This window comes from Salegentibacter sp. BDJ18, assembly GCF_017579965.1.
Lineage (GTDB): Bacteria > Bacteroidota > Bacteroidia > Flavobacteriales > Flavobacteriaceae > Salegentibacter.
The window spans coordinates 1-115,343 of sequence record NZ_JAFLQX010000019.1; the positions used below are offsets into that span (position 1 = coordinate 1).

At 36.2% G+C, this 115,343-nt stretch carries 92 protein-coding genes and 1 tRNA gene (1 of these 93 running past the window's edge); 49 read left to right on the plus strand and 44 right to left on the minus strand.

The features are described 5' to 3' along the window. Window positions 1-142: 142 nt before the first annotated feature. From J0871_RS10695 to J0871_RS10735, 9 genes are all read left to right on the plus strand, one after another. Window positions 143-1,408: a site-specific integrase gene (locus J0871_RS10695; protein WP_208225213.1), complete on the plus strand. Its 1,266-nt coding sequence runs from the start codon at window positions 143-145 to the stop codon at window positions 1,406-1,408. Window positions 1,409-1,725: 317 nt separating this feature from the next. Then, window positions 1,726-1,905 carry a hypothetical protein gene (locus tag J0871_RS10700; protein ID WP_208225214.1) on the plus strand — a complete coding sequence of 60 codons (180 nt, stop codon included), beginning with the start codon at window positions 1,726-1,728 and terminating at the stop codon, window positions 1,903-1,905. Window positions 1,906-2,155: 250 nt separating this feature from the next. Further along, window positions 2,156-2,719 carry a hypothetical protein gene (locus J0871_RS10705; protein ID WP_208225215.1) on the plus strand — a complete coding sequence of 188 codons (564 nt, stop codon included), beginning with the start codon at window positions 2,156-2,158 and terminating at the stop codon, window positions 2,717-2,719. Window positions 2,720-2,725: 6 nt separating this feature from the next. Then, complete coding sequence (locus tag J0871_RS10710; protein WP_208225216.1) at window positions 2,726-3,541, plus strand: hypothetical protein; 816 nt, start codon at window positions 2,726-2,728, stop codon at window positions 3,539-3,541. Beyond that, window positions 3,528-4,397 (plus strand): hypothetical protein, encoded by an 870-nt coding sequence (locus J0871_RS10715; RefSeq protein ID WP_208225217.1) that lies wholly within the window; start codon window positions 3,528-3,530, stop codon window positions 4,395-4,397. Before J0871_RS10710 ends, J0871_RS10715 begins: the two co-directional genes overlap by 14 nt. A gap of 50 nt (window positions 4,398-4,447) precedes the next feature. Further along, entirely contained in the window at window positions 4,448-4,930 is a 483-nt protein-coding gene (locus J0871_RS10720; protein ID WP_208225218.1) for a hypothetical protein, read from the plus strand. 1,288 nt (window positions 4,931-6,218) lie between these two features. Further along, window positions 6,219-7,157, plus strand: coding sequence for a hypothetical protein (locus J0871_RS10725; RefSeq protein WP_208225219.1), 939 nt, complete (start codon window positions 6,219-6,221; stop codon window positions 7,155-7,157). 24 nt (window positions 7,158-7,181) lie between these two features. Further along, window positions 7,182-7,736, plus strand: a complete 555-nt coding sequence (locus tag J0871_RS10730) for a hypothetical protein (protein WP_208225220.1) — start codon at window positions 7,182-7,184, stop codon at window positions 7,734-7,736. 7 nt (window positions 7,737-7,743) lie between these two features. After that, on the plus strand, window positions 7,744-8,094 hold the full coding sequence (locus J0871_RS10735) for a hypothetical protein (protein WP_208225221.1): 351 nt from the start codon (window positions 7,744-7,746) through the stop codon (window positions 8,092-8,094). Between the two features lie 508 nt (window positions 8,095-8,602). Here J0871_RS10735 and J0871_RS10740 read toward each other — a convergent pair. Together J0871_RS10740 and aroB are read right to left on the minus strand one after the other, a co-directional pair. Continuing rightward, a complete protein-coding gene (locus J0871_RS10740; protein ID WP_208225222.1) occupies window positions 8,603-8,896 on the minus strand; it encodes a hypothetical protein in 294 nt (97 codons plus the stop codon). Between the two features lie 61 nt (window positions 8,897-8,957). Beyond that, window positions 8,958-10,025 carry a 3-dehydroquinate synthase gene (aroB, locus tag J0871_RS10745; protein ID WP_208225223.1) on the minus strand — a complete coding sequence of 356 codons (1,068 nt, stop codon included), beginning with the start codon at window positions 10,023-10,025 and terminating at the stop codon, window positions 8,958-8,960. Window positions 10,026-10,135: 110 nt separating this feature from the next. Here aroB and J0871_RS10750 point away from each other — a divergent pair, with 110 nt between their 5' ends. Further along, a complete protein-coding gene (locus tag J0871_RS10750; RefSeq protein WP_208225224.1) occupies window positions 10,136-11,338 on the plus strand; it encodes a proline dehydrogenase family protein in 1,203 nt (400 codons plus the stop codon). Between the two features lie 76 nt (window positions 11,339-11,414). Here J0871_RS10750 and J0871_RS10755 read toward each other — a convergent pair whose 3' ends face one another. From J0871_RS10755 to gcvT, 4 genes are all read right to left on the minus strand, one after another. After that, a complete protein-coding gene (locus J0871_RS10755; protein WP_208225225.1) occupies window positions 11,415-12,134 on the minus strand; it encodes a YebC/PmpR family DNA-binding transcriptional regulator in 720 nt (239 codons plus the stop codon). 96 nt (window positions 12,135-12,230) lie between these two features. Beyond that, window positions 12,231-12,521, minus strand: coding sequence for a 4a-hydroxytetrahydrobiopterin dehydratase (locus tag J0871_RS10760; protein WP_075326640.1), 291 nt, complete (start codon window positions 12,519-12,521; stop codon window positions 12,231-12,233). A gap of 89 nt (window positions 12,522-12,610) precedes the next feature. Beyond that, window positions 12,611-13,426 (minus strand): sugar nucleotide-binding protein, encoded by an 816-nt coding sequence (locus J0871_RS10765; RefSeq protein WP_208225226.1) that lies wholly within the window; start codon window positions 13,424-13,426, stop codon window positions 12,611-12,613. A gap of 3 nt (window positions 13,427-13,429) precedes the next feature. Then, window positions 13,430-14,512 (minus strand): glycine cleavage system aminomethyltransferase GcvT, encoded by a 1,083-nt coding sequence (gene gcvT / locus J0871_RS10770; protein ID WP_208225227.1) that lies wholly within the window; start codon window positions 14,510-14,512, stop codon window positions 13,430-13,432. A gap of 238 nt (window positions 14,513-14,750) precedes the next feature. On the opposite strand from gcvT, the gene J0871_RS10775 reads away from it, so the two are divergent. Both J0871_RS10775 and hutH read left to right on the plus strand, forming a co-directional pair. Beyond that, on the plus strand, window positions 14,751-16,271 hold the full coding sequence (locus J0871_RS10775; protein ID WP_208225228.1) for an NAD(P)H-hydrate dehydratase: 1,521 nt from the start codon (window positions 14,751-14,753) through the stop codon (window positions 16,269-16,271). Window positions 16,272-16,526: 255 nt separating this feature from the next. Next, entirely contained in the window at window positions 16,527-18,035 is a 1,509-nt protein-coding gene (gene hutH, locus J0871_RS10780) for a histidine ammonia-lyase (protein WP_208225229.1), read from the plus strand. Here the strand turns inward: hutH and J0871_RS10785 are convergent. Then, window positions 18,032-18,406 carry a hypothetical protein gene (locus J0871_RS10785; protein ID WP_075326645.1) on the minus strand — a complete coding sequence of 125 codons (375 nt, stop codon included), beginning with the start codon at window positions 18,404-18,406 and terminating at the stop codon, window positions 18,032-18,034. The genes hutH and J0871_RS10785 overlap by 4 nt on opposite strands. Before the next feature lie 117 nt (window positions 18,407-18,523). Beyond that, window positions 18,524-21,085, minus strand: coding sequence for an ATP-dependent Clp protease ATP-binding subunit (locus tag J0871_RS10790; RefSeq protein ID WP_208225230.1), 2,562 nt, complete (start codon window positions 21,083-21,085; stop codon window positions 18,524-18,526). 251 nt (window positions 21,086-21,336) lie between these two features. Between J0871_RS10790 and gyrA the strand changes: the two genes are divergently transcribed. The 3 genes from gyrA to J0871_RS10805 all read left to right on the plus strand — a co-directional run bounded on the left by gyrA (window position 21,337) and on the right by J0871_RS10805 (window position 26,602). Further along, the gene (gene gyrA / locus J0871_RS10795; protein WP_093306582.1) at window positions 21,337-23,868 is read left to right on the plus strand and encodes a DNA gyrase subunit A; all 2,532 of its coding nucleotides are present in this window, start codon (window positions 21,337-21,339) and stop codon (window positions 23,866-23,868) included. A 22-nt stretch (window positions 23,869-23,890) separates the two neighbouring features. Further along, on the plus strand, window positions 23,891-25,129 hold the full coding sequence (locus J0871_RS10800) for a tetratricopeptide repeat protein (RefSeq protein ID WP_208225231.1): 1,239 nt from the start codon (window positions 23,891-23,893) through the stop codon (window positions 25,127-25,129). Between the two features lie 252 nt (window positions 25,130-25,381). After that, entirely contained in the window at window positions 25,382-26,602 is a 1,221-nt protein-coding gene (locus J0871_RS10805) for a cation:proton antiporter (RefSeq protein WP_208225232.1), read from the plus strand. A 36-nt stretch (window positions 26,603-26,638) separates the two neighbouring features. Here J0871_RS10805 and J0871_RS10810 read toward each other — a convergent pair whose 3' ends face one another. Further along, window positions 26,639-27,640 carry a PAS domain S-box protein gene (locus tag J0871_RS10810; protein ID WP_208225233.1) on the minus strand — a complete coding sequence of 334 codons (1,002 nt, stop codon included), beginning with the start codon at window positions 27,638-27,640 and terminating at the stop codon, window positions 26,639-26,641. Between the two features lie 561 nt (window positions 27,641-28,201). Here J0871_RS10810 and cobA point away from each other — a divergent pair. Continuing rightward, window positions 28,202-29,014 (plus strand): uroporphyrinogen-III C-methyltransferase, encoded by an 813-nt coding sequence (cobA, locus tag J0871_RS10815; protein WP_208225234.1) that lies wholly within the window; start codon window positions 28,202-28,204, stop codon window positions 29,012-29,014. 13 nt (window positions 29,015-29,027) lie between these two features. On the opposite strand, the gene J0871_RS10820 is transcribed toward cobA, so the two are convergent. The 10 genes from J0871_RS10820 to J0871_RS10865 form a co-directional block, all read right to left on the minus strand. Beyond that, a complete protein-coding gene (locus J0871_RS10820) occupies window positions 29,028-30,476 on the minus strand; it encodes a rubredoxin (RefSeq protein WP_208225235.1) in 1,449 nt (482 codons plus the stop codon). A 44-nt stretch (window positions 30,477-30,520) separates the two neighbouring features. Then, a complete protein-coding gene (locus tag J0871_RS10825) occupies window positions 30,521-34,045 on the minus strand; it encodes a nitrate reductase (protein ID WP_243870468.1) in 3,525 nt (1,174 codons plus the stop codon). A 114-nt stretch (window positions 34,046-34,159) separates the two neighbouring features. After that, window positions 34,160-35,560 carry an MFS transporter gene (locus J0871_RS10830; protein WP_208225236.1) on the minus strand — a complete coding sequence of 467 codons (1,401 nt, stop codon included), beginning with the start codon at window positions 35,558-35,560 and terminating at the stop codon, window positions 34,160-34,162. A gap of 217 nt (window positions 35,561-35,777) precedes the next feature. Continuing rightward, window positions 35,778-36,446 carry a response regulator transcription factor gene (locus tag J0871_RS10835; protein WP_208225237.1) on the minus strand — a complete coding sequence of 223 codons (669 nt, stop codon included), beginning with the start codon at window positions 36,444-36,446 and terminating at the stop codon, window positions 35,778-35,780. A 48-nt stretch (window positions 36,447-36,494) separates the two neighbouring features. After that, window positions 36,495-38,312, minus strand: a complete 1,818-nt coding sequence (locus J0871_RS10840) for an ATP-binding protein (RefSeq protein ID WP_208225238.1) — start codon at window positions 38,310-38,312, stop codon at window positions 36,495-36,497. 3 nt (window positions 38,313-38,315) lie between these two features. Next, window positions 38,316-38,894: a DUF4202 domain-containing protein gene (locus tag J0871_RS10845; RefSeq protein WP_208225239.1), complete on the minus strand. Its 579-nt coding sequence runs from the start codon at window positions 38,892-38,894 to the stop codon at window positions 38,316-38,318. A gap of 11 nt (window positions 38,895-38,905) precedes the next feature. Continuing rightward, complete coding sequence (gene nirD, locus J0871_RS10850) at window positions 38,906-39,283, minus strand: nitrite reductase small subunit NirD (protein ID WP_208225240.1); 378 nt, start codon at window positions 39,281-39,283, stop codon at window positions 38,906-38,908. Between the two features lie 45 nt (window positions 39,284-39,328). After that, entirely contained in the window at window positions 39,329-41,839 is a 2,511-nt protein-coding gene (gene nirB, locus J0871_RS10855; RefSeq protein ID WP_208225241.1) for a nitrite reductase large subunit NirB, read from the minus strand. 432 nt (window positions 41,840-42,271) lie between these two features. Next, window positions 42,272-43,048 (minus strand): NIPSNAP family protein, encoded by a 777-nt coding sequence (locus tag J0871_RS10860; protein ID WP_093305622.1) that lies wholly within the window; start codon window positions 43,046-43,048, stop codon window positions 42,272-42,274. 137 nt (window positions 43,049-43,185) lie between these two features. Next, a complete protein-coding gene (locus J0871_RS10865; protein ID WP_093305609.1) occupies window positions 43,186-44,151 on the minus strand; it encodes a PAS domain-containing protein in 966 nt (321 codons plus the stop codon). A gap of 365 nt (window positions 44,152-44,516) precedes the next feature. On the opposite strand from J0871_RS10865, the gene nadA reads away from it, so the two are divergent. Both nadA and nadB read left to right on the plus strand, forming a co-directional pair. Next, complete coding sequence (gene nadA / locus J0871_RS10870; protein ID WP_093305608.1) at window positions 44,517-45,461, plus strand: quinolinate synthase NadA; 945 nt, start codon at window positions 44,517-44,519, stop codon at window positions 45,459-45,461. Between the two features lie 3 nt (window positions 45,462-45,464). Continuing rightward, a complete protein-coding gene (nadB, locus tag J0871_RS10875) occupies window positions 45,465-46,997 on the plus strand; it encodes an L-aspartate oxidase (protein ID WP_208225242.1) in 1,533 nt (510 codons plus the stop codon). Window positions 46,998-47,033: 36 nt separating this feature from the next. Here the strand turns inward: nadB and J0871_RS10880 are convergent, their stop codons facing one another. The 3 genes from J0871_RS10880 to J0871_RS10890 all read right to left on the minus strand — a co-directional run bounded on the left by J0871_RS10880 (window position 47,034) and on the right by J0871_RS10890 (window position 52,203). Then, a complete protein-coding gene (locus tag J0871_RS10880) occupies window positions 47,034-48,272 on the minus strand; it encodes an APC family permease (RefSeq protein WP_208225243.1) in 1,239 nt (412 codons plus the stop codon). Between the two features lie 228 nt (window positions 48,273-48,500). After that, complete coding sequence (locus tag J0871_RS10885; protein WP_208225244.1) at window positions 48,501-49,169, minus strand: response regulator transcription factor; 669 nt, start codon at window positions 49,167-49,169, stop codon at window positions 48,501-48,503. Beyond that, the gene (locus J0871_RS10890; RefSeq protein ID WP_208225245.1) at window positions 49,162-52,203 is read right to left on the minus strand and encodes a sensor histidine kinase; all 3,042 of its coding nucleotides are present in this window, start codon (window positions 52,201-52,203) and stop codon (window positions 49,162-49,164) included. The genes J0871_RS10885 and J0871_RS10890 overlap by 8 nt, the downstream gene beginning before the upstream one ends. Before the next feature lie 1,395 nt (window positions 52,204-53,598). Between J0871_RS10890 and J0871_RS10895 the strand changes: the two genes are divergently transcribed. The 7 genes from J0871_RS10895 (at window position 53,599) to J0871_RS10925 (ending at window position 66,449) form a co-directional block, all read left to right on the plus strand. Continuing rightward, complete coding sequence (locus J0871_RS10895; RefSeq protein ID WP_208225246.1) at window positions 53,599-54,417, plus strand: DUF1080 domain-containing protein; 819 nt, start codon at window positions 53,599-53,601, stop codon at window positions 54,415-54,417. A 30-nt stretch (window positions 54,418-54,447) separates the two neighbouring features. Beyond that, entirely contained in the window at window positions 54,448-57,834 is a 3,387-nt protein-coding gene (locus J0871_RS10900; protein ID WP_243870471.1) for a VCBS repeat-containing protein, read from the plus strand. A gap of 295 nt (window positions 57,835-58,129) precedes the next feature. After that, complete coding sequence (locus tag J0871_RS10905; RefSeq protein ID WP_243870472.1) at window positions 58,130-61,390, plus strand: TonB-dependent receptor; 3,261 nt, start codon at window positions 58,130-58,132, stop codon at window positions 61,388-61,390. Window positions 61,391-61,418: 28 nt separating this feature from the next. Then, the gene (locus J0871_RS10910; protein ID WP_232228829.1) at window positions 61,419-63,275 is read left to right on the plus strand and encodes a RagB/SusD family nutrient uptake outer membrane protein; all 1,857 of its coding nucleotides are present in this window, start codon (window positions 61,419-61,421) and stop codon (window positions 63,273-63,275) included. 87 nt (window positions 63,276-63,362) lie between these two features. Continuing rightward, window positions 63,363-64,049, plus strand: coding sequence for a DUF1080 domain-containing protein (locus J0871_RS10915; RefSeq protein WP_208225247.1), 687 nt, complete (start codon window positions 63,363-63,365; stop codon window positions 64,047-64,049). A gap of 54 nt (window positions 64,050-64,103) precedes the next feature. Next, complete coding sequence (locus tag J0871_RS10920) at window positions 64,104-65,087, plus strand: formylglycine-generating enzyme family protein (RefSeq protein WP_208225248.1); 984 nt, start codon at window positions 64,104-64,106, stop codon at window positions 65,085-65,087. Between the two features lie 18 nt (window positions 65,088-65,105). Beyond that, window positions 65,106-66,449, plus strand: a complete 1,344-nt coding sequence (locus J0871_RS10925) for a Gfo/Idh/MocA family oxidoreductase (protein WP_208225249.1) — start codon at window positions 65,106-65,108, stop codon at window positions 66,447-66,449. Window positions 66,450-66,688: 239 nt separating this feature from the next. Here J0871_RS10925 and J0871_RS10930 read toward each other — a convergent pair. After that, window positions 66,689-66,762, minus strand: a tRNA-Pro gene (locus tag J0871_RS10930). 335 nt (window positions 66,763-67,097) lie between these two features. Further along, the gene (locus J0871_RS10935; RefSeq protein WP_208225250.1) at window positions 67,098-68,360 is read right to left on the minus strand and encodes a carboxypeptidase-like regulatory domain-containing protein; all 1,263 of its coding nucleotides are present in this window, start codon (window positions 68,358-68,360) and stop codon (window positions 67,098-67,100) included. Window positions 68,361-68,528: 168 nt separating this feature from the next. Between J0871_RS10935 and J0871_RS10940 the strand changes: the two genes are divergently transcribed. Continuing rightward, window positions 68,529-69,404: a cation diffusion facilitator family transporter gene (locus J0871_RS10940; RefSeq protein WP_208225251.1), complete on the plus strand. Its 876-nt coding sequence runs from the start codon at window positions 68,529-68,531 to the stop codon at window positions 69,402-69,404. 36 nt (window positions 69,405-69,440) lie between these two features. Here J0871_RS10940 and J0871_RS10945 read toward each other — a convergent pair whose 3' ends face one another. Next, the gene (locus J0871_RS10945) at window positions 69,441-72,464 is read right to left on the minus strand and encodes an AAA family ATPase (RefSeq protein ID WP_208225252.1); all 3,024 of its coding nucleotides are present in this window, start codon (window positions 72,462-72,464) and stop codon (window positions 69,441-69,443) included. 3 nt (window positions 72,465-72,467) lie between these two features. After that, window positions 72,468-73,685 (minus strand): exonuclease SbcCD subunit D C-terminal domain-containing protein, encoded by a 1,218-nt coding sequence (locus J0871_RS10950; protein ID WP_208225253.1) that lies wholly within the window; start codon window positions 73,683-73,685, stop codon window positions 72,468-72,470. A gap of 186 nt (window positions 73,686-73,871) precedes the next feature. Here J0871_RS10950 and J0871_RS10955 point away from each other — a divergent pair, with 186 nt between their 5' ends. The 8 genes from J0871_RS10955 (at window position 73,872) to J0871_RS10995 (ending at window position 81,387) form a co-directional block, all read left to right on the plus strand. Next, window positions 73,872-74,513, plus strand: coding sequence for a hemolysin III family protein (locus J0871_RS10955; protein ID WP_208225254.1), 642 nt, complete (start codon window positions 73,872-73,874; stop codon window positions 74,511-74,513). Window positions 74,514-74,612: 99 nt separating this feature from the next. Then, on the plus strand, window positions 74,613-75,245 hold the full coding sequence (locus J0871_RS10960) for a Crp/Fnr family transcriptional regulator (protein ID WP_208225255.1): 633 nt from the start codon (window positions 74,613-74,615) through the stop codon (window positions 75,243-75,245). Between the two features lie 70 nt (window positions 75,246-75,315). Beyond that, a complete protein-coding gene (locus J0871_RS10965; protein WP_208225256.1) occupies window positions 75,316-76,113 on the plus strand; it encodes a sulfite exporter TauE/SafE family protein in 798 nt (265 codons plus the stop codon). A gap of 530 nt (window positions 76,114-76,643) precedes the next feature. Next, window positions 76,644-78,011 carry a cytochrome ubiquinol oxidase subunit I gene (locus J0871_RS10975; RefSeq protein ID WP_208225258.1) on the plus strand — a complete coding sequence of 456 codons (1,368 nt, stop codon included), beginning with the start codon at window positions 76,644-76,646 and terminating at the stop codon, window positions 78,009-78,011. Window positions 78,012-78,013: 2 nt separating this feature from the next. Then, entirely contained in the window at window positions 78,014-79,051 is a 1,038-nt protein-coding gene (locus tag J0871_RS10980) for a cytochrome d ubiquinol oxidase subunit II (protein ID WP_208225259.1), read from the plus strand. A 50-nt stretch (window positions 79,052-79,101) separates the two neighbouring features. Beyond that, window positions 79,102-80,136: an MBL fold metallo-hydrolase gene (locus J0871_RS10985; RefSeq protein ID WP_243870473.1), complete on the plus strand. Its 1,035-nt coding sequence runs from the start codon at window positions 79,102-79,104 to the stop codon at window positions 80,134-80,136. 12 nt (window positions 80,137-80,148) lie between these two features. Then, window positions 80,149-80,763 (plus strand): class I SAM-dependent methyltransferase, encoded by a 615-nt coding sequence (locus tag J0871_RS10990; protein ID WP_208225260.1) that lies wholly within the window; start codon window positions 80,149-80,151, stop codon window positions 80,761-80,763. Window positions 80,764-80,769: 6 nt separating this feature from the next. Beyond that, window positions 80,770-81,387, plus strand: coding sequence for a class I SAM-dependent methyltransferase (locus tag J0871_RS10995; RefSeq protein ID WP_208225261.1), 618 nt, complete (start codon window positions 80,770-80,772; stop codon window positions 81,385-81,387). Window positions 81,388-81,441: 54 nt separating this feature from the next. Here J0871_RS10995 and J0871_RS11000 read toward each other — a convergent pair whose 3' ends face one another. The 5 genes from J0871_RS11000 to J0871_RS11020 all read right to left on the minus strand — a co-directional run bounded on the left by J0871_RS11000 (window position 81,442) and on the right by J0871_RS11020 (window position 85,234). Continuing rightward, a complete protein-coding gene (locus J0871_RS11000) occupies window positions 81,442-83,097 on the minus strand; it encodes a bifunctional metallophosphatase/5'-nucleotidase (protein ID WP_208225262.1) in 1,656 nt (551 codons plus the stop codon). 166 nt (window positions 83,098-83,263) lie between these two features. After that, window positions 83,264-83,680: a sulfur reduction protein DsrE gene (locus J0871_RS11005; protein ID WP_208225263.1), complete on the minus strand. Its 417-nt coding sequence runs from the start codon at window positions 83,678-83,680 to the stop codon at window positions 83,264-83,266. Between the two features lie 30 nt (window positions 83,681-83,710). After that, window positions 83,711-84,118 carry a DoxX family protein gene (locus J0871_RS11010; protein ID WP_208225264.1) on the minus strand — a complete coding sequence of 136 codons (408 nt, stop codon included), beginning with the start codon at window positions 84,116-84,118 and terminating at the stop codon, window positions 83,711-83,713. Between the two features lie 58 nt (window positions 84,119-84,176). Next, window positions 84,177-84,533, minus strand: coding sequence for a hypothetical protein (locus tag J0871_RS11015; RefSeq protein WP_208225265.1), 357 nt, complete (start codon window positions 84,531-84,533; stop codon window positions 84,177-84,179). Further along, on the minus strand, window positions 84,533-85,234 hold the full coding sequence (locus J0871_RS11020; RefSeq protein ID WP_243870474.1) for an acetolactate decarboxylase: 702 nt from the start codon (window positions 85,232-85,234) through the stop codon (window positions 84,533-84,535). Before J0871_RS11020 ends, J0871_RS11015 begins: the two co-directional genes overlap by 1 nt. 135 nt (window positions 85,235-85,369) lie before the next feature. On the opposite strand from J0871_RS11020, the gene J0871_RS11025 reads away from it, so the two are divergent. From J0871_RS11025 to J0871_RS11035, 3 genes are read left to right on the plus strand one after another with little or no spacing between them, the layout of a single operon-like run. Next, window positions 85,370-86,743 (plus strand): hypothetical protein, encoded by a 1,374-nt coding sequence (locus J0871_RS11025; RefSeq protein WP_208225266.1) that lies wholly within the window; start codon window positions 85,370-85,372, stop codon window positions 86,741-86,743. A 15-nt stretch (window positions 86,744-86,758) separates the two neighbouring features. Then, window positions 86,759-88,003 carry an MFS transporter gene (locus J0871_RS11030; protein ID WP_208225267.1) on the plus strand — a complete coding sequence of 415 codons (1,245 nt, stop codon included), beginning with the start codon at window positions 86,759-86,761 and terminating at the stop codon, window positions 88,001-88,003. A 50-nt stretch (window positions 88,004-88,053) separates the two neighbouring features. Beyond that, the gene (locus tag J0871_RS11035; RefSeq protein ID WP_208225268.1) at window positions 88,054-89,007 is read left to right on the plus strand and encodes a Fic family protein; all 954 of its coding nucleotides are present in this window, start codon (window positions 88,054-88,056) and stop codon (window positions 89,005-89,007) included. A gap of 109 nt (window positions 89,008-89,116) precedes the next feature. On the opposite strand, the gene J0871_RS11040 is transcribed toward J0871_RS11035, so the two are convergent. Further along, window positions 89,117-90,109, minus strand: coding sequence for an aldo/keto reductase (locus J0871_RS11040; protein ID WP_208225269.1), 993 nt, complete (start codon window positions 90,107-90,109; stop codon window positions 89,117-89,119). Between the two features lie 223 nt (window positions 90,110-90,332). Between J0871_RS11040 and J0871_RS11045 the strand changes: the two genes are divergently transcribed. The 9 genes from J0871_RS11045 (at window position 90,333) to J0871_RS11085 (ending at window position 98,518) form a co-directional block, all read left to right on the plus strand. Then, on the plus strand, window positions 90,333-91,214 hold the full coding sequence (locus tag J0871_RS11045; RefSeq protein ID WP_208225270.1) for a sterol desaturase family protein: 882 nt from the start codon (window positions 90,333-90,335) through the stop codon (window positions 91,212-91,214). A gap of 29 nt (window positions 91,215-91,243) precedes the next feature. Continuing rightward, a complete protein-coding gene (locus J0871_RS11050) occupies window positions 91,244-92,584 on the plus strand; it encodes an MBL fold metallo-hydrolase (protein ID WP_208225271.1) in 1,341 nt (446 codons plus the stop codon). A 180-nt stretch (window positions 92,585-92,764) separates the two neighbouring features. Next, a complete protein-coding gene (locus tag J0871_RS11055) occupies window positions 92,765-93,250 on the plus strand; it encodes an acetyl-CoA carboxylase biotin carboxyl carrier protein subunit (RefSeq protein WP_208225272.1) in 486 nt (161 codons plus the stop codon). Window positions 93,251-93,308: 58 nt separating this feature from the next. Beyond that, a complete protein-coding gene (accC, locus tag J0871_RS11060) occupies window positions 93,309-94,751 on the plus strand; it encodes an acetyl-CoA carboxylase biotin carboxylase subunit (RefSeq protein WP_208225273.1) in 1,443 nt (480 codons plus the stop codon). A gap of 48 nt (window positions 94,752-94,799) precedes the next feature. Beyond that, window positions 94,800-96,341 (plus strand): acyl-CoA carboxylase subunit beta, encoded by a 1,542-nt coding sequence (locus tag J0871_RS11065; protein ID WP_208225274.1) that lies wholly within the window; start codon window positions 94,800-94,802, stop codon window positions 96,339-96,341. Between the two features lie 38 nt (window positions 96,342-96,379). Continuing rightward, window positions 96,380-96,520, plus strand: coding sequence for a hypothetical protein (locus J0871_RS11070; protein WP_208225275.1), 141 nt, complete (start codon window positions 96,380-96,382; stop codon window positions 96,518-96,520). Next, the gene (locus tag J0871_RS11075) at window positions 96,511-97,413 is read left to right on the plus strand and encodes an NAD(P)-dependent oxidoreductase (protein ID WP_243870475.1); all 903 of its coding nucleotides are present in this window, start codon (window positions 96,511-96,513) and stop codon (window positions 97,411-97,413) included. The genes J0871_RS11070 and J0871_RS11075 overlap by 10 nt, the downstream gene beginning before the upstream one ends. 124 nt (window positions 97,414-97,537) lie before the next feature. Further along, the gene (locus J0871_RS11080) at window positions 97,538-98,095 is read left to right on the plus strand and encodes a YeeE/YedE thiosulfate transporter family protein (protein ID WP_208225276.1); all 558 of its coding nucleotides are present in this window, start codon (window positions 97,538-97,540) and stop codon (window positions 98,093-98,095) included. A gap of 9 nt (window positions 98,096-98,104) precedes the next feature. Then, window positions 98,105-98,518 carry a DUF6691 family protein gene (locus tag J0871_RS11085; protein ID WP_075326727.1) on the plus strand — a complete coding sequence of 138 codons (414 nt, stop codon included), beginning with the start codon at window positions 98,105-98,107 and terminating at the stop codon, window positions 98,516-98,518. A 30-nt stretch (window positions 98,519-98,548) separates the two neighbouring features. Here J0871_RS11085 and J0871_RS11090 read toward each other — a convergent pair whose 3' ends face one another. Beyond that, window positions 98,549-99,178, minus strand: coding sequence for a trimeric intracellular cation channel family protein (locus J0871_RS11090; RefSeq protein WP_208225277.1), 630 nt, complete (start codon window positions 99,176-99,178; stop codon window positions 98,549-98,551). 248 nt (window positions 99,179-99,426) lie between these two features. Between J0871_RS11090 and trxB the strand changes: the two genes are divergently transcribed. Then, on the plus strand, window positions 99,427-100,419 hold the full coding sequence (gene trxB, locus J0871_RS11095; protein WP_208225278.1) for a thioredoxin-disulfide reductase: 993 nt from the start codon (window positions 99,427-99,429) through the stop codon (window positions 100,417-100,419). 165 nt (window positions 100,420-100,584) lie between these two features. On the opposite strand, the gene J0871_RS11100 is transcribed toward trxB, so the two are convergent. The 9 genes from J0871_RS11100 to J0871_RS11140 form a co-directional block, all read right to left on the minus strand. Further along, window positions 100,585-101,553, minus strand: coding sequence for a Gfo/Idh/MocA family oxidoreductase (locus J0871_RS11100; RefSeq protein ID WP_208225279.1), 969 nt, complete (start codon window positions 101,551-101,553; stop codon window positions 100,585-100,587). A 63-nt stretch (window positions 101,554-101,616) separates the two neighbouring features. Then, window positions 101,617-103,323, minus strand: a complete 1,707-nt coding sequence (locus tag J0871_RS11105; RefSeq protein ID WP_208225280.1) for a sodium:solute symporter — start codon at window positions 103,321-103,323, stop codon at window positions 101,617-101,619. 108 nt (window positions 103,324-103,431) lie between these two features. Next, window positions 103,432-105,918, minus strand: coding sequence for a PIG-L family deacetylase (locus J0871_RS11110; RefSeq protein ID WP_208225281.1), 2,487 nt, complete (start codon window positions 105,916-105,918; stop codon window positions 103,432-103,434). Between the two features lie 166 nt (window positions 105,919-106,084). Continuing rightward, on the minus strand, window positions 106,085-106,624 hold the full coding sequence (locus J0871_RS11115) for a mechanosensitive ion channel domain-containing protein (RefSeq protein WP_075326733.1): 540 nt from the start codon (window positions 106,622-106,624) through the stop codon (window positions 106,085-106,087). 150 nt (window positions 106,625-106,774) lie between these two features. After that, entirely contained in the window at window positions 106,775-107,365 is a 591-nt protein-coding gene (locus J0871_RS11120) for a Maf-like protein (protein WP_208225282.1), read from the minus strand. Window positions 107,366-107,442: 77 nt separating this feature from the next. Continuing rightward, complete coding sequence (locus J0871_RS11125; protein WP_208225283.1) at window positions 107,443-108,360, minus strand: geranylgeranylglycerol-phosphate geranylgeranyltransferase; 918 nt, start codon at window positions 108,358-108,360, stop codon at window positions 107,443-107,445. A 6-nt stretch (window positions 108,361-108,366) separates the two neighbouring features. After that, window positions 108,367-108,693 carry a multidrug efflux SMR transporter gene (locus J0871_RS11130; RefSeq protein WP_208225284.1) on the minus strand — a complete coding sequence of 109 codons (327 nt, stop codon included), beginning with the start codon at window positions 108,691-108,693 and terminating at the stop codon, window positions 108,367-108,369. Window positions 108,694-108,696: 3 nt separating this feature from the next. Further along, window positions 108,697-109,206, minus strand: a complete 510-nt coding sequence (locus tag J0871_RS11135; protein WP_208225285.1) for an HAD-IIIA family hydrolase — start codon at window positions 109,204-109,206, stop codon at window positions 108,697-108,699. After that, window positions 109,190-109,951 (minus strand): DUF2520 domain-containing protein, encoded by a 762-nt coding sequence (locus J0871_RS11140; RefSeq protein WP_208225286.1) that lies wholly within the window; start codon window positions 109,949-109,951, stop codon window positions 109,190-109,192. The genes J0871_RS11135 and J0871_RS11140 overlap by 17 nt, the downstream gene beginning before the upstream one ends. A gap of 122 nt (window positions 109,952-110,073) precedes the next feature. Between J0871_RS11140 and ccsA the strand changes: the two genes are divergently transcribed. Beyond that, window positions 110,074-113,262 (plus strand): cytochrome c biogenesis protein CcsA, encoded by a 3,189-nt coding sequence (gene ccsA / locus J0871_RS11145; protein WP_243870477.1) that lies wholly within the window; start codon window positions 110,074-110,076, stop codon window positions 113,260-113,262. A gap of 191 nt (window positions 113,263-113,453) precedes the next feature. Here the strand turns inward: ccsA and fumC are convergent, their stop codons facing one another. Beyond that, window positions 113,454-114,851 (minus strand): class II fumarate hydratase, encoded by a 1,398-nt coding sequence (gene fumC, locus J0871_RS11150; RefSeq protein WP_208225287.1) that lies wholly within the window; start codon window positions 114,849-114,851, stop codon window positions 113,454-113,456. 182 nt (window positions 114,852-115,033) lie between these two features. On the opposite strand from fumC, the gene J0871_RS11155 reads away from it, so the two are divergent. Beyond that, the gene (locus J0871_RS11155) at window positions 115,034-115,210 is read left to right on the plus strand and encodes a hypothetical protein (RefSeq protein ID WP_093302571.1); all 177 of its coding nucleotides are present in this window, start codon (window positions 115,034-115,036) and stop codon (window positions 115,208-115,210) included. A 92-nt stretch (window positions 115,211-115,302) separates the two neighbouring features. Here the strand turns inward: J0871_RS11155 and J0871_RS11160 are convergent, their stop codons facing one another. Further along, a protein-coding gene (locus J0871_RS11160; RefSeq protein ID WP_208225288.1) for a TonB-dependent receptor crosses the window boundary here: on the minus strand, window positions 115,303-115,343 show its end. It continues 2,488 nt past the right edge of the window; only the last 41 of its 2,529 coding nucleotides appear in the window; the start codon falls outside the window, past its right edge; its stop codon occupies window positions 115,303-115,305.

The window sequence follows — 115,343 nt, forward strand, 5'->3', positions numbered from 1 at the left end:
AAATGGGTGATTAATAGTTCTGGTAATAATATCTTGAGTAGGTCTATGTATGGATCCAATGCTTCCTGTTTAGAAAACAAAAATCAAACTAATATTTCAATTCACACACAACTTTTGAGAATGATCCTTAAAGACATTCGAAATGCCTGATTTTACTACATTCTCCGTGCTTTTCTTCACAAGAAAACTCAACCGGAACAAAAAAGAATTATCTATTTACGCCCGTATTACGGTAAATGGAAAATGCGCTGAAATGAGCCTAAAAAGGAAAACTTCAGTGAATGAATGGGATAGTTCTAAAGGACGACTTAAAGGAACTTCCCCCAGGATTAAAACATTAAACAGTTATTTAGACCAGGTTTATTCCAAATTACTCGACACCCAAAAGAGAATTCTGGATAAAGATACCTTAATCACTGCCGATAAAGTCAAAGCTTCCTATCTTGGGCTAGATGAAGAGCATAAAACCCTCAAGGATATTATTAAGTATCATAGCCAGACAATGAAAGGAGTCCTTAAATGGGGTACGCTTAAAAACTATAATACCACTGCCAAATACCTGGACGAGTTTCTAAAAAAGAAAAAGAAAACCAAGGATGTGTATCTAAAGCAAATCGATTACCAGTTTATCACCGAATTTGAAATGTTCCTTAGGAATTACCGGGCTAAAAAAGCAAGGAAGACCTGTGGCACCAACGGGACTATGAAACACTTGGAACGCTTTAAAAAAATGATCAACCTGGCCATTAAATTAGAATGGCTGGAGAAAAGTCCTTTCCAGAATTATAAAATGAAATTTGAGAAAAACGATCGTCAATTCTTATCGGAGCATGAACTAAAAATGGTCGAAGAAACGTTTTTTAAAAGTGAATCCCTGGAACGGGTTAAAGATATGTTCCTATTCTCCTGTTATACCGGGCTTACTTATGGTGAGCTTAAGGAATTGACCAATGATAATATTGTTAAAGGAATGGACGGTAAAAACTGGATATATACCAAACGTGAAAAAACTAATAAACCCGTAAAAGCTCCACTACTCCTTAAAGCCGATATTATTTTAATAAAATACCAGGATAAACGTTTTGACCTTGTTAGTGAGTATTTGTTTCCCGTGAAATCCAATCAAAAGATGAATGAATATGTAAAAGAAGTCATGAAAGCTGCAAAGGTGAGGAAACATATTACTTTTCATTCAGCACGGCATACTTTTGCAACTACGGTTACGCTCTCTAACGGAGTGCCTATTGAGACCGTATCCAAGCTTTTGGGGCATACAAAATTATCCACTACTCAAATTTATGCCCGGGTAATGGAAAATAAAATAAGCAGTGATATGATTAACTTGGAAAAAAGAATGGCTAAGAAGGAAAGAAAAGATAGATCTGGCCGGTCAAATGGAACTAACTAAATTGTTGAAATATATGGGGCTTTTTAAAAATTAATGCGCCTGGCGGAAGATTTAGGTTGGTTTGAAAAGAAACCCGCCAAGTGGTTTAAACTGCTTTTTCATTAGGTGGATATGATATACTTATCCAAAGCAGAATTACAAGAGACTAAATAAAAAGAGTTTAAAAGGATTAATTACATCAATAACCTTGATATTTTTTGTTCTGTTGTTATACGGGGTTAATTTATGGGGATATAAGAGAACTAAAGAAAAAGCATATTCAAATTTTTAGGGATGGGAAGAAGTGTATTTTTAATCGAAGTATAAAAACTACTACTGTGATTAGAATTCCACTAATGGTTGAAATTGAACGTATTATTGAAAAGGACCATGACCATCAGAAAGTCTTTACCAATTATATACTTCCGGTTTATTACAACAAGAAAACCAACCAATACTTGCGAAAAATTACCAAAGACAGGAAAATTGATATGTATAATTTTCATGTCCTTCGTTAAACTTTTCGCTTAACAGTAATTTAGCCAATGGTGCTCCCATAGAAATAATTGAAAATGTTAAATACGGTAAAACCGTACTTTTATTACGGGATTCCCGCCGTATCTATTTGTATGAATATCCTACATTGCGATTGTTCAATTTCGTTACTACTAAAAAATGTTTTGAGCATTTAGATTTCTAACCTTTTTAAATTTAGATTTTATTATGAAAAAAAAACTACTTTTTTTATTAACTGCTGTGATATTATGCATGTCTAGCTGCAAAGATTGGGAAGACGGGGAACCGCCGGCTGTAATTACTTGCGAGTATGATTCTCAAGAAACTATCTCTTTCATTAATTTTGGTTTAAAGGTTCCTGAATATACCGGACAATTTTTTGATATGGCTTTCGGAATCAATTACGCTAGTTCTGATCGGACAATATATTTTCTTACTGAGGTACTTGAAACCAAAGGCAATCAGGCGCCTGAAAATGTAGCTGATGCCGAAATTCGCTTTATTACTGATGGTGACAATTGCGTTAATACGGGTAAGTTTAATTTTCAAGCAGGAGATCCCGAGGTTGGCGCCACTAGTATAGTTGCACCTGCTCCAAGTACTCGTTGGACGGGAGATGTTAAAATTACCATTAGAACTGATGCTTTTTACAGCGAGCACGATAACACGGCAATTACTGTAACTTGGATTAAACAAGAGAATAATCCTGATAATATCATAGAAGGTAATTTAAATGGTCAAAAAATGCCTTATAGAATGGATCCACAGGCAGTAATTATTCCAACTCCTATTTATGGTGGCGGAACTTTAAACTAAAATAAAATGATGAATTTAAGATATATAATGCTTATCGTGACGATAATTGCAATAACTAGCTGCGAAGGTGATGCTAATTTAGATGAAGATACAGAGGCTAAAAATGAGAAATTAGGGAATGCCGAAGAAAAAATTAAAGTATTAAGCTTGAGGGCTGGTGCGTATAAAAATTTTCTAAAACAGACAGATAATAAAGTAGGCTTTCACGCTTTAAAGTCCACAAAGGATGGAGAACATTCAATTGTTAAAAGTGTCTTTATAGATAAAAAAGAGCCAGTAATTACCGTTGAAGGAAAAAGAATGAGACTGGATGCAAATTCTAATGCCAAAACGGTTGAGGATATTTATGGTAAAACTCTAAATATTGGGTTTAATGATGAGAAAGGTCTATTGGATGAGAAATCCAATAAGAAAATGTATATTCCTAAAAAACTAAATATATCAAAACCAATTCCATCGGGAGAAAATATGTTTATTTATGCTTTCTACAAGGATTTTAAGTTAGAGTGGAATGCAGATCCTCAAAATGAAGAAGGCTTAATGGTTTCGGTAATGTATGATGGCAGGAATGTTATACCTGAAAACAATGAAAATCGTACAGTTAAAAATATTGATTACATAAAAGAAGATAATGGAAAGTTTATTTTAAATAATTCCATCTTCGATGATATACCCAATCATGCTTTAGTAGATTTAATGTTGTTAAGAGGAAATGTTCAAATTGAAGAGTATGATGAAGAAACTTACAAAATTTTCGCGGAATCCCATCAAACCATTTCCTTAGTTTTAATACGAGATATGAGTACGGTTGTCACTGAATAGATCAAGAAAATATTACAATAAGGCCTGTATTCATAATAAATACAGGCTCTTTACATGTTTGCTAATTTTTTTCATATCAGGGGATTTTACGATAAGTGCTCAAAATACAGATTTAGAATATGGACTACTAAATATTAGTACAGGAGCCATAATAGGTGGAATTGGTGCCATTATTAATAAAGATTCTGATGAAAAAATTGGAAAGGTAATTTTAAAAGGATTTGCTCAGGGAGCTATGGGCGGTTATCTTGTTTTCGAAAGTAAGCGAATGTTAAGAACTTTATCTAAAAATGACACTTATGCTTTTGTTTACCCTTCTAAAATCTTAAATGCTGCCGGAAATTCTATCATTGAAAATGCAGCAAGAAACGATAACTTTTGGGTGCGTTGGCATATTAATTTTGGTTTTAATCGTATTGATATTTACACTCAAGATCGGCTTAGGTTTCAGTATAGAATTAACCTTTTTCCACTTTATGGGACTATACTTAATGCTTCTAAAGGAAGAAAATTTCATTTAGGTAAAAGCGTTCAATTGGGTACTATTGTCTTTCTTAAGCCCAATTTATCTGCTTTAGGAAAATCTGGTGCAAACATAATTAGTTTGAGAACTTCCGTTACAAAAAGAACAGAGGCACATGAACTCATTCATACTTATCAATATGAGCAATTATCGGGCGTAAATTTTTATCTTGACCCTGTTACTAATGGTTTAAGGGAAAAATCTAAACTTTTTAGGCTATATGATCAAATTTTTTACACCGACTTTAATTATTTACTAGGTAATGCCTTATATTATATTAACACTAACAACAAAACAAATATATTTGAGAAAGAAGCCAGGCATTTCAATTGATTTTTTAATTATTCTACAATCTTTTTAATAAATCTAATATCGAAGTATTTATGAAGTTTCAAGAAATTATCAAAAGATTTTTATCTTTTATTCTTTTAATAGGGTTATTTCTCTCATTAAGCTGTGAGGGTGATAATTCGACAGAGCCAAGCATAGATGGTTTGTGGGAAATGAAAAAAATCACTAATACCGAAGATGAACTTATTACAGAAGAATTGTGGAGCAGTGTATTTTGGAACTTTGATTTAGAATCAGAAGAAGTCGAAATCTTAATAGATGATTTTATCTTGCTAGAAAATATACAGAACAATGGTGGGTCCGATCGTTATCCAAATGGAGTCTTTCATGGACTTACCGAAGGTATTTATAATCTGAATGTTTCTTTAGACTCATCTAAAAATTCAATTCAAATAGGGAGTGCTACCAAAGGGAGTTTTAAACTGAATGGGGATCAGTTAATTCTTAATCTTGATTACCACATCGACCAAATTTCTGCTACTGAAATATATTACTTTGAAAAAGTAAATAATTAGATTTTTATCTATATTAATCTCAATAACTAAAAGCTGATGCTTTTGAACTTTAATGCCTTTTTGATAATAATATTTCATTTAATTGTAAAAAACTAAAGATTTTATTCAATTCCGGATAACTTGCCGAAACGTTCTTATAAAATCAAAAACTTAGAAAATGACAGCAAGAGGGTAACACGCTACGCTGTGTTGGGTAGTCATTTTCGTAAATTATTGGGCTTTTTGATGTTAAATGGGATTGAATTATTTTAGTTCTGAAAATTTGAAAATTAATTTTCACGGAAAAATCTTCCAAAGCCAGTAATAGCGGTAATTTTTTCACGGAAATATGGATTAACCCAGTCATTCACCACTTCTCCTTCCACTTCGCAAAAGCTCCATTTCAGCAAAAGAGGTTCATTACCAATTGTCTTGGACACGAGCCAAAAAGCTCAGCATAATAAATACTGAAAGAATAATACCGAAAAAGCTTTTTGACTCAAGTCCGCCAGGTAGTTACTAAAATTCACCGATCAGGATTTCAAAGTTTCTTTTAGAATCCTTCTTACCTCACCTTACCCTTTGCTGCTAAAGAATAAGCTTTAAAATTAACCGGAGCACATAAACCGCTTCGCTATTTATAGCTCCTCTATAATTTTAAAGCTTGAAGATAAGGAGCATCAAAAGGTAATGCGATGGCGCTGAAAGAAGTAAATAAAATAGCGGAACAATCAATTCACCCTGATCTACAATTGTTTTCTAATCAGCTAAAAAAGGAAAATGCTTAAGATGAAAAAAGTAAATGGTTTTGATTAGGACTTCCCCCTTAAACATCTTTCTTTTAATTGCGACCATCGGGAGCAATCAAGATTGTGCCCACAGGCACACATCTTGCACTTCGCTTTATTAAATGTATAAAGCCTTAAAACTAGAATAATTTTATATTCAGTGTTTTCAAGAGCCTGAAACCGAAAGTATTATAAACCATATACTCGCTTTCGCTGCAAAATATATGTTTTTTTATCGGATGGATGCCTGAGAAATTATTTTAGGTGCTTCATTGATTATGGAAAGACAGATAAAAGTCTAAACCTTTTTGTAAGTAGAACTTGATTATTTTTTAAAATAATTTCCTATGAATTGGAAAATCCGTTAAAGAAAATTCCGGATTTAGATAATTAACCCTTCATTAATTATTTAAGCGTTAAACGTGGTAAAACCGTATTTATTTTACGGTTTTTACAGTCAAAAAAAATAATAGTAAACTGTATTATTGGATTTAATAATATTTCTTTCAATAATCATTACTATGAGAAAAAATTACTTACTATTTGGATTATTTTGTTTTTCATTTATTTTGGGTTGTGAGACAGACGAAAGTATAACAGAAAAAAAGGAGGAAGTTATACTCAATCAATCTCCTCAAATTGAAACTGTTTCCTATCAAGAATTCACGAAAAGTTTCGATGATATCAATAATAAAATGGATTTATATAAATCTATAGAGGGGAAATCTTTAAAATCTTCTGAGGGAGATTTTATAATTAAAACAGATAATATAAAGCGAATAAAGCAAGGAGAGTATATTTCATATACCATGGTGCTCGAAAAAAGAAATCCAAAGAACTCTACAATTTATAATCTAACCATTGAAAATAAAGCGGGTACTCCAGGAATGTTCATAACAGCTTACAAACCTACTCCAGAATGGCTTGGGGATAAAACCAAAACTTTTGATGGTGAAATAAATACTTATCGTACAGATGTGATAACTCATATCCCTGAAAATGAAGAGCCCCCCGAAAGTGGTAATGGCGGTAGCACCGGTGGTGGTGGTGGCCAGGGAGACGGTACTACCTATCCCTATGGTTGTGAGGGGGAGGTAGTGTCGTCTAGGGTGGCTGTACCTTATTCTTGTGGATGTGGTCACTTGCCTGGACAGGGTTGTGAAGGTTGTAACAGGGAAAGCCCATACCTGCCAGGTTATGATTATATAGATGTTTACGAATGTTACAATAGTTCGACTGGTGACAATGGGGGTTCAACTGATCAGCCATCAGGTGGATCAGGCAGTGACTCAACTGATAACACCAGTAACGATTTACATTCTTTAACAATTTTAATGGACGATGGTAGTAGGGTTACGACTGCAGAGTATCTCACCAATATGTGGTCACTTAATTATTCAGAATCTCAAAAATTAAAGGAAGAACCTACCTTCTCAGATAGGTTATACTTTTATATGTAGAATAATCAATTTTCACGTCAAGCAATGGCTTTTGGAAACGAAGCTTTCGATGCTTTTATGAACGGTGGTGAAGTGGATTTTGAAGCTCGTTTAATTAACAATCCTGGTTTACATGATTTTTTAAAGGGTAAAATGTCACCTAGCGAATTAGAATTATTCCAAAATTTATCTATAATGCAAAAAGCCTTATATTTAAGGGCGGCCTCTGAAGCCTATACCTATGCAGAGATTTTTTACCCAAAACCAGTACGCAATCGCAAAGGAGATGCTATAAAACATTCACTTTGGAATGCCCTTTCAACAAATTATATTGGGTCGAGTATAACAAAACAATTGACCGATGCGCATGAAGATATAAATTATGACCCTAATTATCCAAATCATTTTAAAGAGACACAAATGGATCTGTTTAATAATGCTAAAGGGAGAGGGTTAGCAACCCAATATGGCGGTTTTATATTCCAATTAGTTGAAGATGCATTAGATAATGGTGAATTAATGTATTTAAACCATTTGGTTTTTCTAAATGGTTTCTATAATGCAACTAATGATTCACAGTTAACACCAACAAATCAGTAAGTGAATTATGTCTAGATTTTTTAAATATTTAATAATTTTAGTCTATACAGGAATTTTATTTTCATGTAATAAGGATGAGGCGAAACTTGTTATTACTGATTTTTCAGAACCACAAGAAATCACATTGGAGCCTTATGATTTATACCCCTATACAATGATGAATGTATGGATAACTGGGCACGTTAACGATACTATTATTCTTAAAATGCATTCAGATGATAATAAGCCAATTTTAAAACTATCAGGAAATATTAAAGAAAGATGGTACACTGATTATTATGGAGAAGGTTCAAGAACTCTAATCTTTGACCCTTATAAGGCCACCAAAGGGGAACTGAAAATAGAATTTCAGCTTTAATAACTAGTTCCCTATTTATAATATTCCGAAGAGGAAACTGAGAAAAAATATTTACTTTGATAGGTAATATAAAAATCAATATCATACCCAAAGTGTAATAATTATACAAATGTTTAAATAATAATAAACTGGAAAATGCTCTTATCATTTAATAGAGTAAATTTTATTTGTACTTTTATAATGCTAAAGACGATCAAATTATATGGGTCTTATAGTTCTTTCTATTTTAGTGAATGATTCGGTGAATATATCCAAAATTTAAAGTACAGGGTCGCGGTATTACTTGGCTGATGAAGCCTCAAAAACTTCCTGCCACCCCGACTTAATATAAACCACTTAGAAACCTAAGTGGTTTTTTTATGCCTTAATCTCAAGTTTTAGCGCAGGCTCATCCTACGCTTCGCAATTGCAACCGACTTTTGAATGTCAAAATGTAAAAAATCCCCTAATAAAAAAGGGATTCTTCATTCAGAAAAATCCCTTTTTTGGTTTAATATTTTGTAATTTCTTAGTCTTTGTCTTCCTCTTCGTCTTTTTCAGGAATTTCTACGATAGGCTCATTATAGTCTGAATCGTCGTAATCGTCTTCATCAAAATTGGCCATAGTATTTTCAAGTCGTGTACTTACTTTAACCAGGTAAATAGTGTCTTCGGTTTTTACTTCAACCGCTTCAACCGTCTCGTTTTTTGCGTTTTTAAAGGCAATTATCTGGTCGTCATCATACCCATCTGGATATTTCTCAACCAAAAGCCCCAGGATTTCGGGAGTTAATTTTTTGTAGTCAACAATAATTCTTTTCATAAATAAAAGTTTATGAGGATGTAGTTAGTAGGTTTTAAAAATACTGTTTTTATATTATAAATCAAGTTTTCCTGTAATATTCAAAAGCATTCCAAATTAGCGTGTTAGGTACTTTGCAATCTATCTCGGTGTTGCCAATATCTTTTAGCAGAACAAAATTTACATTTCCGTGCGAATTTTTCTTGTCGTATTTCATCAAATCTATGATTTGCTGAATGTCTTCTTCCAAGAATTCTACTTTTTCGTAAATATCCAAAATTTTAATGGTGATTTCTTTCAATTTATCTTCCGGGAAACTTTTAAGTTCTTTAGAAAGATAAGTTGCCAAAATCATTCCCACCGCAATAGCTTCGCCGTGAAGTAAAGTAGTTTTTTCTGGGTGGGTTAAAAAATAGGATTCTATAGCGTGCCCTAATGTATGACCGTAATTTAAGGTTTTTCGCAATCCGTTTTCTTCCGGATCTTCGGTGACAACTTTAGCTTTTATTTCTACCGATTCTCTAATAATATCGTCAAGATCGTCTAAAGTTAGTTCGCTTAAATTAGTCACTCTTTCCCAATAGGTCTCACTGCTAATTAATGCGTGTTTTAGGATCTCTGCCAAACCGCTTCGCATTTCGTTTTGGGGTAGGGTGGCCAGAAAAGATGGATCAATTATTACCATTTCAGCGTGATTAATTACGCCAATCTGGTTTTTTAAATTTCCAAGATCAACACCGGTTTTTCCTCCAACAGATGCGTCTACCATCGCCAAAAGACTGGTAGGTACATTTATGTAGCTTATGCCGCGTTTAAAAGTAGAAGCAACAAATCCGCCAAGATCGGTTACAACGCCACCACCTACATTTATCATTAGGCTTTTGCGATCTGCGTCTAATTCTGAAAGTGCATTCCAAACACCACTGCAGGTTTCCAGGTTTTTATTGATCTCACCGGCTTCAATCTCTAAAATCTCAAAATTTTCTGAAGCATCAATTTTCTGTAAAAAAGTAGCCAGGCAATCACGATGCGTGTTATTATCTACTAAAATGAAGACTTTGGAAGGTTTTGCCTCTTTTAGATATGTATTTATTTTAAGAAAACCATCTTCCTGATAGTAAACCGGCCCTTTGGCTGCCATGTTGGACATAGTTCTTGACGTTTTAAACATTTATCTGATTGGGCTTCGAAAATAAGCAGAAATATTCATAATAAAATCAAACTTCAATAATTATATTTGCGCTAATTAAGACACACCCCATGATTAATAGAAAAATTTTTAATGATACTAAAACAGCTTTTAAATTAAAATCTGATTTAGAACTGGATCGTGCTATCTTTTTGTTTAGTATGATGAAGAACAAGCAACTGGTAGATGCCGGTTCCTGGTTGACTAAAATTTCTTTAAAGCTACACCTGCCTGTAGAAGGACTGATTAAAAAAACCATTTTTGAACAGTTTTGTGGTGGTGTTACCGAAGATGATTGTAAGCCGCTTACCAAAGAAATGTATGCTGAAAAATTGCACGGCATTCTTGATTATTCGGTAGAGGGTAAAGAAACCGAAGAGCAGTTTGATGCTGCTTTAGATAAAAAAATGAAGTTGATAAAATTCGCTGCTGAAAGTGACGAATTGCCGTTTTCACTATTTAAGCCTACAGGAATTGGAAGGTTTGCCATTTGGGAAAAAATCACAGAACGAATTAATTTAAGCGACGAAGAAAAGGAAGAATGGGAACGTGTTAAAGAAAGGGTTGATACTCTTTGTAAATGTGCTTATGATAATAATGTAAGATTATACGCCGATGCCGAGGAAAGTTGGATGCAACTCGCAGCCGATGAATTGATGGAAGAAATGATGAAAAAGTATAACAAGGAGAAAATTCTTATTTATAATACTTTTCAATGTTACCGTTGGGACAGGTTGGAGTATGTGAAAAATCTTCACGAAAGAGCTAAAGAAGAAGGCTTTAAAATAGGAGCTAAAATTGTGCGTGGAGCTTATATGGAAAAAGAAAATGCACGTGCAAAAAAATATAATTATACTACCCCAATTTGCGAAAACAAGGAAGCTACAGATGTTAATTTTAATAGCGTGATGTCTTACTGTTTAGCAAACCTTAATGATATACATTTATTTATAGGGACTCATAACGAGGTGAGTAATTATCTTGCGCTGCAAAGTATGGAAGATAAAGGCCTGCCTTTAAACGACGATCGTATTTGGTTTAGCCAACTTTATGGAATGAGTGATCATATTAGTTATAACCTGGCAAAGAAAGGATACAATTCAGCGAAACTGGTGCCTTTTGGTCCTGTACGCGAAGTTGTACCTTATTTATTAAGAAGGGCACAGGAAAATACATCGGTTAAGGGGCAAACAGGGCGTGAACTTTCGCTTTTAGAAGAAGAAAAGAAGCGTAGAAAGGGCCAACCAACAAAACACGATAGGGGAGAGCATTAAAAATTAAAAAGCTGTTTAGGGTTCATTTCAAAGAATTATTCTAAACAGCTTTTTTTATGTCTTATAATGAAGAAAATTAAGCCTCAGTTTCTTCCATAGTGTGATATACATTCTGTACATCATCGTCTTCTTCCAGTCTTTCCAACAGTTTTTCAACATCTGCAGCTTCTTCAGCAGAAAGTGGTTTTGTAACCTGGGGGATTCTTTCAAATCCTGAAGAAAGTATTTCAATTCCCCGGTTTTCTAATTCTTTTTGAATAGCTCCAAAATATTCGAAAGGGGCATAAATATGTATGCCATCTTCATCTTCAAAAACTTCTTCAGCCCCAAAATCTATAAATTCAAGTTCCAATTCTTCCACATCAAGTCCTTCAGCATTCAGTCTGAAATTACAAGTGTGGTCAAACATAAATTCAACCGAGCCTGAAGTTCCAAGGTTTCCATCACATTTATTAAAATGGGAGCGAACATTGGCAACAGTACGGTTATTATTATCGGTAGCGGTTTCTACCAAAACGGCAATTCCGTGGGGTGCATAACCTTCAAAAAGTACAATTTTATAATCGCCCTGATTTTTATCACTCGCCCTTTTAATGGCACGCTCAATATTATCTTTGGGCATATTCACGCTTTTCGCGTTTTGAATAACTGCTCTTAATTTGGCATTGGTATCAGGATCTGGGCCGCCCTCTTTAACAGCCATCACAATATCTTTCCCAATGCGGGTAAAGGCTTTGGCCATTGCAGACCAGCGTTTCATCTTGCGCGCCTTTCTAAATTCAAATGCTCTTCCCATTTATTCTGAATAAAAAATTGAAGCAAAAATATAAAAAAGCTTCCAATTCAATTTAAAAATTGGAAGCTTTAAATTTTAATGCTCTTTTTTCTGAATTTAAGCCGAAGCTTCTACTATTTCTTCAATAGCTTTTGCCAGTTTAAAATCTTTTTCGGTTACTCCATCGGCATCATGGGTAGAAAGGGAAATTTCAAGTTCATTATAAACATTTCCCCAATTTGGATGATGCTGCTGGGCTTCGGCTTCAAAAGCAATGCGCGTCATTACGGTAAAAGCGTCTTTAAAATTGGCAAACTGAAATGAAGTATGAATTGCATTGTCTTTATAAACCCAGCCCTCAAGATTTTCCAGCTTTTTATTGATTTCGTCTTCGCTAAGCTTTTTCATTGTAATAATTTTTAAGGATTAGTCTTTTAAATTTAAGCAACTAAAGCCTGAATTTTCAATCTAATTGGGTTTTAGTACAAGATTAACACCTAATTCTTTATTGATGCCTTTGCGACCTGCTGTACTGAAACCTGTAAGTTTTTAGGCAGAATGTTTTCTTTAGGTAAAACCGCTAAAAACCTATCGAAATTAGAATCGTAGATATTTTTAAAAACAAGGTTTTTATAACCTAAAACTTCACAAACCTCTTCAATAAAATCTTTTTGATGTACCAGATCGGAGCTTCCCAGGTGAAAAACCCCTTGTTTTTTTCTATTAATGATGTAATGAATTTGCTGTGTTACCTTTTCAATTTCGGTTACATTAATCACCACATTTGGGAAAACTTCTATGGCTTCACCTAAATCTATTAGCGTTTTAATTTGTTTCAATCTTGGTGAATTATGGCCAAAAACCATTGGCAAGCGGAGGATGTTGTACTTATCGTTTGGTAATCTTAGAAGAGCGTTTTCAATCTTAATTTTAAATCTGCCGTAAATGCTTTGGGATAATGTTTTATCATATTCATAAGAAGGGAAATTGGTAAAAGCATCAAACACATTGGCAGATGAAATAAACAGCAATTTACATTTATGAGTGAGGATGTAATTAATTATTTCAAAATGGGCGATTATTTGCGCATCAAAATTTCCCCGAACGGCAGAGATAATAATCGTAGGTTTCACATTTTGAAGCAGGATCTCAATATTTTCAGTTTCAATATCAAAATGATGAAACTGGTGATTTTCTTCAAAAACGCGGTTTGGAGTGTGGTAGGTACCGTGGGTATCAAAAAAGGAGCATAGCTCTTTATATAAGGCGTTGCCTATAAAGCCGCTTGCTCCTAAAATTAAAATTCTTTCCAAAAACTATCCTTTATAAAAGGGCAATTTCACCTGTACGGCCGGAATGGATTTTTTTCTAACTTTTATAAAAATCTTGTTGCCAAATTTAGCAACTTCAGAAGGCACATAGCCTAAACCTATTCCTTTTTCCAGCGATGGTGACATTGTCCCAGAAGTTACTTCGCCAATAACCTTGCCATCTTCATCTTCAATTTCGTACCCCTGGCGCGGGATTCCACGTTCTTCCAATTCAAAGGCGATTAACTTTCGTTTTGGTCCTTCTTCTTTTTCTTTCTTTAAAGCTTCAGAATTAATGAAATCTTTGGTGAATTTGGTGATCCACCCCAATTTAGCTTCAATTGGAGAAGTGGTTTCGTTTATATCATTGCCATAGAGACAGAAGCCCATTTCCAATCTTAAAGTGTCACGTGCAGCCAAACCAATAGGTTTGATACCGTAGTCTTTCCCGGCTTCCATCACGCGATCCCAAATTTGATCGGCATCTTCGTTTTTAAAATAGATCTCAAATCCGCCGCTGCCTGTATAACCTGTAGCCGAAATAATTACTTTATCTATTCCAGCAAATTCAGCAACTTCAAAAGTGTAGAATTTCATATTAGAAAGATCTACATCGGTTAAAGATTGCATAGCTTCTGCCGCTTTTGGTCCCTGTATAGCCAAAAGTGAAAATTCGTCAGACATATCGCGCATCGTTGCATCCATAGTATTATGTTGCGCGATCCAGTTCCAGTCTTTATCTATGTTAGAGGCATTTACTACCAGCAAATATTTTTCAGAATTAATCCTGTATACAATTAAATCGTCAACAATTCCGCCGGTTTCGTTGGGCATTACGGTATATTGCGCTTTCCCGTCTTCCAGTTTAGAAGCATCGTTAGTGGTAATTTTCTGAATAAGTTCCAGAGCCTTATCCCCGGTAATTAGAAATTCTCCCATATGGGAAACATCAAAAACACCTAATTTTTCACGAACGTTTTGGTGTTCAATATTCACACCTCCATAAGAAACAGGCATATTATAACCTGCAAAAGGTACCATTTTGGCATTTAATTCTTTATGTCTGGCAGCTAAGGCAACTTCTTTCATTTTTCTAAAATTTGGGCAAATTTATCGATTTCACTTTGAATACAATATTAAAAAAGGCTTTTTATGAAGAATAGTTAACATAATAGGCTTAGCACGCAGTTTTATATTTAATAAGTTTCTGTATTAAACTTTTATTGGCAAAACTCCCCGAAATTTAAGTTTAGATTAAATTTTTAGAACAAAGCTTTCAGGCTTTAATTTGTAATTTTATGAATGTAATTATTCAACCAAACCAATTATGAAGATACTCTCTGCAGAACAATTAAAAGAAGCTGATGAAGTTACACTTAAGACTGAAGGAATTTCGAGTACACGTTTAATGGAACGTGCCGCAAGCCTTGTTTTTAACGAAATTCATACCCGGCTGGAAGGTGCAGATATCAATATTAAAATTTTCTGCGGAATAGGAAATAACGGTGGCGACGGACTGGTGGTGGCGCGTTTACTTCATAAATACGGTTATAAGGTTGAAGTTTACGTGGTGAATTACAGCGATAAACGATCTGATGATTTTCTTGTGAATTACGATCGCTATAAAAAAGAAAGCCATACCTGGCCTGAATTGATAAAACGAGAAGAAGATTTTCCTGAAATTTCTCCCGGTGATTTTGTGGTAGATGCCATTTTTGGAATTGGGTTAAACCGCCCCGCTGAAGGCTGGCTTGCAAAATTGTTGTTGCATATTAATGAATCTGGTGCATTTTGCCTGGCGGTAGATATGCCTTCAGGATTGTTTCCTGATAAAGTGCCGGCAGAAGATACTGCGGTGATTAAAGCAAATTATACCCTTACTTTCCAAACCCCGAAACTGGTATTTTTTCTGCCTCAAACTATGAAATATGCAGGTGAAGTACAGGTTTTAGATATTGGTTTAGATCGCGGTTATTTAAAAGAAGTTAAAGCAATGGCGCAGCTTATTGGTAAACGTGAAGCCAGGCATCTTTATAAACCGCGTGATAAAAATTCTCATAAAGGAGACTACGGCCATACACTTGTAATTGGTGGGAGTTATGGAAAAATTGGAAGTATAGTACTTTCGGCAAAATCTACATTAAGAGCGGGGGCCGGTTTATGTAGTGTTTTTGTCCCAAAATGTGGATACGAAATTTTACAATCCAGCTTTCCGGAAGCAATGGTAATTACAGATGAAAACGATAAAGAGCTCACCAATATTAAAACCGATCTGGAACCCGATGTTATTTGTTTTGGAATGGGGGCGGGGAAATCTTCTAATACGGTAAAAGCATTTAAAAGCTTACTGGGAAAAATTAAAAACCCTATGCTAATTGACGCCGATGGGTTAAATATGCTTTCTGAAAATAATGAATTACTGGATTTGCTTCCTAAAAATTCGGTATTAACGCCGCATCCAAAAGAATTAGAAAGGCTAATAGGGAAGTGGAATGATGACTTTGAGAAGATTCATAAGATTGAGAAATTCACTAAAAAATATAAGATAATTCTGGTTTTAAAAGGAGCTCATAGTTTTGTATTTAGCGGAAAACATATTTATATCAATAACTCCGGAAATCCCGGGATGGCCACAGCGGGAAGTGGTGATGTGCTTTCAGGCATAATTGCCGGATTAATGTCTCAAAAATATGAACCCCTTGTGGCAGCTATTTTAGGCGTATATCTACACGGGCTCGCAGGTGATATTTGCGCTGAAGAAAGTGGATATGAAGCTTTAATTTCGGGAGATATAAGCGACAACCTGGGGAAAGCATTTTTAGCTTTAATGAAGGACGAAAAGAAGTGATAGATTCTTCTTTTAGAATTGTTTAAAACTTTTGGTTGAATAATTCTTAAAATTTTGGTTTTAAATTTGGATTGTATCAGTAGAAATAGGAATTTTGGCCCGGAAATTAAAAGGATTCTATTTTATAGCTGAAATATTATTTTTAATCATTTTTCGGAATAAAATTTAATCATTACTTATTTAATAAAATTTGCCTGAATTTACCGTAATTTCAATAAGTTCAGGATATTTCTCCATTATCTAAAATTGTAAGTTATGCAGTCTCATCATTATATCAGTTCAGCCATTTTAGACTTAGAAACCATTGAAGATATAATGGTAAATAAGAAGCAATTGGCACTTAGTGAAGAGGCTGAATCCAATATCCAGAAATCCAGAAAATACTTAAACAAAAAGATTACAGAAAGTGATACCCCGGTGTATGGAATAAATACCGGTTTTGGAGCTTTATGTAATGTAAAAATAAGTCCGGGCAAATTAACCGAGCTTCAGGAAAACCTGGTAAAATCTCACGCCTGCGGAACCGGCGATAAAGTAAATAAAGAGATTGTAAGGTTAATGCTCTTACTAAAAATTCAGTCTTTAAGTTATGGAAATTCCGGGATTGCCCTGGAAACTGTTTTAAGACTTATAGATTTTTACAATCAGGATATTTTGCCGGTGGTTTATGAGCAAGGTTCATTGGGAGCTTCGGGCGATCTCGCTCCATTGGCGCATTTAGCCTTACCTTTAATTGGTGAGGGAGAGGTTTATTTTGAAGATAAAATAATTAGCGGGGAAGAATTACTGAAAAACCAAAATTGGGAAGCTTTAAAATTGCAATCTAAAGAGGGTTTAGCTTTGCTAAACGGAACGCAATTTATGAGCGCTCATGCCGTTTACGCCTTACTGAAATCTTATAAATTATCTTACCTGGCCGATCTTATTGGTTCGGTTTCCATAGATGCTTTTGATTGTAACTTATCTCCTTTTGATGAGTTGGTTCATTTGGCAAGACCTCATCGCGGACAAATAAAAACTGCCGAACGTATTCGTAGATTTTTGGAAGACAGCCAGATTGCTAAGAGCGAAAAGGAAAATGTACAGGACCCTTATAGTTTTAGATGTATCCCGCAGGTGCACGGCGCAAGTAAGGACACCTTGAGTTTTGTTAGAAAAACCATTAAAACCGAAATCAATTCGGTTACCGATAATCCTAATATTTTTATTGAAGAAGATAAGATTATTTCTGGAGGTAATTTTCACGGTCAACCTCTGGCCCTGGCAGTAGATTATTTAGCAATTGCGTTGGCAGAACTTGCTAATATTTCAGAAAGAAGAACTTATCAATTGGTTTCGGGCCTTCGCGGATTACCGGCATTTCTGGTTGAAAATCCCGGTTTAAATAGTGGGTTTATGATTCCGCAGTACACCGCAGCAAGTATAGTGAGCCAGAATAAACAACTTGCAGTACCGGCTTCGGTAGATTCCATTGTTTCTTCTAATGGGCAGGAAGATCACGTAAGTATGGGTGCAAACGGCGCAACAAAGCTTTTAAAAGTTGTAGAAAATTTAAATAGTGTTCTGGCTATTGAATTATTTAACGCATCACAAGCTATGCACTTTAGAGAGCCGGCAAAAACTTCGGCAATGCTAAGTGATGTTTTAAATGAATTTAGAGCCGAAGTTCCAATATTACATACCGATGTAACGATGGCGCCTTATATAAAATCGGCTAAATCTTTTCTTGAAAATTTTAATTTTACTGAAAATTTCTTCGATTAAATTTCGAATTGAATCCAATTTATTGCCTGGTCCAAATTATCAAAAACCTCAAAAGAATTCTGGGTTTTGTAAAACTGGCGTTCAACTTTATGCGCATTTAACCGAATAAGTTCATTTTCACTTACTACGGCAATAGCCTTTAAATTTTGGGCCTGGGCAGATTCCCGGTAAACCATAGGATCTACTGCATAAGAATTTTTACGGAAAGAAATATATCCATAGTCTTTCCCTTTAAATACCTCTTTTCCAATAGCTAATAATTCTTTGTTATTTTCGGAGGTAAAGAGAAGACCTTCGTTTAATTCGGCAATTAGGATATTTTGAAAAATGCGCACCTGCCCAAATTTCACTTCCAATTTATCAGTAGTCATTAATGTAGGGATTAATTCTTTGCAAATTTAATATATTTCAACGACTTTAATAAAAAAAGGCTATTTGAAATGAATCTTTCAAATAGCCTCTTATAAAACTAATAATTCCCTAAATCACTAAGATTCAGTTTCTTTAACTGCCTTATCAATTTTTATAGTTAATTCATTTTTCTCTTCATCGAGATCCATAAAAATCTTATCACCTTCAGCTAATTTTGAAGTGATGATTTCTTCAGCAAGTGCATCTTCTATATATTTCTGAATCGCTCTGTTTAACGGTCTTGCGCCATATTGTTTATCGAATCCTTTTTCAGCAATAAAATCTTTTGCCTTATCACTTAAAGTTAATTTATAACCAAGGCTTCCAATTCTATTGAATAATTTCACTAATTCAATATCAATAATCTTATGAATATCTTCCCGTTCAAGACTGTTGAAGATCACTACATCATCAATCCTGTTTAAGAATTCTGGAGCAAATGCTTTTTTAAGCGCGTTTTCAATTACACTTCTTGCATTTTCATCGGCTTGAGAGCGCTGGGAAGCGGTACCAAATCCAACTCCCTGGCCAAAATCTTTAAGTTTTCTTGCTCCAATATTAGAAGTCATGATGATTATAGTATTTCTAAAATCTATCTTTCTTCCTAAGCTATCGGTTAAATATCCGTCATCTAAAACCTGAAGCAGCATATTGAAAACATCTGGATGGGCTTTTTCTACCTCGTCCAGTAGAATAACCGCGTAAGGTTTTCTGCGTACTTTTTCGGTAAGCTGGCCACCTTCTTCGTAACCCACGTATCCGGGAGGCGCTCCTACTAATCTAGAAATGGCAAATTTCTCCATATATTCACTCATATCTATTCGAATAAGTGAATCGTCGTTATCAAATAACTCGCGAGCAAGTACTTTAGCCAACTGTGTTTTTCCAACCCCGGTTTGGCCTAAAAATATAAACGATCCAATGGGTTTGTTTGGATCTTTTAGACCCGCACGGTTTCTTTGAATGGCTTTTACCACTTTTCCAACCGCATCGTCCTGGCCAATAACTTTTCCTTTAATTTTCTTAGGAAGTTCAACCAGTTTATTGCTTTCAGTTTGTGCAATACGGTTAACAGGAACCCCAGTCATCATAGAAACAACATCAGCCACGCTATCTTCATCAACCGTTTCCTTGTGTTTCTTAGATTCTTCTTCCCATTTTTCCTGGGCTATTTGTAGTTCTTTTTCAAGATTTTTCTCATCGTCCCTAAGTTTAGCAGCTTCTTCGTATTTCTGCTTTTTAACTACAGAATTTTTCTTTTCGCGTACTTCTTCCAGTTTACGCTCAAGGTCTAAAATCTGTTTTGGAACATCAATATTAGTGATATGCACTCGAGAACCTGCTTCATCTAAAGCATCTATAGCTTTATCTGGTAAAAAACGATCGGTTAAATATCTGTTGGTTAATTTTACACAGGCTTCAATCGCTTCATCTGTATAAGAAACGTTGTGGTGCTCTTCGTATTTATCTTTAATATTATTTAGAATTTCAATAGTTTCTTCAACCGAAGTAGGCTCAACAATAACCTTTTGGAACCTTCTTTCTAAAGCTCCATCCTTCTCAATATACTGCCTGTACTCATCTAAAGTAGTAGCACCTATACATTGAATTTCTCCTCTTGCAAGGGCGGGTTTAAACATATTACTGGCATCCAAACTTCCAGTGGCACCGCCGGCACCCACTATAGTATGAATCTCATCTATAAAAAGAATAATATCGTCATTCTTTTCAAGCTCATTCATCACAGCTTTCATACGCTCCTCAAACTGGCCACGGTATTTGGTTCCTGCTACTAAACTTGCAAGATCCAGGGTTACCACGCGTTTATCAAACAGGATTCTAGAAACTTTACGCTGAATAATTCTAAGTGCTAAACCTTCTGCAATAGCCGATTTACCCACGCCGGGTTCACCAATTAGCAGTGGGTTGTTTTTCTTTCTTCTACTTAAAATTTGAGAAACCCTTTCAATTTCTTTCTCACGCCCAACAACGGGATCAAGTTTGTCATTTTCGGCCATCGCGGTTAAATCCCTTCCGAAATTATCTAAAACCGGGGTTTTAGATTTTTTAGAAGTTTTCCCGGGGCCGCTGCCGCCTCCGCTAAACGGATTATCTTTTGTGGCATCATCGGTATTGCTATCGTCGTCAGAAAATGATTCAGCCGTAGGACTGTCCTGAAAATCAGTTTCATCACTGGCAATCATATACTTAAACTGATCTTTAACCCCATCATAATCTATCTTAAGCTTGTTAAGTAATTTGGTGGTGGGATCGTTCTCATTTCTTAAAATACATAGCAATAGATGCGCAGTATTTATATTAGAACTTTGAAAAAGCTTAGCTTCTAAAAAAGTTGTTTTCAGGGCTCGCTCTGCCTGGCGGGTAAGGTGCAGGTTTCTTTTTTCGTTAGAAACCGCAGTAGACTCGGGATTGGCCGGGCTAAGTATTTCTACTTTGCGCCTTAAATGACTTAAATCTATATCTAAAGCATTTAAAATATCTATGGCTTTACCATCTCCATCTCGCAGCAAACCAAGCATAAGGTGTTCAGTTCCAATAAAATCGTGGCCTAAACGCAGTGCTTCTTCCTTGCTATATGCAATTACATCTTTTACTCTTGGTGAAAAATTATCATCCATCTTTATCTTCCTTTCTCTCTAATGATTTATTCAGTACAAAACTTTCAAAAATTGTACCTAATCCTATGATATTAGCTAATTGACAAAATTACTTTCAATATTCAAAGGGTAAAATAAGGAACTTATTAACGATAGCACACTAAATATTTGTTAATAAAATTTGGGTAAACAATACGCCAAACAGGGCTTGAACATCTATAAAATATGTAAATTGGCTCGTTAGATTAGAGAACTAAAATAAACTTTACAATATGGCTGAAGGAGAAAAGCTTATTCCTATAAATATTGAAGATGAAATGAAATCGGCCTACATTGATTATTCAATGTCGGTCATTGTGTCACGTGCTTTACCAGATGTTCGTGACGGGTTAAAACCGGTGCATCGCCGGGTATTGTACGGTATGTATGAACTTGGTGTACTCTCTAACCGGTCTTATAAAAAATCGGCCAGGATTGTAGGGGAAGTGCTTGGTAAGTATCACCCTCACGGTGATTCTTCTGTTTATGATACTATGGTAAGGATGGCCCAGCACTGGAGCATGCGCTATATGCTTGTAGACGGACAGGGTAACTTTGGGTCTGTAGATGGCGATAGCCCTGCAGCAATGCGTTATACCGAGGCCAGAATGCGAAAAATTAGTGAGGATATGCTCGCTGATATAGATAAGGAAACGGTAGATACCCAGCTAAACTTTGACGACTCTTTAAACGAGCCGGTGGTGATGCCAACGCGTATTCCCAACCTTCTTGTAAATGGTGCCAGCGGTATTGCTGTAGGTATGGCTACCAATATGGCACCTCATAATATTTCTGAAGTAATAGACGGAACCGTTGCATATATTGAAAACCACGATATTGAAGTAGAAGAGTTGATGGAGCATATAAAAGCTCCAGATTTTCCTACCGGCGGAATTATATATGGCTATGATGGTGTTCGTGAAGCTTTTAAAACCGGAAGAGGCCGTATTGTTATGCGCGCTAAATCTTCATTAGAAGAAATCAACGGAAAAGAGTTTTTAGTAGTTACTGAAATTCCTTACCAGGTGAACAAGGCAGATATGATCAAGAAAACTGCCGATCTTGTTAACGAAAAGAAAATTGAAGGGATTAGTCTTATTAGAGATGAATCTGATAGAAACGGGATGAGAATCGTTTATCAATTAAAACGAGATGCAATCCCCAATATAGTTTTAAATACCCTTTATAAACATACCGCTTTACAAACTTCTTTTAGTGTAAATAATATTGCACTTGTAAAAGGAAGGCCAGAGATGCTTAACCTAAAAGATATTATTTATCATTTTGTAGAGCATAGGCACGAGGTTGTTGTAAGAAGAACAGAATTTGAACTTAAAAAGGCCGAAGATAGGGCTCATATCCTTGAAGGTTTAATTATCGCTTCAGATAATATAGATGAGGTAATTGCATTAATTCGTTCTTCTAGCAATGCTGAAGAAGCCAGAAATAAATTAATTGAACGCTTTGAATTAAGCGAATTGCAGGCAAAGGCCATTGTAGAAATGCGTTTACGCCAGCTTACCGGTCTGGAACAGGACAAACTTCGTGCAGAGTATGAAGAGATAATGAAAACCATAGAAGACCTTAAAGACATTTTGGCGCGAAAAGAACGCAGAATGCAGGTTATTAAGGACGAGCTTCTTGAGATTAAAGAAAAATATGGCGATGAAAGACGTTCTACCATAGAATATTCTGGTGGCGATCTAAGTATAGAAGATATGATCCCAGATGAACGTGTGGTGATTACAATTTCTCACGCCGGTTATATTAAAAGGACTTCTTTAAACGAATATAAAACCCAAAACAGGGGAGGAGTTGGACAAAAAGGTTCTAATACACGAAATGAAGATTTCTTAGAATATTTATTCTCCGGAACCAATCACCAGTACATGTTATTCTTTACTCAAAAAGGAAAATGTTTCTGGATGCGGGTTTATGAAATTCCTGAGGGAAGTAAAGCTTCAAAAGGTAGAGCGATTCAGAATCTTATAAATATAGATCCAGACGATCGCGTAAAAGCATTTATCTGTACTCAAGATCTTAAAGATGAAGAGTACATTAATAAGCATTATGTAATTATGGCCACTAAGAAAGGCCAGGTAAAGAAAACTTCTTTAGAGCAATATTCAAGACCTCGAACTAATGGTATTAATGCAATTACCATTAAAGAAGATGACGAATTGCTTGAAGCAAAGTTAACCAACGGTGATAGCCAGGTAATGCTTGCCGTAAGAAGTGGTAAAGCCATTAGGTTTGAAGAAGGAAAAACCAGGCCAATGGGAAGAAACGCTTCAGGGGTAAGAGGAATTACACTTGCCGACGATAAAGACGAAGTGGTAGGAATGATCTCGGTAGAAGATTTTAATTCTGATATTCTTGTAGTTTCTGAAAATGGATACGGAAAAAGATCAAGCCTTGAAGATTACAGGATTACCAACAGGGGAGGGAAAGGTGTCAAAACAATTTCCATTACCGAAAAAACCGGAAGTCTTGTTGCCATTAAAAATGTTTCAGATGATGAAGATATAATGATCATCAATAAATCTGGAATAGTAATACGAATGGAAGTTGCAAATCTTAGAGTTATGGGACGTGCAACTCAGGGTGTTAGATTAATCAATCTAAAAGGAAACGACGCCATTGCAGCTGTTGCAAAAGTACTGCACGATGAAGATGATGTTGAGTTGATGGAAGACGCCGAGAAGGCCGAAGATGCTGAAGAAAACCCAAATGGCACAACTATTGTAGACGATAGTGAAGAATAACTATAATAAAAACCAAAACAAGATGAAAACTAATATTTTTACTGTTGCGTTGTCATTATTATCGGTGGCTGCCGTTGCACAAAAAAGTGAGATTAGAGATGCAGGCGATGCCGTAGAAGATGGCAACTATGCAGAAGCCAAAACTCAATTACAAACTGCCGAGTCTATGCTCTCTGAAGCAAATGATAAATGGACAGAGAGATTCTACCTTTATAAAGGGCAGGCTTATTTAGGAAACGGAGAAAATGCTTCTCTGGAAGACCTGGAAGTTGCTGCAGAAGCTTTTCAGAAAGCCCAGGAAATGGGAAATGATGATGAAGCTATACAGGGTTTTGACCAGGTAAGAAATGCTTTAGTACAAAGCGCGATTAACGATCAAAATACAGAGAATTACGAAAGTGCTTCAGATAAATTGTATTACAGTTACCAGTTAAATAAGCAGGATACACTTTATTTATACTATGCTGCGGCTAACTCGTTGAACGCTCAGGATTACACCACAGCTTTAGATTACTATGAAGATCTAAAAGAATTAGGTTTTGATGGTTCTGGTGTAGAATATCTTGCCACCAATGTAGAAACTGGTGAACAGGAAGTAATGCAAAAAGAGCAACGTGATTTAATGATTAAAACGGGCGAGTACGAAAATCCTCAAGACCGTAAAATTCCTACTAAAAAAGGGGAAATTGCTAAAAATATTGCTTTAATCTATATCCAGGAAGGACAGGACGAAAAAGCAATTGAAGCTATCCAGGATGCTAAAGCAGAAAATCCTGACAATATTGCACTAATCCAGGCAGAAGCCGATGTTTATTACAGAATGGGTAATAAGGAAAAGTACAATGAACTAATGCAGGAAATTGTAAAGAAAAATCCTAACGATCCTAACGTATATTACAACTTAGGTGTAACAGCTGCAGATTTAGGCAATAACGAACAGGCTATTGAATATTACGAAAAAGCTCTTGAAATTGATCCCGAAATGACCAATGCAAGAATGAATATTGTGGTGGCAATTTTAGCAAAAGAACGTGAGCTAATTGACGAGATGAATCAGCTTGGAATGAGTAAGGAAGATAACAAACGTTATGAGGAGCTGGAAGAAGAGCGTAAAGAGATTTACGAGGAAGCTGTTCCATACCTTGAAAAGGTAATTGAAAATGATCCTGAGAATGTTAACGCAATTAGAACTACTATTAATATCTATACCCAATTAGGTGAAGATGAAAAAGCTGCAGAGCTTAAAGCTCGTTTAGAGTAAATAAATCTTCTTAATTTATATTTTAAACCACCGGAATTCCGGTGGTTTTTTTATGCCGTATTTTTATTAAAAGAATGAATTTACATTAATTAAATTTCAGTATTCATTCCGGAAAAATTAAATCTACAGGAGATGAAACCAGATTTTCGATGGGATAAAAGCAACGATTTTCATTTAGCATAAATAATTTGATAACTTAGTTATAAGATAGAAATTATAATAGTATAAACTGCAGCAACTAAGCCGTGCAATATGTTATTAATCTTTACCATTAGTGCTTTAATTATTTTATCTGGCACTTTTTATAAAAAGCTGGAGAATCATTATATAACCGATCCCTTAATTGCATTAATTTTTGGAGTGATCCTTGGCCCCAATTTATTCAACTTAATTTCCCTGGAGAATAGTAAATCTTTGGATATTCTTAAAACCGCTACAGAATTTACCATGGCAGTTGCTCTTATGGCTACAGCATTACGAATCCCTTCTAACTACTTTAGGAAGCATTTCAAAACACAATCTATGGTTATTGTCTTTGGAATTTTAGGAATGTTTTTATGTAGTTCTTTACTTTTATTTTGGTTGTTGCCTTTATCGTTACCAGAAAGCTGCCTTATAGGAGCAATAATAACTCCTACAGATCCCGTGGTGGCATCTACAATGGTATCTGGTGAAAATGCAAAGAGGTTTTTACCGGCAAGGATAAGAAATACAATTTCATTTGAATCTGGGGTGAATGATGGTTTGGTCTATCCGTTAATTCTATTAGTTTTCGCTTTAATATTTCCCGCGCAAAATTTACAAAACTGGGTTTTAAAAGAATTCCTTTTTGCTACGGTTCTATGTGGTTTTGTAGCATATGTTTTGGGGAAATTATTTGGGAAACTAATGCATAAGTCCCACGGGAAAGGCTGGATGTCTAATAAAGCAGTATTGCCTTTTTCTCTGGCGCTTGCATTCTTGCTATTATCTGGTTTTAACGCTTTAGGTATGAATGGAATTTTTAGCGTTTTTATAGGAGGTTTTGCGTTTTCTTCTGAAATTTCTCAAAACGAAACCATCCAGGAGGAACGCGTTCAGGAGTCTATGGATCGCGTTTTTACTATCCCGGTTTTCTTTATTTTTGGTTTACTTCTGCCCTGGAAAGATTGGATTGAATTAGGAATATGGACCTCAGTAAGCATCATTTTTGTTATAATTTTATTCCGAAGAATTCCCAGTTTTCTTTTATTTCTTAGGCTAACTCCTCAATTTAAATCTAAGTTTAAAGATCAGCTATTAATTGGCTGGTTTGGCCCTATTGGTGTAGCTGCGCTTTATTATGCTATTGTAACTTTAGAAAAAACTAAAGATGACACTGCCTGGATTATTACTAGCTTAGTGGTAATGGCCTCTACGTTAATTCACGGTCTAAGCAGTTTGGCCTTTTCTAAGTGGTATGCTAAATTGGTTAATAAATCAAACAAAGAATAGCCAGGTTTTCTTCATCCATACCTTATTTAATTTCTCTTATAACTGAAGAATAGCTTCAGATTTCCCAATTATTTGCCGGGTAATTCCGTCTAATTCAGTAGCTGATTCATTTAAACCTTTAAATAAAAAATTACGCTCATCCTTATTTAGCTCTTCCCAGGAAGTTTCTTTTACAATACTTAGAATTTTGGCCACCGGCGCCCTAACTAAATGAGACTGGATCCAGGTAATATTCTTTAATTCTTCGTTTTGTTTTTCAATTATTTTCTGGTGTTCAATTTCTTCCGTTATATCTGTAGCCACAATTATTGCGGCTCTTCGATTCATATAAGTAATTATTTTACTATCAATCTTCACCTGGATCTCTGAACCATTTCGTTTTAAATGGATAAAAATTCTATTCCCCGCCAACTTTTTTTCAGCTTTAAAATCGCGTAAAGAAGCCTCCATATTTGGAATTTGTTCTTTTGGCCTAATATCTTTTATAGTCATATTTAAGAATTCCTCCTTAGAATATCCATAATGATTTATAGCCTTCTCGTTTACATCTAAAAACTGTAAGGTCTCCAAATCGTAGACCCAGGTAGGTTGGGGATTAAACTCAAATAAATCAAAATATAGTTGTTGCGATTTTTTTAGCAATTGCAAATTTGCTTTTCGCTCTACACTGTAAAGTATACTTTTGTATAAAATATCAGGGTTTAGATTGTCCTTAATTAAATAGTCTGAAGCACCTAAAGAAATAGCATCTAGCGCAAATTCTTCAAAAACTTCTCCCGTTAATACAATAATAGGAATTTCAGTAAAAAGATGGCAAACGGTGTTTACCAGGTTATTTCCTTTATTATCGGGAAGGTTAAGATCTAGTAGAATAGCATCATATTCTGCACTTAACTCGTTCTCCTTTAAAGCTGAAAATTTACTATACCGGGTTAGAGAATGCTCTGGTAATTTTTCTTTTAAATACTCAGAGATTAAATAATAATCTCCATCATTGTCTTCTATTAAGAGGAAATGGTAGGGTTTATTTTTAAACATAGTTGGAGTAGGGATAGATTTTCGGTTTAATTTTCTGATAATTCTAAGTACTAAATATCAAATATTTCTGAATAAATAAAAAGCTAAATACCTTAAATCACCAAAACTTATAAGTAGTACAAGCTATTAAAAATAATAAATTTTTAAACAGGATATTAATTGAATTTTTAAAGTAAGTAAATAACTTCAAAGCAAGCTCACGAAGCATTGTTATTGATTTCCATGCAATCCTCGGAGCATTTAGTCTCAATTATCGAGTAAATCTTATTTAAATCAAGTTTTATAAGTTCTTATGGATAAAAAAGAGTTCGTTTTTATATTAAAATTAAATTATTAAGCGCTTTGATTCATTTATTTTGAATATACAGAAAGCTATTTATTGAAGCTTTCTTATTATTTTTTTGATCAAAATACTATAATTTAAATTTTAGTCCGCAAAATTACTAAGCTCATAAAAACACTCTCCTTTCATCTATTTTTTACGTAAAAATACTTAGTTTTAAGAAGGGTTTTATAAATTGTGTTTTCTAAGAATTAGAATTAAGATTAATCGTAATTGAAATGAAAACACTAATCAATATCCCAAAATGTACTATCGTTGGGGCTGGTCCTGGAGATCCAGACTTGCTGACTTTAAAAGCGATAAAAGTGCTGAATAATGCAGGTGTAATACTTTATGACGCATTGGTAAATCCTGAAATTCTGGAACACGCACCCGGGGCTATAAAAATTTTTGTAGGAAAGAGGAAAGGGTGTCACGCTTATACCCAGGATCAGATAAACGAACTTATCGTAAAATTCGCCAAAGAAAATGGGAGTGTAGTACGCTTAAAAGGAGGAGACCCATTTGTATTTGGACGCGGGAGCGAAGAAAAAAAATATGCCTGTGCACACGGGGTCGAAGTAGAAGTAATTCCTGGAATTTCTTCAGCTATTTCGGTTCCGGCTTCTGTAGGAATTCCTGTTACAAAGAGACATATAGCCGAAAGTTTTTGGGTAATTACCGGAACTACTTCAGGGCATAAACTTTCTAAAGATGTGGCCCTGGCAGCTAAAACTTCTGCAACGGTGGTGATTTTGATGGGAGTGAGTAAACTCGCCCAAATTGTAGCTTTATATAAAAAAGAAGCTAAAGCAGACCTACCAATTGCAATAGTACAAAACGGTACGCGAGAAGATCAAAAGCTCGTTGCCGGAAATATGGCCAATATTGAAACCCTGGTAAAAAAATATAAAATAGGAACCCCGGCCATTATAATTATGGGGGAAGTGGTTAAGGAATGTGAGGCTTATAAAACAGGAGTGAATAATACAGAAATTGATGAATTTATCTTTCAGAATCTTAATTACCTCAATTTACCCCAAACTGCATAATTATAGTTGATATTTAACTAAGCTTTTCCTGAATACGTTTTTCAAATGCTGACTTTGGGGCTTCGCAAAGTGAACAAACGTATGTTTCGGGAAGTTGGTCAAAGCTGGTGCCGGCTGGTATTTTTTGCGTAATATCACCAAACTTTGCTTCGTAAATACTGAGACAGGCCGCACATTGCCAGATTTCTTTTTTCAATTTCTCTTTCTCTGGTTTTGATTCTGGTATCTTTCTGGCCTTTTCTTCTTTCTCACCCAATTGGCTAAAGTACATTTTACTTAATTCTATGAGCAAACCGGGCAATTCAACTTTGTCCACATCCTGAACATGAATCACATAATTACGGGTATTAGGATCAAAATTTTGAGCATAAAGTAAATTATAGGTGTCACGTACTCCAATCTCATTTAGAATTTCTGGTGCTTGATTTTTTTCAATTACCACAGCAGTAAAATAGTTGCTTTTTTTGGTTGAATCAAAAATCCCGAAAGTCAATCCATAGGTGCTAATATCCTTTTGATCAAAATTTGAAACCAGGTATTTTTTTAGGTTTGCGGCTTCTTCGTTATCTACCGGAATATGCCAATTTAGCTCTAACATAGAATGCCTCACATTAATTCCGTTTTTTCCCAGAAATTTCTCCCATTCAAGTTTGGTGTTTATTGGGATTCCTTTTACAATCAAAGATTTCCAGGGGGTAATTGAAATTTTTCCAATTTTAGACTCAGCGCATAAATCACACATTTCTTTGAGAAAACTGGTGTAATATTTATTATTTCGCCAATATAGTCCCAGCCAATAATTATCCATTCCAATCTTATTCATTCCCTCGTAATACGGAAAAGGTTGATATGGGATTTCCAGAGATTTATCAATTGTTCTATTATTGGTTTCAAGAGAATCACTTAGCAAATTGAAAATCATCTCTACCTCCTCTGGTTCTTCCTGGAGCAATTCTTCAATTCCATAAACAATTTCTCCCACGTCCCAGGTATAAATAAGCGCAGGATATACCTGCATTTTTTGCCATTCTGGTAGCCTGATGTACAGGTACCAATAATCTTCGTGTTCTGATGCTATAAAATTTAGATGACCGGTAAATAATGGGACCAGGCGTTGTTTAGGATCTGTAATATTTACTTTTAAATTTGGAGGAATTCTAAATTGTTCCAGCACATATAAATAACGGTCTCCGGTAAGCCAAGGTGTTCCCGAAAAAATATCTGAAGCTACATAAGAAGAAACTATATTTTCAGCTCCCTCAGTTTTTGGCGGAATTATTTGATATTTATTTTCAGCAGAAAAATTTTCAACTTCAACATCTTTGGTAATCAAAATATCCTGGCGGGACCCCAGCGAAATAGAATCTGAACCCGATGCCTCAGCTAATTCTACAATTTCCTTTAATTCTGCAGGTGATAAAACTCCTCCTTTTATAATTATTCTTGTGAATGATTTTTTCATAAATATTCTAATTAATTTAAACTGAAGCCAGAGCTATGCGAAAACTACCCGGCCACCAAAAGTTCCCTAACTTCGGTTTTACAACTTCCGCAGCCTAACCCGGCACCGGTTTCTTTGCAAAGTGTTGTAAAATCTTTATTTCCATTTTTAATGGCTTCCTGTAAGTTTCCGGCACCAACCTGGCTGCATGAGCATACAAGTTTTCCCTTTACCGGTTTACTGTTTCCTGAACCACGTAATAGAGTATCGCGCTTATCTGCCAGTTCCATTTTACTTTCTATAAGCGTTTTAAATTGAGCAAATTCATTTTTATCACCCATTAAAATGGCACCAACAAGCAGGTCATTTTTTACAATGCATTTTTTATAATATCGCTTACTAACATCGGTAAATACAATTTCCTCGTAAGCAGGGTCGTTCTCGGGTACATTTATATCTCCCACACTACAGAGGTCCAGGTTTTTAAATTTCAGGATATTCATTAGTACCGAGCCCCTGTAAATACTGCCAACATCACCAGCTAAAAAGTTAGAAAGAACCGCGGCTTGCTCTTCGGCGGCAGAAGTGATACCAAATAACTGACCTTTATACTCAGCAATTTCACCAATTGCAAATATATCTGGATTAGAGGTTTGTAAATGCTCGTTAACCTTTACGCCTCTCCCACAAGTGAGACCGCTTTCCTTAGCAATTTCAATATTTGGCCGTGTGCCAATGGCATAGGCAATGGCGTGTGCATTAAGGACTTTCCCACTTTTGAGACTAATAGTTAATTCTCCGGGATTTTCTTCATCATCAAAAACAGTACTTACTTCGTTATCAAAATAAATATTAATTCCACGTTCCTGAACATCCCTGGCCAGGAGCCTGCTAGAGAGTATATCAAGCTGGCGCTCCATAAGGCGGGATGATCGTTGTACTATGGTAATATTTACATGTTCTTTTTGCAATGCAGCCGCGAGCTCTAAGCCAAGCAAGCCACCGCCCACAATCACCACATGTTGTTCTTCTGGGGGTAAACCGGTATTTTCCAAGTAGGTTTTAAATTCATCGGCATCTGCTTTACTTCTCATGGTAAATCTTCCTGGAGAATCCAGTTGAGCATCTTTTGGAACAAATGCCCGACTACCTGTAGCAATAATCAATTTATCAAAATGATGTTTATTCCCCCGGTGGTCTGTTACCGATTTTTCGTTTTTATCTATTTTGGAAATAGTACAGGCTTTATGAAGTTGAAGATTTAATTTTCCCAATTCAACTTCCTTAATTTTTAAAAGTTTTTCCCAGCTGAGTTCCTCTGTAACATATTCTGGTAGTAAAACACGATTGTAAAACGGATCTGCTTCTTCTGAAAATACGTGCAACTCATCATCACTATTATGGTCCCGATAATTTTGAACAAACCTGAATGCAGCAGCTCCTGCACCGATAATAATTATTTTTTCTACCGGTTTTTTATATTTTGAAACCGAAACCCTGGTAAATTTGAAATCGGGTTCTTTCGATTGCGGATCAACGTGATTAAAAGTAAGGTTATTCGCGCGGTTGAGGTCACTTTTTAATTGTTTACCCCAATGCATTGGTAAAAACAAAACGCCAGGTCTTACGTCTTTGGTGATTTTTGCGCGTAGCCTAACATTTCCATTTTCACTTTCTACTTCCACGACTTCGCCATTTTTGATGAAATTCTTAATCCCATCTACCGGATTTATCTCTAATACGGGGGAAGAATAATGGGTTCGAAGTCGGGAAACTTTTCCGGTTTTGGTCATACTATGCCATTGATCCCGAACTCTTCCCGTTGTAAGGATTAATGGGAATTCTTCATCGGGTTGTGTAGAGGTGTTATTGATTGAAACTGGAATATTAAAAATCGCTTTTTTAGATACGGTGTAAAATTGGTGGTCTTCAAATAGCCTCTTAGTGCCGGGATGGCGATATTCAGGTACTGGCCATTGAATACTCCCTTCGTTTTTGAGACGATCATAATTAAGATGGGAAATATCAATATTGGTACCTTTAGTCATTTCGCAATATTCCGCGTAAATTTCTTCTGTAGAATTATAGTTAAATTCAGAAAAGCCCATTCTTTGCGCGAAATCACAAAAAATTTCCACATCGGCGCGGGCTTCTCCGGGTGGGGTGAGGGCCTTTGGTAGATAAGAAATTCGTCTTTCAGAATTGGTCATTGTGCCTTCTTTTTCCATCCAGCCCGCGGCAGGTAATACCAAATCGGCATATTCCAGGGTGTCAGACTTATGCGAGATTTCCTGAACCACCACAAATTTGGCTTTTTTCAGTGCTGCTTCAGCTTTGCGAACATCAGGCAGGCTCACCATTGGATTTGTACAGGCAATCCAAACCGCTTTTAATTTTCCGCTTTCGAGGGCATCAAACATTTCAGTTGCTGTATATCCCGGTTTTTCTGAAATTTTATCCACTCCCCAAAAATCAGCTACTTCCTGCCTGTGATCAGGGTTATTTAAATTTTTATGAACTGCTAACAAACTCGCCATTCCGCCAACTTCCCGGCCACCCATGGCATTTGGTTGCCCAGTAAGAGAAAAAGGACCATTACCGGGTTTTCCAACTTTTCCGGTTATGAGAGAAAGGTTAAGCAGTGCAAAATTTTTATCGGTTCCCACAGAACTTTGATTAAGCCCCATAGCCCACATACTAATAAAGCCTTTAGAGCGACCTATCAATTCAGCTGCTTCTTTAATTTCTTCTACAGGAACGCCACATTCTTTAGCTGCTTTTTTAAGAGAAAGGGAATAGGCCTGTTTTTTATAATCCGGGAAATTTTCAGTATGCGCTTTTATAAATTTTTTATCGATATAACCTCGTTCAATTAAGCGGCGGCCAATAGCATTAAAGAGAATAATATCGGTGCCGGGTATAAGTTGTAGGTGAAGGTCGGCGAAACGTGCTGAATCGGTTCTACGTGGGTCTACCACAATCACTTTTACTTCATCGGGGTTTTCTTCTTTATGCTTTTCAAGTCTTCTAAAGAGAATAGGATGGCACCAGGCAGGGTTTGCACCGGCGATTAAAAAACAATCGGCCAGTTCAATATCATCGTAAGAAACCGGCACTGAATCTTCCCCGAAAGTTTTTTTATAAGCCACTACTGCCGAGCTCATACATAAACGGGAATTGGTATCAATATTATTTGTACCCAGAAAACCTTTAGTGAGTTTATTCGCAATGTAATATTCCTCTGTAAGGCATTGTCCCGAAACGTAGAATCCCACACTATCAGGTCCATATTTTTGGATAAGGGTTTTGAAGACGCGGGCAGCGCGATCAAGTCCCGTGTCCCAGCTTACCCGTTCGCGTGGATGGGATTTGCTCCAACGCATTTCGGGATGCATAATCCTGTCAGAAACATTGTTCGCAACATAATCAAGGTTCATCCCTTTAGAACAAAGCATTCCGCGGTTTACGGGATGGTCTTTATCACCTTTAATCGTAATTTTGTTATCGAAGCTTTTTTGGGCTATAATACCACAGCCTACGCCGCAATAAGAGCAGGTGGTTTTAAATTCTTCTTGTTGTATTTTTTTCATAAACTCAGCGACAAAATATACTTAAACGCTGGTTACTAAGCGCTTATAATTTATTAAAAGAATGGATTATTTCTGCTAAATCCTTATTAAACAGAGGTGATTATTATAGGATTTTTAAGCGTTTTGGTGCCTTAATTCTAATGCAGCTTCTTTTTCATCTTCCTTAGAAAACCGAATGGCTAAACTAATAAGACCTGCGGCCAGAATACTAAAACCAATCCAAAGAAATGCGTCTGAAATGGCTGCTGAAGATGCCGAAGCCCTTGCTGCTTCTACAATTTCATTATTTCGGCCTTGGTTAGCCGCAATTGCTGCTTCTTCGGCAGCAACCGATTTAATTTTTAGGAACAAAGCTGCGAAAAATGCTCCTACATTTCCGCCGGCACCTACGATTCCCGAGATAGAGCCTATAGCTTTTTTATTGATAAAAGGCACCACGGCGAAAGTAGCGCCCTCAGCCATTTGCACCGCCAAACTGAATGCAGTAAGGAGAAGAATGGCTATAATAAGGCTGCCGGCCATGGAGAATAGCGAAAGTATAATACCTTCAGCAATTAGAATTAGGGTGAGAAAGAATACCCGGCCTTTTAATCCGCCTTTTTCTCCCGATTTATCGCCAAAATATCCACCCAGGGTCCTGGCAAAAAGATTCATAAGGGCAAAGCCTAAAATAATGTTTCCTGCTGTTACGCGCTCCAGGTTAAAAGTATCTTGTAAATAGCTGTCCATGGTACCGTAAACCGTAAGCTCTATACCAAAACACACACCGTAAACTACAAAGAGTATCCAGACGCGATAATCCTTGATAGCGGTTAAAAATCCATTTTGATCTTTCTTAACCGGAATTCTTTTTCCCGATTTTTTTAGGTCTGAAAAATTTCCTTCCGGGGTATCTTGTGTGAAGAAATAATAGACAAAGCCCATACTGAAGCATACAAGTCCTGCCACAATCATTGCATAACGCCAAACTTCGGTTTCTGCAACTCCAAAAGCAACAAGACCAGTAGCAATTAAAGGCATTCCTAACCTGTTTGCGCCTCCACCCAGGTTGCCCCAACCGGCTGAGGTTGCATTGGCCGTGCCTACTACGTTAGAAGCAAACATTAAAGAAGTATGTACTTGCGTAATTACAAACGAAGCTCCTATGAACCCCATACATAAGCGACAAAGTTGAAATTGAAATGGCGTTTGTACCTGGCCGCAGAGTATGGTGGGAATGGCTCCTAAAATTAATAACCAGGTATAGCAGAGCCTGGGACCGTATTTATCACATAACTTACCAATTAACAGGCGGGCAAAGACTGTACCTGATACCGCGAGGATAATAGCGTTCCATTTTTGGGAGGGGCTAAGGCCTAAATCTTTTTCTACCTGGGGCATAAAAGGCACTATTCCAAACCAGGAAAAAAAACAGATAAAAAAGGCAAATGCCGAAATCCAAAAAGTCCTTATTGGAATACTTTTTAAATTTCTTAAATCTAATTTTGTTGCTTTACCAGTGATCACATCATTCATAATACTTAGTTTTATGATTTAAAAATAAGTATAAATACTTAAAAAAATAAGTTAAGATGAATTAATACGAAAATTAAAAAATAGAGCCTTTAGAATTATAAATTTTTAAAAATAGGATGTTTAAAATATTAATCTTCAGGTAATAGAAGTGTTCCTGGAGGTGAGAACAGTAAAGAAGTTTAAATTTCGGGATAATTATTTGGAGAGGGGAATTTCCTTAAATTAATTTTAGCTCCCTGGATTTATGAGTAAGTTCCATAAGGTTTTTTACTTCTAATTTTTTCATCAAATTAAAGCGGTGAGCTTCTGCAGTTCGTTTACTTATTTTAAGCTCATCGCCAATTTCTTGGTTATTTTTTCCTTCTAAAATAAGTTCCAGGATTTGTTTCTCTCTTTTAGTGAGAATATTAAGTGCAGGATCCTGTTTTTGGGAACTTGTGTCTAAAGGCTTTTCCGAATTTCCATTCACAAAATTGTTCACAATTATTGCAGAAATATCGCCACTAAAATATTTTCCACCGTCGGCAATCTTATTAATGGCTTTAAGAAATTCTTCTTTGCTGGAGCCTTTAAGTAAATAACCATCTGCGCCGGCTTCTACGCATTGTACTACGTATTCGGTAGAATCGTGCATGGAAAGAACCAATGTTTTTACTTCAGGAAAATCTTTTTTTACTCTTTTCACTACTTCAATCCCGTTTAGCTCGGGCATTCTAATATCAACGATTAGTAAATCGGGAGCCTCTTTCTCAATAATTTCAAGGGCTTTTTTACCATTCGCTGCTTCATTCACCACACTTAGGTTTTCTTCATTTTCCAGTAAGGCAATAATACCATCGCGTACCAGTTCGTGATCATCGGCTAAAAGAATTTTGGTATTACCCATCATATTTGTGTTTTATACGTACGAAAATACGCATTTTTAAATAGAAGTCTAATCTTGTTTTAGGGGAAGATTCAGCGTTACCCGTGTGCCTTCCCCGGGAGAGGAATTAATAAACAATCGGCTGTCTATAAATTTTACACGTTCTTTCATAAAAGTAAGTCCCATCCCACGATTGCCGCTTTTTTCTGAAGCAATACTTTCCTGGTCAAAACCTTTACCATTATCCTCAATACTAATACTTAAAATTTCTTTGCTATGGCTTACACTTACAATAATATGGGTAGATTCGGCATATTTTATGGCATTATTTACGGCTTCCTGCGTAATGCGATAAAGGTTAATTTCAGTAATATTTCCCAGGCGCTGTGAAAACCCTGTTTTATTGAATAAAATAATATTTTTCCCCGTGAGTTTTGAAAGTTCTTCTGTGAGTTTTTGAAGCGCCGGTACAATTCCATGGTCTGTGAGTTCCGGTGGGGTGAGATTGAAAGTAGCAGCGCGAACTCCCTGAATAATTCTTGTACTTAATTCTTTTAAACTTTCAATTTTGCTTTCGGCTTTTTCGGGATATTTAAAATCTATGCTTTCAAGGTTATATTTAAGTCCGGTTAGCATTTGGCCAATTCCGTCGTGAATATCTTTTGCAATTCGGTTCTGCTCGTTTTCCTGGTTTTCAATGATTTTTTTAGCAATTAAACCCTGTTGCCGCATTTTTTCTTCGTAACTCTTTCTTGTAAGTTCTTCTATTTTTAGCTGGGCTTCTTTATTTTTGGTAATATCTACGCCAATAATGGTAAGTTCGGTTTTATCTTTTTCGGGTTGAAAAGGAACGATAGATAATTCAAGCCAAATATCTTTTTTGTCTTTGGTAGTAGCTTTTACTTCCCCCTGCCAGCCCGATCTTTTATGAGCTGAAATGAGTTTTTCAATATTGAGTTGTTCATTTTCTTTGGGTGATAAAATTTCAGAAAATTTAGTCTCCATATTAAATTTTTTATACTGAAATAGCTTCGAAAACCGATCGCCTATATGCAAAACATCGCCATTTGGAGTAATTCGGGCAAAAAGTAAAATTTGATCCATTGCCTGGCCAAGTGCACGTAATTCTTTCACCGATTTTTCACGAGCTTCGCTTATGGCATCTGCATCACGCGCCATTTTTACGGCCCGGGATTCTGCGTGCATCAGGTTTTTAATATTGTTTTTAACCCCTTTAGCTGTTGGTAAGAAGATGAAGAAAAATTCAAGTAATAAAATTGACAGCGTAAAAATTGTTAAAAATAATTCCAGGTTTTGTAATTGTTCCACCCGGGTATGTGCTTCTTCATCATATTGGTTTACGATAGCCTCCATAAGACCAAGAAAATCGGCTTCGTTTTCTTTGATTTCAGTGATTTCAGCTGAAAAATCTTCTACAGGACGTCCCGGATTTTCATCTATTTTCAGCAGTAAACTTTGCGATGCTGCCCTAATTCTCTCATAATAAGGCTGAATTTTACTGAATTTTTCTTCAATTTCATCACTCTGTGCTGAAGCGATATTTAAACTGTCGCTCCCATGTTTTAAAACTTCATGAGAATGAGTCCAGCGAGTAAGGCTTTCTTCGAGGTTTTGGGCAATTTTTTTGCGCTCGTTTATGCTTACGGTTTCAAGAAGTAAAAGGCTCTCTTTGGTGAGCTTTTGGCTCAACATTCTTTGGCGACCCGAGATATTGATAAGTTTAGAATCTCCTTCCTGTTCTTCAAGGAATTTACCGATAAATAACTGACTTATAATTACCGAAAGTGCAATGGCTGTTAGGGCCAGAATATATAGCTTTCTAAGTTTTATAAAGGTATGTTGGTCTAGAGAGCTATGTGACGCCATTATTTATTTTAAAGCTTCTTGTATTAAAGTTTCACTATGTGCAGAGAGGGGAAGTTTTAGGGCGGCTTTATGCCCTTCAGGAGACATTTTAGCCCAGGTTTTCTTTACAATGTCTATTATTTTATCATCATTATGTTTTGCCGCAAAATTTTCAAAATAATGTTCAAGAAAAACCAGGCACACCACATCTTCCATAATTTGAGAACCTTCGTCTTTTTTAATCTGCTTTTTCTTGATTAAAAATGAAACCCGATCCCGAAAATCTTTATCATAACCCACTTCTTCCAAAATTTCATCTGTAATTTTAGCGTGGGTTTTTTTGAGTCCTTCGCGCCATTTTAAATATCCAATTCTATTTTTGGGATAGGTGTCTCGTGGAACTGTCCACCGACAGATATGCTGCGCACGTACTGCAATTTGTAATTCTTCGGAAGCTTGCGGATGAAAGTCCAGTAACTTATCTGTCATTCGTTGTGAATACAATAATTCTTTCGGAAATTCTTTTCCGTTTGCTAATTCCAAATTAGGATCTTCAGCATTTTTATTGTCTATACGTTGTATGGCTTCCTGGAATTTACTCATTGGGAGGTATCTTAATCTATAAAACCAATATAGACATTTTCTGCTTCAATTTTTACCGGATAGACTGCAATTTTGTAATCTTCACCATTAAGATTATTCCCGTCTTTTAAGGAAAATGTTTTTTTGTGCATAGGGCAGGCCACTTTGGGAATTCCCTCTTTATCGCCTATCATTCCGCGGGAAAGAACCATTTCCAATTTATGCGGACAAAGATTTTGGCAGGCATACCATGTGGATTCCCGGGTAAAATTAAATACCGCAATTTGCTTGTTTTTATATTTTATACAGGCGCCGCCATTTTCGGGGAAATCTTTGGCTTCTCCAACATTCACCCATTTGAGCACTTCTGGTGCAGATACACTTTGATACTGAGCTAATAATTCTTGCATGGCTTTTAAAGTTTGAAATTAGAAGTTGATTTGAAAAAGGAAAATTTAAGTCCAGGCCTTAGGCATTTTTTGGTCTCGAAGCGGGACATAACTAATATTATCATCACCTTCATCTGAATTGACAAAGTGTTTAAAACGCTTCATCATTTCAGGATCTTCAATTGCCTGCTTCCATTCGCATTCGTAATTGGTTATTAGACTCTGCATTTCTTTTTCAAGATCTTCGGCAATTCCTAAAGAATCTTCAACTACTACTTTTTTTAGATGTGCAATTCCACCGTCTAATTTCTCCAACCAGGGCGCAGTTCGCATAAGTGGCGCGGCGGTACGTATGTAATACATCAAAAATCTATCAAGGTATTTTATAGTGGTTTCATCGTCTAAGCCTTCAGCGAGTAAAATTGCGTGTTTTGGGGTGGCGCCTCCATTTCCGCATACGTATAAATTCCAGCCAGATTCTACAGCAATAATTCCAAAATCTTTTCCGCGAGCTTCAGCACATTCCCTAATACAGCCCGAAACACCACCTTTTAATTTATGAGGAGAACGTAAACCGCGATAGCGTTCTTCAATTTGAATGGCGAAACTTACGCTTTCATGCATCCCAAAGCGGCACCAGGTAGAACCCACGCAACTTTTAACGGTTCTTAGCGATTTTCCATAGGCGTGGCCGCTCTCAAAACCGGCATCAATTAATTCTTTCCATATTTCAGGCAGCTGATGCAATTCGGCGCCAAAAAGATCTATTCGTTGCCCACCGGTAATTTTTGTATAAAGGTCAAATTTCTTGGCTACGGCGCCTATAGTCATTAATTTATCGGGGGTAATTTCTCCGCCCGGAATGCGTGGAACGATAGAATAAGTTCCATTTCGCTGAATATTGGCTAAAAATTTATCATTACTATCCTGGATAGTCACCTGTTTATTGGCAGTTTCCATAGTAATACTCGCAAAAATTGAAGCCAGAACTGGCTTACATTTTTCGCAGCCATGTCCTTTTCCGAAAAGATTTAATGCTTCATCAAAATCTTTGACTTTATTGATTTTTACCAAATCAAAAAGTTCCTGTCGGTTAAAATCAAAATGTTCGCAAATCACCTCTTTTACTTCTTTTCCAAGGGATTTCATGGTAGCATTAAAGAGATCTGTTACCATAGGTTTGCAACCGCCACAGCCTGTAGATGCTTTTGTTTTGGCCACCACATCTTCCATAGAACAGCATTCTCCAGCTTCCAGTGGTTTACAAATATCTCCTTTTGAAATAGCTTCGCAGGAGCAAATTTGTGCAGAATCTGGTAACTCGGTTACCGAACCAAGGCTTGAGTTTTCGCCCCCGCGGTTTCCCAAAATAAGATCCTCGGGGTTATTGGGGAGTTTCATTGCGTTGATGTATATCTGAAATAGATTTTGATAATCTGAAGTATCGCCAACTAAAATTCCACCAAGCAGTTTTGTGCCATCACGGGTTACGTTGATACGTTTGTAAATTCCACTTTGTTTGTTTTCATACGTAATAGCAGAAGCTTCTTCATTTTCAATAAATGGATCGCCAAAACTTGCCACATCGGTGCCAATTAATTTTAGCTGGGTAGACATATCTATATGAGCGGCCATAGTTTTATCGCCCCCACAAATTTGAGAAACGGCAACCTCAGCCATATTATATCCCGGCGCAACAAGACCGTAGATAGCGTTATTATAAAGCGCAGCCTCCCCAATGGCATAAACGTTTGTTGCTGAAGTTTCCATCTTATTATTAACAAATATGCCACCGCGCTCGCCAGTTTTAAGTCCTCCAGATTTTGCAAGTTCATCCCGGGGCCTAATTCCGGCAGAAATAATAAGCATATTGGTCTCGTGCCTGGAGCCATCGGAAAACGTAAGTGCATCAATTTCATCTTTACCGCTAATTTCTGAAGTAGCTTTATTGGTTAAAATTTTTATACCTAAACTTTCTATTTTACGAATAAGGGTATTACTACCAGCTTCGTCTAATTGTCTTGGCATTAAACGGGGTGCAAATTCTACCACGCTGGTTTCAAGACCAAGTTCTTTGGCTGCATTTGCCGCTTCCAGGCCTAAAAGTCCGCCGCCTAATACGGTGGCTTTAGATTTATTGCTTTTCTGAAGTTTTTTTGCATAGGTTTTTATTGCATCTAGATCTTCTGTAGTACGATACACAAAAACCCCGGCTTTTTCTGAACCTTTTATAGGCGGAATAAATGGAGAAGAACCCGTGGCAAGTACAAGATAATCGTAGCTTATTTTTTCGCCTTTATAGGTGATAACTTCCTTTTCTTTGGTATTAATTTCTGAAATAAGCGAAGAAGTACGTAGTTTAATTCCATGATCTTTATACCAGCTTGTGGACGCCAGAAGTAATTCATCTTTTCCTTTCTCAGAAAAATATTCGCTAAGGTGAACACGATCGTAAGCCGGACTCGGTTCTTCCCCAAACACCTCTATTTGATAGTTTTCTCTATCAGATCTGGCTACCAGTTTTTCACAAAATTTATAACCAACCATCCCGTTTCCTACTACAACTATTTTCTTCATAACTACGTAAGTTTAATTCAAATTTAAATAAAAATACGTATTAATACGTATTGAATTGAATTTTCTGCGTAGAAAAACGGAATTAAGAAAAATAGCCGCTTATAAATAAAAAATCGGTATTATTTGAAGTTTATAATGATTTTTAGTGAAATCTAATAATTTGAAGGGTGGCTTAGTATTTTTATTATTACCGATTATTTTTAGAATTTGTTAAAAGTTTAATTAAGAGTCGAGATTTAAATGTTCTAGGCTTTATCTCGAAATTTAATCAATGTTTCCCTATAAGAGCTTCGGGAGCTTGGTTCGAGGTAGTTTATTTTTGATAGAGAAAAAGCTACAAAAAAAATGAGCCTGATAAGTTACCGGGCTCATTTAAAAAATATTTCAAATTATCCAGAGTTTATGTGTTACTTTCTGGACTATAATTTTTTACTAATAATCAGAATAATCGGTAGGATATAAATAGTGAATATCTATTTTAGAAACATTGCCTTGGTATTCGGGAATAGCTTCCATTTTCTTCCATACGGGTGAGTTGCCAAAGCTTTCCCAGTGCTCATCTCTTGATTCCTGGTCGCTAAATGTTGTGAGGTACATAAGATTTGGCATATGGGGCCCTGCTATCACTTCACCATAAAATACAGCATTAAAATCCAATTCATCAAAAAGCTTTATTTCCCCTCCTTCATTAAACATTTTTATCTTATTCTTCAGCAAAGCTTCGGTTGAGGATTGATAACTTCTTAGTTCATAAACCCGGTCTTTTTTTGGCCCCTCAATTGCTGAAGGTTTCATTACCGGCATATCTTTAAATGCTTTTAGCAAAATGGTACTCATCCTTTTATAAGGTGGATTATCATTTGAACCCGATATATAATCACCATCTTTTTGCTGAAAAACTTCTGAATTCTGAAAGGCTTTATTTTTTGACGCAAATTCCTCTAAAGAAGTATAAGGAATCAACACATACAGTTTATTTAGGCTGTCGGCCTTGGGTTTGAAAACACCAATATTTTTCACTCCTAAATCCTTTAAGCCGGGGAGTAGTGCGTTTTGAAGGTAATTTTCGGTCTTTTCTACCTGATCGTGGTTTTCGAATTCATAAACCTTGAGTTCATAATATTCCTGTTCTTGAGCCTGGTTCACCAAAGGAGCGATAATTAAAAGGAACAGGGGAAGTAAAGTCTTAAAATTGGGAGCATATTTCATCATGATATATTTAAAAGGTCAGGAAATCGATTTTAGCAAAGTAAAGGTTTTTAAAATTATCAAAAAAAAGCGGCTGCTATCTTGTTTCCTAGTTTCTTTCTGGGTATTCTTTTAATTACTTAGTGATTACCTAATTTTTAATCCCAATCCAATAGGCGTTTTTCCCCTTCTATATTTTTAATATCAGTAATATCCTGAGACATTTCAATTACACCTTTATAGTTTTTCTGTGCATCACGAACAGCAAAGTACCTAATGTAGATAAGCCGACCTTTAAAATTGATCCAAAAAGATGATTCACTTTTTGTTCCTTTTCTAAATTCTTCCAGAATTTTTAAAACAGTACCTACACTTTTTGGAGGATGACAAAATTTTACTTCCCGGCCAATAATACCCGCACTTCTAGGAAATACGCGTTCTTCTCCACGATTGTAAAATATCACTTTGTCATTTTCATCTACATAAGTAAGGTCTAACGGCATAGTTTTAAGAAGCAGGTTTACCTGGTCAACCGTCATATAACCCTCATCGTAATGGGCGGTATTCTCTAACGAAAATGAAAGCTCTCTTTTGGTGAAATCCCGGCTGGGATGTATATATTCCTTATTAGGAAAGGCTGGTGGAACCTGCGGTAGCATCCAACCTATTTCTTCTTCTCCCACACGTACTTTGGTCCAATCTTCTTCTGTTAGTATTTTTAGAGCGTTTGGAAATAATGTTGTTTCTTCAATTAATAACAATCTAAAAATTCCGCTGATAAGATATTGTACGTCCTGGTCTATTTCTTCTATTTCCCTTGCTTCAATTTTTTTCCTCAATAATCTAAATTGCTCTCTTAAAGTGTCGTGAAAAGACCACATTCCCTGTGACGGGCCGTTCCATCCTTTTTGTTCCAGGAAAGGAAATAGTTGGTTCTCTTTTCTCTCAAAACGTCTTTCTATAGATTGCAACTGATTGAAAATATTATAGAACTTTTGATATTCAGCCGTGGGATCTGTATTTTTTAGTTCTTCAGTAAGTAATTTTATCAATTCTTGTTCCTGAAAATATACACTTACCGGGTGTCCTGCAGCTAGTTTAGAAGTATCAATCGTATCATTCATTTTTGTAAAATTTAATTTTTACAAAGAAAGATTTTAAGGCATACACAAATTTATGATCGCAATCACATTGCAAAATTTGTATAAATAGCTGTAATAACTGAATTTTTCACAATAGAAAAATTCAGAAACGATAAGAAATTCCTTTTTTCTGATTAGGGTCATAAATCGCAGAATAAAATCCTATTAATTTTACTCTATAATCGAGATTAAATGCATCGGGGTTTACTTTGCAAATTTATTAACCGTTTACGGTGAGTGCCTAAGTTTGCTGTGAGGTAGCTTAATTCAATTATATTCATCTGAAAGTTTCAGAAGAATAGATTTTCAAAAGATTCTGAATTCTTTTTTCTCTAAAAACCATCATAATGAGTGTGTTAACGGAAAATAAATTATCACCACAAGAAGAAATTTCAATATTAAAAAACACGAAAAATGCCGTTATCCTGGCTCATTATTATCAGGAACCGGAAATCCAGGAGATCGCTGATTTTGTCGGAGATAGTCTGGAGCTGGCCAAAAAAGCTGCTACCACAAATGCTGATATTATTGTTTTTGCCGGCGTACATTTTATGGCTGAAACTGCCAAAATCCTGAATCCGTCTAAAAAAGTTCTTTTACCCGATCTTAACGCGGGTTGTTCTTTAGCTGAAAGTTGTCCTCCTGAAGCTTTTCAGCAATTAAAAGATAAGTATCCCGATCACGTGGTGGTCACTTATATTAATTGTTCTGCTGAAATTAAGGCAATGAGTGATGTGGTTTGTACCTCCTCTAATGCCGAAAGAGTGATAAATTCCATTCCTTTAGATAAACCAATCATTTTTGCACCCGATAAGAATCTTGGCCGGTATTTAATAGAAAAAACCGGCAGGAAAATGTTACTCTGGGATGGCGCGTGTATTGTTCATGAAGCTTTTTCTATAGATAAATTGCTGGAATTGTACGCAAAGTATCCTTCGGCTAAAATTATAGCTCATCCGGAATCAGAAGAACATATTCTTAAAATTGCAAATTACATAGGGTCAACTTCGGGAATGCTCAATTTCGTAAAATCCAGTGATCAGGATACTTTTATTGTAGCTACCGAAGCAGGAATTCTACATCAAATGCAAATGGATGTACCTGATAAAACCTTGATTCCGGCACCGGCAAAAGAAGATAATAGCTGTGCCTGCAGTGAATGTGCTTTTATGAAAATGAACACGCTACAAAAATTATACAACTGTTTAAAGGATGAATCGCCCGAAATAGTACTGGCAGAAAGCCTGATGAAAGCTGCTCACAGGCCAATAAAACGTATGATGGAACTGTAAATTATGAAAACAGATGTTTTAGTTATAGGTTCAGGAATTGCCGGGTTATCATTTGCAATTAAGGTAGCTGCAGCAAAACCAGATGCCATTATTCACGTGCTAACAAAAAGTAATAATGACGTTGGGAATACTACTAAGGCGCAAGGTGGGATTGCGGTAGTTCTCGATAAAATAAGGGATAGTTTTGAACAACATATAGAGGACACCATGAAAGCCGGCAAAGGCATAAATGATCCCGAAGTCGTAAAATTGGTAATTTCTCAGGCCCCGGAGAGATTGTACGAACTTATTAACTGGGGGACCAGCTTTGACGCAAATGAACTGGGAGAACTTGAACTGGGACTGGAAGGCGGACATTCACAAAAACGAATTGTTCATCACCAGGATCTTACCGGGAAGGAAATGGAGACTAAATTGCTTCAAAAAGCAGCATCTTATTCAAATATTATTTTTTGCGATCATTATTTTGTGACCGATTTAATTTTGAAAAAAGAAGAATCTACTACAACCTGCATAGGAGTAAGGGCGATAGACAGGCAAAAGGCTGAAGTGGTAAGCATCAGCTCTCGCGTTACATTTTTGGCCACCGGCGGAAGTGGAAGAATATTTCAAAATACTACAAATCCTTCAGTTGCAACAGGAGATGGAATTGCAATGGCGTACAGAGCTAGCGCAGAAATATTAAACATGAATTTTATTCAATTTCATCCCACAGCCCTTTATACTAAAAACCAGCATTCTTTGTTCCTTATTTCTGAAGCGGTTAGAGGTTTTGGAGCATATGTAATTGACAGTGCCGGAAATAGATTCCTTTTTAAATATGATGCTAACGGAGAACTGGCAACCCGCGATATAGTTTCTGAAGCGATTATGAAAGAGCTGCAACAATCGGGTAAAGAATCGGTATTTCTTGATTGCCGCCACCTTGAAGCAGAAGCTTTCAAAAGTCATTTTCCAACCATTGTACAATATTGCCTGGACGAAGGAATAGATTTTAAAAAAGATCTTCTCCCTATTGTACCAGCCGCTCATTACCAGTGCGGTGGAATTCAGGTAGATAAATTTTCCAGAACCAGCATTAATAAACTTTATGCCTCGGGAGAATGTGCACACACCGGTTTGCATGGCGCCAACCGGTTGGCTTCAAATTCTTTGCTGGAAGCTCTTGTATTCTCTCACCAGGCCGCAGGTAATGTGGTAGAAAAGTTGGATTCAATTCCGTTAGAGGAATGTGAGCAGGAAGTGATTCTTCAGATTGATGCAAGCAAAGAAGAAAATGATATTCTAAATAATTTCGAAAAAGAGCTAAATCGACTCATGAGCTATAATTTGCTTTATACTTCCGAAGAAAATGAAAAGCAGATAGTATTATCGAAATTGAAATTTGTAGATGAAAAACTTGAAAAACTATGTAAGAATAATAACCCGGAATTTTTTGAGCTGAAAAATATGATTCAAACAGCCATTATTGTACTTGAACATGCAATTAAAAGCAAGTTTTTGAATAAAAAGAAAACCCATAAATTTTCTATTTGATATCGGGAGCTATCTTTAATTTTTATAAAATTTCAACTACATATTTCCCTGGGTAAGATTATATAGATTGTAACCGAATAAAATAAGGATGGTAAGCAAGGCAATAACCGTAGGAATGGGAATATTATTTACGTTTAGAGGAATATGAAAAGGCGCTTTTTTCTTATTTTTTCTGTTTTTATAACGAAACATTAATAATGAAAAATTCACCATTCCAAAAACAATAAAAATAAAAATATTACTGATGCTGGCCACCATTTTTAAATCTCCTAACAGTCCGAAGGCAATAGCTAAAATTGCGATGGCAATAATGGCGTAATTTGGAGCATTTCCTATACCTGATATAGTTGTAAATTTTTTTAACCAGGTTACCCCGCTATCCCGGGCAACATCATAAAGTAATCTGGAAGTTCCCAATATATTGCTTAAAATGGTTTTGCTCGTGGCAAAAAGAGCCACTACAACCAGCCCTGTAGCGCCAAGCCTGCCCCATTTAGTTTCTATTACAGCAGCCAGCGGTCCTTCAGATTCTGCAAGTTTCTGCCAATCTAATACACTTACGGAACTTATGGCAATTAGAACATACAAAATAAGTACAGCCAAACCACTTAGAAGTACCCCTTTGGGCATATTCTTTTCGGGATTTTTAGTTTCTTCGGCCATTTTTACCAGATCTTCGAAACCTATATAACTAAAGAAAATTAAAGCACTACCGGCTATAATTCCATTCCAGCCAGAATCATTAAGCTTGGTGAGATCTGTAGAGCCAAACTCGGGAATACAAACTGCAATAACGGCGGCAAGTCCCGCCAGGGTTATTACAGTAGCAACCGAATTATAATAAGAACTGTATTTAGCGCCAAAAATATTGAAGAGAGCCATTAACGCAACTATGCCTATTACAATTATCCATGCCGGGAAATCCCATAATCTATTTAAATAACTGGCAAAGCTAATAGCTATAGCAGCGGCGGCTACCACACCGGTAAATACCATAAAAATAGACATAAAAAAAGCCGGCTTTTTACCCAGGCTTTGTTTAATATATTCAAAACTCCCACCGGAATCTGGGAACCGACTAACAAATTCGGCGTAAGACAATCCCGTTAAAAGAGCTACTGTTGCAGCTATAATAAAACTTAGCCAAAGCATATTGCCGCCAAGCGCTGCTGCTTCTCCTATAATTGCATAAATACCGGCACCTACAATACCACCAATCCCAAACATTAATATGTCCCATAATCCCAGGGACCTTTTTAGTTTCTTTTTTCCCATACTTACAATTTATATTTATTGTAAGAAATGACTAAATGTTTTAACGTCATCTAAGGAAAAAATAACATTCTATTTAAATTTTACGAAATTTTGGAAACGTAAAGATTTAAAATGTAATGATCTATGTGCCCTTATAAACACCTTTATTGCAGTAAAACTAAGGTTACTGCATAATAGTCAATAACGTCTATAGATAAATGAAAAGTGAAAACCAGGGCTGGATAATAATTAAGAAATTTCTTCTAAAATCTCTTTAGCATAGCTTTTTGATATGGGAATGCGGCTGTTATTAATAATTATTTCTTTGCTATTAAATGCAGTAACACAATCTTTATTGATTACATAGGAACGATGCACTTGCAAAAATGATGGAGAATTCATTTGTTCCAAAAAATCTTTAATACTGGACCTTATTAATTTTTCAGAATCTTTTAAATGTAATATTAAATATTGATCTTCTTTTTTTGCATATAAAATCTGATCTTCAGAAAGGATGATTTTTTTGTCTTTATCCTTTACTATTATTTGCGCCTTATTTTTTATTTTACTTACAGCTAATTCAACAGCAATATATAAATCCTTATTATTAAGGGGTTTTACCAGGTAACTTGTTGGTGTTGTAGCAATTGCTTTTTTTATGGTGTCTACATCATTAAAAGCTGTTAAATAGATGAGAGGAATATCTAACTGGTTCCCTAACCATATCCCTGTCTGCGGGCCTTCTACTCTAATATCTAAAATAGCAATATCTGGTTTTAAAAGGGCAATCTCGGCGAGTGCGGTTTCTGCATTTGTTGCCATCCCACAAATTTTAAAACCTAAATCCTCCAACGTCTGTTTTAGAAGCTCCTGGGTTATTATTTCGTCTTCTAAAATATAGATCTTTATGCTATTCATTTTTCGAAAAATGTAAGGTTAATTTAAAATTAGTAGTGTTTTCAATCTTTAATTCTCCTTTCAGTTGCCTATTCATCATTCCTATAATTTTCATACCCATAGTTTGTTTCTGGGTTGCCTGCTGGGTAAAATTACCATTGTCAAAATATATAAATACATACTTTTTATCCCACTGCTGAAAATTTATAAATATTTCGGGATTCTTCGTTTGATGAAAAGCGTGTTTATTTGAGTTATTTATTAGTTCATTTAGTAAAAGTGAAAAAGGGGTGGCTTGAGTGACGCTTAAAATAGAACTGTCTATATCTAGATGATACGTAACATTAGTAGGAAAAAGCTTTTTGTAATAGGCAACACAGCTTTTTATATTTTCTTTAACAGAAATAAGATCCTGGTTGCTTGAATTATATAACAGGTTATGAATACCGGCGATAGACTCAATCCTGCTTTGGCTATCCTGTAATTTTACTTTTAATTCTTCATTTTTACTGTTTGCCATTTGCAAACCTAATAGCCCGGAAACAATTTGAAGATTATTCTTAATTCTATGATGAATTTCTAACATCATAGTATTTTTAATTTGGGCTTCGTTCAATGCGATTTTATTTTTTGCAAATAATTTCTGTTTTGCTTTATATTGATAAAATAGGAACAGAACAGAAATGACAACAAAAAGGAGAATCAATAAAATAAACCACCAGGTTTTATAAAAAACTTCTTTAGAAATTACCTTTAGAACTATCGTTTCTCCTATCTTTTCTTTAGAGGCACTGTAGGCTTCAACTTCTAAATTATAAACTCCTGCTGCCAGATTTGCGAATAAAATTTCTTTACCAGCGTAGGTGGTAAACCAGTCTGAGTTACTTCCGATATTTAATAAGCGATACCGGTACTTAATATCCTGAGTGTTTATCTGTCCAAAAACAGAGAGTGTTGCAGAAAATCTTCTGTATTCTGAAGGCAAATCAATTTTACGAGTATTATTTAAAAAGTCTGGAGAAGTGTTAACTTCCCAGCGATCGTTTTCTGAATTAAAAAATGAGATTGACGTAAATTGAGGTTGTGCTTTTAAATTATTTTCAACTAACTCATCTGGCTTAAAATAGCTAAGACCTTTATTACTTCCCATTAAAATACTACCATTTTGTTCATCTTTATAGGTGCTAAACCTATTGCCTTCTAGCTCATAAACGCCATCTTTTGTAGTATATCTAATTATTTTTTTTGAAGATGGATTTAAGGATACAATCCCGGCATAGGTATTTAACCATAAGGTTCCGTTGTCATCTGCAACCATCCCAACAATGGATGCATTTAATGCATCTTTATAAAGCAGATTTAATTTTTTAGTTGTGGTATTGAATGTATAAATCTCCCCGAACTTTGTGGAAACCAGAATGCCATAATCTTGCAAATAGTTTATAGATAGCAAGTGATCTGTTTCTACATTTTCAAATGTATAGGTATTAAAGTTGCCGTTCTCGTATTCAAAAATTCCCTGGGCAGTGTTTGCAAAGAGGGCGGTACCATCTGTAGCAAATTCCTTTACTTGTACATCCTCGGTTTTTGCAATTTTAGTATAACTATTTTCTTTAAAACTGTATTTATAAATTCCACCTCCTGGATCTGCCGTAAATAGAGTGTCTTTTAGTTTTATAATAATTCCACTATATATTTTTATCGTTTTGTCCTGAATTACCTCATAATTTGAATCCAGGGTATATAGATAATCGGAGTTCGCAATTATAAGATTGTTGTCTTTTCCATTGAAAATACCCCGAGAGTAATTAATGTTTAGCTCGGTAGCATCGGATAGAATTTTTATTCGTTCTTCTGTATTTTCTTTTACGTCGATCTTGTAAAGCCCCTCCGTATCTGTGGCTATGATATACTTGTTTTCCTTTAGCTTTTTAATTGAACGAATACTTTTATCTTTTAAAAAGGTTTTGATTTTACTTTTAATAAAAGAATAGGATTCTAAGGTGTTTCCGTCGAGTATTACCAGGTCTTTTCCAAAATCCCTGTAAGCAATTTCTGATATATTTTTTACTTTAATTGTAGTAAATAACTCCTTTTTAAAATCTTTAAGGCGATATAACTCCATTGCTGTGAAGTCTCCATCAATTTCAGTGGAAAAGGCATAGTTGAAACCTGAAGTAAACTGGAGTTTTTTATTGCCGCTTAGAACACTATCAGATTGAGGTATTTCTAAGAATTTTTTAAATTCTTTATTGAATTTGAAAGCATTCTTATAGTTATCAATATAGGTGTAAAAGGCATCACTGACTTTAAAAGGGGGCTGTATTATCGTTGGATAAAAATTAATTCCATTTGTGGCTTCAAAATCGCTTTCTGCTATTTTTTTTATGAACTTTCCCTTTTTATTCAAAAAAACGCCCTCTTTTTCGGTTTGTAGTTTTATCAGGGTAAAATCATCCATTGTGATTGGATCAGCCAAAACCGGTTGAGCAACCGGTTTTTCAAAAGGAATAGAATCAATAAACCTTAAACTTAATTTATCAAGGGTGGCACTATAAAATTTATTATTTGACGTAAGAACAATAGGGCTTGAATCTTCAGTAGTGTAGGCTTTTGAAAATAAAAAGTTTTCGTTAAGCTTATTATATTCTTTGACAGCTTTAAGCGTTAAGGTTTCTGTGTTGATATAAAATAATTCAGCTCGAGCAACCTCGTAAGATAATTTTAAATAAAGTCCATGGTCCTGACTTTTAAAGAAATGGCCTTCTTTAATCTTTTCATTAAAAGTATCAGGTAATTTCAATGTGAAGAAATTAGCCCCATCAAAACGTTGAATAATAATTTCCTGTTCGCCTAAAATATATTCGTTTGAAAGTTTATTCTCGCCTAAAATCCATAGCCATCCGTTGGTATCGTAGATAGAGTGGAAGGGACTGGAGATTAAATAACCATCTCTAAACGAAAAGGTATTTTTACTAACCAATAGAGAATTATCTTCCTGACACCAAAGTGCAACTGAAAAAAGGAAAATGAATACAGCAAATAAGTTTTTCAAATTTTGATTTAAGGAATATTAGATCAAATGTAAAGAAGCATTATAGTTTTTTAAGTAAAATATATAATTATTTAAAAGAACCAAAACGGCTATAACATTTCAATATTAAATCAATTATAATTCTTTGTGAAGAACTTACCTGTTTTAAAGATGTAAAAAATACGTTCATTATGCTAAAAATACTCGTTCACGACAAAAAAGTGGTCGTTCACGACATTTTTTTTAATCCTTTCTGCATCTTTTCTACTTTTGACGGGAAGCGTAAATATTCAACTAAAAATAGTCATTGATAAAATTAGTAATACCTGGGATATTCGAAAAGTTACTCAAATTATTATGAACATTGTTTAGGATCAAATTAGAAGATGTTAAGTAAAGACTTCACATCTATTGAAGGTATAGAGAAGATATTCTCTGATTAATAATGAATCTTAAAAAAATGGGGCGAACTAACGAATTACCAAATTCTCTCACATGGAGAGAGAAAGCTCTTTTAGAGGAGCAGGTATATTTAATTAATTATAACAAATACGAAAAATCACTAAAAGATAAGTTTAGTAGCATAGTTAAGTAGATAGAGCTAGAAACTTTTTGACGATATAATTTGGGGATTAATTCGATGCATGTTTTTTAAGTATTTTTATTTGGGGATAGGAATACTTAGGTGTTAAGCATAAAGAATATGTTTTCGGATTAATTTTTAAAACCTTTCCGTTCGCGGAAAGGTTTTTATTTTTCATATACTTTATGAATTTAATATTACCAGAAGATGGTGAATCAAAAAACCCTTTTTTTTGACTAACTAATAGCCTTCCTCAATTGTCAAATTTTTTAAGTTTGGAGCAGTGAACAGCGCTAAATCTGATTTGAACCTACAAGCAAATTTTGTAATTCACATTAAAAGCGGTTAGAATTAGGTTGGAAAACAATCTATCGCTTTATATTATTACCAGAACTAATTTTCGTTTTTCTTCCAAAACTTGAATTTTATAAATTTCTCTTTATTCCCTGACAACAGAATGAAATTTCGGTAAAGCTATCCTGTTTTTTTTTATTAAAAATTTTTTAGGTGAAATTTGATTATAGTAAGAATTTTCTAAAAAAATGAAAAAAAATGTATGAGGTACATTTATTTAGAAATAATATTTATATATTCATTTCCTAATAAATCATTTAACTTAATATTAAATATTGTTTAATGTGATTTCCCACTGTTTATCTGAGCTAAATTTTTTACAAAATTTAGCTTATCCAATAAAAGATCACAAGCTATAAAACTAATTTTTTAATAACTATTTCATTCTTGTTTTTACCTACAAGTAAGCTAGACTTGAATGTAATAGGAGGAATCGGATTGGAGAATTCTGGTTATCGTTTTCAACTAAATAAATATATATGTTTAAGCCCCTCATAAACGTAGCATTTGGAATTATTTTAGGAAGTTTTATATGTACTTCACAAAAATCACGTCAATGGCAACCCCTCTTTAATGGAGAGAACTTAGATAATTGGGAAGTTAAAATTCGCGGATATGATCTTGGTGAGAACTTCGGTAATACTTTCAGAGTAGAAGATGGGAACTTACAAATTAGATACGATCAATATGACGGGGGGTTTGATAATAAGTTCGGACATATATTTTATAAGGAGTCTTTCTCCTCTTATCTCATAGGAGTGGAATATCGCTTTATAGGCGACCAGGTTACTAACAATCCAGGTGGTTGGGCCTATAGAAATAATGGAATTATGTTACATGGACAGGAGCCGACAACTATGGGCAAAGATCAGGACTTTCCTAATTCAATAGAAGTCCAATTACTTGGGGGTAACGGAGAAAATGAACGATCTACTGCTAATCTTTGTACTCCTGGAACCCAATATATAATGGAAGACAAACTCATAAAAACTCATTGCAAAGAATCTTCTTCTCATACCTATCATGGAGATCAGTGGGTTCGGGTAGAAGTGCTGGTGCTAAGAGATTCATTAATGGTTCACTATGTAAACGGGGAAGAGGTAATGCGTTATAGTAAGCCACAAAGAGATAATGGGAAGCTTTTAAAAGAAGGTACAATTTCGTTACAAAGTGAAAGTCATCCTACTGATTTCCGAAAAGTAGAAATTATTGACTTAAGTGAGTATGAAAATAAGCCAGATAAACTTCAAAAAGTGGTAAAAACACTTATCAGTGAAAAGCGAGTAGCAGGTAAGTAGTAGTAACCGTTATAGTGTTCCTCTAAGTTTATGAAATTAGAAAAGTTTTTACGAAATATAGCGTCGGGTTTTACTCTGGGATTAATGATTATAATCCAGGGATGTGAGAAACCTGGTATGTTTACAGAAATGTCTCCTGATGAAACAGGAATAGTGTTCTCTAATGTTATTACAGAAGATGGACATAATAATATTATGACTTATGAGTATACCTATAATGGAGCGGGAGTAGCAGTTGGAGATCTAAATAATGACGGCTTAACCGATATTTATTTTATAGGTAACCAGGTGCCTAATAAATTATTCCTTAATCTTGGAGACTGGAAATTTGAGGAGGTTACTCTTCAAGCAGGTCTTCAGGGTAGAAATGACTGGAACACAGGGGTAAGCCTGGTAGATATAAATGGAGATGGCTGGTTGGATATTTACGTTTCCTATTCTGGAAATGCCCCTTCCGAAGGATACAACAAGGCCATTGTAAAAGAGTATTCTTCCAGATCAAACCAACTCTTTATTAACGACGGAGGAAAAAAAGGTGGAACTCCTACTTTTACGGAACGTGCTCATGAATATGGAGTCGATGCTCGGGGTACCTTTACTTCTCAAGCCTACTTTTTTGACTACGACCTGGATGGTGATCTTGATATGTTTTTGTTGAACCATGCGAATATGTTTTATTCGGCATTTTTTAATGTGCAAAAATTGAGGAGTTTAAGACATCCCTACTTCGGTAATAAATTATACAGAAATGACAATAATAAATTCACGGAAGTAACCGAAACAACCGGGATACATGGCAGCGGGCTTAATTTTGGTTTAAGTGCATCAATTTCAGATATTAACAAAGATGGCTGGCCAGATATATATGTAACTAATGATTACGAAGAACAGGATTTTTGCTATTTGAATAATAGAGATGGGACTTTTAAGGAAATTTCTCATCTCGCCATGGGACAACTTTCAAAATACGGTATGGGATCAGATATTGCTGATGTTAATAATGATGGTCTCCCTGATATTTTTGTGGCTGATATGCTTCCCGAAGATAATTATAGACAAAAAATTCTGAAAGGACCCGATGAATATAATAAATTCTCCAAAGCGGTAGATAGCGGCTATCATCATCAATATATGAGAAATACATTTCAGCTTAATCGTGGGCTTGCCAAAGATTCAATTCCACGTTTTAGCGAAATTGCCCAATTTTCGGGGATTTCTAATACAGATTGGAGCTGGGCCACACTGTTTGCCGATTTCGATAATGATGGTTTAAAAGATCTTTTTATTACCAATGGCTATTTACGGGACGTGACCAATCTTGATTTTGTGAACTTCACTACAAGTAAGGAAATATCGGAAGCTAATGCCAGGAATCAAACCGTTGATTTGTTACCGTTAATTAGTAAAATGCCTTCTACTAAAATTTCAAATTACTCATTTCGAAACACTAATGGAATAAAATTTAAAAACCACGCTACAAAATGGGGCCTGGATAAACCCTCTGTTTCTACTGGCGCGGCCTATGCAGACCTGGATAATGATGGAGACCTTGATCTTGTAGTTAGTAATTTAAATGATCCTGTTATCATATATCAAAACAACCAGCAGGATTTTCATAAGAATAATTATATTAAAATAAAGCTGAACGGGGAAGGCCATAATACATTTGGTCTGGGAGCAAAAGTCATCACAACACTAGGAGATCAAAAGAAGCTTTATCATGAAGCCTATTATACGCGAGGATATTTATCTTCTGTTGAACCTCAATTAACAATAGGGATAGGTAAAGAAAAAAACTTAAAAAAGTTGGAGGTGGTTTGGCCAGATGGAAGAGTATCTATTCTTGAAAATATTGATCCTAATCAAGTTTTGACTATTAATCAAACTGATGCGGTGAATAAGTCCCAATCACCAATAGACATCGAAACACCTTTATTTAAAGAGGTGACAAAATCATCAGGATTAGATTTTGAGCATAAGGAAAACGATTATGTAGATTTTCTTCATCAGGGATTAGTTCCATATCAATTATCCCGTTTAGGAGGTAGAATGGCTGTTGGAGACGTTAATGGAGATGGTAATGATGATGTTTTTTTTGGAGGGGCTTCCGGTCAGTCAGGGCAGATGTATTTGGGAAAAGATAATGGAACTTTAGAGAAAGGGCCGAAAGGACAGCCCTGGACGGCACCAGAGGATGCTTACAGTGAGGATGTAGGAATACACTTTTTTGATGCTGATACTGACGGTGATCTTGATATGTATGTATTGAGTGGGGGAAATGAAAAACCTGTAGGATCTTCTTTTTATGAGGATAGGCTTTATATTAATGATGGTGCTGGAAACTTTGAAAAAGCAGTGAATTCCCTACCTAATACTTCTTTTAGTGGGGGAGTGGTGGTTTCTGTAGACTATGATAAGGACGGAGATCTTGACCTCTTCGTAGGAGGACGCCATAAAGCAAAGAATTATCCTTTCGCCTCCCAAAGTATATTGTTAAGAAATGACAGCCGGGATAGTATTGTGAAATTCACAAATACCAAAGAAATGGCTTTGGAAAAACTAGGAATGATAACAGATGCCGTTTGGACAGATATTGACAATGATTCCTGGCCAGATCTCTTTATAGTTGGGGAGTGGATGCCCTTAACGGTACTTAAAAACAACAATGGTATTTTTACAGATAAGACCACAGAGTTGAACCTGGATAAGACGAAGGGTTGGTGGAGTAGCATAGATGCACAGGATTATGATCTTGATGGGGATATAGATTTTCTTCTTGGAAATGCGGGGCTCAATACTCAATTTTATGCTTCCGCGACAGAACCAATGGTATACTATGTTCAGGATATAAATAAAGACGGGAATTTTGATCCGGTATTGTCATACTACATAGACGGCGAGAGTTACCCTCTCCCAGGAAGAGATGAATTGCTTGGGCAGGTAGCTTCACTACGGAAGAAATATACTTCTTATGATGAATATGCCAGTGCAACTATGAAGGATTTGCTAAAAGCAGCAAATGTAACATCTACTTCAATCCTTGAGATTAATGAACTAAGCTCGATCTATGTAGATAATCTTGGTGATGGTAAGTTTAATTTAACCTCCCTGCCAGAGATGTCTCAATTATCAATGATCAATGCTTTTGCCTTTGATGATTTTACTGGTAATGGGAAGAATGATATCGTAGCTCTTGGAAATTTTTTCCCTTATAGGGTGAATTTAGGAAAATCTGATGCATCAAAGGGAGTTCTTTTGAATGTAATTGATAAAGAAGTTACCACTAATAACCAATTTTCGAGTTTATGGTTATCCGGAGATATTCGAGATGCTAATCTTATGCGCTTCAATAATGGAGCAAAAAGGTTAGTCATTTCCCGGAATAATGATAAAGCCAGTATATATAAATACAATTAAGTAGCACGAATTTAATATATCATCGTGATAGAATTAAGACCTAATAAACTATGGATGCATACTACGTATTTACTAAAACGTTTAATTAAAATTCTTCCTTACAGATGGATTTAAAAATAAACGACCACATTCTAAAATAAGTATTAATTAAATCTGCCCCGCCAATGAAATAAACCAATTTTAACAGAATGCACAAAACAAAAAAAAGCTTATGAAAAGAGAAAATTCATTCATTTAATTAACCAAAAACGTGGTCTTATAGAACACTGGATGCGTTTTGAAATTTAAATTTAATATGAATAAATTAATATTTTTTTACTTACCATTTATTATCTGTCCGATGGTAGTTTCCGCCACAGGAAATAGTCCAGGTGAAGAAACGCTATTTTCGGAAGAATTCGTTCCGGACTTAAAACTTCCAGATAAAAATGAATTAATATCACTAGGGTATTTCCCTAAAAAAGCAACTTCGGAAACACAACAGACCGTAAGGGGTGTTGTAACAGATCCCACCGGGATGCCTATACCGGGTGCGAATGTAATAGAAAAAGGAACTACTAATGGAGTAGTCACAGACTTTGATGGAAATTATGAAATAACCGTAGGATCGGATGCGGTATTACTTTTTTCCTATTTAGGTTTTTTGACTCAGGAGGTGAGTGTAGATGGACAAGCTACTTTGGAGATAGTACTTCAGGAAGATCAGGCTCAATTGGATGAGGTTGTAGTAGTGGGCTATGGTACTCAAAAAAGAGAGAATATAGTTGGATCAGTTGCTACGGTCGGTGGGGAAGAAATTCAAAAATCAGCGAACCTAAATGTATCTAACGCATTAACAGGTAGAATTCCGGGAGTTGTTGCTACCCAGGGAAGTGGTGAACCAGGCTATGATGGCTCTAATATTAGAATTAGGGGAACCAATACTTTAGGAGATAGTAGTCCCTTAGTTGTAATTGACGGTATTCCTGCCCGAGCTGGAGGTTTTGAACGATTAAACCCAGCAGATATTGCAGATATTTCTGTTCTTAAAGATGCTTCTGGAGCTATTTATGGAGCTCGAGCAGCAAATGGAGTTATTTTGGTTACCACCAAAAGAGGAAGGGAAGGAAAGGCCCAATTATCATATAATTATAATATGGGATTCACACAGCCTACAGTAATTCCAGATCTGGCTGATGCCGTTCAATACGCTGAGATGAGAAATGACCTGGAAGTTTATAAACTTCCTGTTAATGAATGGGAACCTGCAAATAGTGCCTTTCAGTCCACAGGTGTCTATACCCGACCTGATGGAAATGAAGTACTGGCGCCATTTACGCCAGAGGAATTTGCACTCTTTCGAAGTGGAGAAGATCCCTGGAATTATCCCAATACCGACTGGTTTGGAGAAACTCTCAAAGATTGGTCTACCCAGCAAAAACATAATTTACAAATTAGTGGGGGAAGTGAAGACGTTAACCTAATAGCTTCCATTGATTATCAGGATCAAGATGCCTTTTACAAAAATTCGGCGACAAATTATCAACAATACGGAATTCGTGTTAATATGGATGCGGAAATTAGTGATTATATCAGCACACAAATTGGAGTATTGGGGAGAGAAGAAGACAGAAATTTTCCCACCCAGGCCGCTTCAGATATTTTCCGAATGTTAATGAGAGGTAGTCCCGTTTCCAATGCCTACTGGCCAAATGGTATGCCGGGTCCTGATATTGAGAATGGTCAAAACCCTGTGGTAATCACAACAGACCAAACCGGATATAACCGAGATAAAAGATATTATTTTCAGACCAACGGGAAGGTAGTAATTGAAGCACCCTGGGTAGAAGGGCTGAAATTTACAGGTACCGCAGCCGTAGATAAGTATGTTAGGCAAACTAAAACCTGGCAAACGCCCTGGTATTTATACACGTGGCAAGGGGATTATGAAGATGATGGGGAAACTCCAGCACTCATAAGAGGTCAAAGAGGGCCGGCTGAGCCAAACTTAAATCAGGGAAATGAAGATCAATTGAATATTCTCTTGGGTGGCGTATTGAGCTATGATAGAGATTTTGGAGATCATGAGATTAACTTGCTCGCAGGGGTAAACCGTGAAACCATCAACAATGAAACTTTTGGAGCTTTTCGAAGGTATTTCCTGTCAACTACAGTAGATCAAATGTTCGCGGGTGGTAGAGAGGAACTCAACAACTCAGGAAGCGCCTGGGAACGAGCAAGGTTAAATTATTTTGGCAGAGTTGGATATAATTATAAACAAAAATATTTAGCTGAATTCTTGTGGAGATATGATGGTTCATATATGTTTCCATCAGAGAACCGCTACGGCTTCTTTCCAGGTTTTATGCTTGGATGGCGTATCTCTGAGGAAAATTTCTGGAAAGAAAATGTTTCTATAGTTAACTTCTTGAAATTAAGAGCTTCCTGGGGGCAAATGGGTAACGATAATGTATATTACGATAATGTGCTTCAGGAGTACCAATACTTTGCTACCTATGGACTTGGTTCATACGTTGCCGGCGGGGCTGTAAACCAAACTCTCTTCGAAAGTAGAGTTCCAAATCCACTAATTACATGGGAGGTTGCTAATAACTATAATATAGGATTGGATGGACAGATGTTTGAAGGAGCAATTAATTTTGAATTTGATGTATTCTTAAACAAACGTTCTAATATTCTCTGGAGAAGAAACGCTTCCATACCGCAATCAGCGGGGATGACACTTCCGGCAGAAAATATTGGTGAAATTGAAAACAGAGGATTCGACTTTAATATTGGGCACAACGGTAAGGCTGGCGAAGTTACCTACAATGTAAATGTTAATGGAGGATATGCCAAGAACAAAATTATTTTCTGGGACGAGGCGCCGGGTGCGCCAGAATGGCAACGAACTACAGGAAGAACAATAAATTCCGGTTTGTATTATATCTATGATGGAGTTTTTGTAGATGAAGAAGATATAGCGAGTAATACTCTTGATTATAGTGATATTACTAATACCATCAGGCCTGGGGATATGAAGTACCGGGATTATGACGGTGATGGTTCTATTACACCAGATGACAGAGTACGTCGGGATAAAAACACCACCCCAACCTTCCAGGGCGGGCTTAACTTTGGAGCCCAATATAAAGGCTTTGATCTTTCTGTACTTTTTCAGGGTGCAGCTGGAGGAGAAATAAGAGTTGGTACTGATGAGGCCGGTTCTATTGGAAATTACCTGGAGGAACATTACGATAATCGTTGGACCGTAGAGAATCCCAGTTCAGTCCATCCTCGTATCACCGATCGTGGTGATCAATATTATTCTTATAATAATACCTATTGGCTTCAGAGTACAGACTATATCCGTTTAAAAAATGTGGAATTAGGATATACACTTCCAGCTGAAATAGGGGAAAAGATTGGAATGAGTAGTCTAAGGGTTTACACCAGCGGCTTTAATCTTATTACCTGGAGTGGCATGACTGCCTATGACCCCGAAGTGACCAACTCCATTGGACATTATTATCCACAATCTCGAATTTTGAATTTGGGAGTAGCAGTAACTTTTTAAATATTCTCGAAATATGAAAAATTATAGAATGAAAAATATAGGATATTTCCTGCTCTTACTTTTTGCAGTAGTAGGTTGTAATGACGATTTTGTAGATACCCAACCTTTAGATGAATTCTCGCAATCAGATGTTTGGGTGGATGCAGCCCTGGCAGAGGCCTTTGTACTCGAAATATACAATGGTTTAGGACAGGGAGGGTTTGATGAACAAATGATGGCTTCACTATCAGACGAAGCTTTGTTTACGCACCCTGGTAGAGGGATTAATACCATCACCGAATCGCGATCTGGACCTGCGGAAAGAGGATTTATAAATTATACGTATAACTGGGGGGACCTATATGGTCGAATTCGTGCGGCTAATATCGCTTTAGAGAATTTGGAAGAGCCTGGTTTTGATGATCCAGATATGGTTAACCAGCTTAGAGGAGAAGCATTGTTTTTACGAGCGTATTACTACCATAATCTTTTAAGGATGCACGGAGGAGTGCCTATCGTAGACAAGGTTTATACGTTAGATTCCGAAGACCTTGAGATTCCTAGAAATACATTTGAAGAAACAGTAGAATTTATTGTTTCAGACTTAGATAGTGCCAAACCTTTATTGGAAGGCTTAAATGTAGATGGGAGGGCTAGTATGGAAGCTGCGCTTGCTCTTAAAGCAAGGGTATTATTATACGCAGCGAGTGATCTTCACGATATTCCAACAGCCTCGGCTAACTCGTCTGATATTGCGGGTTATTCTAATCCCGAATATCTTGGTTATGTAAGTGGAAATCAACAAGACCGTTGGAGAAGAGCACAGGCTGCAGCCAAAGAGGTTGTAGATTTGAATAGAGGATATAAAATGGACCTAATTGAACCCGTTTCTGCAGAAGAAGGCAAAGAAAATTATATGGCCCTTTCCCTTGGAGGTGGCAGTGTTATGGCAGATCCTGCAGCAGCTACCGAACTACTTTTTGCAAGGTATTTTGTAGCTGCAAAAAATGAATCGGGACAACAGATAGGACTTTATAATGGTCCAAATGGTTATCATAACTGGGCGGGGAATGCTCCTACCCAAAATTTAGTAGACCACTATGAGCTCATAGATGGAAATGAGTTTAACTGGAATAATTCCGAACATGCTAATAATCCATATGATAATCGGGATCCACGATTCTATGCTACTATTTTATACGATGGGGCAGACTGGAAACCCCGAACCGCAGATGTGGCTGGTAGTGATCCATTTGACCAAATCCAGACGGGAACTTATGAAGTAAAATCTGGTACCGGAGAAACCATAACACATAATGGTTTAGATACACGTAGTAGTGCCATAGAAGACTGGAATGGAACTCATACTGGATATTATGTAAGAAAATTCACCGATCCAGATCCTGCCATCGTGGATCAGAATGTTCGTCAGCAGATTCCTTTTCCCTTTCTTAAATATACAGAAGCCGTCCTTAACTATGTTGAAGCTTCTATAGAACTAGGGGAAGAAGATATGGCTAAAGAATGGCTTAATAAAATTCGTTACAGAGCTGGTATGCCAGCTATTACAGCATCTGGACAGGATTTGATGGAGCAATATAGACAAGAACGTCTGGTGGAGTTGGTTTATGAGGAACATCGTTTTCATGATGCTCGGAGATGGATGATTGCACCCCAAACCCTGGGGCAACAGGTTCGTATTATTGACGTAGAAGGATTTCTTAAACCGGGAGCTAATATCCAGATATATAGATATGATCCTTCCAGTTATAATTACGAATATGAAGTCAGAGATCTCTCACCGGGAATAGAAAACCGTGAGTGGCTCGATAAGATGTATTTCATTGCAATACCAAGGGATGAGATGAATAGAAATGATCAATTGATTCAAAACCCTGGATATTAAACTAATTGGAAATAAACGTCGGGAATTTAAGATGATAAAATCTTTTCCTGGCGTTTTATTAAACATATTTAATTTTAAAAGATTTAGATGAAAAATTATATAGCAATTTATGTATTATCCTTTTTAATATTTTCCTGTAAAAGTCACGAAACTAAACGGAGTGACACAATCAGTCTATTTAATGGAAAAGATCTTTCAGGATGGCATGTGGATGTACCTAAAATGGATGAAGGTCCAGGTGCTAAAAGTCCATTTATAATTAGGGATGGCTTACTGGTTAGTTTGGGTGAACCGCAGGGGCATCTAATTACAGATTCAGTATATCAAAACTATAAACTGGACGTGGATTATCGCTTTCCGGGAGAACCTGGAAATTGTGGAGTGTTAGTACATGCATCTACCCCGCGTGCTTTATACGATATGTTTCCAAAATCAATAGAAGTGCAAATGATGCATGAAAATGCAGGTGATTTTTGGTGTATAGTAGAAAATGTTGAAGTGCCTAACATGGAAGAGCGTAGAGGGCCTAAGGAAAACTGGGGTATAACAGAAGGTAAAGAACGCAGAATTAAAAATTTAACCGACGATTCTGAGAATCCTTTGGGAGAATGGAATAATATGGTAATTGAAAGCCGTGCAGATACTATTAAAGTATGGGTGAATGGCGATCTGGTAAATGAAGGATTTAATTCTACTGCAAAAAAAGGACATATCGCCTTACAGGCTGAAGGTGCTGAAGTAGAATTTCGCAAAGTAGAACTTACTCATTTATAAACTCAATCCCATTTTTAACCAGTATTTATTTAAGAAGTCAGAAAATTTATAAAGATGAAAAGTAGACAAAACCTGTTTATTTTACTGTTTCTTTTAGTTGCTACAACAGCTTCTTCCCAGGAAAAGCAACTTGAAGATTATACTCAGCAAATAGCAGGATCAGATTTGGTAATTGAAATGGTAGCAATCCCTGGCGGAACCTTTAGAATGGGAAGTCCTGAAGGTGAAGAAAACCGCTATATGGACGAAGGTCCTGTACATGAAGTGAAAGTGGACGCTTTCTGGATGGCCAAACATGAAATTACCTGGGAGTTATATAATTTGTTTGTGAATAGGGCAATAGATGGAGTTCAACCAACTGCCAAAGCGGGAGACGTAGATATAGCAGTAGATGCAGTCTCGGGAGCTACTATTCCTTATGTGGATATGAGCCTGGGGATGGGTACCGGTGAAGGTTTACCAGTAGGAAATGTAACCCATCATGCAGCTTCTAAATTTTGCGAATGGTTATCTGCCAAAACAGGTCATTTTTATCGATTGCCTACAGAAGCCGAATGGGAATATGCAGCTCGTGCGGGTACTACTACAGCATTTCATTTTGGAGATAATATTGAAGATTTGGACAAATATGCCTGGTTTTATGGCAATAGTGAAAACTCTTATCATAAAGTAGGTCAAAAAAAACCGAATCCCTGGGGCCTTTATGATATGTATGGAAATGTAGCAGAATGGACACTAGATCAATACCTGCCAGAAGTTTATAGAACCAGGAAATCTGTAACAATAAACCCTATAGAATTTCCTGAAACTGAATACCCACGCTCGGTTAGAGGAGGTTCTTATTATGATGATGCCGAGTATTTAAGAAGTGCCGCCCGATTGGGCTCACTTGAAAATTGGAAAATGCGGGATCCGCAATTTCCTAAAAGTAGGTGGTGGAATACAGATGCCCCATTTGTAGGATTTAGAATAGTAAGGGCTCCAAATCCACCATCAGAAACCGATTATGAAAAATATTGGGGTTCACAAACCCCGTAACTTTAAAACAATAGAATAATGAATAACTCTAAAAAGAACCAGAAACCTGATTTGCAATCTTCAAGAAGAACTTTTTGCAAGAATACAGCTCTTTTCACAGCCGGAATGATGCTACCCGCTATGGAAATGGGGGCGATGGCAAATGTTTTTAATGATAAAACCTTAAAAATAGCAGTAGTAGGCTGTGGAGGTAGAGGTACAGGAGCAGCAAACCAGGCATTGAAGGCTGATGAAAATGTTGAATTAGTAGCAATGGCCGATGCCTTTGAAGATAGGTTGAACGGAAGCCTACAAAGCCTTCAAAAAGAATTTGAAGGAACAAAAAAAGTAAATGTTCAGGAGAAAAATAAATTTGTTGGTTTTGATGCTTATAAAAAAGCCATAGACCAGGCAGATGTGGTTATCCTGGCAACTCCGCCGGGCTTCAGGCCCTATCACTTTGAGTATGCTATAAATGCAGGCAAGCATGTGTTTATGGAAAAACCCGTGGCTACCGATGTACCTGGGATAAGAAAAGTACTCGAAATGGCCAAAGTTGCGAAAGCGAATAAACTAAATGTGGTTGTTGGTCTTCAGCGGCATTACCAAAACAATTACATCGCAATGGAAGAAAAAATTAATCAAAATGCGATTGGAAAAATAATTTCGGGCCAGGTATATTGGAACAGCGGCGGGGTATGGGTAAATCCCAGAAAAGCTGGCCAGAGCGAAATGGAGTACCAAATGCGGAATTGGTATTATTTTAATTGGCTGTGTGGAGATCATATCCTTGAACAGCACATTCATAATATAGATGTTGCAAACTGGTTTATTGGGGAATATCCCGTTTCTGCTCAAGGTATGGGAGGACGCCTTGTAAGAACAGGTTCTGAACATGGGGAGATTTTTGATCACCATTTTGTAGAATTTAAATATCCTGGGGGTGCAGTAATTTCAAGTCAATGTCGTCATCAACCTGGGACCTGGTCTAAGGTGGGAGAGGATTTTCAGGGTACAAAAGGATCTGTTCATATGAATGATGCAGGTGCTGCCAGTATTACAGATGTAGAAGGTAATAATATCTTTGAATACAGAAACCGAAGGGATCCAAACCCCTATCAGGTAGAGCACGATAAACTCTTTGCTTCCATAAGAAATAAGGAGGTTATAAGTGATGCTGAAAATGGAGCAAAAAGTACCATGACTGCCATCATGGGAAGAATGGCTACCTATTCAGGTCAAATAATTAACTGGGATGAAGCTTTAAAATCAGATAAAGTCTTAATGCCAGAAGAGGTAACGTGGGAGTCTACTCCTCCGACTGTACCGGGTAAAGATGGACTATATCCAATTCCAACCCCAGGTAAAACAGAGGTAATTTAAAATTTACAGAATATATTTTTATAACGAGCATATGGAAATTTCTGTATGCTCGTTTTTTTTATTTTCTCGTACTAAATAGCGATATACCTATTAAAGAAATTAATAACTCAAAAAAAGCTCACCATTAACTCACAGTAAATTTATAGGATTTTGATAATTTTTGAGCACATAAAAAAAGGGTAATTATATGGTTTTCATATAATTACCCTTTTTTTATGTTGAAATATAACTTGTAAAAGTCGGGATGACAGGATTTGAACCTGCGACCCCACGCCCCCCAGGCGTATACGCTACCAGACTGCGCCACATCCCGATTTGTAGTAAGCTCAATTTCAATTTTAGAACTACCCATTTTAAAAGTGGTTCCTTACCGACCTATCTTGAGCAAGAGCAAGTCTATTTAATTCAAGTCACAAATTAAAGTGCTTATTTACTATTATCAAAGCGAAAATGTCATTTTTTAAGAACTTAAGCGTGGATATTCTTTAAATACCTGAGCATCAGTTTTAAGTTTATTTAATTTATTTAAACCTACTATAAATTTATTTTTTATAAAAAAAGGTAGTTTAGAAAGTTAGCATGCTTTCTAAACAACCTCAATATTCTTTTTAAAATATTTTATTCAATAATGAACTTTTCTTTTCGGTATTACTGAATATTTTCCTGGATCTTTTCTATGGCATTTTGAATAGATTTATCGGGTTCTATAATATTATTGCTTCCCCAAAATTGTAGATCGGTAAAACCAGAAATATCATCGGCCATCACTACTCTTTTGTTTAAAAAGTTATCCCCTTTCTTAATTCTATCTTCGCTTTGTGGTTGCCAGTTGGTAACAGCCATTTCAGAATCTACAAAGTATCTGGAATTAAATAATTTTTTCTTCCAATTTACCACAAAAAGAAGCTGCGCATTGGAATAACCAAAATACCATTTTCCATCTTGTTGATGGTAGTCTATATCATACATCACCTCAATAGGGTACACTTTAGTGCCCCCCGGTTTTTTATTTACAAACATATTGGTAGCAGCGCGCCGGTTATCTACATTCATATTCAATTTGGCTCTTACCAGGCTTTGAGTTTCAGCATCTATAAACAGCGTTCCAAAGAACCAGGGCATATCTTTATTCATATCTTCAAATCGCACTACATGCAAGTAGCGGTTATCAATTTGAGTAGGCTCTTCAAAACTGAATTCATAATTATCTAAATCCCGCTCATAAAAGAGGTAATCTGGATACTTCATTACATCTATAAACAACGTATTAAACGGGCCACCACGCAATTTTAGGGCCAGGGTGTCTAAACGTTCATAATCAGCCGTTTTTCGAGCTTTAACAAGTTCAATGTCTTCTTCGCCAAAATCACTATACGGTTTTTTATGAATTTTCACCACGGCTTCACTCAACGAGACATTTCTATTCCCTTTGCTTATACTTTCTCTATAAAAGGCGGTCATTTGGGTAGGATCGTCAATATAATTATCTCCCCGGTTAGCCAACATGGTACGTACCAGCCTTCTTGCATCCCCGGCTTCATATACTTTAACTTCAGAAAGTTCTTCTACCACGGGTTCCAGGTAAATAATTGTTCCCCTGGATTTAAAATAACTAAGAGGTAAATTCTTGCTTTGGTATCCCAAATAAGAAATATTTACCGTAGCAGGACTCGTTCCTTTTGGGACTTTTAAAGAAAATTTTCCTTCAGAATTCGTCACCGTAGAAATATTGGTTTCATTTACAGATAAATGGGCGTTCACGATCACATCCTCATTATTGGAGTTGATCACTTCACCTTTGTATTCTACATAATCCTGATCGGAATCCTGTAAAAACGGCGAAGCTTTTAGGGGCGCGTAGAAAATAAGCATACCCACTAGAAATGGCATTAAGGTTTTTAAATTTTTCACAGCTATAAGTTTTTGATATTCATTCTAATATACGAAATTTTGAAGAAAATTAATAGTGAAATCTAAACTGAACACAATATTTTTTACTGAAGAGGAAGAAGGTTTATAAATACATTAAAAATGATTAATTTCGAAGTGAAAAGCAATTGACCTAAGTTTTCCAGCAGTATGGGGCACCATCATCATAAGAATTCTTCTGAAAAAAATCTAAGACTTGTATTTTTTCTCAATCTCGGGTTTACCATTATTGAATTTATTGGCGGAATTTATGTAAATAGTATAGCCATTATCTCAGATGCTGTTCACGATCTTGGCGATAGCCTTTCACTGGGAACTTCGTGGTACCTGGATCATAAATCTCAACAAAAAAGCGACTCCAAATTCTCATTTGGATATCGCAGGTTTTCGCTTTTAGGAGCCTTGCTTAATAGTTTGATACTTATTGCAGGTTCGGTTTATGTGATTTATGAAGCGGTGGGCAGGCTAATGGCTCCCGAACATTCTGATGCAGAAGGAATGATGGTTTTTGCAATTATGGGCGTAATTGTTAACGGCTTTGCCGCCTGGAAATTAAGCAGTGGTAAAACCTTGAACGAAAAAGTGATTTCCTGGCATCTTATGGAAGATGTGCTGGGCTGGGCCTCGATCCTTGTGGTGGCAATTATTCTGCAGTTTAAAGACATTCATTACCTTGATCCGGCTTTGTCTCTGGTTATTACCATCTATATTTTATGGAATGTTTTTAAAAGGTTAAAAGAGACCCTTTTTATTTTTCTACAAGGCACCCCATCTGATATTAATCTTGATGAGTTAAAACAACAAATTAAAGAAATTCCAGGGGTAGCTTCCACACATCACGTACATATTTGGTCACAGGAGGGAGAGCATCACGTTTTTACGGCTCACGTAAAACTGGAAAATATTAATAGCGTAGAGGAATATCTAAACCTTAAATCTGAAGTCCTGAATTCTTTAAAAACCTATAATTTTGAACATTTTACTATTCAATTTGAACTGGATTCTGAAACCTGCAGTTTAGAGTAAAAATAATTTTTATTTGCAACCCCGAAACCCGCAACCTTATTTCACCACCAGACTACTATAGCCCTGCCCATTTCTGGTTAGCTGAATTTGCGTGCCAATGCGTTCTTTTAGCGAAGCTACGTGACTAATAATCCCAATAGTTTTACCAGATTCTGCCTGGAGTTTTTCTAGTGTATCCAGGGTTTGATCTAAAGTTTCAGGATCTAGAGTCCCAAAACCTTCATCTATAAATAGGCTGTTAATTTCTACATTTCTGGAAGCGAGATCAGATAAAGCCAGTGCGAGAGATAAACTCAATAAAAAAGTTTCCCCACCGGAGAGGGTTTTTACCGATCGCCTTTGTCCGCCCATATCTTCGTCTATCGCTACCAAACCATCGTCTTCACCTTCCAGGGCTTTATCAATTTTATAGCGTTCACTTAAATCCTTTAATCGAATATTGGCTAAGTAAATTAATTGCGATAAAGTTAAATCTTGCGCAAAATCATTGAATTTTTTACCCTGCCTGTCTCCAATTAAGGTATTTAAAAGTCGCCAGCGTTTGCAATCTTTTTCCTTTTCGGCAATTTGATTTTCAAGCTCTTTTAGACGAGAAATATTTTCGGCATTATTATTTAGTTTTCTTCTCAATTCTTCGCAATTAGATTGCGTAGCTTCAAAAGCTTCCTTTTTTTGTTTTAGCTCTGCAGTTAGGTCATCTTCAGAACGTTTACTTTCATTTTCTTTGAATTGTTTTAGTTGTTTTTTCAGGGTAGAAATTCCTGTTTCAACAATGCTTTTCTGTTTTAGAAAATCATCTTTTTGCTTTTTTAAATCAAAGAATTTATTTCCCGGTAAAAGTGATTGGTATGCATTTTCCAGACTTTCAAAATCATTTTCTAAAACCTGTTGTTTTAGTTTTTCCTGTAAATCCTTATAAATCTTAGATTTTTCCTGAAATAGCTCTTTTTGCTCTTCTTCGTTTTTCTGAAGATATTTTCTTTCCTGAAGTAATGAATTCCAATCATCCATTAACCGCTGACTATCCTCACCAATATTTTTTCCTGAATATTTTTTTTGAAGTTCCTGCTGGAGTAATTTGCCGCGCTGAAGTATTTTCTCTAATTCCTCTAAAATTGGTAATCCGCTATCTATGGACTTTAATTGCGGATTTATAGTTTCAAAAAACTCTAATTTTTCAATGGTAGTTTTTATCTGAGAAATCTGTGTTTCCCAATCAATAACTTCCGGCTCTTTAAATTCAGGATATTTCTTCCTGAAAATTTGTCCATTTTCGGTTATACCGACTTCAATTTCGGTTAAATTCTTTTTCGTTTTTTGTAGCGACTCATCTAAATGAGTTAATTTAGCTTGTGCTTGGGTAAGCTTCGAATTATGCGCATCTATTTCTAAAGTTTTTGCTGAAATTTTAGCCGCAAGATCGTCTTCAAAGTGGGGAAGATGTTCAGAATAAGGATGTTCTTTTGATCCACACAGCGGGCAGGCTTCTCCTGTTTTTAGTGAATTTCTAAGATCTTCTAATTGTGCTGTTTTTAACTGATTTTCTTTTTTAAGCTGAAGAATTTCGTGATCCTTTTTTAAAGAAATAAGCAGGTTTTTTTCTTCCTGAATAATTTTTGGCAAATTCTCCAATTCCGGCTTAAGGGAATCAATTTCTTTTTTTAAATCTAATTGTTTTTGCTTTTGTTCCAGGTTTCTTTCTGAAAAACTTCTGGCTTCCCGACTTTTTTCTAACTCGGTTTTTAAACGATTCTTTTCTGAAGCAATATTTTCTAAATCAACTTCTTTTAAATCATTCTCCAGCTGTTTTTTCTGTTCAGTTTTTTCAGTTTTAAGATTTTCAAGGATTTCTTTGCCGGCTTTTAAATTATTCTCTGGAAAATCGAGATTTAATTCCCTGATTTCAGTTTTAAATAATTGTAGCTTACTTTTATAATCGCGTCCCAGGGAAGCTTTTTCTTCCTGAAGATTTCTTATTTTCTCTGTAAATTCAGTTAGTTTTTCCCTGAGGTTTTCTTCGGAAATTTCTTCGTGAACAAAAACTTTCACCTGTTGAATAAAATCGCCTGTATTCTTTTTATTCGCTTCAATTTTTTCTGAAGTTTTATTCAAGCCGTCTTTTATAACTTCTAATTCCTGTCGAAAGCGTTTCCAGGATTGTATTTCATCAGCAATTGGTTGTAGTTTTTCGTGCTGTTTAAGGCTTTCTCCAAATTGATTTTCAAATTCCTTTAGCTGCGCATTCAGTTTTAATTCTTCTGCTTCTAAACCGTTGATTTCCTTTTCTTGCTCATTAATGGTTTTCTTTAATTCCAGCTGTTTTTCAATCAACCTTAAATCCTTCTGCAGACTTTCAGTTTGCGTGGTTTTTTCTTTAAGATCTTTCTTGAAAAATGTCAAATTCTCTTCAGAAAGTAAATACGAGCTAATCAGTTTTATCTCATCTTGCTGCTTTTCGATTTCCGACGTTTCTGCTTTAAAACGTTCAAAAGCCATTATTCCCAATTGGCGGTAAATTCCGGTACCGGTAATTTTTTCCAGCAATTCCCCACGTTCCTCTTTTTTAGCCGAAAGAAATTTGGCAAAATCACCCTGCGCCAGTAAAACCGATTTAATAAACTGGTCGTAATTTAAACCGATTAAATCTTCATTTTTCGCCGGAACTTCAGATTTTTTTAGATCTAAAATCGAGTTATCTAGAAGATTAGCAATCTCCATATTATAATCGTTCAGGTTTCCGTTTCGGTTCACCTCAATGCTCCAGGAAGAAGTAAAGCGACCGGCGCCGGTTTCGTAAGTAACTTTGGCGTATGCCTCTTTTTGGTTTCGGGTAAGAATGGCACCTTTTTCCCTAATTTCTTTTTTGCTGATTTTTCCCAACCGCGGTACCTGGTTAAAAAGCGCCAGCGAAATTACATCAAGAATGCTGCTTTTCCCGCTACCCGTGGGGCCGGTGATGGCAAAAAGTGTATTTCCTGAAAAAGGAGCGGCTTCAAAATCAATGAAATTTTCGCCTTTTAAAGAGTTTATATTTTTAAAAGCAATGCTTAAGATTTTCATTTTTTAGCCTCTTTTTGATTGATGTACTTGTTCGAGAATTTCATTAAAAGCACTCATTAATTCTTTTCGGGTTTCTTCGTCTTCTTCCTGCTTATCTACTAATTTTTGAAAAACATCTAAAGGCTGAAGATCTTCCAATTGCTGTTTTTGCTCATAAAGTTCGCCACTGCCACTTATCTTGTTTTTAAAAGTGGCGCGATGCTTTACGATTTCGTAACCTTCCACTTTAAAATTATCGACCAGTTGATCCAGTTCATATATTTTATTAGAATCGAAATTCACTTCCCGTAATTCAATTTCAATTAAAGAGGCGAGTCCGTCGCCTGGTTGTAGCTCCAGTAATTTCTGCTGAAGTTTTTCCAGGTTGCCGGTAATTTTGAGTAATTCCCGAAAAACAGGAATTTCTATACTTTCCGGTTCCCAGCCGTTTTCGGTATTCAAAAATAGAATACGGTTTTTATTACTACGCTCACTAAAGGATAGCGCAATGGGCGAACCACTATAAAAAGTAGGGGTAGCCGCGTTTACCCTTTGCGGCTTATGAATATGTCCCAACGCGATATAATTAAAATAATCGCCAAACTGAAGCGCATTAAAAGCCGCCTGGTTCCCAATTTGGATATCGCGTTCACTTTCTGAAGTTTCTGCCCCTGCGGCAAAAAGGTGTCCCATAGCTATAGCAGGAACGCCAGGATATTGAGTTTCACACAATTCCGCAGCATCCAAAAATGTTTGCTGAATTCCTTTTCGTAAAGCTTCTAAACGGTCTTGATAAGAATTTCCCTGGCTGGCAGTTCTTAAATCAGCATCCCGTAAATAGGGTAGGGCAGCGATCACAACTTCGGTTTGGTTTTCTTTATTTTTTACAGGAATAATACATTCTGAAAGTTTATTAGGCAAGCCGCCAACAATATGAATATCCAGTTCGCGCAAAACTTCCTGTGGTGCATTTAGCATTGTGGGAGAATCGTGATTGCCACCGGTGAGAATTATTTTGCAATCCAGGCGCTTTAGCTTCATTAAAGCCTTAAAATATTGCTGTCTTGCTTCAGAAGAAGGATTGGCAAGATCAAAAACATCTCCCGAAACCATTAAAACCTCTACTTTTTTTTCAGCAATACAATCGCACAGCCAATCTATAAAAAGATCAAAATCTGGCTGTAAACTATGTTTATGCAGTTTTTTACCAATATGCCAGTCGGCGGTATGCAGAATTTTCATAAGAATCGCTTAAGGAATTAATGCCGGTGTGAAAGTTCGAAATTAATAAAAATTGCCCGTTTAAAATATTCCAATTAAGTCTGAATATCTTTAAATTTATGTCATCAACTTTCCTGCAAGTTTTTTAAACCTTGTTGGAATTATAATTCTTTGTATTTAAAATTCTCCCACCAAAATTTGCAAAAAATGCCAATTAACCAATATGAGCCTTTAGAAGAAAAATTAAATGTGATCTCTCACGCTTTTGGTTTTGCCTTAAGTATACTGGGTCTTGTTTTATTGATTTTAAGAGCCAATGAACTTGGAGAAATGGTGCACCTGGTGAGCTTTAGTATTTTTGGGGCGAGTATGATTTTACTTTATGCGGCTTCTACTTTATATCATTCAGCCACAAATAAAAACTGGAGATACAGGTTAAATATTCTGGATCACGCTTCAATTTACGTACTTATTGCAGGAAGTTACACCCCATTTGCCCTGGTAACTCTAGAAGGTTGGGTAGGTTGGACTATTTTTGGAGTGGTTTGGGCTTGTGCCCTTACCGGGATTATTCTTAAGCTTTTTTACATTGGGAAGTATAGAACGCTGTCCACGATAATGTATGTGGTAATGGGTTGGATTATTGTTTTTGCAATTAAACCTTTATATGATAATTTAAGTTCTGAAGGTTTATGGTGGCTAATAGGCGGCGGGCTCTCTTACACCATTGGTGCTGTGTTATTTAGTCTGGATAGGGTGAAATTTAACCACGCCATCTTCCACATTTTCGTACTTTTTGGTACGTTTTGTCATTATCTTTCTATTTATTTCTATGTTTTACCTGGATAGACTTTCCAGCTAAAAATGTGGAATTTTCTCAATTTTAATACTAATTTTAGATTCTGAAAAATTCAAATTCAGAATTAATAATAGCTCAGCCAGAATTTTATGCTACAGGAATTAAAAGAAGCCTACGGATTTATTTTTGAAGACGATCTAATTGAAGAAATCGCCCAGGTAGGCAGTTTACAGCATGTTGTTGCCGGTGAAAAGATCATTGAAATTGGCGATTACGTAAAAATGATGCCTCTATTAATGGAAGGTGCTATTAAAGTGATGCGTGAAGATAAAGATGGAGACGAACTTCTCCTGTATTTTCTTGAACGTGGTGATACCTGCGCAATGACGCTTTCCTGTTGTCTTGGCCAAACCAAAAGTGAAATTAGAGCAGTTGCCGAACGAGACACAAAGTTGATTATGATTCCTATTGAAAAAATGGAAGAGTGGACTTCTAAATATAAATCCTGGCGGGATTTTGTTTTTGAAAGTTACCATGCCCGACTTAACGAAATGCTGGAAACTATAGATACCATTGCTTTTATGAATATGGATCAGCGTTTAATGAAATACCTTCAGGATAAAGCAAAAATCAATCAAAATGAAGTAATCGCAGCTACACATCAACAAATTGCTTACGATTTACATACTTCCCGGGTAGTGATTTCCAGGTTATTAAAAAAACTGGAAATTGACGGTAGAATAAAACTGCAGCGTAACAGCATAGAAGTTTTAGAACTTTAATTCTTTGTAACCCTTGTTACTGTACAACAGCCATATTGCAGGTATTTTTGCAGCGTAATAAAAATATAATATGGAAATACTTGAAATACTGGGTTACTTTGGGGCATTGGTGATAGGTATTGTTTTGGGCCTTATTGGGGGCGGAGGATCTATTTTAACGGTTCCTGTACTGGTTTATTTGCTAGCCATTAACCCCGTTACCGCAACTGCATATTCTCTTTTTGTTGTAGGAGCATCTTCTTTAGTGGGCGCTTTTAAAAATATGCAGAAAAAACTGGTAGATTTTAGAACCGCTATTGTTTTTTCTATTCCTGCCTTTATTGCGGTATATGCAACAAGAAAATGGATGGTACCCGCGATTCCGGAATCTCTTTTTAGTATTGGCCAATTTGAAATAACGAAGAATATTGGGATTATGCTGTTTTTCGCAATTATTATGATTTTGGCATCAGTTTCTATGATTAGGGAAAATGCCAAGAAAAAAACTGAAAATGAAAAGATAAGTTATAATTATCCCTTAATTATTCTTGAAGGAATTGTTGTAGGTGTTCTCACAGGAATTGTGGGGGCCGGTGGCGGATTCCTAATTATCCCGGCTCTAGTGCTTTTAGCAAAACTCCCTATGAAAAAGGCCGTAGCAACTTCATTATTAATTATTGCCATTAAATCACTTATAGGTTTTATTGGAGATGTCCAAAATATGAATATTAACTGGCTGTTTTTAGGAATTTTCACCGGGCTTTCCATGGTAGGAATGTTTATAGGAATTTATCTCAATAAATTTATAGACGGAAAAAAGCTGAAAAAAGGTTTTGGCTGGTTTGTATTAATAATGGGTATTTACATCATTTGGGCTGAAATTTCGTAAATTTCAATCAGGAAAACTGAGGTGATGGCTCTTAAAAACTATTTTTATGTCGGGATGCAATTTTTGCTTTTCATTGCCTGGCTATTTGAAATTGAAATTTTAAAATTTAACCGGTTGGAATTTTATCAGCCGGTTTTTTTAGTTTTAAGCGGAATAGGTTTTTTAATCATTTTAATTTCAATCCTTCAACTAAACACCAATCTTTCCCCTTTTCCGAAGCCAAAAGAAAATGCAACTTTAATAACAAGCGGGCTCTTTAAATATATAAGGCATCCTATTTACTCCGGAATTCTAATTTTCCTCTTTTTCCTTTCATTATATTTTGGCTCTGGTTATAAAACTGGGATCGTATTCTTATTGCTTATTTTATTCTGGTTTAAATCTGAATTCGAAGAAGAGCAATTATGCTTAAAGTATCCAAATTATCGTCATTACCGGCAGAACACCGGTAGATTTTTCCCTAAATTTATTCATTGAAATTTATCTTGATAAGTCTTTTTAAAAGACAGCAAATCAATTAAACCAATTTGATGGAGAATTTAGATTATGCACGTCTGCAAATGGCGTTTACCCTGGGCTTTCATATCATTTTTGCCTGTATTGGGATGGTGATGCCTTTTTTTATGGTGGTTTCACACCACAAATGGTTAAAAACCAGAAACCCTATATATAAAAGATTAACAATGGCCTGGTTAAAAGGTGTAGCAATATTTTTTGTTACTGGAGCAGTTTCTGGAACTGCGCTTTCCTTCGAGTTGGGAATGTTATGGCCAGAATTTATGAAACATGCGGGGCCCATAATTGGAATGCCATTTTCTTTAGAAGGTGCGGCCTTTTTTGTAGAAGCCATCGCTCTCGGTTTTTATCTATATGGTTGGAATAAACTGCCTGAAAAATTTCACTGGTTTACCGGGGTTATTATTGGCGTTGCAGGAGTAGCTTCAGGTATTCTCGTGGTTTCGGCTAATGGCTGGATGAATGCGCCCTCGGGTTTTGATTATATAAATGGAGAATTCACCAATATAGACCCGGTGGCTGCTTTATTAAACCCTGCCTGGTTTACACAGGCACTACATATGACGCTGGCTGCTTTTGTAGCCACGAGTTTTGGAGTTGCCGGGATTCATGCGTTTCAAATTTTCCGTAAAAGAAATGTAGAATTACATACCAGGGCTTTTAAAATTGCTACTGTTTTTGGTGCAATTGCAGCGTTTCTACAACCTATTAGTGGCGATCTTTCAGCAAAAGATGTCGCAGAACGCCAACCTGTAAAACTCGCTGCTATGGAAGCACATTATGAAACGCAAAAGGGTGCGCCGCTTTATATTGCTGGAATTGTAGATGAAGAAACCCGTACGGTTTCTAATAAAATAGAAATTCCAAATGCACTATCTTTTCTGGCTTTTGGAGATTTTGATGCCGAAGTAAAAGGATTAAACGATTTTCCCGATGATGAATTACCACCAGTGGCAATTGTACATTATGCCTTCCAAACAATGGTTGGGATAGGTACTTTATTAATGTTTGCAGGATTGATCTATTTTATAAGTTTAAGAAAGAAAAACTGGCTTCAGAATAAATATTACTGGTTGTTGTTTATTGTGGTTGCGCCACTTGGCTTTGTGGCTATTGAAGCCGGTTGGATAGTGACCGAAGTTGGAAGACAACCCTGGATTATTCACCAGATTATGAGAACCGAAGATGCCGTAACCCCAATGCCGGGGATGAAATATAGTTTTTTCTACTACCTTTTTCTCTATACCGTACTCGCTATAACGGTAACCTGGTTAATGAACCGACAAATAAGATCGCTTAACCGGGAAACTGCTGAGGAAAAGGCTGAAAATACTTCAGAAAAGAATTTTAAGCCTACGGGTGGAAATAAAAGCAAAGATTAGTTATGTTAAATGTAGTTCTGTTTTTTCTGTTGTTTTCACTGTTCCTGTATGTACTCCTTGGTGGTGCCGATTTTGGTGCCGGTATCGTTGAGTTGTTTTCTTCGGCTAAAAATAAAGAGCATACTCGCGATACAATTTACCGGGTAATGGGCCCAATTTGGGAAGCAAACCATATCTGGCTTATTATTATGTTGGTGATTTTATGGGTGGCGTTTCCGGCTTATTTTAATGTGATGATTATTTACCTGCACATTCCTTTAAGCCTGGTCTTATTGGGAATTACGCTTAGGGGTGTTGCTTTTGTTTTTCGGCATTATGATGCGGTTTTAGATAAATCTCAGTTTTGGTATAATTGGCTTTTTAGAATAGGAAGTTTTGTAACACCGGTCTTCCTGGGAATGTCTTTTGGAGCGTTAATTGGTGGCGAAATAATAATTACTGAAGATTATGAAACCTACGGTTTCTACGATCTTTTTATGCAGCATTGGCTTAATATTTTCGCTTTGCTGGTCGGTTTGTTTTATGCTGCACTATGTGCTTTTTTAGCTTCAACTTTATTAATTGGAGAAGCCGATGGAAAAGCACGAAAACACTACGCTAAAAACTCGGCTTTTTTTACGGTTGTATTGGTGGTGCTTGGCTTTATTCTTATCAGTTATGGATATTTCAACGGGATAAAATTTGCTGAAGATTTTATTCATAATCCGGTTTCTTTAGCTTGCGTTGGTTTATCGGGAATTCTTTTATTTCCGCTTTGGAAATTTATAAAAAAAGAATATCGCATTGCCAGTAGATATTTAGCAGGTTTCCAGGTAGTTTTAATACTTTTTGCTGCGCTTTATGCACATTTTCCTTATATTATAATCACTGCCGATAAAGAGATAAGTCTGTTAGAAAACCTGGCACCAGAATCTACCATAAGTAATTTGGCGATTATGTTGCTAATAGGCGGATTTATTATTTTACCGGGATTATTTCATTTAATGAAATCTTTTAATATGATTAAAGTGTTGGAAAAAAATGAGAAGGAGTACGAATAATTTTTACTGAATTAATTGCGGAATTTGGTAATCTCATTCAAAAAATAGCTATGATCTTAAAAAGATTTGGAAAGGAACCTTCTGGAGAAAGGCTAAAGCGAATAAATAATGCCGAAAATACACAAAACGGCAAGTTTCAAAATATAGAACCTACCGCGGTGCAGCCAGAAGATGTTTCTATGTTTAAAATAATGAAACAGATGCTGAATAGGCCAAAAACGGTTCGGCCTTCAGCAGAAATTCCTCATAAAAAAGCTGATTTATTAAATATAAATACTAAAAAACCGGCAGTGGTCTGGTTTGGGCATTCTTCTTATTTACTAAGTTTTAAAGGCTATAATATTTTGGTAGATCCCGTTTTTAGCGGATTTGCATCCCCTTTTAAATTCTTTGGAAAATCCTTTCCGGGAACCGATCTATATCAAGCCGAAGATTTTCCAAAAATTGATTTGCTAATCCTTACCCACGATCATTATGACCATTTGGATTATAAATTTTTAAAACAATTAAAGTCAAAAGTTTTAAAAATAGTTACTCCCCTTGGAGTAGGAGAGCATTTAGAATATTGGAATACACAACCTGATATAATTACCGAGCTCAACTGGAATGAAAGTGAGGAAGTACATCAAAATTTAAAAGTTACCGCTTTGCCTTGCCGTCATTTTTCTGGCAGGAATGTAAAAAGAAACACGAGTTTGTGGGCTTCTTTTGCCCTGGAATGGGAGGGTTTTAAAATATATATTGGTAGTGATTCGGGTTACAGTTCGCAGTTTAAAGAAATTGGAGAAAAATTTAAAGAATTTAACCTTGCTTTTCTGGAATGCGGACAATATGGTAAATATTGGCCCCAAATACATATGTTTCCAGAGGAAACCGTGAAAGCTGCCAAAGATCTAAATACTAAAATTTTGTTTCCCGTGCATTGGGGGAAATTTGTGCTTTCGGTACATCCCTGGAACGAACCTATTAGGAGGCTAATGGCAGAAACCAGAATACAAAAGCAAGAAGTAGTTTCGCCAAGAATTGGTGAAGCTTATGTTTTAGGAGAACAATTTTCACAGGAAGAATGGTGGAATTTTGAATAAAAGAATTGAATTATGAAGGAAACAAAGTCGCATTGGGAAGAGGTTTATGATAAAAAGTCTTACAAAGATGCCAGTTGGTACCAGGAAAAACCTGAAACATCTTTAAAATTTATCGCTGAACTTGATTTGCCTGAGTGTTCAAAAATTATTGATGTTGGGGGAGGAGATTCTAATCTTGTAGACTATTTATTAAAAGAAGGCTATCGCGATATTTCTGTATTAGATATTTCTGAAAAAGCCCTGGAAAAAGCAAAAACACGCTTAAATGATGAGGCGGAAAAGGTAAATTGGATCGTTGCTGATGCTTCAGAATTTGAAGCTACACAGGTTTATCATCTTTGGCACGATCGCGCAGCCTTTCATTTTTTAACTGAAGAAAAACAGATAGAAAATTATATAAGAACCCTGGAAAATTCAGTAGCTTCCGGTGGATTTGTAATTCTGGCAACATTTTCAAAAGAGGGACCAGAAAAATGCAGTGGAAGAACAATTAAGCAATATTCAAAAGAAGATCTTCAGGAGTTATTGCAGGATAAATTTGCTCTTTTGAAATGCGAAAATTTAAATCATAAAACTCCAACCGGGGCGATTCAGAATTTTACATTTTGTTGTTTTAGAAAAAAATAAAATATTATGAAAGATTTTTGGAACGAACGCTACGCCGATAAAGATTATGTTTACGGCCAGGCACCGAATAAATACTTTAAAGAGAAAATTGAAGAAATGCAGCCCGGTAAAATTTTAATGCCGGCAGAAGGAGAAGGGAGAAATGCGGTGTATGCTGCAAGGCTGGATTGGGATGTTTCTGCGTTTGATATTAGTGAAAAGGGTAAGGAAAAAGCTCAAAACCTGGCTAATGAACAAAGCGTAAAAATTGATTACAAAGTAGGTGACCTGCCAGAACTTGATTATATAGACGAGCAATTTGATGTGATTGCTTTGATTTTTGCTCATTTTTCAGAAGAAAAAAAGGAAAACTATCTAAAGAAATTTAAAAAGTTACTGAAACGAGGTGGCGTAATTATTTTTGAAGCTTTTAGTAAAGAACAAATAGATATTCAGAAAGAGAATCCAAAATCTGGCGGACCTAAAAATGCTGAAATGCTTTTTTCTAAAGAAGAATTGCAAACCTATTTTAGCGGTTACGAATTTGACGAATTTGAAGATATAATTACCGATCTTTCAGAAGGTAAATATCACCAGGGAAAAGCAGCAGTAATTCGTTTTGTAGCGAGAAAACCATTAAACTGAAAAATTAAACCTCAAAGATCCCGATAAATATCTGGATCTTTGAGGTTTTTTAAATTATTGAAATTTATAATCGGTTCCTGGAACTGTAGAAAAAGATTTTTCGCCTAAATATTCACAATAAGCGCGGCCATCTAATTTTGGCGAGACCGGCGAATGTTTTTGTAAATATTCTTCTACCAACTCGTGAATGGTATAATCTTTTACTTCAACGTCTTTTACATTTGGCATTCGGCAAAGATTGTCAATCGGGTCTCCGGGACGAACACAGGCTGAAATTGTGTAGTATTCATCATCCTGCATTTCCTCACCTTTAACCGTAACCGATTGTATGCGTTCTCCTTTTTTATTCTGAGAATTAAAATCGACTTCCATTCCTGAAAATCTTACCAGCCAGCCACCAAATCGTTCGGTTGAGTTTTGGGCAAATGCATTGTGCATTTCATTTTCCAACCATTCTTTAATTTGTTTTCCGCTGGCTTTTCCGGTTTTTACTTTTTCGTTTACCGGTAATAAATTCCACAAATTTGCTCTTGTAATTGGTGCAGCTTCCCCGTTTTTGGGAACTATAGGGTTTCCGAAGCGAAATCCGTTAGAAATTGAAATATCGGCACCGGTTTTCCAACGGGCTGCATCGGTAATCATATTATCCATCGGGTTTTCTACGGTTAAGTAGCGGTAAAGTGGGGTTTCAGTATAACCTATTACGGTTTCCAGGTGTTCTTTGTAAGGAGCTTTGGCTTTTTTAACTAATCCGGCTATTTCTGGATTTGCAGCATATTTTTCAGGATCAACTTCCATTAATTCATATTCCTCATCTACAATTTCGCCATCTTTAAAATAGAGATTTAATTTCCCTACAAAAGAACCAAAAGCACCGGGCTCTGTAACCTTGGCATATTTCCCTTCAATGGGTTGACGAACCCTTTCGTGGGTATCGTTGCCGAAAATATAATCTACATCTTTAGCTATTGGGTTGTTGGCTAATTCAATTTGCTTAAAAATTCCAAAATGCGTCACTAAAAACAGCGCATCAACTTTTTCTTCGGTTTTTACTTTCTGAATAAGTTCCTGAACGCCTTCGTCTAAGCCGCTAAAACCAATTCCCTCGCTAAAAATCGGGTTTTGCCGAACGGGAACATCGGGATCGTTTATTCCGATAAATCCGAGTTTTACACCTTCAATTTCTTTGGTCCAGTAAGGTGGAAAAAGTTCTTTTTTATCTTTCTCGTGAAACATATTCTGAACAATCACCGGGGTTTCAAAACCCTGTAAAACGTCCATCATTACTTGTTTACCATAAACCACTTCCCAGTTTCCGGGTACGATAAGATCGTAATCCATATTTTTAATAATATCAGGAAAGATTTTTCCTTGAGAAAGTGCTGCATAACCACTTCCCTGAATAAGATCGCCGCCATCCAAAATTATAGTGTTGGGGTTTTTGGCTCTTTCTTCTTCAAATAAGGTTTGGATATGTGCCAAACCACCACGATTTTTAAATTTTATTTCTTCATTTTCCCAAAATAATTCTGGGTGGGCATCTAACTGTCCGTGGATATCTGCGGTTTGAAGAATGGTGATTTTAGTGGTGTTTTCTCTCTTACTATTTTTGTTTTTACCTTCAGCATTTAAGCAAGAGGTAAAAAGTGAAAGTCCTAAAACTCCCGAAAAAAGGAGTAAAATTGGTTTTATTCTTTTTTTGAAATTCATATTTTTTGTTTTCTGAATTATAGTTATCACGTCATGTTGTATTCAGCATCTGGTTTTCTTACTACCAGGATCCCCGATAAAAATCGGGGCAGGCTCTGAAATGAATTCAAGATGACGAATTACACCTACAAGGTTTTGCAAACCTTGCAGGAAGTTTTTTTGAATTTTAAAGCTCTATACTGAAATATCCCTTTTTCTGTAGTTGAAAATCGTATAGTATACCATTATCTACGATTTCCATTGTTGAAGGAATTTCTTCTAGATTCACACCGAATTTCTTCAGGGAAAATCCGCAGGCTTTTATAAACACTCCGGCTTTTTTAGCACGATCTAAATATTTCTGCATTTCCTTTTTCTCGGTTAGCCCTGTGACGGTTTGGCCACAAACGATAACCTGAAAATCACCGAAGTGGTGCCCATCTTCTTTTTTTAATTCTTCCGCTGTAATTAAAATGGGTTGCAATTGCGGAATTTTCTTGGTTAAAACCACATAATTATTTTTTGTAGTATTATTGTTTTGAGCATTTGTAGTTAGAGAGAACAGCATTATAAATGCTGTAAAAATTAAAATTGACTTTTTCATTTTTTTAGTATTTATGGCTGAAACAGCCGGTTATATTTTTGTTGTTTGTTGATTCTTAAAATCGTTTAAGATAAAAAACAGGAGTCCGCCGGAAATCGCAATATTTTTAAAAAGCGGTCCCAACGTAGTAATTTGCCCTACCTGCACCGTTAAGGTTATAGGGATTAAAACAGCGAGCAAAATCGTGGCTGCCCAACGGGTTTTAAAACCAATAAGTAACCCAATCCCGGCGATAAGCATTACAACTCCTGAGAGCATTACCAGCAACTCCGGGTTGCCGAAGAAATAGGCGATTCCTTTAAAATTTGCCTGGTCTATTCTATTTACTGTTTTTTCAATATTTAGTAAATGATTAAAACTGGCCACGAGAAATATCCCGCTAAGCATCACCCGTAAAACCTGTACAGAGCGACGACTCACTAAAATGTTCGTGTTCATTTTGATTAAGAATTAGTGAATAAAAATATGTTCCGAAGTTATCTCCGAAATTATATACTTATGCTGCTAATTCCTTTGGAGGAGGGTAATTTTTGGAGAAATAGGTTGAAATTACCGCAGGATTGAGGTAATTGTAATCTTGAAAATTTGTTTTTATTTCGGTTTCGAACCAGGCCATTTTTGCCAGGTTAAAAGCTGGATTACAAACGGCATCACTGCTAATTACCAATACCGAAGAATCTTGTGTGAAGGTTTTATCATCTACCGATATTTGGGATTTTTTCTTACAAAACGGGTTTACCAGCGCAATTCCTTCAGCATCCAAAATACTATTCAGCACTTTTGCATCTAGCATCAGGAATTTTCCGAAGAAAATCACGGTAAGGAAAATCGCTATGTAAGCTTTGATTTGCATTATTCGGGAAGATAGAGTTTTAAATTATTTGCATCAAACTCAACCTGGTCCAGGTGCCCCATTTGCTTTTCGTCTTCGGTAATTAAATGAAGATGCATATAGGTATTGTGATGCGTAAAAACTGCCTGGTGTTTGCGAGAGAAAAATCCGAGAATTTCTATCTCTTTATCTTCTAAAGTATAATTTGTAAGTCCTTCGTGAGCTTCTTTTGGAGAACTCACTTTTTGGCCGTGAGGTAAATTTACAATATGAATTTTAGCTGAATTGATTTTTCCTTTTAGTCGAAATGGAAAAGCTTCCGCATCATCAGGCGTCCTTTCATTTAAAAAATTTTCTAAATTCTCCAATGAGTTTACTGAGTTTGGAAGTGAAACAGATTTCCACTTTTCAACTTCAGCATAAACAAAAAACGGTGCTTTAACAGCATTTGTTTTTTCAACTTCCATTGAATTTTCATTCCTAACAGCTGATTTAAAAACTTCTCCGTCTAAAATAAGCAGTTCACCACTAAGGAATTCTACTGGCCCAAGTCCGTAAACACCTTTTTTAGCTACAGAATCCAGGGAAATTGTACCCTGAAGTTTTCCTTTTTTCATCACATTTTTCATCGCTCCGGCTACTTTCACGCCGTTATTTTGAGCCGTAGCTGTAAAGCCAGTAAGAACGCCAAGAAGTAATAGTGCTAGATGTTTTCGCTTCATATTTCGCAAAAGTAATTAGAAGATTTTAATAATAGCGTGACTAATGTTACAAAACAATTTTGTTTAAGGTAACCCTTGTTACTGCAGCGGTCTCCAAGAATAGAGACTTTTGCAATCTGAATCTGAAAATCTTAAATGTTGAAAGTTCTTAATTTACTTACTTTATTTTTATACCTGGTTTTAAGTCTTAATCTTAAGGCTCAATCTTCCGATTCCTTAAAAGAAGAAAGGCCTCAACTTATAGATATATTTAAAAACGCAACCTTCCACGGCCATATTCGTAATTTCTATATGAATACCATTAACCGGGGTGATTTAAAGGATTATTATACCAATGCAAGCGGCGGTGCAATTGGATTTACTACCGGAAATTTTAAAGGTTTTGAGGTTGGAGTAAAAGGAATTTTTACTTACAAAACTTTTGGCAGTGATTTGGGTGTTGAGGATGAGGTAACGGGAAAAAATGCTAAATGGGAGTACGAACTTTATGATGTATTGAATAAAGGAAACTTTAGGGATCTTAATAGGTTGGAGGAGTTGTTTTTAAGGTATCGCTTTGGAAATTCATATTTAAGTTATGGCAAGTTTGAAACCGAATTCACACCACTTTTAAACCATAGCGATGGCCGAATGAAACCTTTTGCACATAGGGGAGGCTGGGCCCATTTAAATTTCAATTCAAAACACCAGGTTAATTTGGGTTGGCTTGATAGGGTTTCGCCGCGGTCAACCACCGAATGGTTTGGTATGGATGAGTCGCTCGGACTTTTCTATAACGGATTTCAACCCAATGGAAAAATGGCTGATTATCACGAGTTTTATCCTTCATCAGGGATTGGGATTTTAAACTACAATTTTAGAAAAGATAATTTTAAGCTTAATTTCTATGATTTTTACCAGGATAAAGTAATGAATACAATTTGGGCAGAAATAGGGTACAACCTGGCCGATTTTAACTTTGGAGTTCAATATGTTTATCAAAATCCTTTTTCCTTTTCTGAAGACCTGTCTTACGTGAATAGATATGTGCAACCTGGAGAAAATGGACAGGTACTGAGTTCTCAGCTTAGTTGGGGAAAATCGGGTTTCAATCTCGCGCTTGGCTATACCCACGCTTTTGATACCGGCCGGTTTTTATTTCCAAAGGAATTAGGGCGGGATCGTTTTTTTACTTCCATTTCCAGATCACGCCTGGAAGGCCTGGGAAATGCAGATGTTTTTATCTTAAAAGCAGCATACCACGTTCCAAAACCCGATCTTCATATTGGAATAGAAATGCAACAGTTACAAGGTCCTGAAACCGGTAAGTTTGAATTTAATAAATATAATGTTGATGAATCGTTCCAAATAAATAGTCATTTAAGTTATCGCGCACACGGGTTTTTGGAAGGTTTGAATTTTGATATTTTATGGATTTACAGGAGAAATCAAAACCACACCGATGCCCAGAGTATTTTTAATAAGAGTAATTTTAATCAATTAAATTTTGTCACCAACTTCAATTTTTAAAATTATAAAACACGAATGGAAAATATAAAATTAGGATTAAAAGAGAACTGGAAACAATTTAGTTTATTGGTATTGGTAAATGCCTTTGTTGGCGGAATGGTAGGGCTGGAACGCAGTATTTTGCCTGAAATTGCTGAGAAGGAATTTGGTATTGCAGCAACCAGTGCTATTTTATCTTTTATTGTAGTTTTTGGAGTGGTAAAGGCGATTTCCAATTATTACGCCGGGGCATTGGCAAATAGGTTTGGAAGGAAAAACCTGTTGGTTTTAGGTTGGATTTTTGCCATTCCTATTCCTTTTATCCTCATTTATGCTGAAAATTGGAATTGGATAATTGCCGCCAATGTTTTACTCGGAATAAACCAGGGATTGGCCTGGAGCAGCACCGTAGTGATGAAGATTGACCTGGTGGGTGAAAAGCAGCGTGGTTTTGCAATGGGTTTAAATGAATTTGCCGGATATTTTGCAGTAGCTGTTGTAGCTTTTCTTACGGGTTGGATCGCTTCAGAATATGGGGTAAGACCTTATCCTTTCTACCTGGGAATTGGACTTATGATTCTGGGGTTACTCTTTAGTATTTTCCTAATTAAAGATACGCGCCACCACGTTGCCAAAGAGGAGGGAAGCAGCGATATGTTGCGATTAAAAAATATTTTCTGGGATACCACCTGGAAAGATAAAAACCTTGGTTCCGTTAGTCAGGCGGGGCTAATCAATAATTTAAATGATGGGATGGCCTGGGGATTATTTCCTATTTTACTTTCCGGAAAAGGTTTCAATCTTGAACAAATAGGAATTGTTACCGCACTTTATCCTGCAGTTTGGGGAATAGGCCAATTGTTTACCGGAAGAATGGCAGATATTTTTAGTAAGAAAAATATGCTGTTTATGGGGATGCTTCTGCAGGCCATAGTTTTGGTAATATTAGTTTGGGCTGAAACAATGTTGCACTTTGTGATACTTTCTTCTTTACTGGGCTGGGGAACCGCAATGGTTTACCCGACATTCCTTGCAACTATTGCCGATAACACCCATCCGCAGGATCGGGCAAAAAGTATTGGTATTTTTAGACTTTGGCGTGACCTGGGATATGCGATAGGAGCTATTTTAACCGGGGTAATTGCAGATTTGGTGAGTATTGAAGCGGCGATTATGTTAATAGGAATTCTAACTTTAATTTCAGCCGGAATTATTTTTCTTCGAATGGATTACAAAGACAATAAGGCTGTGAAATTACTTAACTTTAAAAATCAACTTTAATATCGGATAGGTTATATATAACTTCATCCGATAATTTGTATCTTTGTGCTATGTGGGAAGTAGATGTAAGATATAGAGAAGAGATGCAAAGCACTTTTGAGCGCTTGTTCGAAAAGAAAGCAATGCTGGAAAAAGCCAGGCCGTTGCCCAATATCGCTTTGAAAAAAATGAAAGAAGTTCTTTCTATAGAATGGACTTATAATTCAAATAGTATAGAAGGAAATACCCTTACCCTAAGGGAAACTCAAATGGTTTTGCAAGAAGGAATTACCGTAAAGGGAAAGTCACTGCGAGAGCATTTTGAAGCCAAAAATCACGAAACCGCTTTAGATTATTTGTACACCCTGGTTAAACCGGGTTATCAATTAAATGGTAAAGATATTCTTAAATTACACGAGCTGGTTTTAAGAAGTATAGAAGATGATTTTGCCGGTAGATTAAGAAATTCTGGCGTGCGTATCGCTGGGGCAAATTTTGTGCCGCCTAATGCCCAAAAGGTTTCCGGGTTATTTGATGATTTAGTGAATTTTGTGAATGAAAATAAACAGCAGTTAAATGTAATTGAACTGGCGATGGTTTTTCATCATAAATTTGTTTGGATACATCCTTTTTTCGATGGAAATGGAAGAACGGTGCGTTTGGCGATGAACCTTATTTTAATGAATGCAGGTTTTCCACCGGCTATTATTCTACGTAACGATCGCAAAAAATATTATGCCGCATTAAATGCTGCAAATAAGGGAGATTATAACAAACTTGCACTATTAATGTGCCAGGCCTTAGAGCGTACCTTAAATATTTATATTCAGGCGCTGCCAGATAATGATGCAAATTATACTGAAATTTCTAATTTGGTAGAGGAGGAGCAATTACCCTATGGCCAGGAATATATTAGTTTACTGGCAAGGCAGGGAAAAATTGACGCCTATAAAGAAGGCAGAAATTGGCTTACTACTAAAGAAGCAATTCATGAGTATATTAAAAACAGAAAAAGGAAGCGATAGTTTGTTCTTCTCTAAAGGTGAAAAGTAATTATACCTTTCTGAGGTTATAAATTAATAAGCCAGAAATTCACGAATAATAAATAATTAGTGAATTCCTGGCTTTTATTTTTTAAGCAGGTATCTCTGCTTTTTGTTCAATTAGGTTCTCATGTTTTAAATCTGACCAGAATTCCGCCGGGATTTTTTCTTCCAGGGCTTTAATATTTTCCTGAACCTGTTCCGGTTTACTGGCTCCAGCCAATACAGTACCCGCAGCTTTGGGGGCTAAAGAAAACTGAAGCGATGCAGCCACGAGGTTTACTTTATGTTTCTCAGCAATTTTCAATATTTTTTTATATCGATCTGAAATATTATCGGGCATTTCACCAGCATAATTATAACGCTTTTGTCCGGCAAGTAAGCCTGCATTAAATGGCGCAGCATTTATTAAAGTGGCTTCGCTTTTTTCTATTGCCGGTAATAGACGTTCCAGGGCATCATTATGGTGAACCAAAGAATATTGAATAGCCGAAAGAAAAACATCTGGTTTTGCAACTTCCAAAGTTTTTAAAATAGGTTCTATGGTATTTACTCCCAATCCCCAGGCTTTAATGAGACCTTCTTCTTTCATTTTTTCAAGCTCTGGTATTGCGCCTTTCTTCGCAACTTCAAAATGATCTTCCCAGGTGGTTCCTTCCTCGTACTCATCATTATGATCTGGTGAGAGATCGTGAATAAAAGCATAATCTATACTTTCTACACCTAAGCGCTGCAAACTGTCTTCTACCGAGCGGCGCACAGCTTCAGCTGAATAATCATATTTATAATCAAAAGGTGCAGGATTATTCCACATTGTTTCAGGAACATTTTTAGTGGCTTTTAAAACCCGGCCAACTTTGGTAGAAAGTACGTAATCTTCTCGTTTTTTATTATGTAGAAAGTGCCCAAATCTTCTTTCGCTTAAGCCTAATCCATACCAGGGCGAGGTGTCATAATATCTCACGCCGGCTTCCCAGGCTCCTTCCAGTGTTTTTTCAGCTTCAGCATCGCTTATTTGTTTAAATCCGTTACCAATGGCGACTCCGCCTAAACCGAATTTATGTTCTAATATAAACTGACTCATAATTTTATAGTTTTATATCTTGATTTCTTATTATTTTCAATATTAAAATTAAAACAGAAAAGCCTTACGTCATTGCCATTTAACAAAGACTAACATTTTTTGCCCGGCCTTTGTTAAGATGCACTTAATTAAGAAAAGCAGGTGAAATTTAGTACTGTAACAAAAGTTACTGCCCTAAACGTAGGATTATTATATTTTTGCCTTGTAAAACTTAATTAACCGGTTGGAAAAGTACTTAAACATAATTGCCAATTCATTTTCAGGTTATTTTAATTACCTGGTTAATGAAATTAGCAATCCGTCCTGGACCAATTATTTTTATTGGCTTATTGGATTGTCACTTTTAGTTTGGGTATTGGAAATTTTAATCCCCTGGAGAAAAGATCAAAAGATATTTCGAAAGGATTTCTGGCTGGATACGTTCTATATTTTATTTAATTTTTTCCTGTTTTCGCTAGTTGGTTATAACGCGATCTCTAATGTTGCAGTAGAATTATTTAATGATTTCCTGGGCATTTTTGGAATCACTAATATTATAGCCATAGAAGTACAAAATTTCCCTGTTTGGGTACAGTTGCTTATTATGTTTGTGATTGCAGACTTTATCCAGTGGAATGTCCACCGGCAATTACACAAGCAGCCGTGGCTTTGGGAATTTCATAAAGTACACCACAGCGTTAAGGAAATGGGATTTGCGGCACAATTTAGGTTTCATTTTATGGAAACTATTGTTTATAAAATCGTGCAGTATATTCCGCTGGCGATGATTGGTTTTGGAATTCAGCAATTTTTTGTAGTACATATGTTTGCTGTATTTATTGGGCATTTAAACCACGCAAATGTTGGCTGGAACTATGGAATTTTTGGTTATCTTTTAAATAACCCTAAAATGCATATCTGGCATCATTCAAAAGAACTTCCGAAAGAGAGGCCTTATGGAATGAATTTCGGTTTAAGTCTAAGCATTTGGGACTATTTATTCGGCACAGCATATATTCCCCAGGAAGGAAAAGATATAGAATTAGGTTTTAAAGGAGACGAAAATTTTCCTAAAGATTTTAAAAATCAAATGGTATTTCCATTTAGAAAAAAGAACGCACAATAAACAGTTTATAATTTAAAAGAATTAAAGAAATGAAGATAAAACAATTTAAAGACGATCCTTTAGCGCATTATTCTTACGCACTTGTAAGTAATGGAAAGATGGCCCTGGTAGACCCTAGCCGTAACCCTATGCAATACTATAAATATGCCGAAGAAAATAATGCAAAAATAGTAGCAGTTTTTGAAACGCACCCGCACGCCGATTTTGTGAGTGGACATTTACAAATTCAGCAGGAGACAGGATCCACCGTTTATATTAGTAAAAATGTTGGTGTAGAATATACGCATACTCCATTTGATGAAGGGGACGAAGTAAAAATTGGAGATGCCAGTATAAAGGCTATTCATACTCCCGGTCACTCGCCAGATAGTTTAACATTTATAGCTGAAGAAAACGGTGAAACCATTATGTTTAGTGGGGATACACTTTTTATAGGCGATGTTGGAAGGCCAGATTTACGTGAAAAAGCTGGAAATATGAAAGCAAAACGTGTAGAATTGGCGAAGCAAATGTACAATACCATGCAAACCAAATTTAACGAATTGCCAGATGATACCATAATCTATCCGGCTCACGGTGCAGGTTCGCTATGCGGAAAAAATATGAGTGATGCTTCTTCAAGTACTCTTGGAAATGAACGCCAGGGAAACTGGGCTTTTAAAGATCAAACCGAAGAGGAGTTTGTAGAAGAAATTTTAAAGGATCAGCCTTTTATTCCTGCCTATTTTGGTTTTAGTGTAGAGTTAAACCGAAAAGGAGCTTTAAATGTTCAAAAAGCGAAGTATGAAGTTCCGGTAAAACTTTATGTAGATTCTGTAGAAAAAGAAGGAATTACTGTAGTAGATACTCGTGATGGGGATGCTTATAAAAAGGGACATTTACCCAATAGTATTAATATCATGGCCCGTTCAGAAAGTGATAAATATGAAACCTGGCTGGGTGCTATTATTGAGCCTGAAGAGGAATTTTACCTTGTTGCTGAAAGCGTAGATCAAATTGACGATTTACTGGAAAGAACTGCGAAAATTGGTTATGAAAAGCAAATGAAAGGGGTAGTGACTTTATCTGAAAAAGTTTCAAAATCTTCAGATGATTTCAATTTAGAAGATTTTAAAGCCAATAAAGATAAATACACTATTGTAGATATTAGAAATGAAAGTGAAATTGCAGAAGGGAAGATCTTTAACGACGCTAAAGCAATTCCGTTGAATGAGCTAAGAAACCGTGCCGATGAATTACCAGATGACAAACCGTTTATGGTACATTGCGCCGGAGGATATCGTTCTGCTGCAGGAAGTAGTATTCTTGAAAATAAATTTAAGAACACTAAAGTTTATGATCTAAGTGAAGCGATTAAAGAGTTTTCGTAATTAATTAGTTAATATTTTAAAGCCCTGTAGATAATTGAATTAACAGGGCTTTTTTTATGTTTAATTGTGAATGGATTGATAATACCCAGATTCTAAATCTCGAAACCTCATAAGTAAAAGCTCCAAACTTTTTCTATATTTACAACACAAGCTTCAAATTAGATTTGAAAACTACGAAATATGGAAAAAAAATATAAGGTTAAGGTGAATAATTCATTTGAATTTGAATTTACCAAAGACCAGATCACCGCTTTAGATACCCAGGAAATTGCCACTAAACATTATCATTTATTAAAAGAAAATCGCAGTTTTAAGGCTGAGGTTCTTACCGAAAACTTTCTTCAACGCAAGTACGATATTAAAATCAATTCTAATACCTATAATGTAGCTATTTCCAATGAGTTGGATTTACTTATTGAAGAAATGGGACTTTCTCTTGGCACCGCGCAAATGATAAACGATATTAAAGCGCCAATGCCGGGGTTAATTCTGGAAGTTAATGTTGAGGAAGGTGCTGAAGTTAAAGAAGGGGATTACTTGCTGGTTTTAGAAGCTATGAAAATGGAAAATACACTTACCGCTCCCAGAGATGGAGTGGTGAAATCGGTTTCAGTAAAAACCGGGCAAACCGTAGAGAAGAACCAGTTATTAATTGAAATGGAATGATTCAGTAGGCAGTTTTTAGTAAACAGTTTGCAGTGATTCAAAATTCAAAAGAAATAAAATGAAGAAAATATTAGTAGCCAATAGGGGAGAGATTGCTTTGCGGGTAATGAAAACCATTCAAAAAATGGGGATCAAAACCGTAGCTGTTTTTTCTAAAGCTGATAGAAATGCACCCCACGTAAAGTTTGCTGACGAGGCGGTTTGCATAGGCGAAGCCCCATCCAACGAATCTTACTTAAAAGGCGACAAAATTATTGAAGTAGCTAAAGAACTCGATGTAGATGGGATTCATCCCGGCTACGGATTTTTAAGTGAAAATGCCGGTTTTGCCGAAAATGTGGAAAAAAATGGTATTACCTGGATAGGCCCCGGTTCTAAAGCCATTAAAATTATGGGGAGCAAACTTGCCGCAAAAGATGCGGTAAAAGAATATGATATTCCAATGGTTCCCGGAATTGATGAGGCGATTACCGATCCAGAAAAAGCGAAGAAAATTGCTAAAGAGATCGGTTTTCCTATTTTAATAAAAGCTTCTGCCGGTGGTGGCGGTAAGGGAATGCGTATCGTTGAAAAGGAAAAGGATTTGGAAGACCAAATGAAACGTGCTATTAGCGAAGCTGAATCAGCTTTTGGTGATGGTTCGGTTTTTATAGAGAAGTATGTTTCTTCACCCAGACATATTGAGATTCAGGTTTTGGCTGATTCTCACGGGAATTATATTCATCTATTCGAAAGGGAATGCAGTGTACAACGTAGGCACCAAAAAGTGGTGGAAGAAGCGCCATCGGTAGTGCTGGATTCAAGACTTCGAAAACAAATGGGCAAAGCCGCTGTAAAGGTAGCAAAGGCCTGTGATTATGTTGGCGCCGGAACCGTTGAATTTCTTTTCGATGAAGATCAAAATTTCTATTTCCTGGAAATGAATACGCGTTTGCAGGTTGAGCATCCCGTCACAGAATACATTACAGGCGTAGACCTGGTAGAACAACAAATTAGAATTGCCAGGGGAGAAAAGCTGAGATTACTTCAGGAAGATCTAAAAATAAAAGGGCACGCGGTAGAACTAAGGGTTTATGCTGAAGATCCTATGGATAATTTTATGCCGAGTGTGGGAACACTTAATAAATATAGTATTCCGAAAGGTGAAAATATACGTGTAGATAACGGCTTTGAAGAAAGCATGGAAGTTCCTATTTATTACGACCCAATGCTGGCAAAATTGATTACTTACGGAAAAACCCGCGAGGAAGCCATTCAATTAATGCTGAAAGCGATAAAGCAATATGAAGTTGAGGGCGTAATGACCACGCTTCCATTTGGAAAATTTGTTTTTGAACACGAAGCCTTCAGAAGCGGAAATTTTGATACCCATTTTGTAAAAAAATATTATTCCGCTGAGAAACTTGAAAATGAAATTGAAGAAGAAGCCAAATTAGCGGCTATTGTAGCTTTAAAGCAATATCTCAAAGATCAACAGGAGTTGAGGTTACCAATAAACTAAAAGTAACCTCAAACATTTAATCTAGATTATCGCGTAAAAAATAAATTGATGAGTCAGAATATAGAGAAGTTAAACGATAAAATTAAGCAGGCACATCTTGGTGGTGGCGAGAAACGCATAGCGAAGCAACACGAAAAAAAGAAACTTACCGCCCGGGAACGTGTAGATTATTTACTGGACGAAGGTTCTTTTGAAGAAATTGGCATCCTGGTAACTCATAGAACTACCGGTTTTGGAATGGAAGATCAAAAGATCTATGGAGACGGAGTCGTAACAGGCTACGGTACCATAAGCGGAAAACTGGTGTATATTTTTGCCCAGGATTTTACGGTTTTTGGAGGTTCACTTTCAGAAACACACGCTGAAAAGATTTGTAAAGTTATGGACCTGGCCGTAAAAGTTGGAGCGCCAATGATTGGTCTTAACGATTCAGGGGGAGCCAGAATTCAGGAAGGCGTAAAATCTTTAGGAGGTTATGCCGATATTTTTCATAGAAATGTAAAAGCATCTGGGGTAATTCCGCAAATTTCTGCAATAATGGGTCCTTGCGCCGGTGGTGCTGTTTATTCGCCTGCAATGACAGATTTCACACTTATGGTTCAGGATACCAGTTATATGTTTGTAACCGGGCCAAATGTGGTGAAAACGGTAACTAACGAGGAAGTAACTTCAGAAGAACTTGGTGGCGCTTCTACACACGCTACAAAATCTGGGGTTACGCATATCACTTCATTCAACGATATCGCCTGTCTTGAAGATATAAAGAAACTGGTGAGTTATATGCCCCAGAACAACAAAAAGGCACCGGAAAAACTTCCGTATGAATTAGGTGATGAAATTAGGGAGGAACTGGATTCTTTGATTCCAGATAGTTCTAATAAACCTTACGATATGCACGAGGTAATTCGCGGAATCATAGACGAAGATTCATTTTATGAAATCCATAAAGATTACGCCGATAATATTATTGTTGGTTTTGCGCGCTTAGGCGGAAGAAGTATTGGGATTGTTGCCAATCAACCAATGAGTCTTGCCGGGGTTTTAGATGTAGATTCCTCTAAAAAAGCAGCTCGATTTACTCGTTTTTGCGATTGTTTTAATATTCCTTTGCTAGTTTTGGTAGATGTTCCCGGGTTTTTACCAGGAACCGACCAGGAGTGGAATGGAATTATTCTAAATGGCGCAAAATTACTTTATGCACTAAGCGAAGCCACGGTTCCAAAAGTGACCGTAATTACCAGAAAAGCTTACGGTGGCGCTTACGATGTAATGAATTCTAAACACATTGGCGCCGACCTTAACTTTGCATGGCCAACGGCTGAAATTGCGGTTATGGGAGCCAAAGGTGCCAGTGAAATTATTTTCAGAAAAGAAATTCAGGAAGCTGAAGATAGCGAAGCGAAACTAGCTGAAAAAGAGGCTGAATATGCAGAAACTTTTGCAAATCCTTTTGAAGCTGCCCAACGCGGATTTATTGATGAGGTAATTATGCCAAAAGAAACCCGTAGAAAATTATTGAAAGGCTTTAGTATGCTCGAAAATAAAAAAGTACTTAGACCGGAAAGAAAACACGGCAACATACCTTTGTGATTTTTTAATTTAACTGAGTAAAATTTAAGATTTAAAGTATGACTAAAATTACTACTACGAATATAAAATTGGAACGAAAGAAACTGGAATTGGAATTTGAAACATCTACAAGAGTTCGCGAAGACAGTATATTATTGAACCAGGTTTACGATGAAACAATACTGCCAGAATGGGAGTGAAATTCAATAAAATTGTTTGTGTAGATCACACAAAATTGCAAGATTGGGCTATAGATGAACTTCAGGAATTTAGCGAAGCTAAAGTTGATGTTTATAAAGATAGTCCCGAAACCGAAGAAGAGCTTATTAATCGAATTGGCGATGCCGAAGCCGTAATAGTTTCCTGGAAAACGCAAATCCCTGAAAATGTTATAAAAGAATGTAGCAATCTTAAATATATTGGAATGGCCTGCAGCCTGTATGATGATGAATCGGCTAATGTTGCTGTAGATTTTGCCAGGAAGCAAGAAATTACCCTGAAAGGTATTTTCGATTATGGCGATCCCGGGGTTATAGAATTCATTATTTCTGAATTAATAAGATTACTGCACGGATTTGGTAAACATCAATGGAGCGAAATGCCGGTGGAACTTACCGATAAAAAGATTGGAATTATTGGTTTAGGTACCACCGGGCAACTTCTGGCCGAAGCTTTATTGCCACTTGGAGCCGAGCTTTATTATTTCAGCAGAAGTAGAAAGAAAGATTGGGAAGAAAAAGGAGTCAAATATTTAGAACTGGAAAAATTGCTGGAAACTTCAGAAATTATCTCGCTCCATCTTCCAAAGAATACCAGGCTACTTGGAAAAGAAGAATTTAAAACTTTTGGTGCGGGAAAAATTTTAATCAATACTTCGCTGGGTCTTCCTTTTGAGGAAGGAGCTTTTGAAAACTGGATAAAATCTGAAGGTAATTTCGGGATTTTTGATGGTGATGGTGGAGCTTCACTTTCTAAAGATACAAAAGCATTAGATCATGTAATTTCTTATTCTAAAAGCGCAGGTTGGAGTGCAGAAACTCAAAAACGCTTATCTGAAAAAGTATTGGAAAATTTGAAATCTTATTTCAAATAAACCTTAAAATATATAATTCAAACCTCAAAGGTTTTCAAAACCTATGAGGTCTTTTGTTGTAACATTTGTTACTGTCTTACTTCGTAAATTACAGTTAATTTGCACCTCATTAAAAAAAGGAACTATGGAATGGATTTTTGAGCCCTGGCCCTGGTATGTATCGGGTCCGCTTATAGCTTTAATAATGTTTTTACTAATTTTTATTGGGAAACAGTTTGGAATGTCTTCCAACCTTAGAACCATGTGTACCATCTGCGGTGCAGATTCTAAAGCCGACTTTTTCAATTTCGATTGGAAATCTCAACGCTGGAATCTTATTGTGGTTGCAGGAGCGATTATTGGCGGATTTATTGGAGCAAATTTATTAAGTAACGATCTTTCTGTAGCAATAAATCCGGATACCATTACAATTTTGGAAGACCTTGGCTTTAATAGCGCCGGTGAAGCTTACCTACCAACCGAAATTTATAGTTGGGAAGCAGTTGGCGGAATTAAAGCGCTTATCATTTTACTGGTAGGCGGAATCTTAATTGGATTTGGTGCTCGCTATGCCGGTGGTTGTACATCTGGACACGCTATTTCTGGACTTAGTAATTTGCAATTACCTTCTTTAATTGCCGTTATAGGATTTTTTATCGGTGGTTTGGTGATGGTACATTTATTATTTCCTCTAATATTTTAAATTGAAATAATGAGAAGTATAGGATATTTATTGATAGGTATATTTTTTGGAATCGTAATGTTTAAATCTGAAGCCGCTTCGTGGTTTAGAATTTATGAAATGTTCCAGTTCCAGTCGTTTCATATGTATGGAATTATAGGTTCGGCATTATTTTTAGGAGTTATTGGGGTTCAAATTATAAAGCGTAAGAACCTGAAATCTTTTTTTGGAGAACGAATTTCATTTACACCAAAAGAAAAAAGTTTTAGCCGCTACATGTATGGCGGAATTATATTTGGATTAGGTTGGGCGTTAGCCGGTGCCTGTCCGGGACCAATTTTCACCTTAATTGGTGCAGGATTTTTACCAATTCTAATCGTATTTATAGGTTCGCTTTTAGGAACTTTTTTATACGGATTGCTTCGGAAGAAACTTCCGCATTAATATAGTTTTTGGGTTTCGGCGGGGAAGAAATTAGTTTTTACTTTCCGAAGAAATATAGAAATAGGGAAGGGAAATATGGTATTTTACAACAACAAGTCTAATTGAAATTACAATTAGCGTGGTGGTAAGGTAAATGATGTCACGATTTATACCAAGCTCGTGCATTATTACAAAAGCGAGTCCGCCCATGATACAGGCAGTGGCGTAGATCTCTTTTCTAAAGATTACGGGAATTTCGTTACAAAGAATATCCCGAATTGCACCACCAAAAGTACCCGTCATAGTACCAAGTGCAATGCAAATAATGGGATCAAGCCCATTTCTAATGCCTATTTCTACACCGGTAATAGTAAAGACTCCCAGCCCAATGGTATCAAAAAGAAAGAGGGATTTTTTTAGATAATTAATTTTGTTCCTAAAAATAATGGCAAGAATGGTTACAACGCCAATTAGGTAAATATAGATGGTATTTTCCATCCAGGTTACTGGAGTGTTACCTATTAAAGTATCGCGTAGTGTACCACCGCCAATGGCCGTTACAAAGCCAATAATAAAAATACCAAAGAGGTCTAGCCGGCGATCCATAGCAGCCAATGCGCCAGATATAGCAAAGGCTATAGTCCCCAGGATATCTAGAATATTAAATAAAGTAAGTTCCATTTACTCGATAATCGAGATTTAAAAGCTTCGGGGACTTCCCGAAATTAAAAAGTTAAACCAGAATATCTCGCGGTTTTCGCTAGAGAATTCTTAAACAAAGGTATAGTTAAATTTTGGAAGCCCTTAATTTTTATTTCCTGAATGAAATCTATACCTTCAAATTATTTGCTAATAAGAAAACTTAATTAGTAAGGCCTATAGATTATAACTAAAGTTATTACTTTTGTAAGACAGAAAAACAAGAAATAATGAGCGATAAAATAGAAAGAATAAAAACCTTAATTATAGGATCTGGACCGGCAGGATATACTGCAGCAATTTACGCGGCAAGAGCAGATCTTAAACCCGTTATGTATACAGGAATGGAACCTGGTGGACAGTTAACTACAACAACCGAAGTAGATAACTTTCCCGGTTATGCCGATGGAGTAGATGGGCCAAAAATGATGATGGATCTGCAAAAGCAAGCCGAACGTTTTGGTACCGAAGTGAGAATTGGGATGGTAACTGAAGTTGAATTTAGCGATAAACCCGGCGGAATTCACAAAGCTTGTGTAGATAACGCAACCTGGGTAGAAGCCGAAACGATTATTATTTCTACCGGTGCTACCGCTAAATACCTTGGCTTGCCTAGTGAGCAACGTTTACGTGGCGGTGGAGTTTCAGCCTGTGCCGTTTGTGACGGATTTTTCTATAAAGGTCAGGATGTAGCTATAGTTGGTGGTGGAGATACCGCCGCAGAAGAAGCTACCTATTTGGCTAATATTTGCAGCAAAGTAACTATGCTTGTAAGAGGTGACCAGATGCGTGCATCTAAAGCTATGCAACACCGAGTAAACAGTACTAAAAATATTGATGTTAGGTTTAATACTGAAGTAGACGAAGTAATAGGTGAACAGGTAGTAGAAGGCCTAAGAATGCTGAATAAAGAAACTGGCGAAAAAGAACAAATCGATATTACCGGGTTGTTTATCGCCATTGGCCACAAACCAAATACCGATATTTTTAAAGGTAAATTAACGATGGATGATACCGGGTACTTAATTACCGAAGGTAAATCTACTAAAACCAATATCCCGGGAGTTTTTGCTTCAGGTGATGTACAGGATAAAATTTATCGCCAGGCGGTAACCGCAGCGGGAACTGGATGTATGGCTGCTCTTGATGCTGAACGTTATTTAGCTGAAATTGAAAGTGAAGAGGGGGAAGAAGTGAAAACAACGAAGAAGGTGGAAGCTTAGTTTTTTATATTATTTGAATAAAAACCTCACAGGTTTCTGAAACCTGTGAGGTTTTTGTGTTTTTAAGAAAAAGACTACAGAATCACAGAATCAATCCGCCTGGATCCTGAATCAATCCCGAAGCTTCGGGACAGGATGACGTTAAGTTGATAATTGTTATAAATACTAATATTCTAACCCAATTTTAGTTCTAACTTTATCCAGTAGCTCAATTAATTGCAGGCTTTTCTCAAAGGTCATTTCGGTGCTTCCAGTTTTGCCCTCGCGTAGCATTTTTTGAACGTGTTCCGCTTCAAAATTATAACCGTTAGAATTCACTTTAAACTCTTTGGTTTCTTCACCTTCTGGTGTTTGTATAATAATACTTGTAGGTTCGTGAAACCTGGTGTTTAGTGTAAGCGTAGCTTTTTCAAACTGAATAATTGCTGCGGTAGGGGTTTGTTTTATAATAGAACTACCCAATTCTGCCTCTACACCATTTTTATATTCAAAAATAATATCACAGTCTTCGTCAACTCCCGTATCATGAAAGCTGGCTTTCGCCTGGATTCTCTCTGGAACTCCCAAAGTACTCATCGCCATAAAGATAGGGTAGATGCCAATATCCAGTAAGCTACCGCCACCCAGGTTTTTATTATAAAGGCGTTTATCTAAATCTACCGGTGCCGGAAACCCAAAATCAGCTTTTAGATTTTTGATTTTCCCATATTTTTCAGACTTAATTTGTTCTATTACAAACTTAAAATGCGGTAGAAACTGCGTCCACAGCGCCTCCATAAGAAAAACTTTTTCCTTTTTAGCTTTTGCAATCATTTCTTCCACCTGCTTTTTGTTCAATGCAAAAGGTTTTTCGCATAAAACGGCTTTTTTATGATCAAGACAAAGAAGGGTCTGTTCATAATGAAAAACGTGTGGGGTTGCGATATAAACCACATCTAATTCTTCATCTTTTAACATTTCTTCGTAGCTGGAAAATAATTTTGTGGCCGCATGTTCTTTTGCAAAAGTTTCAGCTTTGGTTTTAGATCTACTGGCAACCGCGTAAAGTTCGGCGCCTTCAACATCCTTTAAGGCAGTGGCGAATTTTCCGGCAATTTTTCCGAGGCCAAGGATTCCCCATTTTATATTTTTCATCTTAAATAAAATTTATTTTAGAGCGTTAATTTTTGTTGAAAAACCCAAATTTTAAACTGAAAATTAGGTGCTTCTTTTAATTTTATGTTTCGGAGTTTTTATAAATAGTTCCAGGATTAGAGCGAGTGCGATTACAAGTAAGCATCCTGCTAAATTGAGCCATAAATAAGGCATCACATCGAATTTATAGAGGATTATTATTATAATTTGTGTAATAATTGCGGCTACAAAAACCGAATTACTATTTACAATTTTAATAAAAAATGCCAGTAAAAATATTCCCAAAACATTTCCGTAGAAAATAGAACCGATGATATTTACCAGCTGGATGAGATTATCAAATAAATTGGCAAAGCTTGCAAAGGCAATGGCAATGGCGCCCCAAAGTAGCGTAAACCATTTGGAAGCTTTCACATAATGTTCGTCAGACATTTCGGTTTTTCGGCTTCTTTTATATAGATCTATGGAAGTTGTTGAGGACAACGCATTTAATTCGGAAGCGGTAGAAGACATGGCTGCAGATAGGATTACTGCTAATAACAAACCAATTAATCCGCGTGGAAGGTTATTCAGAATAAAATGAATAAATACATAATCTTTATCGTTGCTCTCGGCATCTTTGTCTGATGCGTCTATTAATTTCCTTGCTTTTTGTCTCGTTTCGTTTTCTGAAGCATTTAAAGTAGCCAGGTTTTCGCGATAAGTAGAATTATTTTTAGGAGTAAAATTATTGTTTTCGGCAAATTGTAAATGCAGGTTCTGTTTTTCCTGCTGTATCTCATCGTGCTCCAGCATTAAATCTTCATATTGATTTCCGTAATCGGAATTTAAAACAGTTTCCGTGGCTGCGGGATTAAAATTTAAAGGAGCGTTGTTAAACTGATAGAATACAAAAACCAGGACACCTACAAGCAAAATAAAGAACTGTAATGGTACTTTAAGCATCCCGTTCATAATCATTCCCATTCGGCTCTCGTTAACCGATCTTCCACTCAAATAGCGCTGCACCTGGCTTTGATCTGTTCCAAAATAGGAAAGTGCTAAAAAGCTTCCTCCAATAATTCCGCTCCAAAAAGTATATCGGTTTTCAAAATCGAAAGAGAAATCCAGAATATCCATCTTGCCGCTGGCACCGGCAATTTCAAGAGCATTGCTAAAATTAATATTTTCGGGTAAATAGCTTAGAATAATAAAAAATGCAGCAAACATTCCCGTGAGAATTACTGCCATTTGCTGCTTATGAGTAACGCTCACGGCTTTTGTACCGCCGGCAACCGTGTAAATAATAACTAAGGAACCAATTAGCACTGTTAAACCAGAGAGGTTCCAGCCTAAAACAGCTGAAAGAATAATTGCAGGGGCAAAAATAGTTAAACCGGCTGCAAGACCACGCTGAATTAAAAACAGGACTGCAGTTAATGTTCGGGTTTTTCTATCGAATCTTGATTCTAAATATTCGTATGCGGTATAAACGTTGAGTCTTCGATAAATGGGAATAAAAAACATACAAATAATTACCATTGCAATAGGTAGCCCAAAATAGAACTGTACAAAACCCATCCCATCGTGAAAAGCCTGGCCCGGTGTAGATAGAAAGGTGATGGCACTTGCTTGAGTTGCCATTGTAGAAAGCCCAATTGTCCACCAACGGGTTTCGCTGCCACCGCGAATATAATCTTGTGCTCCCTTGTTATTTCGGGTTTTATAAACGCCGTAAGTAACTATAAAAGTAAGCGTACCAAGAAGAACAATCCAGTCTATTAATTGCATATTAGGTGAATTGAGACATTATAAAATAAAATACGATTATGTAGGCTGCGTTGGCCAAAAGAACGAAGGTGTAGGATTTCTTCCAGGTAAATTTTTCGGGTTTCTTCATTATTTTCCTATTGAAATCATATTAGCAAAAAGCCTGTAAGCGCCGGCAACTCCCACCGGAAACTGTCTAAAAAAGCTTAAACCGGTATAAATAAAATATCCTTCTCCATATTTTGCAACCATTAAACTTCCATTTTTGGGAGTTTCATTTTTATCGTTCATAGAAAGGATTGGCGTAAAATCTTCACTCCAGGAATCTGGAAAGTAAAGTCCGCGTTCCTGCACCCAATTTTCAAAATCTTTTTCGGTGATTTTATTCGGAAAATTTAAGATAGGGTGATCTTCGGCTAAAAACCTAACTTCGGCCGTTTCATCGGTTACCCTGTCTCGAGATAATTCCAGCGGAAAAGGAGAAATATTCTCTGTTACCAACCCACGGTTGGTATTATATTGCACAATAAGATTGCCGCCATTTTTTACATAATCAAAAAGAGCCTGTTGCTTATATTTTAAGGCTTCTACGGTGTTTAATGCACGAATTCCCAGAACCACTGCATCATATTTTTGAAGGGAAGCCTGTGAAATTGAAGCCACATTTAATTTATTCACCCGATATCCAATTTGCTGAAGGCTTTCTGGAACAACATCACCGGCGCCTTCAATATACCCTACTAAATCTCCTTTTTTCTCGATTTCCAGTCTTGCAACTTTTAATTTTGCTGGAACAACCAGGTTTTGTTTAGGAATGTGTTTGTAATCTATACTGATGAGCTTTTCTGAAAACTCCTCTCCGTTTATTGTAGCTGAAGGAATTATAAAAGTTTCTTCCTGTTCTTTGGGCGGTGTAACCTCAAAAGTGACCGTTACTGAACTCCCTTTTTGCTGAAGCTGAAATTTATGATTTTCTGGTTTAATTTTCCAGTTATCCCCGGCAGTAAGGCTAACCTCTCCCTGAATATTTGGTTTTCCAGAGGTAAGTTTTACTGAAACTTTTTTAGATTCCTCATTTTCAAAAATGATTACATCTTCTTCAAAAGCGAGAGAAATTTTAGGGATAACCTCAAAAGGTTGATAGGTTTCGCCAAAAACAGCATCATTATATTTATAAACTATAGGTTTTTCAAAGTTTAGGGAAACATCCTTAAAAGTGAGCTTAAAAACTGCTTTAGTAAGACCTGGTGTTTCGGGTAGGCCAATAAGCTCACGGTTTTTTACAATATACATTCCGTTTTTTGATTCTTCCTCTAACCAGTATGGCGTGGTATAAGATGTTTTTTCCGGAACCTTTAATGCGATCTTATTTTGCCAGTTTTCGTTATTTTTTAGTTCGGTTTCGGGTTGAACTTTAGAGTCATTCGGACTTAATTCTATTGAACTCAAAATTACAGGGAAATCACTTCGGTTAATAGCCTCCAGTTTAATTGTTACGCTATCTTTTGGAGTTGCTGAAGGCTGAGAAGCTACTGCTTCTAAAAATAAGCCTGTGCTGGCGTAAATAATATTTTTAATTTCTTTGGTTTTTAATTCCCGCCAATGTTCATTTGGTAATTTCTGGATCAGCTTATAAGCTTCAAGAAGTTGGGGTAGGCTAGCGGCAGGATTTGTAAAACTGTAGTTTTCTTCAACTTGATGTAGAATTTTACTAATTTCAGCACCACCTTCTAATTTGTTCCAGGAAGTATCTATACCTTCAAACACATCTTGCGAGCGTATGGTATCTCCTTTAATTGGTTCTAAATACTCCATTTGTTTACCACGGGACCCAGTACTTCCAAAGCCTTGAGATTGGTGTTGGCTTCGGCTTAAAGATGAAATTTCGGGATTTGAAAGTCCCAGTAGCGGAAAATAAACTCCGGTGTCAAAACTTATAAATCTATCTTTACTGGCTTCTTCAAAAGCTTCTTCACCGCCATAAAACCAGGGCGAAGTATTAAAATATGCACGTTTTGGTTGGTGGGTGTTGGTATAATTTAATTGGTCTGGAAATTTATTGGGATTAGCAGCAGCATCAAAAGCTTCTAAACTTAGAAGGGCAGAAGAAGTGTGATGCCCATGTGTACTGCCTGGGGTGCGATGATCAAACCGATTTATAATCACATCTGGTTTAAAATTTCTAATTATCCAAACCACATCGCTTAATACTTTTTCTTTATCCCATATTTCAAGGGTTTCTTCCGGGGTTTTAGAATAACCAAAATCGTTAGCACGGGTAAAAAACTGCTCACCACCATCTATTTCTCTCGCCGCAAGTAATTCCTGGGTTCTTATTAAACCCAATTGTTCTCTCAGTTCTGGGCCAATTAGGTTTTGACCACCATCGCCCCGGGTTAAGGATAAATATGCTGTTCGCGTGTGTTTTTCATTTGAAAAATAGGAAATTAATCTTGTGTTTTCATCATCGGGGTGTGCGCCAATGTATAAAACCGAACCAAGGAAATTCAGTTTTTTTATTTTCTGAAATATTTCAGAAGCATTTAATTTTTCGGGTTCCTGTGCGTGTAAATTCAACAGGAAAAAACAGAAAAGTAAACTAAATAGTTTTCGCATAAATTTCACGGCGATTAATAAGACATCCAAATATAAAAACTTTAGTCGCCTGAAGATAGAAAATTAACTGCTTTTACCCGGTAATCGTGATTTAATTATGTGAGGACTATTTATAATTTACAATAATAACAGCAGAAATTTGGAAAGCAAAAGATTTCTAAATGGTTTAAAGACTGCTTTTATCTCCATCCAGGTAAACATCTTTGGCAACTAAAGAAACCGCTTTTTGAAGAATTAAGTTATTTGGGTAGGTTATTAATTCTCCCTCTAAAGTTCTGAGGTGTAAATGAAAAGCCTTTATATCTTCAATAATAGCTTCAATAGGTAGATCTTTATCGTGAATCTTTATTTTGTCTCCAATTTTATACGGAAATGAAAAGAAAAGAATTACACCAGAAGTGATATTGCTAAGAATAGACCAAATAGCAAATAGCGCAACCCCAAGCACTGCAAAAACCGAAGAAAATATTAAAGAAAGTTCGGTTAGTCCCATTCCCCAAGCAATGGCTAATAAAAAAACCGCAATAAACAGGATAAGAATATTGATGTATTTAAACATTAACCGGGTTCGGGTGAAGTCTATTTCACTTCGTTTTCCAACCCTATGAGCAGCTTTTTTTAATAAAAACTGAACGATTAATAAGGCAAATACAGTAATTATCGTGTAGGTAATTTCAGATCTGTATTGAGTTAAAACTTCAAACATTTAGTGCTAATAATTTTATATAAAGGTAGATTTTAAAAGCTATATTCAAATAAAAATTATAGACTTATTTAAAATTTTACTTTTCGTTTATAGTTAATTTAAAGCTTAATATTATACAGTATAATACTTTTGTAATCAAATAATTATAATTTAAATAGAAGCAAAATCAATTAGTTCGTTATAAACTAAATGGGTTGGAAGCCCTACTACATTAAAATAACTTCCTTCCAGATTGGTAATTCCAATTAAGCCAATCCATTCCTGTATGGCATAGCCGCCAGCTTTGTCAAAGGGTTTAAAATTTTCAACGTAATAATCAATCTCTCCGCTGGTAAGTTCTTTAAAAGTTACTTTTGTTTCGCAGTTTACCGTAGATTGATGATTGTGCGTAGTAAAACATACCGAAGTAAAAACACTATGAGTTTTACCAGATAATGATCTAAGCATCTCTTTAGCTTCAAGCGTGGTTTCAGGTTTTCCCATAGCTTTGTCTTCGTTATACACAATGGTATCGCTGGTAATTAAAATCTGATCTTTTTTTAATTCTTTCTGAAAAGCTTCAGCTTTTAATTGTGAGAGAAAATCGGTTATTTCTTCTTTTTTAAGGTATTCTGGACATACCTCTTTTACCGGTCTCGCATCAATTTTAAAAGGAATATTTAAATCTTTAAAAAATTGGTGACGTCTTGGAGAGCCCGATGCGAGAATTATTTCTTTCTTCTTTAAAAGTTCTTTAAGCATAATTATTTTATTAAAATCCCTGTAAGATAAGATTATTTGTAAAATTTTTGTTGAATAAAGAATACCAGGTGTAAATTCTATGAAGCAAGAATAAACTGATATAAGCCTATAGAAGTTAGCCCGAAAAACATTATTATTTTTAATAATAAGCTTAGGTGTGAAAAATGTTTCTTCTTTTTAGCTTCCCAAATTTTAACCTGAAAATAGAGTAGGGGTGCGAGTATGAAAATAAGGGTATATATTACCAGGAAAGTATTCTCAAATAAATAATTGTAAATATAATATACAATTGCGGCCACGGGTAAAATACCTATTGCAAAAATGATCTTATTGGTGCGGCTATGCCCAAGGATTATAGGTAAAGTTTGTATTCCGGCGTTATAATCTCCTTTCACATCTTCCTGATCTTTTACTATTTCCCGAAGTAAATTTATTAGAAAGGCAAAAATTGCATAATCCAGTAAAATTGAAAATAGTAAAGATTGAACCTGTTTATTTTGTGAATTTATTGCAGGAAAAAGATCAAAAACCGAAGGCAAAAGCACCACAAAGCCAACAAGCAAGCTAATTAAAACATTTCCCAGCACAGGAATTTGCTTTAAATAACTAGCATAAAGGTAGAGTAAAGCTGAAGAAAAGATGAAAATCGCAACAAACCCGGGTTTGCCCAGTAAATTAGCCAGGTAAAAACCAATTCCTACACCAATAACATTTAGTATTATAAATAAATTATTCGCTTTTTTTTCTGAAATTTTATTGCCTATAATCAGCTTTTCCGGCTTGTTAATTTTATCGGCCTGTACATCATAAATATCATTAATCACGTATCCCGAAGCGGCAATACAAAGTGTGGCAAGCATAATTAGTACATACCCAAAAGTGCTAAGCGTAATTGCAGCGCCAAATTCCTCAAAAAATGAAAATTTAATCAGGATTAAAGTGATTGCAATAAAAACCAGGTTAGGCCACCGAATTAGTTTGAGGTATGCTATCATATTTAATTATTCAGAAACAAATTTTAAACCTATGATGGAAATAATTAAGGTGCTTAAGAAAAAGATTCGCCAAAAATGCGCGGGTTCCTTAAAGATGAAAATTCCCAGCAAAACGGTGCCCACAGCTCCAATACCAGTCCAAACCGCGTAAGCAGTGCCTATGGGTAGCGTTTGGGTAGCTTTGTAAAGGAGAACCATACTTAGCGTGAGCGAAATTAAAAAGCCAACAAACCAAAGGGTACTGGTATTTCCCGAGGTGACTTTCATTTTTCCCAGGCAAAAAGCGAAACCTACTTCAAAAAGTCCGGCGAGAATAAGTATAATCCAGTTCATTTATTATTTATCAATCCATTTACCCTGCACTTTCATCACCTGCTCAATCACATCTCTAACACAGCCTTTTCCGCCTTTTCTATGAGAAACATATTTTGAAATTTCTTTTACTTCGGCTACCGCATCCTGGGGGCAGCAAGGTAAACCAACGAGTTTCATTGGATAATAATCGGGTATATCGTCTCCCATATAGAGAACGTCTTCGGCGTTAATTTCATAAATATCGAAGAACTCGTCCATTTTTTCCACTTTATCGTGAATGCCAAGATAAATATCTGTAATTCCAAGGTCTCTTAAACGTTTCCGAACGCCTTCGTTTTTCCCTCCAGAAATTATACAAACCGTAAAACCGGCATTTTTAGCTGCTTTTAAAGCATAACCATCTTTAATATTCATAGTACGAAGAAGTTCACCCTGAGTACTAATTTGAATGCTCCCATCGGTAAGCACACCGTCTACATCAAAAACAAAAGTGTTGATTTGGTTTAAATATTCTTTATAATTTTTTTCCATGAAAATCCTGAATAGATTGGGTTAAAATGCTGTAAATGTCTTTATTTTTATTTGGTAAAAGTCTTAAATGAGCTTCAATCGTTTTTTGGTCATTTCTTATGGCCGGGCCGGTTTGAGCATCTTTTGGTGCTAAGCTTTCAATTTTTGAAGCGGTTTCTTTAATAAGTGGTCTTAAAATACTAAAATCTACCTGGTTTTTTTCGCAAATTTCTGCGCCAAGAGTATATAAATGATTGCTGAAATTGTTTACAAAAACTGCCGCCAGGTGTAAAGCTTTACGTTGTTCAGAATTTACTTCTCTAACGTCTTTGGTAATTTCTAAAGCCAGTTTCTTAATTTTTTCTAAATTTTCAGCTGAATTTGCTTCGATGCAAACCGGGATTTCAGCAAAATCTACCGGCCTATTTTTTGAAAAAGTTTGCAACGGATAAAACACTCCGAAATTACTTAAACACTCCAGCACAGTTAAATTTACTGCGCCAGATGTATGTAAAACTATGCCTGAGCGATCTTTTAGATTTTCGACAACTTCAGGAATCACATCATCTTTTAAAGCGATTACATAGTAATCGGACGGTTTTAAGTCGCTGATATTGTTTGTGGTATTGGTGTGATCTTCAAAATACTTCAGCTTTTCTTTGCGGTGGTTATACACCTGAATTATCCTGAGGTTTTCCGCTTTAGAAAACACCATAAATAGATGGGAAGCCACGTTTCCAGCACCTAAAATTACCACTTTTATCATTCGGCTAAATTATTAAAAATAATGGGGCAATAAAATTAACATTTAGGTAGGAGAATGTCTTGATTTTTACTATTCCAAACCGTTAAAATTCCTTAAATTTGCGGGCTTAAAAGAGTTACTTCATGCAGAATAAAATAGCCTCTGTCATATTTTCTACACGTATAATGGCAGTCTTATTTGTGGTCTATGCAATAGCCCTGGCGTTCGGAACATTTATTGAAAGTTGGTACAGTATAGAAACCGCACGAGTGTTAATATATAACGCCTGGTGGTTTGAAGCCATTATGGTATTTTTTGTGATCAATTTCGCCGGAAATATTAAACGGTATAACCTTCATAAACGCGAAAAATGGTCTTCACTTTTAATCCATTTATCGTTTGTATTAATTTTAGTTGGTGCCTTTATTACCCGATATATTAGTTATGAAGGTGTGATGCCTATCACGGAAGGTGAAACTACAAATATCATGCTTTCAGAAAAAACCTATTTTACCGCATTTATTGACGGGGAAATAGACGGCGAACCTCGCCGAAGGGTTTTAGAAGAACAGGTACTTTTTGCCCCTGAAACCGAAAATGACTACGTATTAAATACAGATTATAATGGGCAACCTGTTACTATTGAAGCTACCAATTTTATTTATGGTGCTAAAGAAGAATTAGTTCCTGCCGAAGATGGAGAGAATCATCTTAAACTGGTAGAAGCTGGTGGTGGTAATCGTCACGATCATTATTTAAAGGAGGGCGAAGTTCAAAACATACATAATGTTTTATTTGCACTTAATGAACCTACCGAGGGAGCGATTAATATAACGTATGAGGAAGAAACCGGAAAATACACTATAAACTCTCCATTTGAAGGCGATTATATGCGAATGGCCGACCAGGAGAAAGGGAATTTGGTTAAAGATTCTACCCAAAACTTAATGCTGCGCTCTCTTTATAATATAGGGGCTATGCAATTTGTAATTCCTGAACCGGTGGTTAAAGGAAAATATGATATTATAAAAACCCCAGAAAAAACCGACGGCCAGAGTGATGCGCTAACGGTAAAAGTTACTTCTGAAGGGGAATCTGAAACAGTTACTATTTTGGGTGGCCAGGGAATTCCCAGTGAACCTCATAAAGTAGAACTCGCCGGCCTGGAACTATTCCTTAACTACGGTAGTAAAGAGATAGAATTGCCTTTTGCCTTAAAACTGAACGATTTTATTGCAAATAGATATCCGGGAACTGAAAACAGTTATTCTTCATTTAAAAGTAAAGTTGAAATTGTGGAAGAAGGAAAGGAAAATGTTCCCTACGAGATTTATATGAACCACGTGTTAGATCACAAAGGTTTTAGATTCTTCCAGGCCAGTTTTATGCCAGATGAAAGCGGTACAGTACTTTCTGTAAATCACGATTTCTGGGGTACCTGGGTAACTTATATAGGTTATTTTCTGCTTTATTTAGGATTAATGCTCATCTTGTTTGATAAAGGTTCCCGTTTTGGAAACCTAAAGGATATGCTTGAAAAAGTAAAAGACAAAAAGAAAAAATTAACTACGGTGCTTATTTTCTTTATGGCTACCGGCTCTATGTTTGCACAAACACCTGGAGACGAGCACGAACATGCTGAATCGGCCAAAAGAGAAGTAGATTCTATTATTAAAAGCAACGCCATAAGCGAAGAGCACGCTGCTGATTTTGGCCGACTTATAATCCAGGATGCCGGTGGAAGGATGAAACCCGCTAATACGTATTCTTCAGAATTGCTTCGGAAATTAAGTAAATCTGATTCTTACGAAGGCTTAAGTTCAGACCAGGTTTTAGTCTCACTTACTCAAAACCCAATGATTTGGTATAATGTACCTATTATTTATGTTGAAAAACATAACGATAGTTTACATAATCTTCTTGGGGTAGAAGAAGGGAAAAAATACCTTACCCTTAGTAGTTTCTTTGACGAAATGGGGAATTACAAGCTTTCTCCGCTGTTAGAAGAAGCCTACCAGGCTGCTGTACCTAATAAATTTCAGAAAGATTTTATCAATACCGATAAAAAAGTGAATTTATTATATCGTGCGCTTCAGGGTAAGATTTTAAGAATTTTCCCGATTCCGGAACATGAAAATAATAAATGGGTTTCTTATCCTGAATTAGAAGATGAAGAAGGTGCTTTTAAAGGAATGGATTCGGTGTACACCAAACAAATTCTTCCGCTTTATATGACCTCCCTTTCTGATGCAGTTGAAAGTGGGGATTATTCTAAAGCAAACCAATTTCTTGAAAGTATAAAAGGATTTCAAAAGAAATTCGGGGCCGAAGTATTGCCTTCAGAAGAAAAGGTTAATGCAGAAATAGCTTATAATAAATACGATATTTTTAGGAATCTTTTCTGGATGTATATGGTAGCCGGTTTATTTATGCTGGTTATTGTAATTGTAAAGATTTTTAAGGAAAATAAATTTATTGACTGGCTGGTTAAAATAAGCGCCGGTGTTATAATTGTCCTTTTTGTTTTACATACCTTAGGTTTAATTGCCCGCTGGTATATTTCTGGACACGCACCCTGGAGTGACGCTTATGAGTCTATGATTTACGTAGCCTGGGCCACAATGTTCTTTGGTTTGGCTTTTGGAAGAAAAAGTACCTTAACCATTGCATCTACAGCCTTTGTAACTTCAATGATTTTGATGATTGCGCACTGGAACTGGATGGATCCATCTATAGCAAACCTCCAGCCTGTGTTAGATTCTTATTGGTTAATGATTCACGTTTCAGTAATTGTAGGAAGTTACGGCCCGTTTACCCTGGGAATGATTCTGGGGGCAGTGGCATTGCTTTTAATGATTTTTACTACTGAAAAAAATAAAAAGAAAATGGATCTCAATATAAAAGAGATTACCATTATTACTGAAATGGCTTTAACTGTTGGTTTGGTAATGTTAACCATTGGAAACTTCCTTGGAGGACAATGGGCTAATGAAAGCTGGGGACGTTACTGGGGCTGGGACCCTAAAGAAACCTGGGCTTTAATTAGTATTATGGTTTATGCCTTCGTAATACATATGCGACTGGTGCCGGGATTACGAAGCAGGTGGTTCTTTAACCTTATGGCTGTTGTATCGTTTGCCAGTATTTTAATGACTTATTTTGGAGTAAACTTCTACTTAGCTGGTTTACACTCTTACGCAAGCGGAGATAAAGTAATAACGCCAACATTTATTTATTACGCCGTGGCTATAGTAGCCTTGCTGGGTGCAGTTTCTTACTGGAGATTCCAGAAGTTTTATGCGAAGAAGAGCAAGAAGAAAATAGAGAAGTAAGTTTGTGATATATAAAGAAAAAGAGTTGTTTGAATGTTTTAAGCAGCGTCATCCTGAATTTATTTCAGGATCTAAGTGGTTGTCAATCGAAATACACTAGAAGCTGAAACAAGTTCAGGATTACGAATAATAATAAAAAAGCCTGTCTAAATTTTTTAGACAGGCTTTTTGAGTTTATACAAAGGAATCGATTATTTAATATTTCCAACCATATCTTTAGGTTGTACCCATTCATCAAATTGCTCTTCGGTAAGATGACCTAATTCAACGGCTGCCTCTTTTAGCGTTGTGCCATCTTCGTGTGCTTTATTCGCAATTTCAGCTGCTTTGTAATACCCGATTTTTGTATTTAAAGCGGTAACCAACATCAAAGAATTATTTAAATGTTCTTTGATTCTTGGTGTGTTCGCTTCAATTCCACGGGCACAGTTAACATCAAAAGATACACAGGCGTCACCTATAAGTTCTGCACTTTGTAATAAGTTAGCAGCCATAACCGGTTTAAATACATTTAATTCAAATTGGCCCTGCATTCCGCCAACCCCAATGGCTACGTCGTTACCCATTACCTGAGCGCAAACCATAGTTAAAGCTTCACATTGCGTAGGATTCACTTTTCCTGGCATAATGGAAGATCCCGGTTCATTAGCCGGAATATTGATCTCTCCAATTCCACTTCTTGGACCGGAAGAAAGCATTCTAATATCGTTTCCTATTTTATTTAGGGAAACTGCTAATTGTTTTAAAGCCCCGTGAGTTTCAACAAAAGAATCATGTGCGGCCAGGGCCTCAAATTTATTTCCTGCCGAAACAAATGGTAATTCGGTGAATTTTGCAATGAATTCAGAAACGCGCTTTGAATATCCTTTTGGAGTATTTAATCCAGTTCCAACCGCAGTACCACCAAGTGCTAATTCGGCTAAATGCGGAAGTGTATTTTCCAGCGCATTAATTCCGTGATCCAGTTGAGCCACATAACCACTAAACTCCTGGCCCAGGGTTAGGGGAGTGGCATCCATAAAATGCGTACGCCCAATTTTTACAACTTCTTTAAACTCATCTGACTTTTTCTTTAAAGTATCACGAAGTTGTCTTACACCCGGAAGGGTAACTTTCGTAATCTTTTTATAGGCAGCGATATGCATACCCGTAGGAAAAGTATCGTTAGAAGATTGAGATTTATTTACATCATCATTTGGTTGCAAGGTTTTGTCTCCTTCTCCCAAAGTTTTTCCTGCAAGTTGGTGCGCGCGGTTGGCAATAACTTCATTTACGTTCATATTGCTTTGAGTACCGCTGCCGGTTTGCCAAATTACCAAAGGAAATTGGTCATCATGTTTCCCTTCAAGAATTTCGTCACAAACCTGGGCAATATAATCTCTTTTATCTACCGGCAAAACACCTAATTCACAGTTGGTGTATGCAGCAGCTTTTTTGAGGTAAGCAAAACCATAAACTATTTCCAGAGGCATACTGGCGGCAGGACCAATTTTAAAATTATTCCGGGAGCGTTCCGTTTGTGCACCCCAGAGTTTATCGGCCGGAACCTTTACTTCTCCAATAGTATCTTTTTCTATTCTATAGTCCATAATTAATATATTAGTTGTGACACAAATTTACAAGTTAGCGGCTTTTTTATAGGTATAAAAACAAAGAATTTAGCCTGTATTTTTTCTGATTTTCGTCAAGTAAGTGTGAATTTCTCACAATTTAATTGTGATAAGCCGGCAAAGCTTACTATCTTTGACCAGATCAAAAAAATTTTGATATTATGTTCGAATTCGATCAATACCTCGGTTTCCTGGCTTTCCTGGTTATTTTAACTATGGGATTCTGGCTTATGATTTTCCTAATGGCTATCTTACCCTATTGGATAGGCGGTTCGGTTGCTGAATTGCTTAAAGAAAAGAAAGAAGCTAGAAAAAAAGCTAAAGAAGAAAAAGCATAAAAAAAGGGACGGTTAATGTCCCTTTTTTTATGCTTTATTTTTTACAATAAAATAAAAACCGGCTTATTTAAGCCGGTTTTATTAGTTCTAAATTATCCTTCAAATCCGGGATCATCAAAATCTTCTTCACCAC

Excerpts from the sequence above, each read along its gene's own strand:
- J0871_RS11155 (WP_093302571.1), top strand. The coding sequence starts at position 115,034 with ATGTTCGAATTCGATCAATACCTCGGTTTCCTGGCTTTCCTGGTTATT.
- cobA (WP_208225234.1), top strand. The coding sequence starts at position 28,202 with ATGAAAACACTAATCAATATCCCAAAATGTACTATCGTTGGGGCTGGT.
- J0871_RS10775 (WP_208225228.1), top strand. The coding sequence starts at position 14,751 with ATGAAGATACTCTCTGCAGAACAATTAAAAGAAGCTGATGAAGTTACA.
- J0871_RS10845 (WP_208225239.1), bottom strand. The coding sequence starts at position 38,894 with ATGAGTAAATTCCAGGAAGCCATACAACGTATAGACAATAAAAATGCT.
- J0871_RS10895 (WP_208225246.1), top strand. The coding sequence starts at position 53,599 with ATGTTTAAGCCCCTCATAAACGTAGCATTTGGAATTATTTTAGGAAGT.
- J0871_RS11085 (WP_075326727.1), top strand. The coding sequence starts at position 98,105 with ATGAGAAGTATAGGATATTTATTGATAGGTATATTTTTTGGAATCGTA.
- J0871_RS10705 (WP_208225215.1), top strand. The coding sequence starts at position 2,156 with ATGTCTAGCTGCAAAGATTGGGAAGACGGGGAACCGCCGGCTGTAATT.
- J0871_RS11140 (WP_208225286.1), bottom strand. The coding sequence starts at position 109,951 with ATGATAAAAGTGGTAATTTTAGGTGCTGGAAACGTGGCTTCCCATCTA.
- J0871_RS11030 (WP_208225267.1), top strand. The coding sequence starts at position 86,759 with ATGGAAAATATAAAATTAGGATTAAAAGAGAACTGGAAACAATTTAGT.
- J0871_RS11125 (WP_208225283.1), bottom strand. The coding sequence starts at position 108,360 with ATGATAGCATACCTCAAACTAATTCGGTGGCCTAACCTGGTTTTTATT.
- J0871_RS10805 (WP_208225232.1), top strand. The coding sequence starts at position 25,382 with ATGTTATTAATCTTTACCATTAGTGCTTTAATTATTTTATCTGGCACT.
- nadB (WP_208225242.1), top strand. The coding sequence starts at position 45,465 with ATGAAAACAGATGTTTTAGTTATAGGTTCAGGAATTGCCGGGTTATCA.
- J0871_RS10740 (WP_208225222.1), bottom strand. The coding sequence starts at position 8,896 with ATGAAAAGAATTATTGTTGACTACAAAAAATTAACTCCCGAAATCCTG.
- J0871_RS10910 (WP_232228829.1), top strand. The coding sequence starts at position 61,419 with ATGAAAAATATAGGATATTTCCTGCTCTTACTTTTTGCAGTAGTAGGT.
- J0871_RS10835 (WP_208225237.1), bottom strand. The coding sequence starts at position 36,446 with ATGGGTAATACCAAAATTCTTTTAGCCGATGATCACGAACTGGTACGC.
- J0871_RS11055 (WP_208225272.1), top strand. The coding sequence starts at position 92,765 with ATGGAAAAAAAATATAAGGTTAAGGTGAATAATTCATTTGAATTTGAA.
- J0871_RS11105 (WP_208225280.1), bottom strand. The coding sequence starts at position 103,323 with ATGCAATTAATAGACTGGATTGTTCTTCTTGGTACGCTTACTTTTATA.
- trxB (WP_208225278.1), top strand. The coding sequence starts at position 99,427 with ATGAGCGATAAAATAGAAAGAATAAAAACCTTAATTATAGGATCTGGA.
- J0871_RS11100 (WP_208225279.1), bottom strand. The coding sequence starts at position 101,553 with ATGAAAAATATAAAATGGGGAATCCTTGGCCTCGGAAAAATTGCCGGA.
- J0871_RS11135 (WP_208225285.1), bottom strand. The coding sequence starts at position 109,206 with ATGGAAAAAAATTATAAAGAATATTTAAACCAAATCAACACTTTTGTT.
- gcvT (WP_208225227.1), bottom strand. The coding sequence starts at position 14,512 with ATGAAAGAAGTTGCCTTAGCTGCCAGACATAAAGAATTAAATGCCAAA.
- nirD (WP_208225240.1), bottom strand. The coding sequence starts at position 39,283 with ATGCAAGAATTATTAGCTCAGTATCAAAGTGTATCTGCACCAGAAGTG.
- J0871_RS10945 (WP_208225252.1), bottom strand. The coding sequence starts at position 72,464 with ATGAAAATCTTAAGCATTGCTTTTAAAAATATAAACTCTTTAAAAGGC.
- J0871_RS11015 (WP_208225265.1), bottom strand. The coding sequence starts at position 84,533 with ATGCAAATCAAAGCTTACATAGCGATTTTCCTTACCGTGATTTTCTTC.
- J0871_RS10695 (WP_208225213.1), top strand. The coding sequence starts at position 143 with ATGCCTGATTTTACTACATTCTCCGTGCTTTTCTTCACAAGAAAACTC.
- J0871_RS11110 (WP_208225281.1), bottom strand. The coding sequence starts at position 105,918 with ATGCGAAAACTATTTAGTTTACTTTTCTGTTTTTTCCTGTTGAATTTA.
- J0871_RS10905 (WP_243870472.1), top strand. The coding sequence starts at position 58,130 with ATGAATAAATTAATATTTTTTTACTTACCATTTATTATCTGTCCGATG.
- J0871_RS10990 (WP_208225260.1), top strand. The coding sequence starts at position 80,149 with ATGAAGGAAACAAAGTCGCATTGGGAAGAGGTTTATGATAAAAAGTCT.
- J0871_RS10955 (WP_208225254.1), top strand. The coding sequence starts at position 73,872 with ATGCCAATTAACCAATATGAGCCTTTAGAAGAAAAATTAAATGTGATC.
- J0871_RS10800 (WP_208225231.1), top strand. The coding sequence starts at position 23,891 with ATGAAAACTAATATTTTTACTGTTGCGTTGTCATTATTATCGGTGGCT.
- hutH (WP_208225229.1), top strand. The coding sequence starts at position 16,527 with ATGCAGTCTCATCATTATATCAGTTCAGCCATTTTAGACTTAGAAACC.
- ccsA (WP_243870477.1), top strand. The coding sequence starts at position 110,074 with ATGCAGAATAAAATAGCCTCTGTCATATTTTCTACACGTATAATGGCA.
- J0871_RS10750 (WP_208225224.1), top strand. The coding sequence starts at position 10,136 with ATGATTAATAGAAAAATTTTTAATGATACTAAAACAGCTTTTAAATTA.
- J0871_RS10960 (WP_208225255.1), top strand. The coding sequence starts at position 74,613 with ATGCTACAGGAATTAAAAGAAGCCTACGGATTTATTTTTGAAGACGAT.
- J0871_RS10995 (WP_208225261.1), top strand. The coding sequence starts at position 80,770 with ATGAAAGATTTTTGGAACGAACGCTACGCCGATAAAGATTATGTTTAC.
- J0871_RS10730 (WP_208225220.1), top strand. The coding sequence starts at position 7,182 with ATGGCTTTTGGAAACGAAGCTTTCGATGCTTTTATGAACGGTGGTGAA.
- J0871_RS10825 (WP_243870468.1), bottom strand. The coding sequence starts at position 34,045 with ATGAAAAAAATACAACAAGAAGAATTTAAAACCACCTGCTCTTATTGC.
- J0871_RS10880 (WP_208225243.1), bottom strand. The coding sequence starts at position 48,272 with ATGGGAAAAAAGAAACTAAAAAGGTCCCTGGGATTATGGGACATATTA.
- gyrA (WP_093306582.1), top strand. The coding sequence starts at position 21,337 with ATGGCTGAAGGAGAAAAGCTTATTCCTATAAATATTGAAGATGAAATG.
- J0871_RS10915 (WP_208225247.1), top strand. The coding sequence starts at position 63,363 with ATGAAAAATTATATAGCAATTTATGTATTATCCTTTTTAATATTTTCC.
- J0871_RS11090 (WP_208225277.1), bottom strand. The coding sequence starts at position 99,178 with ATGGAACTTACTTTATTTAATATTCTAGATATCCTGGGGACTATAGCC.
- J0871_RS11005 (WP_208225263.1), bottom strand. The coding sequence starts at position 83,680 with ATGAAAAAGTCAATTTTAATTTTTACAGCATTTATAATGCTGTTCTCT.
- J0871_RS11080 (WP_208225276.1), top strand. The coding sequence starts at position 97,538 with ATGGAATGGATTTTTGAGCCCTGGCCCTGGTATGTATCGGGTCCGCTT.
- aroB (WP_208225223.1), bottom strand. The coding sequence starts at position 10,025 with ATGTCCAACATGGCAGCCAAAGGGCCGGTTTACTATCAGGAAGATGGT.
- J0871_RS10760 (WP_075326640.1), bottom strand. The coding sequence starts at position 12,521 with ATGAAAAAGCTTAGCGAAGACGAAATCAATAAAAAGCTGGAAAATCTT.
- J0871_RS11050 (WP_208225271.1), top strand. The coding sequence starts at position 91,244 with ATGAAGATAAAACAATTTAAAGACGATCCTTTAGCGCATTATTCTTAC.
- J0871_RS11010 (WP_208225264.1), bottom strand. The coding sequence starts at position 84,118 with ATGAACACGAACATTTTAGTGAGTCGTCGCTCTGTACAGGTTTTACGG.
- J0871_RS11120 (WP_208225282.1), bottom strand. The coding sequence starts at position 107,365 with ATGCTTAAAGAACTTTTAAAGAAGAAAGAAATAATTCTCGCATCGGGC.
- J0871_RS10725 (WP_208225219.1), top strand. The coding sequence starts at position 6,219 with ATGAGAAAAAATTACTTACTATTTGGATTATTTTGTTTTTCATTTATT.
- J0871_RS10820 (WP_208225235.1), bottom strand. The coding sequence starts at position 30,476 with ATGAAAAAATCATTCACAAGAATAATTATAAAAGGAGGAGTTTTATCA.
- J0871_RS10735 (WP_208225221.1), top strand. The coding sequence starts at position 7,744 with ATGTCTAGATTTTTTAAATATTTAATAATTTTAGTCTATACAGGAATT.
- J0871_RS11035 (WP_208225268.1), top strand. The coding sequence starts at position 88,054 with ATGTGGGAAGTAGATGTAAGATATAGAGAAGAGATGCAAAGCACTTTT.
- J0871_RS10755 (WP_208225225.1), bottom strand. The coding sequence starts at position 12,134 with ATGGGAAGAGCATTTGAATTTAGAAAGGCGCGCAAGATGAAACGCTGG.
- J0871_RS10720 (WP_208225218.1), top strand. The coding sequence starts at position 4,448 with ATGAAGTTTCAAGAAATTATCAAAAGATTTTTATCTTTTATTCTTTTA.
- J0871_RS11115 (WP_075326733.1), bottom strand. The coding sequence starts at position 106,624 with ATGTTTGAAGTTTTAACTCAATACAGATCTGAAATTACCTACACGATA.
- accC (WP_208225273.1), top strand. The coding sequence starts at position 93,309 with ATGAAGAAAATATTAGTAGCCAATAGGGGAGAGATTGCTTTGCGGGTA.
- J0871_RS11075 (WP_243870475.1), top strand. The coding sequence starts at position 96,511 with ATGGGAGTGAAATTCAATAAAATTGTTTGTGTAGATCACACAAAATTG.
- J0871_RS10980 (WP_208225259.1), top strand. The coding sequence starts at position 78,014 with ATGTTAAATGTAGTTCTGTTTTTTCTGTTGTTTTCACTGTTCCTGTAT.
- J0871_RS10950 (WP_208225253.1), bottom strand. The coding sequence starts at position 73,685 with ATGAAAATTCTGCATACCGCCGACTGGCATATTGGTAAAAAACTGCAT.
- J0871_RS10710 (WP_208225216.1), top strand. The coding sequence starts at position 2,726 with ATGATGAATTTAAGATATATAATGCTTATCGTGACGATAATTGCAATA.
- J0871_RS11020 (WP_243870474.1), bottom strand. The coding sequence starts at position 85,234 with ATGAAGCGAAAACATCTAGCACTATTACTTCTTGGCGTTCTTACTGGC.
- J0871_RS10840 (WP_208225238.1), bottom strand. The coding sequence starts at position 38,312 with ATGGCGTCACATAGCTCTCTAGACCAACATACCTTTATAAAACTTAGA.
- J0871_RS11065 (WP_208225274.1), top strand. The coding sequence starts at position 94,800 with ATGAGTCAGAATATAGAGAAGTTAAACGATAAAATTAAGCAGGCACAT.
- J0871_RS10900 (WP_243870471.1), top strand. The coding sequence starts at position 54,448 with ATGAAATTAGAAAAGTTTTTACGAAATATAGCGTCGGGTTTTACTCTG.
- J0871_RS10965 (WP_208225256.1), top strand. The coding sequence starts at position 75,316 with ATGGAAATACTTGAAATACTGGGTTACTTTGGGGCATTGGTGATAGGT.
- J0871_RS10925 (WP_208225249.1), top strand. The coding sequence starts at position 65,106 with ATGAATAACTCTAAAAAGAACCAGAAACCTGATTTGCAATCTTCAAGA.
- J0871_RS10940 (WP_208225251.1), top strand. The coding sequence starts at position 68,529 with ATGGGGCACCATCATCATAAGAATTCTTCTGAAAAAAATCTAAGACTT.
- J0871_RS10810 (WP_208225233.1), bottom strand. The coding sequence starts at position 27,640 with ATGTTTAAAAATAAACCCTACCATTTCCTCTTAATAGAAGACAATGAT.
- J0871_RS10790 (WP_208225230.1), bottom strand. The coding sequence starts at position 21,085 with ATGGATGATAATTTTTCACCAAGAGTAAAAGATGTAATTGCATATAGC.
- J0871_RS11130 (WP_208225284.1), bottom strand. The coding sequence starts at position 108,693 with ATGAACTGGATTATACTTATTCTCGCCGGACTTTTTGAAGTAGGTTTC.
- J0871_RS10920 (WP_208225248.1), top strand. The coding sequence starts at position 64,104 with ATGAAAAGTAGACAAAACCTGTTTATTTTACTGTTTCTTTTAGTTGCT.
- nadA (WP_093305608.1), top strand. The coding sequence starts at position 44,517 with ATGAGTGTGTTAACGGAAAATAAATTATCACCACAAGAAGAAATTTCA.
- J0871_RS10985 (WP_243870473.1), top strand. The coding sequence starts at position 79,102 with ATGATCTTAAAAAGATTTGGAAAGGAACCTTCTGGAGAAAGGCTAAAG.
- J0871_RS11025 (WP_208225266.1), top strand. The coding sequence starts at position 85,370 with ATGTTGAAAGTTCTTAATTTACTTACTTTATTTTTATACCTGGTTTTA.
- J0871_RS11000 (WP_208225262.1), bottom strand. The coding sequence starts at position 83,097 with ATGAATTTCAAAAAAAGAATAAAACCAATTTTACTCCTTTTTTCGGGA.
- J0871_RS10785 (WP_075326645.1), bottom strand. The coding sequence starts at position 18,406 with ATGACTACTGATAAATTGGAAGTGAAATTTGGGCAGGTGCGCATTTTT.
- nirB (WP_208225241.1), bottom strand. The coding sequence starts at position 41,839 with ATGAAGAAAATAGTTGTAGTAGGAAACGGGATGGTTGGTTATAAATTT.
- J0871_RS10830 (WP_208225236.1), bottom strand. The coding sequence starts at position 35,560 with ATGAATGATGTGATCACTGGTAAAGCAACAAAATTAGATTTAAGAAAT.
- J0871_RS11040 (WP_208225269.1), bottom strand. The coding sequence starts at position 90,109 with ATGAGTCAGTTTATATTAGAACATAAATTCGGTTTAGGCGGAGTCGCC.
- J0871_RS11070 (WP_208225275.1), top strand. The coding sequence starts at position 96,380 with ATGACTAAAATTACTACTACGAATATAAAATTGGAACGAAAGAAACTG.
- J0871_RS10885 (WP_208225244.1), bottom strand. The coding sequence starts at position 49,169 with ATGAATAGCATAAAGATCTATATTTTAGAAGACGAAATAATAACCCAG.
- J0871_RS10865 (WP_093305609.1), bottom strand. The coding sequence starts at position 44,151 with ATGAATGATACGATTGATACTTCTAAACTAGCTGCAGGACACCCGGTA.
- fumC (WP_208225287.1), bottom strand. The coding sequence starts at position 114,851 with ATGGACTATAGAATAGAAAAAGATACTATTGGAGAAGTAAAGGTTCCG.
- J0871_RS10860 (WP_093305622.1), bottom strand. The coding sequence starts at position 43,048 with ATGAAATATGCTCCCAATTTTAAGACTTTACTTCCCCTGTTCCTTTTA.
- J0871_RS10975 (WP_208225258.1), top strand. The coding sequence starts at position 76,644 with ATGGAGAATTTAGATTATGCACGTCTGCAAATGGCGTTTACCCTGGGC.